We start from the raw sequence: 112689 nt of genomic DNA on the forward strand, positions 1-112689 counted from the left end.
TTGCGCTGCTCGGCGGTAATACGGGTCAGGGCCAGCTCCAGGCGCTCGCGCGGAAGGATCAGTTCCGCCATGGTGGTCGCCTGCACACCGTCGAAGCGCTGGGTGAACTCGACTACAGCAGCGTCGCCACGCTCACGCACGGCCTGGATGATGTCGAGGACACGCTGGTTGACCGCTTCGTCGGATACGCTTTCCCAGCTCAGCAGATGATCCAGGTGTCGCGCGAAATCCTGATCAGCGGCATTGAGTCGGCGGATGGCGATTGGAGCGGTCATAGCGGGCCTCTTGAATGGCAATTGCTCGGGCGCCGCTAGAGTAGCAAGCCCACCGTGCGGGCACCCGAGAATATTGGCTATGACACGGATAGGCGCGTGCGGCGCAGGGCCGCACTCAGGTGTCAGCTGGGGTGTCGAGACTCGACCGCGCTGCGCAGCACTTCGATCAGTGCCTGGATGCGCGCGTGCTGCATCTTCATCGATGCCTTGTTGACGATCAGTCGCGAGCTGATGGTGGCGATCAACTCCTGGGGTTCCAGGCCGTTGGCGCGCAGGGTATTGCCGGTGTCGACGACGTCGATGATCTTGTCAGCCAGGCCCACCAGGGGCGCCAACTCCATCGAGCCATAGAGCTTGATCACATCGACCTGGCGGCCCTGTTCGGCGTAGTAGCGTTTGGCGACGTTGACGAATTTGGTGGCTACGCGAAGGCGCCCCTTTGGCTCAGGCGCACCGATCGCGCCAGCGGTCATCAGCTTGCAGCAGGCGATCCTGAGGTCCAGCGGCTCGTACAGGCCCTGGCCACCGTACTCCATCAACACGTCCTTGCCAGCAACGCCGAGATCGGCCGCGCCATGCTCGACATAGGTCGGCACGTCAGTGGCACGCACGATGAGCAGGCGTACATCCTCCTGGGTAGTAGGGATGATCAGCTTGCGGCTCTTGTCCGGATTCTCGGTCGGTACGATGCCGGCCTCGGCAAGTAGCGGCAGGGTGTCGTCGAGAATTCGGCCCTTGGACAGCGCGATGGTGAGCATGAAACTGGATTTCCTTGGCTACGGCCCTTGACGGGCCTGTTGCGCGGTCATCACGGACCGGCCCTTTCAGGGCCGGCCCGCATTTCGACCTAACCCGGCACGCGGCGAATCTTGGCGCCGAGCAACTGCAGTTTTTCTTCGATGCACTCGTAACCACGGTCGATGTGGTAGATGCGGTCGATCAGGGTATCGCCCTCTGCCACCAGACCGGCAATCACCAGGCTGGCGGAAGCGCGCAGGTCGGTCGCCATGACCGGTGCGCCCTTGAGCTTCGGCACGCCGGTAACGATGGCGGTGTTGCCTTCCACCAGGATCTGAGCGCCCATGCGATTCATTTCGTAGACGTGCATGAAGCGGTTTTCGAATACGGTCTCGATCACCGCACCGGTGCCTTCGGCCACGGCGTTCATGGAGATGAACTGGGCCTGCATGTCGGTGGGGAACGCCGGGTACGGCGCAGTGCGCACGTTGACCGCTTTCGGGCGATTGCCCTTCATGTCCAGCTCGATCCAGTTGTTGCCGGTGTTGATGTGTGCACCGGCCTCTTCCAGCTTCTGGAGCACGGCTTCGAGGATGGTCGGATCAGTGTCCTTGAGCTTGACGCGGCCACCAGTGGCGGCAGCTGCCACCAGGTAGGTACCCGTTTCGATACGGTCGGGCATCACGTTGTAGCGCGCACCGCCAAGGCGTTTCACGCCGTCGATGGTGATGGTGTCGGTACCCGCACCCTGGATCTGCGCGCCCATGGCGATCAGGCAGTTGGCCAGGTCAACCACTTCCGGCTCGCGGGCAGCGTTCTGCAGAACGGTACGGCCGTTGGCCAGCGCTGCAGCCATCATGATGTTCTCGGTACCGGTCACACTGACCGTATCGAAGAAGAAGTTGGCGCCACGCAGGCCGCCGGCCGGAGCCTTGGCCTTGATGTAACCACCCTCGACGTCGATCTTCGCGCCCATGGCCTCGAGGCCGCGGATGTGAAGGTCAACCGGACGCGAACCAATGGCACAGCCACCGGGAAGCGCTACTTCGGCTTCACCAAAGCGAGCCACCATCGGACCAAGCACCAGGATGGAAGCGCGCATGGTCTTGACCAGCTCGTAGGGCGCGACCAGGGTCTTGATACTGCTGGCGTCGACTTCAACGGCCAGCTTCTCGTCGATCACTGGCTGCACGCCCATGCGACCGAAAAGTTCGATCATGGTGGTGATGTCGTGCAGGTGCGGAAGGTTAGCTACGGTGACTGGGGTATCAGCCAGCAAGGTAGCGGCCAGGATCGGCAACGCAGAGTTCTTGGCGCCGGAAATGCGGATCTCGCCATCGAGGCGTTGACCGCCGGTAATAATCAGTTTGTCCATTGCTCTCTCGAAAGCTGGGCTCAGGAACGCTCGGCCCAATCGGCCTGGCTGAAGAATTTCATGGTGACAGCGTGGATGCTGCCATCAGCGATCCAGGCGTTCAGGTGGGCGTATACCTGTTGCTGACGCTTCACCGGGCTCAGGCCGGCCAGCTCGTCGCTGATCAGGTTCAACTGGAAGTTGCAGCCTTCCCCTTCAACTTCCACCTGGGTACCTGGCAGTTTCGCCTCCAGGAGGCTTTTCACTTCTACGGCCTGCATGCTCAACCTCAATCGGCGCCCAACGCGCGCGGGTCGGCCATGATACAAAAAAGCCCTCTGCCTGCGAACCCCGCGCGCGCGGGGCCAGACGGAGGGCGGTTTGATCGAATCAAGCCTCCAGCGGCAGCAGCTCGGTCAATCCGGAGACGTCGGCAATCTGCCGCATGTCTTCTGGCACTCCACGTACCGTTAACGACTTACCGGAAGCGCTGGAATCGCGCATGAAAGCCAGCAGCAGCGCGAGGCCGACACTGCTGGTCTTCTCTACCGCGGAGCAGTCCAGCAGCACGGAGGCGGTGCTGCTCGTCTGGATCAGCCGCCTCCCGTCTTCGCGCAGTTGCGGTCCGGTGCTGTAATCGAGCACGCCAACCAGGCGCAACTCGCCCGGAGCGGCCTGTTCGATACGGGCCTCGCTCATTGACCGCCCGCCTGCTTGGCTTCTTCAGACTGTTTGGCCTTGGCAACCACTTCGGCCCAACCATTGATGGTCTTGTCGAGGTCGTTACCATTGCGCTGCATGGTGTCGGCGAACTGGTCGCGGAACAGCTTGCCGATGTTGATGCCGTTGATGATCACGTTGCGCAGCATCCACTGCCCATTGACGTTCACCATGGTGTAGGAAACCGGGTAGACGGTGCCTTTGCTGTCTTTGACCTCCATGCCGACGCTGGTGCGCTCAGGATCTTCCTGCTTGGCCGGCAGTACACGAATTTCCTGGTTGTCGTACTCCAGCAGGGCATTGCCGTAGAACTGGATCAGGCTGCGTTTGAAATTATCCTGGAAGCGCGTCATCTGCTCAGGAGTAGCCTTACGCGAGTACTTCACGGTCATGATGCTGCGGGAGATGCCATCGGCATCCACCACTGGACCAAGAATGCCGTTCAGGGCCTCGTAGAACGCGTTCGGGTCGCTGCGATATTGCTCTTTATTGGCCCTCAGGTCGGCCAGCAGCTGGTCGGTGGTTTGCTGCACCACATCGCGCGCGCTCGGCGCAGCGGTGGCCAGCAGAGGCAGGGCCGCCAGCAGGACCAGCAGGCCGTTACGCAGGGCATTGATCATGTTTCGCATCCTCATTTGCTCTCTTTGTTGACCGAGTTCAGCAGGAACTTGCCGATCAGGTCTTCCAACACCAGGGCCGACTGGGTGTCACGGATGGTTCCGCCATCCTTGAGCAGTTCCTCGTCGCCGCCGACGCTGATGCCAATGTACTTTTCACCCAGCAGGCCGGCCGTGAGGATGGACGCGGTGGAGTCCGCAGGCAGGTTGTCCACACGCTTTTCGACTTCCATCGTGACGCGGCCGGTGTAGCTGTCGCGATCCAGATCGATCGCTGTAACCTTGCCGATGGTGACACCGGCCATGGTTACCTTTGCTCTGACAGTCAAACCGGCAATATTGTCGAAATGCGCGTAAAGCTTATAGGTGTCATCGCTGACGCCGTAGGACAGGCCGCTGACCCGTAAAGCCAGCAGCAGCAAGGCCAACAGACCGGCCAGGAGGAACAGGCCGACACCAATCTCCAAGGTGCGGATTTGCATCAGAAATCTCCAAACATCAAGGCGGTCAGGATGAAGTCCAGCCCCAGCACGGCGAGCGAGGCATAGACCACGGTTTTAGTCGTAGCGCGGCTGATCCCTTCCGAGGTCGGCTCGCAGTCATACCCTTGGAACACGGCGATCCAGGTCACCACGAAGGCGAATACGACGCTCTTGATCACGCCGTTCAGCACATCCTCGGTGAATTGCACACTGTTCTGCATATTGGCCCAGAAAGAGCCCTCATAGACGCCCAGCCAGTCCACGGCCACCATGGCGCCACCCCAGATGCCCACGACGCTGAAAATCATCGCCAGCAGCGGCATCGAGATAAAGCCGGCCCAGAGCCGGGGGGCGATGATGTACTTGAGCGGGTCGACGCCGATCATTTCCAGGCTTGAGAGCTGCTCGGTGGATTTCATGTTGCCGATCTCGGCGGTCAGCGCGGAGCCAGCCCGACCAGCGAAAAGCAGGCCGGTCACTACTGGACCAAGCTCACGCAGCAGCGTCAGCGCCACCATCTGGCCGACTGCCTGCTCTGAACCGTAGTCGACCAGGATGTTGTATCCCTGCAGGGCCAACACCATGCCGATGAAAACGCCGGAAACGACGATGATCGCCAGCGACATCACGCCGACGGCATAGAGCTGCTTGACCAGCAACTGAAAGCCATTGCCAACGCCAGTGCGGCCGAACAGGGCATGCAACAGGAACAGTGTGGAGCGCCCAAGCGCTTCCAGCACGTCCAGACCAGAACGCCCGAGCAGGCGAACGCGCTCGAGCAAGGACTTCTTGCGCATCAGCGCCCCCCCAGCAAGTCTTTGCGGTAATCAGGTGCCGGGAAATGGAAGGGCACCGGTCCATCCGGAATGCCTTTCATGAACTGGCGGATACGCGGGTTATCGGAATTCATCAGCTCGTCCGGAGTTCCCTGCCCCAGCACCTGCGCATCACCCACCACATAGATGTAGTCAGCAATGCTGGCGGTTTCCGCCAGATCGTGGGAAACCACGATGCTGGTGATACCGAGTGCATCGTTAAGCAGGCGAATCAAGCGCACCAGAACCCCCATGGCAATGGGGTCCTGACCGACGAACGGTTCGTCATACATCAGGATCTGAGGATCGAGCGCAATTGCGCGCGCCAGCGCCACGCGCCGCTTCATGCCGCCAGACAACTCGTCCGGCATCAGTTCGATGGCGCCACGCAGGCCAACTGCCTGAAGTTTCAGCAAGACAATGTCACGAATCATTTCCTCAGGCAGCTTGGTGTGCACCCGCAAAGGAAACGCGACGTTCTCGAAGACATCCAGATCGGTGAACAACGCACCGCTCTGGAACAGCACGCCAAACTGCTTGCGCATGTCGAACAGGTCGGCGCGGGAGAGCTTGGGCAGATTCTGACCGTTGACCCAGACTTCGCCACTCGCGGGCTTGAGCTGGGCAGCAATCAGGCGCAGTAGCGTGGTCTTGCCGCAGCCGGAAGGCCCCATGATGCCGGTAACCTTGCCGCGCGGGATACGAATATCGACGTCTTGGAAAATGCTGCGCGCGCCACGATTGAAGGTAACCCCCTTCAACTCGACGGCGTAGGTGTTTTCGGCACTCATCTAGACTCCTTGCGATACAGCCTCCCTGGAAGACGACGCGCCCCAACGCAAGGACACTCCGCTCAGAACGGGCCGAACAGGGCGCGAACTATATCACCGCGGCCTTGCGCCTCCCAAGGCCACGCTAGCGTCTGTTCAGCTTTGCGACAGCTTCGACGCCATTGACGCGTGAGCTAAATCACCTTTATCGCTATAATCGGCGCCTTTTCCCCCGGCCACTGCATGCCCATGAGCCAATCCAGCGATCTCATCAAGTCCGCACAACGCACTATCCAGCTCGAACGCGAGGCGATCGACGCCCTTATGCCACGCATCGACGCAGATTTCGTTCGCGCCTGCGAACTCATCCTGGATTGCAAGGGACGCGTAGTGGTGGTGGGTATGGGCAAGTCCGGACATGTCGGGAACAAGATTGCTGCCACCCTGGCCAGCACCGGCACCCCATCCTTCTTTGTTCACCCGGCCGAGGCCAGCCATGGCGACATGGGCATGATCACCCGTGAAGACGTGGTCCTGGCGCTCTCCAATTCCGGCTCGACTGCCGAAATCGTCACGCTGCTGCCGCTGATCAAGCGCCTGGGAATCACCCTGATCAGCCTCACTGGCAATCCGGACTCGCCCCTGGCCAAAGCCGCAGCTGCGAATCTGGATGCTCGAGTAGGCCAGGAAGCCTGCCCACTAAACCTGGCTCCCACATCGTCCACCACTGCGGCGCTGGTCCTGGGTGACGCTCTGGCCATCGCCCTGTTGGAAGCTCGTGGTTTCACCGCCGAAGACTTCGCCTTCTCTCATCCGGGCGGCGCGCTTGGCCGTCGCCTCCTGCTCAAGGTGGAGAACATCATGCACAGCGGCGAAAGCCTGCCCAGCGTCGCCCGCGGTACGCCGCTGCGCGAAGCCCTGCTGGAAATGACACGCAAGGGCCTGGGCATGACCGCGGTGGTGGAAAGTGACGGCCACCTCGCCGGCATATTCACCGACGGCGACCTGCGCCGCACTTTGGACAAAGGTGTCGATGTGCGCCAGGCCAGCATCGACGACGTCATGACGGTGCACGGCAAGACCGTACGCCCCGACATGCTTGCAGCTGAAGCGCTGAAGATCATGGACGACCACAAGATCAACGTGCTGGTTGTGGTCGATGAAGACGACCGCCCCATCGGCGCCCTGCATATCCATGACATGACCCGCGCCGGAGTGATCTGATGAGCAATGAACTCCTCACTCGTGCCAAGGCCGTTCGCCTGGCCGTGTTCGACGTGGACGGCGTGCTGACCGACGGCCGCCTCTACTTCCTACCCGGCGGCGGAGAATTCAAGACCTTCAACACCCTCGACGGCCAAGGCATCAAGATGCTGATGAATGCTGGCGTGCGCACTGCCATCATCAGCGGCCGCCAGTCGGAGGTTGTCGAGCGTCGCGCACAGAACCTCGGCATACAGCATCTGTTCCAGGGGCGCGAAGACAAACTGGCTGTCCTCGACGGCCTGCTCGCGGAACTGGGGTTGAATTATGATCAGGTCGCCTACCTCGGTGACGACCTTCCCGACCTACCGGTGATTCGCCGTGTCGGCCTGGGCATGGCCGTGGCCAACGCCGATGCTTTCGTCCGCCAGCATGCCCATGGCATCACCCAGGCACGTGGCGGCGAAGGCGCAGCCCGTGAGTTCTGCGAACTCATACTGCGCGCCCAGGGCAGCCTGGAAGCGGCGCAAGCTGCTTATCTCTGAGGTTTTTCATGCCAAAGAACATCCGCCTTGCGCTGATCCTGACCCCGATCGCGGCGCTACTCATCGCTCTGGGGTACTGGAATATCCGTCCCGAAAGCTTCATGGACCGGACAGCAGCCACAGGCAACGACAACGCCATCGATTTCTACGTGGAAAATGGCAAGAGCACCCAGTTCCAGGAAGATGGCAAGCTCCACTACGAAATGACCGCGACCCACCTCGAACATATAAAGGCCACTGATGTCACACTGCTGACCAATCCGGACCTGCTCCTGCATCGCGGCACCGCATACCCCTGGCACGTACAAAGCGAGCGAGGCGAAGTCGGCCCTGAAGGCAAGCAGGTCGAACTGATCGACAAGGTCCGGGTGGCGCGCACCGACGGCAAGGGGCGCCCGACCATCCTGACCACTAGCCGCCTGACCGTGTTCCCTGACGAGGAATATGCGCAGACCCAGCAAGCCGTTAGAATCGACGCGGCCAATGGGGTGACCACGGCACAAGGAATGAAAGCGTACTTGAATGACAGCAGGATGATCCTGCAGTCCAACGTAAGAGGCCAGCATGAGGTTCGTTAAAACCCTCCCCCTGTTGCTCAGCCTGGGTACCGCACTCGGAAGTGCTGCCGCCTGGGCCCTGCCCACGGACCGCGATCAACCGATTCGCGTCCAGGCCGACAGCGCCGAGCTCGATGACAAGCAGGGCGTCGCGGTCTACCGCGGCAACGTCGTGATCACCCAGGGAACCCTGAAGATCACCGGCGATACCGTCACCATTACCCAGGACGCGAATGGCGATGTCGAGGTCTTCACCTCGGTCGGCAAGCCCGCTTACTACGAACAGAAGCCTGCGGTGGACAAGGAAATAGTCAAGGCCTATGGCCTGACCATCCAGTACTTCGCGGCCAACGAGCGCATCATTCTGCTCGACCAGGCCAAGGTGGTTCAGGAAGGCAACACCTTCGAAGGCGAGAAGATCGTCTATGACACCCAGCGCCAGATCGTCAACGCAGGCCGCGCTACCGGCAATAACGTGACCACTCCGCGTCCGCGAATCGACATGGTCATCCAGCCGAAGAAGAAAGAGCAGAAAGCACAGTAATGGCGACTCTCAAAGCCCAGCATCTGGCCAAGAGCTACAAGAGCCGCCAGGTGGTCCGCGATGTCAGCCTGTCGATCGACAGCGGACAAATCGTTGGCCTTCTCGGCCCCAACGGTGCCGGCAAGACCACCTGCTTCTACATGATTGTCGGCTTGGTTCAGGCCGACCAGGGCCGCGTCCTGATCGACCAGCAGGACGTCACCCATCAGCCCATGCATGGCCGCGCCCGTGCGGGCATCGGCTACCTGCCGCAGGAAGCCTCGATCTTCCGCAAGCTCAGCGTGGCGGACAACATCATGGCGATCCTCGAGACCCGCAAGGACCTCGACCGCGCCACGCGCCGCAAGGAGCTGGAAAGCCTGCTGCAGGAGTTCCACATCAGCCACATTCGCGACAGTCTCGGCATGAGCCTGTCAGGCGGTGAGCGCCGTCGGGTGGAAATCGCCCGGGCGCTGGCTACCTCCCCGAAATTCATCCTGCTGGACGAACCGTTCGCCGGCGTGGACCCGATTTCCGTGGGCGATATCAAGCAGATAATCCATCATCTCAAGGCCAAGGGAATCGGTGTGCTCATCACCGACCACAACGTCCGTGAAACGCTGGACATCTGCGAGACCGCCTACATTGTCAGTGACGGACAACTGATTGCCGAGGGTAGTGCGGAAGCCATCCTGGCCAACCAGCTGGTGAAGGAAGTCTATCTGGGCCACGAGTTCCGCCTGTAGCCTCCCGCGACATCTCCTACAAGATGGGTTGCGCGAGCTAGGAAAATCCTTCAAGGTCAGGCATATAATTTGCTTCCTGGTGGCGCTTCGGCGCCCTGTTGTGGATGGCGCGTGAGCGCCGGCGAATCAAGGTGCTAAGCCCTCTGCCATGAAACCATCGCTAGTCCTTAAGATGGGCCAGCAGCTGACGATGACCCCTCAGCTGCAACAGGCCATCCGCCTACTCCAACTCTCCACCCTGGACCTCCAGCAGGAGATCCAGGAAGCACTGGAGTCCAATCCCATGCTTGAGCGGCAGGAGGATGGCGACGATTTCGACACCTCCGACCCGATGGCCGAAGGCGACCAACTGCCTAACACGAGTAGCCAGGAAGCCAGCTTCCAGGAGTCCAGCGTCGAAACCAATGCCGAAGCCATGGAAGATGGCGAATGGCACGAACGCATTCCCAGCGAACTCCCTGTCGATACGGCCTGGGAAGATGTCTACCAGACCAGCGCCAGCAGCCTGCCGAGCAACGATGACGACGAGTGGGATTTCACCTCGCGCACCTCGGTCGGTGAAAGCCTGCAGAGCCACCTGCTCTGGCAGCTGAACCTGGCCCCCATGTCAGACACCGACCGCCTGATTGGTGTCACCCTCATCGACTGCATCAATAACGACGGTTACCTCGAAGAGACGCTGGCAGAGATAGTCGAGGCCTTCGACCCCGAGCTCGGTATCGAGCTGGACGAAGTCGAAGTCGTCCTTCATCGCATCCAACAGTTCGAGCCCGCAGGCATCGGTGCCCGCGACCTGCGCGAATGCCTGATCCTGCAACTTCGCCAGCTGCCTCCGGGCACCCCGTGGCTGACCGAGGCCCAACGTCTGGCTGGTGACTTCCTAGACCTGCTCGGCAGCCGTGACTACAGCCAGTTGATGCGGCGCATGAAGGTCAAGGAAGACGAACTGCGCCAGATCATCGAACTGATTCAGGCCCTGAATCCACGTCCCGGCTCGCAGATCGAAGCCAGCGAACCCGAGTACGTCGTACCCGACGTGATCGTCCGCAAGCACAACGAACGCTGGCTGGTTGAGCTAAACCAGGAAGCCGTACCGCGCCTGCGGGTCAATCCGCACTACGCGGGTTTCGTTCGTCGCGCCGATTCCAGCGCCGACAACACCTTCATGCGCAATCAGCTTCAGGAGGCTCGCTGGTTCATCAAGAGCCTGCAGAGCCGAAACGAGACTCTGATGAAGGTCGCCACCCAGATCGTCGAGCACCAGCGCGGCTTCCTGGAGTATGGCGAAGAGGCGATGAAACCCCTGGTCCTGCATGACATCGCCGAAGCCGTAGGTATGCACGAGTCCACAATCTCGCGCGTGACTACCCAGAAATACATGCACACTCCCCGCGGAATCTACGAGCTGAAGTACTTTTTCTCCAGCCACGTAAGCACCTCGGAAGGCGGTGAATGTTCGTCTACCGCGATCCGCGCAATCATCAAGAAACTGGTCGCAGCGGAAAATCCGAAAAAGCCGTTGAGCGACAGCAAGATCGCTGGTTTACTGGAGGCACAGGGCATTCAAGTGGCCCGTCGCACAGTAGCCAAGTATCGCGAATCCCTTGGGATAGCGCCTTCCAGCGAGCGGAAGCGACTGATGTGACGCGGAAATTGACCCACGCCAAAGTGTTCCGGTGGCAGGCCCGTTAGCCTGTCTCTTATACACGGGCAATAAGGAGAAAGCGGTATGCAAGTCAACATCAGTGGACATCAACTGGATGTGACCGACGCCCTGCGCGATTATGTCGGCGAGAAACTTGGCCGGCTCGAGCGCCACTTCGACAAGATCACCAATGTGCAAGTCATCATGGAGGTCGAGAAACTGAAACAAAAGATCGAAGCCACCTTGCACATCGCCGGCGGGGAGGTCGTGGCCAATGCGGAACATGAAGACATGTACGCCGCCATCGATCTGCTCACCGACAAACTTGACCGCCAACTGATCAAACACAAGGAAAAGCAGTTGAATCGCCAGCAGGGCGCTACGGCCCGCTGACACTCTTCCCCCTCTTATGATTCGACTCGAGCAAATCCTGACCCCCGGCCGTTCCCTGGTGAACGTGCCGGGCGGCAGCAAAAAGCGTGTACTGGAACAGATTGCCAAGCTGGTTTCCCGTGACCTCCCCGACCTCGATAACCAGGATATTTTCGAAAGCCTGGTAGCCCGGGAGAAGCTCGGTTCCACCGGTTTCGGCAACGGCATCGCCATTCCCCACTGTCGCCTCATCGGCTGCATCGCGCCCATAAGCGCCGTGCTGCGCCTTGACGCGCCAGTTGATTTCGACGCCATCGACGGTGCTCCGGTTGACCTGCTGTTTGTCCTGCTGGTCCCGGAAGCTGCCACCGATGAGCACCTTGAATTGCTCCGACAGATAGCCAGCATGCTTGACCGCAGCGATGTGCGCGAGCGTCTGCGCCAGGCTCCCGACAGCACCAGCCTCTACCAGGTAGTGGTGGACGTGCAGAGCGGACGCTAGGGCTTCATCATGCGCCTGATCATCGTCAGCGGCCGCTCCGGGTCGGGCAAGAGCACCGCCCTCGATGTTCTCGAGGACCACGGTTACTACTGTATCGACAACCTTCCTGCCGCCCTGCTTCCCGAGCTGGCCGAGCGGGCACTGTTGCACACCGAACTGCTGCAACCCCAGGTGGCTGTATCCATCGACGCGCGCAACCTGCCCAGTCAGTTGCAACGTTTCCCCGAGCTGCTCGTCGAGGCTCGCAATCGTCACATCAAATGCGACGTGCTTTACCTCGACGCCGAACACGACACTCTTCTCAAACGCTTCTCCGAAACACGCCGGCGCCATCCACTGACCAATGACAATCGCTCCCTGGCCGAAGCCATCCGGGACGAAGAACTGCTGTTGGCACCCATCGCCGATCTCGCCGACCTGAAGATCGACACCACGCATCTCAATCTTTACCAGCTGCGTGACAGCATCAAGCTACGCCTACTCAATCAACCCGAGCCCGGTACGGCCTTCCTGATCGAGTCATTCGGCTTCAAGCGTGGCATGCCTGTGGATGCCGACCTGGTGTTCGATGTGCGCTGCCTGCCCAACCCCTACTGGAAGCCGGAGTTGCGCGACCATTCGGGGCTTGATTCGGTGGTCGAAGAATATCTCGCAGGCCAACCGGATGTGGAGGAGATGTATCAGGATATCCACAGCTATCTGAGTAAATGGCTACCGCGCTTTGCCGCCAGTAACAGGGCCTATGTCACTATTGCCATTGGCTGCACCGGTGGGCACCACCGCTCGGTGTACATTGCCAATCGCCTGGGGGCGGCACTGAAACCCAGCTTGAAGAATGTCCAGGTTCGCCACCGCGACCTCAGTTAGAAGGATTGGAAACGCGATGCCCGCCTGCGAGATCACAATCATCAACAAGCTTGGCCTGCACGCCCGGGCAGCGGCTAAGTTCGTCGGCGTGGCCGGTCGTTATCCCTGCCAGATTCGCGTGGGTCGCACATCGGAAAGCCTGGTCGACGGGAAAAGCATCATGGCGGTAATGATGCTCGCCGCAGGTAAAGGCACCCCCATCCACCTGCATACCGAAGGCGAGCAAGATGACGACGCCCTCAATGCCTTGATCGAGCTGATCAACAACAAGTTCGACGAAGGCGAGTAATTCCCTCCCTGCCCCCGCTCAGGCTCCCGCCAACAAGAAGCAAGGCACGATTCACCTACCGCCGTTAGGCCAGCGCAGTATCCAGCACCATCATCAGGCAGAAGCCCGCAGCCAGACCCAGGCTGGCAGCTGTCTCATGCCCTTTTCGGTGAGACTCGGGGATGATCTCCTGGACTACGGCGAAGAGCATCGCGCCTGCGGCAAGGGCCAATCCCCAGGGCAATGACAGCACCGAAACCTGGACCAACCAGGCACAGAGCACTGCGAATAGCGGCTCCACCAGGCCAGACGCAGCGCCGATCAGTAGCGCGCGGCCTCGCGACATACGCAACCGGCGAGTAAAAGGGAAATAATCAGTCCTTCCGGAATATCTTGCAGTGCAATTCCCAGGGCCAGGCTATCGGCACCCGCCAGCCCCGCCCCTGCTGCGACTCCGACGGCCATTCCTTCTGGAATGTTGTGTAGCACGATCGCGATAACGAAAAGCAGCACGCGCGGCGTGATGATCACCCGCTTGCCCTGACCATCTAACTCCAACCGCGGCTGCGGCAGCACCTTGCCAAGACCGAACAGGCCGCGCCCAGTAGCAGACCGAAGCTCATCAGTGCACCCGCCGCCCACTTCGAGAACCCCAGTTCCCCTGCGGCTGCCAGCCCAGGCATCAGCAGGGAAAACACGGTGGCGGCGAGCATGACCCCAGCCCCAAAGCCCATCAGACTATCGGAAAGCCATCCGGAGATACTGCGCAGGAAAAGCACCAGCAGTGCCCCCAGTGCCGTTCCCAGCGCACAAAGCGAACCGGCGCGCAGCGCCTGCCAGAGATGCGCCTCAAGCACCAGACGCAAGGCAATCGACGCCTGCATCAACAGGATAAAGAGGCCAGCCAGTGCCACCAGCGCGCCAATGAACAGACGGACGGAACGGCCGCTGGTAATCAAAAAAGTCTGCATGCTGGACCTTGTTGAATTTCGTAGATGCGAACGGAGGCCCGCCCTTCGTCCACCAAGCGGTTCAGATCAGGGCCTGCCGGTAGCGCTGACCAAACTCAGCCCAATCAACGACGTTGTAGACGGCGCCGATGTAGTCGGGCCTGTGATTCTGGTATCGCAGGTAATGGGCATGCTCCTGGACGTCCAGCCCCAGGATCGGTGTGTTTCCCTGCATCAAGGGACTGTCCTGGTTGGCCGAACTTTCCACCAGCAGATGCCCCGTCCTGGCCACGCTCAAGTGGAGAAGTGGCCCGGCATCGCAGGCGCATTACTTCCGACGCCGGGCAACCGGTCGTTGCGAGGGGAGGCGCCGTATTCACTGATGAATTCGAGCAGACTCGTGTAGTAGTGCGGCTATGGCGCAGCGCCGCTTCCCCCTGGGAGTCGGGCAGACCGACATCGCCAATCGCGCCGAGCAGGTTGTGTGCAATTACCGGTAGCATCACGTCCAGCTCGTAGTTGCCGGACTGCCCGGCAATTGCGATCGCGGCGTCGTTGCCGATCACCTCTGCGGTAACCATTTCGGTCGCTTCGGGAATTACCGGGTTGACCTTGCCAGGCATGATCGAAGAGCCGGGCGGGAGCGCCTCGAGCTCGATCTCGGCAAGGCCCGCCAGCGAACCGGAGTCCGTACAGCGCAGGTCGTTGACGATCTTCATCAGCGATACGGCAGTGGTCTTCAGGGCCGCGGATAGCGCTACTGCCGCGTCCTGCGAACCGATCAGTGCGAAGAAATTTCGGCCCGGAGTGAACGGCTGACCGGTCAACTCGCTCAGTTCACGGCAGAACGTCTCGGCGAAACGCGGGTGAGCATTGATACCAGTCCCCACGGCGGTCCCGCCTTGGGCCAGTTGCTGGAGCGCCGGCTGCAGGTTCCGCAGATGCTCGATATTGGCCTGAATCTGCTGCGCCCGGCCATTGAGCACCTGCCACATACGCACCGGAATAGGCGCCAGGCCGGAGCCGGCTACCGTGGAAGTGGCGCGGAGTCATGGCGACGCGGGCATCGAGTTGGTCAATCATGACCACTTGAATGCAGAGGGATGCAAGCCGCCCTGACGGACTGCGGTGCGGCCGCAAACGAAAACGCGCCCTGGCAGGCGCGTCTCTACGGGGATGGAGCGGCTGGATCAACTGCCGGCTACGGTCATTCGCTCAATAAGGACAGAGCCTGTCCGGATATTGCCGCGCAGTTCCAGATCGCTGCCCACGGCAAGGATCTGACGGAACATATCCTTGAGATTGCCGGCAATGGTCACTTCCTGCACCGGGAACTGGATTTCGCCGTTCTCTACCCAGTAACCGGCCGCACCACGGGAGTAGTCACCGGTCACCATGTTCAGCCCCTGTCCCATCAGCTCGGTCACCAGCAGGCCGCGACCCATGCGGCGCATCAGGGCTGCGAGGTCTTCCTGGCCATGGCTGACGAAGAGGTTGTGGACACCACCTGCGTTGGCAGTGCTCGGCAGCCCCAGCTTGCGTCCGGAATAGGTGCCAAGGATGTAGGACACCAGCTCGCCCTTCTCGACGAAGGGCTTGGCATAGGTCGCCAGACCATCGTTGTCGAACGCCGCACTGGCCATCGCACGCGGAATATGCGGACGCTCGTCGATGGACAGCCACTCGGGGAACAACCGTTGACCCAGCGCGCCCTCGAGGAACGACGATTTGCGATAGAGATTGCCGCCGGAAATGGCGCCGAGGAAGCTACTGAACAAGCCGGTTGCAAGCTCAGCGGCGAACAGTACTGGCACCTCGCAAGTGGGCACCGGCCGGGCGCCAAGACGGGCTGCGGTGCGTTCGGCGGCGCGACGGCCGATGCTGGCTGGATCAGCCAGCTGACTGCCAATACGGCTGACGTCATACCAGTAGTCGCGCTGCATTTGCCCCTGCTGCTCGGCAATCATCACGCAACTCAGGCTGTGGCGGGTGCTCGCATAGCCGCCGACGAAACCATGGCTGTTGCCGTAAACCCGGCAACCCTGGTGGGTATTGAGGGTGGTGCCGTCTGCCTTGCTCACGCGCTTGTCGGTCTCGAACGCCGCAGTCTCACAGATCAGCGCCTGCTCCACCGCCTGCTCCGGGGTGATCGACCAGGGATGGTAGAGATCGAGTTCCGGCAGGTCGCGGGCCATCAGCGCCGCGTCGGCCAGGCCGGCACAATCGTCTTCGGAAGCATGCTTGGCGATGGCGAGCGCAGCGGCGACCGTTTCGCGAATCGCGTCCTCACCACTGGCCGAGGTGCTGGCCGAGCCCTTGCGCTGGCCCACGTACAGGGTGATTCCGAATCCCTGGTCACGGTTGAACTCGACCGTCTCCACCTCGCCCTGGCGAACGGTGGTGGACAGTCCCTGCTCTACTGAAACAGCCACCTCGCAGCCGCTGGCGCCCTGGCGCCGGGCCTCGGCGAGGATGCGTTCGACCCGCGCCTGCAGTTCCGGCAATGCCTCCGGGCCGACCACTTCTACTTCACTCATAGCCACTCCAGTTCAAATATTGTTCGACGCGGCAGGCGCAACCCGGCGCCTCACCGCATTTACCGCACTCCAGCGGCGCCAGCCGGGCCGGACAACGCGGCCCCGACTGGTTATCATGGCGGCGTTTCCCATTGGACCACCCCCATGTCTGAATTTTTCGACGACGACTTCTCCGGAGAGAAGAGCAAAACCCAGGTCAAACGCGAACTGCATGCCCTGCAGGAACTCGGCGAGCGCCTGACTACCTTCAAGGCCGACGTGCTGGCCAAGCTGCCGCTGACCGACGCGCTGCAAAAGGCCCTGGCGGAAGCGCCGAAGCATAAGGCGCATGTCGCCCGCAAACGGCACATCCAGTACATCGGCAAGCTCATGCGCGAGCAGGACATCGAGGCCATCGTCAGCCTGATCGACCAGCTCGACAGCTCCACCCGTGAGTACAACGAACGCTTCCACGCGCTGGAGCGCTGGCGCGACCGCCTGATCGAGGGTGGCGATGCCGCCCTGGAAAGCTTCGTCGCCGACTACCCGGAAACCGACCGCCAGCACCTGCGCGGCCTGATCCGTCATGCCCAGCACGAAGCGGCCCACAACAAGCCACCGGCCGCAGCGCGCAAGGTGTTCAAGTACATCCGCGACCTGGACGAAGCCAAGCGCGGATTGCGCTGATCCTCTTGGGGGCCGTCATCAGGCCCCCGTCCCACCGACCGTAATCGCATCGATCTTCAACGTCGGTTGACCTACGCCAACGGGCACCGATTGCCCGTCCTTGCCGCAGGTACCCACGCCGCTGTCCAGTGCCAGGTCATTGCCGACCATGGACACCCGGCTCATCGCCTCCGGACCATTACCGATCAGGGTGGCGCCTTTCACCGGTGCAGTGATCTTGCCGTTCTCGATCAGGTAGGCCTCGCTGGTGGAGAAGACGAACTTGCCACTGGTGATATCCACCTGACCTCCTCCCAGGTTCGCGCAGTAGATGCCGCGTTCCACCGATTCGATAATCTCCTGAGGATCGCTCTTGCCGGCCAGCATGTAAGTGTTGGTCATGCGCGGCATCGGCAGGTGCGCATAGGACTCACGGCGGCCGTTGCCGGTACGCGCCACCTTCATCAGGCGGGCGTTGAGCTTGTCCTGCATGTAACCCTTGAGCACGCCGTTCTCGATCAGCGTGGTGCACTGGGTCGGAGTGCCTTCGTCGTCGACGCTGAGGGATCCGCGGCGATAAGCCAGGGTGCCGTCGTCAACAATGGTGCAAAGGCTGGAGGCGACCTTCTCGCCGATACGACCGCTATAGGCCGAGCTGCCCTTGCGATTGAAATCGCCTTCAAGACCATGGCCCACGGCTTCGTGCAACAGAACACCGGACCAGCCTGCGCCCATCACCACCGGCAGGGTGCCCGCCGGCGCCGGAATGGCTTCCAGGTTGACCAGCGCCTGACGTAGCGCCTCACGCGCATAGCCCATGGCGCGATCTTCCTGCAGGAAGTAACGGTAGTCGGTGCGCCCGCCACCGCCGTGGCCACCGCGCTCGCGACGACCATTCTGCTCAACGATGACACTGACGTTGAAACGCACCAGCGGGCGGATATCTGCGCCCAGGCTGCCGTCACTGGCGGCGATCAGGATACGTTCCCAGACGCCGGCCATGCTCACGGTGACCTGCTTGATTCGCGGGTCCAGCGCGCGGGTGGCGACGTCCACCTGCTTCAGCAGCTCAACTTTCTCGGCACGGCTGATCACATCGAGCGGGCTGCTGGAATCGTAGAGCCGGGTGATCTGAGGGCTGGCGAAGGCCTGAACCCGGCCCGCCTGGCCGGCGCGGGAAATCGAGCGCGCGGCACGCGCGGCCTGACGCAAAGCATCGGCGGTGATGGCATTGCTGTAGGCGAAGCCGGTCTTCTCACCGGACTGAGCGCGCACGCCAACGCCTTGATCAAGGTGGAAACTGCCTTCCTTGACGATGCCGTCTTCAAGCACCCAGGACTCGGAAATCTGCCCCTGGAAGTAGAGATCAGCGGCATCGATGCCGGGGCCGGCAAGTTCACCGAGGATCTCCGGCAACTGCTCGATGCTGAGGTCGCCAGGCGCCAGCAGATGCTCGCTGACGGATAACAAGAGGTCGCTCATAACTTCTCCGTACGCGCCGGCCCAGGTGTGGCCGGCGTAATGAATCTTCTGTGGGTGCTCACGGGCATGCGCTGCCTGATCCCCGCCTGCTCCTCAGCGTCGCGCTCCGCGATTAGCACAGCCTCGCCAGTGGCTTTCTCGGCCAGTACCCGGCCCCAGGGATCGACGATGGCCGAATGACCGAAGGTCTCACGTGGTCCGGGATGCACGCCGCCCTGCCCGGCTGCCAGTAGGTAGCACTGGGTTTCGATGGCGCGAGCGCGGACCAGCACCTGCCAATGAGCAGCGCCTGTGACGGCAGTAAAGGCGGCGGGTGCGCTGATCAGCTCAGCACCGGCCTCGCGAAGGGCGCCATAGAGCTCGGGGAAACGCAAGTCATAGCAGACGGTCAGGCCCAGGCGGCCAACAGGGGTATCAGCCACCACCACATGAGCCCCGTGCGCATAGTCGTCGGACTCACGATAGCGGCCGCGATTGTCGGCTACATCCACATCGAACAGATGGATCTTGTCGTACCGCGCGACCCGCTCGCCCTGTTCGTCGATCAGCAGGGAACAGGCGTTGGCCTTGTCCGCTGGCCGTCCGTCGGGTGGCAAGGGCAACGTACCGGCCACGATCCACAACTTGAGATCACGAGCCGCCTGGCGCAGCCACGGCAGGATCGGGCCCTGCCCTTCCGCTTCAGCGCGCCCCAGATCGGCGAGGTCACGACGGCCGATGGCGGCGAAGTTCTCTGGCAGCACGGCCAGGCGGGCGCCACCTTCAGCAGCCTGCTCCAGCAGGCGCCGGGCACTGGTGAGGTTGGCCAGGACATCGTCCTGGCTGACCATCTGAATTACAGCAAGGGACATCGGAATCTCCGCACAAGGCATGGGATGCATGCTAACCCAAGCCACGAAAGCTCGCCTCAACGAGACTTTTCAAATGGCTTTTCAAAGGTGATCTTGGGGTTCTTCCAGGAGCCTTCAACCTTGTATTGCACGCTGGCGAAGCGCGCCACTTTGTCACCCAGCAACTTGTCCACGACGAAGAGTGCACCGCCGATGGCAGGTGCACCGACTATCAGCGCCGCCAGTGGCAGGTTGTTCGTCACCGGCAGGGTCACCAGCAACTTGGCATCGATGCGATCGGCGGCCAGGTCCATGGTGCCGTCCAGCTCCAGCCCGCTGGACGGTCCTTCAAGGGTGATCGGCTTGCGAGTGACGAAGCGCCCTTCACTTCCCACCAGTAATCCCTTTACCCGGTCATAGGCCAGGCCCTTGCCCAGCAGGTCGGAGAAGTCCAGGCGCAAGCGACGGCCGATGGAGTTGAAGTTGAGCAGGCCAAACACCCGCAATGCCTGGGCGCCACCTTCCACTTCGACGAACTGGCCATTGCGCAGGCTCGCGTCCAGGGAACCGGAGAATCGCTTCAGGCTGACCCAAGCGGGAGATCCCGGCCAGCGGCCATCGGCGTCCAGGCGGAAGCGCTCGCTGGTGGCCGACGGTGCGAAGTTCCAGGCCTTGAGCACATCAGCCAGGTTCTTGCCTTCCAGCCGCCCCTTGTACCAGGACGCACTGCCTTCGGCCGTGCCCTCCCAGCCTGCCACCCCGGAGACCTTCAGACCCTTGAGATCGAGATCCAGCTCGCTGAATGCCACGCCCGTGGAATTGGGGCGCACCTTGAACGACCAGGCGCCAAGTGGAGAATCCCCCAGCACCACCTGGTCGATACGCACATCCATCGCCGGGACCTGGTGGGGATCGATGCCCGCCAAGGGGTCGGGCCTGGCATCGGCCTCGGCATCGTTCTCGGGAGGTTTTGGAAGCCGAACTTGCTTCATGCGGATGGCAATGGGTACATCCCTGGCATCCGCCATCACGACCGTTCCCTGCATGAGGTCACTGTCCAACCCTAGATTCCAGCCGGTACTGGAGCGATCGAGGTTGACCTTGAGGTTCTCGATACTCGTGCCAAGACCCTTGAACTGGCCAATTTCCAGGTTGGCGCTGCGCAGCATACGGGCCTTCTCGGCACCGTCCTTCGGCGTGTATTGCTTGGCCAGCGCCATCCAGGGTGCCGTGTCCAGTTCCTCGAGCCGTCCACGGATGCGCAAGCCCTTGGTGCCCGGCGCGGTCGCGGCGCCGCCTCCCAGCACCAACTCGCCACGCCCATCGTCCAGATTGCCTGCCGGCGCAGCCACGGCAAGGCTGGCGAGCCCTGCGTAGTCCAGCCAGTAGCTCCGCTCATCGCCTTCCAGGGTCATGCGCCAACTGGCGTCCCGACTGTCGTCGACGGACTTGCCGAAAGGTGCAGGCAGGTCGATTGCCAGTCCCTTGAGGTTGGAATCGATGCGTAGCTGGCTGTTAGGTCCATCCAGGCTCAGGTTCAGGCTGTAGGGCAGAGTGCCCGAAGCCGGCAACGACTGAGTGACGCCGAGCCATTTGGTGAGGTCATTCAGGGCAATGCTGCTGGTCGCGAGGATTCGCGAGCGGGCCTTGCCGTTGCTCCCCTCGGCCTTGGCACTGGCGCGGACTTCACGACCGAACGCCTGGCCACGAATATCCTGAGCGCTCAACCCCGTCTCGGTGTCGTAGCGGAATCCACCCTTGAGCCGGCTGAGGGACAGCTCCGGACGGGGGATCTTCAATTGAGCATCGTGGGTAGTGAGGTCCACCACCACGTGGGGCGGATGACCTTTCTCCAATGGAATGTCCAGCTTCAGATTGCCATCGAGGGTGCCCTGCCCCTGCCAGCCGGCGAAGATGGTCGCCGTCCCCATCGGGGCTTCCTGGAGGATTTTCAGTCCATCGGTGAAGCTGCTGTCCAGCCTGGCATCCAGCTGCAGGCGCGGCACTTGACCGGGCTCGACATGGGGCACCTCGGCTTCGGCATCGCTCACCCGCGAGTCGAGAATGCGCCCGGCCGGTACCTTGATGCGCACGCCGGTATCCTCGATGAACACGTCGCCACGAGCCTCGCGCAGTACCGGCCAGCCAGGCTGATAGGCGAGCTCGGCATCATGCACCTTGAAAAACAGACTGAGGGAGCGCGCCGTCGGATCGGCCTCATGGGCCAGGGAACCCTGGTACTGGAAGAAGCCCTCATCCACTGCCCCGCCCTTGATCGCCTCCTTGAGCCATTTGGCCAGGGCCGGACTCATCCCCGGAGACAAAGTTGGCAGGTACTTCTCGGTGTAACTGGCATCGCCATCGTGCAGTCCGACGCGCAAGTCCATGTAGTCCTCGGCGTCGGGATCGCGCATGAGCCGGATCAGCATGTCTCCAGCGATGCTGCCCTCCTCACCTTCCAGCCGCATGTACGGACTGGCCAGGGTGACGGCGGTTTCGTCCAGTTTCCAGGTCAGCCGAGCATTGGCCTCTCGATAACGCCAGGCCTTGGGGAAGAGGTGATCGAGGTGCAGCGCGAAGTCGTTCGAATCGAGTCGCAATTCGCCCTGGTTGAGATCACCGGTAACGCTGCCGCTGACGTTTTCGGCCCCCGGCGCACCGTGGTAGGCGTTGATGCCGACGGCGTCCAGGTTGCTGCTGAACTCCAGGCGCTTGGCACCCTCCTGCCTGGGGCGGTAATGCAGGCTGAGGTTGCGCAGGGCACCTCGTGGCTTGAGGCCCGCCACAGCAGCTGCCGCGGCATCGGGCAGGGGTACCAGAGCATCCACCACAGGTAGAAGGGGCCCCACATCGAGACGGTCGGCAGCCAGCGACCATTCCGGTTGCTCGCCTGCCTTGTGATCGATACGCAGATGGGCCTCGCCCCAACGCTCCTTGCCAATGTTCGCGGCAACGGAGTCGAGCAGGATCTGAAAGCCTTCATCAGTGCGGGTAAAAAAGACATTCAACCCAAGATTCGCGAGGGTAACCGCCTTGCGTTCGGCATAGGCGCCGCGAATCTCCGGCGCGTGCAAACGCAGGGCGGCGCGCTGCAAGCCGCCCTTGGCCCACTCGCCCCACATCTCGCCCCCGGCTTGTAGCCGCTTCAAGCGCCACTCGTGCATGAGGCTGGCGGGCAGCCAGCGCGCCCAGTCCGTTTGCGGAAGGCTGAGATAGAGTTCGGCCTCGCTCTGCAGCCACACCTCAGCGTTGAGGCGGGTGCGCAAGCGAAGGGCCATGGGCTGCCCATCCGGTAGCGTCAGGTGGCCATCGAGGCGTTGACGACTGCCGCTTGCCTTCAGGCTGAGGCTTACATCGGTGAGGCTTAAGGGTTCGTGCCCGTAGGGCTCCAGGGTGAGCTGGCTGTTCAGCACCGAAACGTGGCCGACCTGCTTCATCAGGTCGCGAAACTGACGCGGCCCCGGCAGGGGTTTGTCGGAATTGGAAGCGATCCCCTCAAGTTGCCATTTGCCGGCCTCGTCCTGATGCAAGCCAAGCTGCACGCCGTCCAGTTCCAGGCGCGCGATCCGTGGCTGCCGCGCCAACAGGCTGCCCAGTACGTCAGGCACCAGACGGATCTGATCCAGGCGCAGGGCATTGTCGCCCTCCCCCAGCAGCACATCGTGCGCGACCAGAAGCGGTGAAAGCCCATGCCAACGGCCTTCCAGGGCACCTAGCGATACGCTCTGGCCCAACGCCGCGGATGCCTTGGCCTCCGCCTCGGCGCGGTACTCGGCCACCAGGGGCACGAGTTCGCGCCCCAGGCTGACATAGAGCGCGGCAAGCACCAGGAAAAGCGCGCAAAGCGCCAGCGACCAGCGCAGCAGGCGCATCAACCAGCGGGCGAAGGCGTCCACTCAGCGCCTCAAAGCAGGACCACGTCGTACTGTTCCTGGGAATACATCGTTTCCACCTGGAACTTGATCGGACGCCCGATGAAGGCCTCCAGATCGGCGACGTTGCCCGATTCTTCGTCCAGCAGGCGATCCACGACCTTCTGGTTCGCCAGCACCAGGTAACCTTCCGCCTGGTAGGCCCGGGCTTCGCGCAGGATCTCGCGGAAGATTTCGTAGCAGATGGTTTCCGCAGTCTTCAACAGGCCGCGTCCCTGGCAACTGACGCACGGCTCGCAGAGCACCTGGATCAGGCTCTCGCGGGTGCGCTTGCGGGTCATCTGCACCAGGCCGAGCTCGGTGATGCCAATGATGTTGGTCTTGGCGTGATCGCGTTCCAGCTGTTTTTCCAGAGTGCGCAGTACCTGGCGCTGGTGTTCTTCATCTTCCATGTCGATGAAGTCAATGATGATGATTCCGCCCAGGTTGCGCAGACGCAGCTGGCGGGCGATGGCGGTGGCAGCCTCGAGGTTGGTCTTGAAGATGGTCTCTTCGAGGGTGCGGTGGCCGACGAACGCGCCGGTGTTCACGTCGATGGTAGTCATCGCCTCCGTCGGGTCGATGATCAGGTAACCGCCGGACTTCAGCAGGACCTTGCGTTCAAGGGCCTTCTGGATTTCGTCCTCGACGCCGTAGAGGTCAAAGATCGGCCGCTCGCCGGGGTAGTGCTCCAGACGGTCGGAGATTTCCGGCATCAGTTCATCGACGAACTGGGTGATCTTCTGGAAGGTTTCGCGTGAATCGATGCGGATCTTCTCGATGCGCGGATTGACCAGGTCGCGCAGGGTCCGCAGGGCAAGGCTCAGGTCTTCGTAAATGACCGATGGTGATGAAGCGGTCTGCATCTGCGAGGAAATCTGCTCCCACAGGCGGCGAAGGTAGCGGATGTCCGCAAGAATCTCGTCGGCACGAGCTCCATCGGCAGCGGTACGCAGTATGAAGCCGCCCGCCTCCTCGATGCCCTCGGCGGCGACGCAATCGGCCACCACCTGCTTGAGGCGCTCACGCTCAGCCTCGTCCTCGATCTTCAGGGAAATGCCCACATGGCTGGTGCGCGGCATGTACACGAGGTAACGCGAAGGAATCGACAGCTGGGTGGTCAGGCGCGCTCCCTTGCTGCCGATGGGGTCCTTGGTGACCTGTACAACCAGACTCTGGCCTTCGTGGACCAGGGCACTGATGCTTTCCACCGCACTGCCTTCGCGGTTGCTGATCTCCGATGCATGGATGAAGGCTGCACGGTCCAGGCCGATGTCGACGAAGGCCGCCTGCATACCCGGCAGCACCCGCACTACCTTGCCCTTGTAGATGTTGCCGACGATGCCCCTGCGCAGGGTGCGCTCGACATGCACCTCCTGCAACACGCCGTTCTCCACCACCGCCACACGCGACTCCATTGGGGTGATGTTGATCAGAATCTCTTCGCTCATGCCGTTGACCTATCCCAGGTGCTGCCAACAAGGAATGCCGAAATCGGCTAGCAACTCTGCCGTTTCCAGCAGCGGCAATCCCACTACCGCTGAATAACTGCCTTCAACGCGACTGACGAATACCGCACCCAGCCCCTGAATAGCGTAGCTGCCGGCCTTGTCGGCGGGTTCACCGCTGGCCCAATAGGTTTCCAGCTCGGCGCGCGCGATGGGACGGAAGCGCACCCGGCTCGCAACAACGCGCGCTTCGCAGCGGTTCGCATCGGCCAGGGCGATAGCGGTGAGCACCTCGTGCTCGCGGCCGGATAGCAGCTCGAGAGTCGCCAGGGCGTCGTCTCGATCCACCGGTTTGCCGAGGATGTGGCCATCCAGCACAACGGCGGTGTCCGCTCCCAACACGCAGGCGTCGCCCGGCACGGACAGGCTGGCGAGACCGGCCAGCGCTTTCTCGCGGGCCAGGCGCTCGACATAGGCCGAAGCAGCCTCGTCAGGCTGTGCGGTTTCGTCGATGGAGGCGATCAGGGTGATATGGGGAACGCCGATCTGCGCCAGCAATTCACGCCGGCGCGGCGACCCCGAAGCCAGATACAGCGTGGCCATGCGGACTTCTCCCTGTCGAGGACAGAGGCTTGCGACATGGCCGCAAGCCGATCAGTTGACGTTGAGGCGGCGACTCGTACCGCGCAGGGCGGCATATACCCAGGGCCAGAGCAACGCGCTGACCAGTGCGGGCAGCAGGAAGACCAGGGTCGGGGGACGATTACCGGTGAGGGCATTGAGCCACAGCTGCACCAGCTGGGCCAGACCGAAGACAACGAGCAGCACGAGGCACTGCTGCCACATGGGGAACATGCGCAAGCGCTGGTGCAGCGTCAGCACCAGGAAAGTGATCAGCGCGAGGATAAGGGCGTTCTGCCCAAGCAGCGTGCCGTAGAGCACGTCCTCCGCCAGCCCCAGCAGCCAGGCTGTGGTCATGCCCACGCGGTGCGGCAGGGCGAGGGTCCAGTAAGTGAGGAAGAGCGCCAGCCAGAGCGGGCGGCCGATCTCCATGAAGCTGGGGATAGGACCGACGCTGAGCACCAGGGCCAGGATCAGGCTGACCCAGATGACCCAGCCGTTGTTGGAGCGCTGGCCGACCATCAGTGACTCTCCTGGGCGTTCTGCGCGGCAGGCGGCTGGTTCGGCACTGCTGGCGAGGGCGTAGCGGCGGGAGCGGCAGGCGCTGCGGGGGGGCTGGTGACCGCTGGTGCCTGGGCTGCCGGAGCGGCCGGGGCAGGCGTGCCGCCCTGGGCAGGTTGCCCCGCGGCTTCGCGGTCGGCGGCCTCCTGGGCCTTGGCGGCCGCGTTGGCGCGCTCCTCAGGGCTGCGGGTATCGGTGAACACCAGCAGCATGTAGCGACTGCGGTTCAGTGCAGCAGTCGGGACGGCACGAACGATAGCGAAAGGCTGGCCGGAGTCATGGATGACTTCCTTGACCGTGGCTACCGGATAGCCGGCCGGGAAGCGCTGCCCGAGACCGGAGCTCACCAGCAGGTCGCCTTCCTTGATATCGGCCGTGTCCGCCACATGGCGCAGCTCGAGACGTTCGGGGTTTCCGGTGCCGCTGGCGATGGCGCGCAGGCCGTTGCGGTTCACCTGTACCGGAATGCTGTGGGTGATATCGGTCAGCAGCAGTACGCGAGCGGTATACGGCATCACCTCGACCACCTGCCCCATCAGCCCGCGGGCATCGAGCACCGGCTGGCCGAGGAAAACACCGTCCTTCTCGCCCTTGTCGATCAGGATGCGGTGGGTGAAGGGATTGGGGTCTACGCCGATCAACTCACCGACCAGAACCTTTTCGTCCACCAGGGCGGAGGAGTTGAGCAACTCGCGCAGGCGCACGTTCTGTTCGGTGAGGGTCGCCAGTTTCTGTAGGCGACGCTGCATCAACAGGGCTTCGGCCTTGAGTTTCTCGTTCTCGGCAATCAGCGTGCTGCGACTGGTGAACTGGTCGCTGACGCCATCCCAGGCACGCACCGGCAGGTCAGCCAACCAATAGAAAGGCGTGAGGACCAGCCCCATCTGGCTGCGCATGGGCTTGAGGGTGTCGAAACGGGCATCGACCACCATCAGCGCAGCCGAGAGCACGGTGAACACCAGAAGGCGTACGCCGAGCGAAGGTCCCTTGGTGAATAGCGGCTTGATGGCCCGCTCCTATGGCTAAGCGCTCTCCAACCTTATTCGGTGGAGAGCAGGTCCATCGCGTGGCGATCCATCATCTCCAGGGCACGGCCGCCACCACGGGCGACGCAGGTCAGCGGGTCTTCAGCGACGATCACCGGCAGGCCGGTTTCCTGGGCAAGCAGTTTGTCCAGATCACGCAGCAGCGCGCCACCACCGGTCAGTACGAGGCCGCGCTCGGCGATGTCGGAAGCGAGTTCCGGCGGAGATTGTTCCAGGGCGCTCTTCACTGCCTGGACGATGGTCGCCAGGGACTCCTGCAGGGCTTCCAGCACTTCGTTGGAGTTCAGAGTGAAGCTGCGCGGTACGCCTTCGGCCAGGTTACGGCCACGAACGTCGATCTCGCGGGTCTCGCCACCCGGGAAGGCGGTGCCGATTTCCTGCTTGATGCGCTCGGCGGTGGATTCGCCGATCAGGCTGCCGTAGTTGCGGCGCACATAGGTGACGATGGATTCATCGAAGCGGTCGCCGCCCACACGTACCGATTCGGCGTAAACCACGCCATTCAGGGAGATCAGGGCGATTTCAGTAGTACCACCACCGATGTCCACGACCATGGAGCCGCGGGCTTCTTCAACCGGCAGGCCAGCACCGATGGCGGCGGCCATGGGCTCTTCGATCAGGAAGACTTCGCGGGCGCCTGCGCCCAGGGCGGATTCACGGATGGCACGGCGTTCCACCTGGGTGGATTTGCACGGCACGCAGATCAGGACCCGTGGGCTCGGCTGCAGGAAGCTGTTCTCGTGAACCTTGTTGATGAAGTACTGCAGCATCTTTTCGCAGACGCTGAAGTCGGCGATCACACCGTCCTTCATCGGACGGATGGCGGAAATGTTGCCAGGAGTACGGCCCAGCATGCGCTTGGCGTCGGTACCTACGGCTACCACGCTCTTCTGGTTGCCGTGGTTACGGATGGCGACCACGGAGGGCTCGTTGAGGACGATACCGCGCTCACGCACGTAAATAAGGGTATTGGCAGTGCCCAGGTCGATCGACAGATCACTGGAAAACATGCCACGCAGTTTCTTGAACATGGGAGAGGGACCCTAGGCAACGCGTGGGTAAAAAAGTGCGGCAAACTCTAACAATGACAGGGATTTTGGGCAAGGCGCCGATATGTTAAATTGCCTGTTTTTCCGGGCCAGCAAGGCCCATCATCGCGGCCTTTGACCGCCCGTTCGCAGCACCGTTCCCCGCTCGATTCCCGCACGGTCGACTGCCCACGCACGCCGCTTCTAGTTGGAGACCCCCGATGGCGCTTGAACGCTCCGACGTGGAAAAAATCGCCCATCTCGCCCGACTGGGCCTGAACGAGGCCGATATCCCGCGTACCACCGAGACCCTGAACAACATCCTCGGCCTGATCGACGCCATGCAAGCGGTTGATACCGACGGTATCGAACCCATGGCCCACCCCCTCGACGCCACCCAGCGCCTGCGCGCCGATAGCGTCACCGAGGAAAATCGTCGCGATGCCTACCAGGCCATTGCGCCGGCCGTCGAGAACGGTCTGTACCTCGTGCCCAAAGTCATCGAATAAGGAAAGGGTTTCCCATGCATCAACTGACCCTCGCCGAGATCGCCCGCGGCCTTGCCGCCAAGGAATTCTCCGCTGAAGAGCTGACCCGCGGCCTGCTCGCGCGCATCCACCAGCTCGATCCGCAATTGAACAGCTTCATCAGCATCACCGACGAACCGGCCATCGAACAGGCGAAGGCAGCCGACGCACGGCGCTCCGCCGGTGAGCAAGGCGCCCTGCTCGGCGCGCCGATCGCCCACAAGGACCTGTTTTGCACCGAAGGCGTGCTGACCAGCTGCGCCTCGAAGATTCTCAGCGGCTTCAAGGCTCCCTACGACGCCACCGTGGTCGCCCGCCTCAAAGCCGCCGGCGCGGTCAGCCTCGGCAAGCTGAACATGGACGAGTTCGCCATGGGCTCCTCCAACGAATCCAGCCACTACGGCGCGGTGAAGAACCCCTGGGCGCTGGACCGCGTTCCCGGCGGCTCCTCTGGTGGCTCCGCCGCGGCTGTCGCCGCGCGCCTGGTGCCCGCTGCCACCGGCACCGACACTGGCGGTTCGATTCGCCAGCCGGCCGCCTTCACCAACCTCACCGGCATCAAGCCCACCTACGGCCGGGTTTCCCGCTGGGGCATGATCGCCTACGCCTCCAGCCTCGATCAGGGCGGACCGCTGGCCCGCACCGCCGAGGACTGCGCGCTGATGCTGGGCGCCATCGCCGGCTTCGATCCGAAGGACTCCACCAGCGTCGACCAGCCGGTGGATGACTACCTGGCCGGCCTGAACCAGCCGCTGGCCGGCCTGCGCATCGGCCTGCCGAAGGAGTATTTCGGTGCAGGCCTCGACAGCCGCATCGCCGACGCGGTGATGGCCGTGGTCGAAGAGCTGAAGAAGCTCGGTGCCACCGTCAAGGAAATCAGCCTGCCGAACATGCAGCACGCCATCCCGGCGTACTACGTGATCGCGCCGGCGGAAGCCTCCTCCAACCTGTCGCGTTTCGACGGCGTGCGCTTCGGCTATCGCTGCGAGAACCCGCAGAACCTGGAAGACCTGTACAAGCGCTCCCGCGCCGAAGGCTTTGGCGCCGAAGTGAAGCGTCGCATCATGGTCGGCACCTACGCCCTGTCGGCCGGCTACTACGACGCCTACTACCTGAAGGCACAGAAGATCCGCCGCCTGATCAAGAATGACTTCATCAGCGCCTTCAATGAGGTCGACGTGATCCTCGGCCCGACTACGCCGAACCCGGCCTGGAAACTCGGCGAGAAAAACAACGACCCGGTCGCACAGTACCTGGAAGATATCTACACCATCACCGCCAACCTGGCGGGCGTGCCGGGACTCTCCATGCCTGCCGGCTTCATCGATGGCCTGCCGGTCGGCGTGCAGCTGCTGGCGCCCTACTTCCAGGAAAGCCGCCTGCTCAACGTCGCCCACCAGTACCAGCAAGCGACTGACTGGCACAAACGCGCTCCGGCCGGCTTCTAAGCCATGGCAACGCCATGCGTCCTTTTCCCCTCTCCCTCCAGGGAGAGGGTGGCCCGAAGGGGCGGGAGAGGGACTGCTCAGGCACAGCAGGATTGAGGAACACCACAAATGCAATGGGAAACCGTCATCGGGCTGGAAATTCATGCCCAGCTCAGCACCCAATCGAAGATTTTCTCCGGCAGCGCCACCACCTTCGGCGCCGAGCCAAACACCCAGGCCAGCCTGGTTGACCTCGGCATGCCCGGCACCCTGCCGGTGCTGAACGCGGAAGCGGTTCGCATGGCCTGCAAGTTCGGCCTGGCCATCGACGCCGAAATCGCCGAGAAGAACGTCTTCGCCCGCAAGAACTACTTCTATCCGGATCTGCCCAAGGGCTACCAGACCAGCCAGATGGACCTGCCGATTGTCGGCAAGGGCTTCCTCGACATCACGCTGGAAGACGGCACCGTCAAGCGCATCGGTATTACCCGCGCGCACCTGGAAGAAGACGCCGGCAAGAGCCTGCATGAAGACTTCCACGGCATGAGCGGCATCGACCTGAACCGTGCCGGCACGCCGCTGCTGGAAATCGTTTCCGAGCCGGATATCCGCAGTGCCAAGGAAGCGGTGGCCTACGTCAAGGCCATCCACGCCCTGGTTCGCTACCTGGGCATCTGTGACGGCAACATGGCCGAAGGCTCCCTGCGCTGCGACTGCAACGTGTCGGTTCGCCCGAAAGGCCAGGCTGCGTTCGGCACTCGCGCCGAGATCAAGAACGTCAACTCGTTCCGCTTCATCGAAAAGGCCATCAACCACGAGATCCAGCGTCAGATCGAGCTGATCGAGGATGGTGGCAAGGTGATACAGGAAACTCGCCTGTACGACCCGAACAAGGACGAAACCCGCTCCATGCGCGGCAAGGAAGAAGCCAACGACTACCGTTACTTCCCCTGCCCCGACCTGCTGCCGGTGATGATCGAGCAGAGCTTCCTCGATGAAGTCCGCAGCCAGCTGCCTGAGCTCCCGAATCAGAAGCGCGAGCGTTTCCAGAGCGAGTTCGGCCTGTCTGCCTACGACGCCAGTGTGCTCTCCGCAAGCCGTGAAATGGCCGATTACTTCGAGGCCGTATTCAAGGCCTGCGGTGACGCCAAGCTCGCCGCGAACTGGGTAATGGTCGAATTGGCCAGCCTGCTCAACAAGGAAGGCCTGGAGATTGAGCAGTCTCCGGTTTCCGCCGAGCAGTTGGGCGGCATGATCCTGCGCATCAAGGACAACACCATCTCCGGCAAGATCGCCAAGATGGTCTTCGAAGCCATGGCCGCAGGCGAAGGTTCCGCCGACGAGATCATCGAGAAGAAAGGTCTGAAGCAGGTCACCGACAGCGGCGCCATCGAATCCATGCTGGACGAAGTGTTGGCCGCCAACGCTGCTCAGGTCGAACAGTACCGCGCCAGCGACGAAGCCAAGCGCGCGAAGATGTTCGGCTTCTTCGTCGGCCAGGCCATGAAGGCGTCCAAGGGCAAGGCCAACCCTGGCCAGGTGAACGATTTGCTCAAGAAGAAGCTCGAAGGTTGAAACACCCTTTGAGGACGCCGGGCATGCCCGGCGTTTTCTTGTCCGAGGCATGCACGATGTTTCGATCCCTGCTCTGGGTTCCCACGTTCGCTCTTGTGCTTGCTGGCTGCAGCACGAGCCCTTTCGGTAGTGGCAATGGAGAAAGCGGCCATGGCTATCGCGCCGAAGGCAAGGCGTCCTATTACGGTTCCCGGCACCATGGCAAGCGCACTGCAAGCGGCGAGCGCTTCGACCAACACGCCCTCACTGCCGCTCACCGCACCTTGCCTTTCGGTAGCCGGGTCAAGGTGACCAACCTGAACAACGACCGCACGGTGGTGGTTCGCATCAACGATCGCGGCCCACATGTCCGTGGCCGGATCATCGACCTGTCGCGCGAGGCTGCCGAACGGCTGGGCATGCTGCGGGCCGGCGTGGCACCCGTGCGCGTGGAATCCCTCGACTGACTGGAGAATCACAATGAGCGAAGAACGCAAATCCGGCCTGCAGGTGCGCCGGGAAGTCATGGGCGACGCCTTCGTCGACCGCGCCCTGGGCAATGCCACCGAGTTCACCCAACCGCTGCAGGACTTCGTCAACGAGCATGCCTGGGGCGGCGTATGGAACCGCGAAGGGCTGCCGCGCAAGACCCGCAGCCTGATTACCCTTGCTGCCCTCACCGCACTGAAGTGCCCGCAAGAACTGAAAGGCCACGTGCGGGGCGCACTGAACAATGGCTGCACGGTCGAGGAAATTCGCGAAGCGCTGCTGCACTGCGCCGTCTACGCCGGCGTTCCCGCCGCTATCGACGCCTTCCGCGCTGCCCAGGAAGTCATCGACGACTACCAGAAGGCTTGATCCCCCCTCGCCCGCTTCGAGGTTTTCATCCGGACCACCTCCAAACTGGCTCTCAGATCCAGCCCGCCCACTGCAACACGAACAGCCCGATATTGGTAGTTACAACTGCCGCCAGGGTAGTCATCACGATGATGGCCGCTGCCAGTTCGTGGTTGGCGTTCACCGCGCGGGCCATGACGAAGCTTGCCGCAGCGGTCGGGCTGGCGAAGTAGAGGAACAGGATCGCCAGGTCCGCCTCGCGGAACCCGCACAGCCAGGCGCCGCAGGTCGCCAGGATCGGCAGCCAGACCATCTTCATCAGACTGGCGCTGACCGCGATCTTGCCGCTGGAACGCAGGGAAGCCAGCGACAGGGTGCCGCCGATGCAGATCAGCGCCAGCGGCAGGGTCATCTGTGCGAAGTACTCGCCCGACGTCATCAGCCATTTCGGCAGCGGCAATTGCCAGTAGGCGACCGGAACGGCTGCCAGCACACCGATGATCAGAGGGTTGCTGATGATGCTTCTGGCAAGGCTCAGCGGGTCGCTCTTGGCATTCGGACTGTAGATCGCCAGTACGATCGAAGAGAGCGTGTTGTAGCTGAGGATCACTACCGCGCCGAGGATGCTACCCACCGACAGGCCGTAGTCGCCGTACATGCTGGTGGCCAGGGCCAGGCCGATGATGCCGTTGTTGCCGCGGAAGGCGCCCTGCGTGTAGATGCCGCGATCCTCTGCCGGGCAGCGCAGGATCGCCCAGCCCCAGCCGATCAGGAAACAGACGATGGTCGCCGCAACGAAATAGGCGATGAGCGCCGGCTGCAACGCCGTGCGCAGGTCCGCCTGGACGATCCCGAGGAACAGCAGCGTCGGCATCGTGCCCTTGAACACCAGTGACGATGCAGTGTTGACGAAGGAATCGTCGATCCAGCCGAGGCGCTTGAGACCCACGCCCAGGAACAGCATGGAGAACACCGGAGCGGTGATGCTGAGGGTCTGCTGAACGACGGCGAGCATGGCGAACCTTGGCGGAGGGAATAGTTAGGCGGCTAAGGATACCAAGGGCGGAAAGGAAATTACCTTGTGGGGGCGAATTCACTCACCCCCACAAAGAGCGAGCAATGAAGGGTCAGCGGCGCACGGGACGCTTCTGCAGCTTGCGCTGCAAGGTCCGGCGGTGCATGCCCAAGGCACGGGCGGTGGCGGAGATGTTGCCATCATGCTCGGCCAGCACACGCTGGATGTGCTCCCACTGCAGGCGGTCCACCGACATCGGGTTTTCCGGCACCAGGCTGTCCAGGTCGGCATGCTCGGAGAGCAGCGCGGTCAGAACGTCGTCGGCGTCGGCAGGCTTGCACAGGTAGTTGGTGGCACCGCGCTTGATGGCTTCCACAGCGGTGGCGATGCTCGAATAGCCGGTGAGGATCACCACGCGCATCTCCGCATCCAGCTCGAGCAGCTTGGGCAGCAGCACCAGGCCGGAATCGCCGTCCATCTTCAGGTCCAGCACGGCGTAGTCGGGCAGGTCGTCCTTGGCCAGCAGCAGGCCTTCTTCGGCGGAGCCCGCGACCGTTACGCGCAGCCCGCGGCGGGCCATGGCCCGGGCCATCACGCGGGTGAAGGTGGCATCATCGTCCACCAGCAGCAGATGGGGTTGTTCTTCGCCTTCGATCAGGGGTTCGTCAGTCATCTCGCTTCCTCTTCGTCAAGGCACTCAGGCGACGCCGTAACTGCGCGGCAGGCGCAACTCAGTCAGGGTGCCGCCTTCTTCATGGTTATAAAGTTTAACCGTACCGCCGGCACGGGTAACGCTGGCCTGGCTCAGGAACAGACCAAGACCGAAACCCTTGCCCTTGGTGGTAAAGAATGGCCGCCCCAGTTGCTCGGCAATAGCCAGGGGGACGCCGGCGCCATGGTCGCGGATGGTCAGTACCATCCACTGGTGGTCCCAGTTGACGCGAATGTCGAGCTTTTCCGGGCAGGCATCGGCGGCGTTGTTTAGCAGGTTCAGCAATGCCTGGGACAGGTCTGCCGGCGGTTTCAACCGGGGCGCCACGCCAAGTCCCATGCACTGGTAGCGGTAGGTGGCTTCCGGACGCATCAGGTGCCAGCGGTTGAGGGTGACTTCCAGCCACTCGATCACCGACTGTTCCACCACCGCCTGGCGACGATCAGCTTCGGCAGCACGCACCAAGTGCTGCAAGGTGTCCTTGCATAGCATCACCTGCTCCTGCAACAGGGCCAGGTCGTCCTGCAGGCTGGGCTTGTCGCCATGCTCCTGGCGCAGCTCCTTGAGTAGCACGCTCATGGTCGCCAGCGGGGTGCCCAGCTCGTGGGCAGCGCCAGCGGCCTGGGTGGCCACGGCCAGCAACTGCTGGTCGCGCATGCTTTCTTCACGGCGCACCGCCTGCAACTGGTCCTGTCGACGCAGTTCGTCGGCCATGCGGGCGACGAAGAAGGTGATCAGCGCCGCCGCCAGGGCAAAGCTCAGCCACATGCCGTAAATCAGCAGGGACTCACGCTGGCCAGTAGGCATCTCCAACGGATGGAACAACACCAGCAGCAGGGTGTACGCCGCCAACGCGAGACCGGAGAGGGTCAGGGTGTAGAGCCAGGGCAGGGTCGCCGCGGCGATGGTCAGCGGCACCAGGTAATAGGAAACGAAGGGGTTGGTGGAGCCCCCCGAGAAGTACAGCAGCACACTGTGGATAACCAGGTCGAAGCCGAGTTGGACGGAGTACTCCAGCTCCGTCACCGGCCAGGGGCCGCGCAGACGCAAGGCCGTGCCGACGCAAAGTACCAGCGAGACCCCGAGAGTCAGGCTCAGAGCGATCCAGGGCAATTGCAGCAGCTGGGCCTTGTAGGCAAGTCCTACCGAACCGGCCTGGGCGGCCAGGACGAGGATGCGAATCAGGGTCAGCCGCAGTAGGTTCTGGCGGCTGGCAGACAGAAGTTGTACGGGTTCTAGCATGTGCACTCCCAGGAATCGCCGGAGTATAACCAAGGCACACCTCGGCCCGCCTCTGTGCGGCAACTCGCCGCAGTGAGTCCACGCCGGGGCGGCAATGGAACTTCTGTAGGAGCGAACCCATTCGCCAAGGAAGGCGCAGCTGCCCCCTCGACTTCCCAGGGCAGACCTGCGGCCTGCCTGGCGAATGAACTCCCCCACAATCAGAAAGCCAGCATTGGCTGGAACAACCGTCCCGATTTCTGGTCAATTTGCGTCGCCGTTAACCCGAATGGCCGTTTACCCTCGTCCAATACGGAGAAACACCGCGCAACCCGCGCGGAAACCTGTCCCACAAGGAGTCGTCATGCCCAAGTTCACTCGCCTCGCCGCCGCCCTTGCCCTTTGCGCCGCCAGCCTTGGCAGCCTCTCGGCCCAGGCGGCCGACGATGTGCACTACAACCAGGTAGCCGTACGTGCCGAGGTCAGCCAGGAAGTGGCCCATGACCTGATGCACGTCACTCTTTATAGCGAGTCGCAGAACACCGACCCGGCCAAGCTCGCCGACGAGATCACCCGCACCCTCAACGCCGCCGTGGAAAAGGCCCGCAAGGCCAAGGGCGTGACCGTCAGCCTGGGCAGCCGCAACAGCTACCCGGTGTACGACGAGAAAGGCCAGAAGATCACCGCCTGGCGCGAGCGCGCGGAACTTCGCCTGGAGAGTGCCGACTTCGCCACCCTGTCCCAGCTCAGCGCCGATATGCTGGGTGACCTGAAGATGGCGGGGATGAACTTCAGCATCGCCGAGAAGACCCGCAAGACCCACGAAGACGATCTGATCAAACAGGCCGTGGACGCCTTTAAAGCCCGCGCACAACTGGCTACCGACGCCCTCGGCGGCAAGGGCTACAAGCTGGTCAACCTGAGCCTGAACAGCGCCGGCTTCCAGCCGCCACAGCCGATCATGATGCGTGCCATGGCTGCCAAGGGTTACGCCGATGGCGCCGCCGCCCCCGAGATCGAAGCCGGCACCAGCCGCGTCAGCGTCAGTGCAGACGGCACCATCGAAGTGCAGATGCCCTGATCAGGCGCTGGGCGCTGCCGTTTGCGGGGCTGCGCCCTCCCCTCGCCCGCGGCCTGGATTTGCAGAATTGCGACAAGGCCTTACAGCTTTATTCCACCTACTACACTCTTTCCGGTCCAGCTATTGCGTCGGGCATATGCCCTGCATAGCTTCTCGCAAGGCCCTCACAAAGGGCCCCTCAAGATGACAAACAGAATAAACATGAGGTCAACATGCGTAAAAACGCCGTCATCCAGGCACTTGTCGCCGCTGGGCTGATCGCCAGCGCACCTTTCGCCAGTGCTGCAAGCAACCTGGTGTTCTGCTCCGAAGGCAGCCCCGCCGGTTTCGACCCGGGCCAATACACCACCGGCACCGACTTCGACGCCGCCGCTGAAACCGTATTCAACCGCCTGACCCAGTTCGAGCGTGGCGGTACCGCGGTTATCCCGGGCCTGGCCGAGAAGTGGGACGTATCCCCCGATGGCCTCAGCTACACCTTCCACCTGCGCAAGGGCGTGAAGTTCCACACCACCGACTACTTCAAGCCGACCCGCGAATTCAACGCCGACGACGTGCTCTTCACCTTCCAGCGCATGCTCGACAAGGACCACCCGTTCCGCAAGGCGTACCCCACCGAATTCCCCTACTTCACCGACATGGGCATGGACGCCAACATCGCCAAGGTGGAGAAGGTCGACGACAACACCGTCAAGTTCACCCTCAATGGCGTGGATGCAGCCTTTATCCAGAACCTGGCCATGAGCTTCGCCTCCATCCAGTCCGCCGAATACGCCGACCAGTTGTTGAAGGCCGGCAAGGCCGCCGACATCAACCAGAAGCCCATCGGCACCGGCCCGTTCGTGTTCAGCCGTTACCAGAAAGACGCGCAGATTCGCTTCAAGGGCAACAAGGACTACTGGCTGCCGGGCGAGGTGAAGATCGACAACCTGATCTTCGCCATCAACACCGACGCCTCGGTGCGCATGCAGAAGCTCAAGGCTGGCGAATGCCAGGTCACCCTCTTCCCGCGTCCGGCCGACCTGGATTCGCTGAAGAAAGACGCCAACCTGAACATGCCGTCGCAGCCGGGCTTCAACCTCGGCTACATCGCCTACAACGTCACCCACAAGCCGTTCGACAAGCTTGAAGTGCGCCAGGCGCTGGACATGGCAGTGAACAAGAAAGCCATCATCGACGCCGTCTACCAGGGCGCTGGCCAGCTGGCCGTGAACGGCATGCCGCCGACCCAGTGGTCCTACGACGAGTCCATCAAGGACGCCGGCTACAACCCGGAGAAGGCCAAGGAACTGCTGAAAGCCGCCGGCGTTGCCGAAGGCACCGAAATCACCCTCTGGGCCATGCCGGTTCAGCGTCCGTACAACCCTAACGCCAAGCTGATGGCCGAAATGCTTCAGTCCGACTGGGCCAAGGTAGGCATCAAGGCCAAGATCGTCACCTACGAATGGGGCGAGTACATCAAGCGCGCCAAGGGCGGCGAGCACGACGCCATGCTGATCGGCTGGAGCGGCGACAACGGTGACCCGGACAACTGGCTGGGTACCCTCTACGGTTGCGACGCTGTCGACGGCAACAACTTCTCCAAGTGGTGCGACGCCAGCTACGACAAGCTGATCAAGCAAGCCAAGGCCACTCCGGATCAGGCCAAGCGTACCGAGATGTACAAGCAGGCCCAGCACATCCTCAAGGACAACGTGCCGATCACCCCGATCGCCCACTCCACGGTCTACCAACCGATGCGCAAGAACGTGCAGGACTTCAAGATCAGCCCGTTCGCGCTCAACTCCTTCTATGGCGTGAGCGTCGGCAAGTAAGCCGGCAAACGGGGCCTTCACAGGCTATGTGAAAACGTCGCGAGCGAAGGTCAGGCAAAGCGAAGACCGCCGAAAAAGCACAGTTTACGAGTTGTAAATGAGCATTTTGAGGCGGTCTTCAACGCAGCATCACCAAGCGCAGCAATTTTCACACCGCCTGTTCGGGCTCCGTTTCGTTTACCCCATCAAGGAAGTCCGATGCGCCGAAGCCTGTTGTCCCTCGCTCTGTGCCTTCCCCTCTATTCAATGGCCAGCCAGTCCCTGGTGGTCTGCACCGAAGCCAGCCCCGAGGGCTTCGATATCGTCCAGTACACCGCCGCCACCACGGCCGATGCCTCCGCCGAAACCGTCTTCGACCGCCTGGTGCAGTTCGCTCCCGGCAGCACCCGGCTGCAACCGGGCCTGGCGGAAAGCTGGAGCATCAGCCCGGACGGCCTGGCCTACGAGTTCGAGCTGCGCAAGGGAGTCACCTTCCACAGCACGCCCTGGTTCACCCCCAGCCGCGAGTTCAACGCCGACGACGTGCTCTGGAGCTTCCAGCGCCAACTGGACCCCAGGCATCCCTGGCACAAGCTGTCCCCGCGCGGATTCCCCTATGCCGAATCCATGGCCTTCGCCCAGTTGATCGAGCGCATCGAGAAACTCGGCGAGCACCGCGTACGCTTCACCCTGAAACACCCCGAGGCGCCCTTCCTGGCCGACCTGGCCATGGGCTTCACCTCCATCTATTCCGCCGAATACGCCGACCAGTTGCTGAAAGCCGGCAAGACGGACCAGCTCAACCGCGAGCCGGTAGGGACTGGCCCCTTCGTCTTCGAGCGCTACCGAAAGGATGCGCAGATCCGTTTCCATGCCAACCCGACGTACTGGGCAGGCAAGCCAGCGGTGGAGAAACTGCTGTTCGCCATCACCCCCGATCCCAATGTACGCGTACAGCAGCTCAAGGCCGACGCCTGTCATATAGCGGTCTACCCACGCCCCACGGACATCGCCGGCCTGCGCCAGGAGCCGGAGCTGCAAGTGCTTGAGCTGGACTCCCTGCTCACTGCCTACGTCGGCATCAACACCCGCCATCCCCCGCTGGATGACGTCCGTGTGCGCCAGGCCATCAACCTGGCCTTCGACACTCGTGCTTACTTGCGCGCGCAGTTCGGCGAGGGCAACGCGAGCCTCTCCGTTGCGCCGTACCCGGCCACCCTGCTGGGCTTCAACGACAAGATCGTGCCGTGGCCCCACGACCCGGCGAAGGCGCGGCAGCTAATGGCTGAGGCCGGTCACAAGGATGGCTTCAAACTCGCCATCTGGACCCGCCCCGGCGGTGGCCCGACCAACCCCAATCCCGGCATTGGCGCACAGATGCTCCAAGCCGATCTGGCCGCGATCGGCATCAAGGCGGAGATTCGTGTGTATGAATGGGGCGAGCTGATCAAGCGCGCCAAGAACGGTGAACACGACCTGGTGTTCATGGGCTGGGCTGGCGACAACGGCGACCCGGACAACTTCCTCACGCCGAACCTGTCCTGCGCAGCGGCGAAGTCCGGTGAGAACCAGGCCGGCTGGTGCAACCAGGAATTCGACGGCCTGATCCGCGAGGCCCGCGCCATCACCGATCCGACCCGGCGCGCAGAGCTCTATCGCCAGGCCCTGGCGATCTTCCACGAACAGGCGCCGTGGATTCCCCTCGCGCATCCCAAGCAGTTCGCTGCTGTGCGCAAAGGCGTGGAGGGGTTCCAGCTGAACCCGATGGGATCGAACAATTTCGCGCGGGTTAAGGTGAACCCGTAGACCGTTTCCCTGTAGAGGCGAATTCATTCGCCAAGCAGACCACAGGCCTGCCCTTCAGAGTCAGAGCGGACCTCGACGTCCCTCACCCCAGCCCTCTCCCAGAGGGCGAGGAGGGCGTCCGTGCCGGCGCTCAGCCTTGCACTGTCCCCGTGGGAGCGACCTCAGTCGCGAAAGCAGGTCGAAGACCTGCCCTCAGGCCTCCAACCCGAACGGATCGTCGATGGAATGGCTCGGCTGGGTAAACCAGCGTGGCCCGGACGCGGTCATGTAGAAGTGGTCCTCCAGGCGAATACCGAACTCGCCCGGCACGCAGATCATCGGCTCGTTGGAGAAGCACATGCCCTCGGCCAGCGGCGTCGCGTCGCCGCGTACCAGGTAGGGACCTTCATGGATATCCATTCCGATACCGTGACCAGTGCGATGGGGCAGGCCGGGCAGTTGGTAGTCCGGGCCCAGACCGGCAGCCTCCAGGCTGCGGCGGGCCGCAGCGTCCACCACCGCGCAGGGCTCACCCAGACGTGCGGCGTCGAAGGCGGCCTGCTGTGCGGCCTTCTCGGTGTTCCACAAGGCGCGCTGGCGTTCGCTCGGTGTCCCGAACACGTAGCTGCGAGTGATATCCGACTGATAGCCATGGAGCTGGCAACCGGTGTCGATCAGCACCATGTCGCCGTCCTTGAGTACCTGCGCATGCTTCACGCCGTGTGGAAACGCGCTGGCCTCACCGAACAGCACGATGCAGAACGTCGAACCCGGCGCGCCCACCTTGCGGTGCGCCTGGTGGATGAACTCGGCAACTTCGGTGGTGCTGATGCCCTCGCGCAGGATGCTCGCGGCAGCTTTGTGCACTTCCAGGGTCATGTCCTTGGCGCGCTGCATCAGCGCCAGCTCGGTCGCGGACTTGTGGAAGCGGCAGGGGTTGATCACACAGGCTGCATCGATGAAATCGAAGCCCGAGTCGAGGCGGCGGATACCGTCGTACATGAAGAAGGCCAGCGACGGACACAGACCAACCTTGGCGTCGGCAGCGATGCCCATGCCGACCAGCATCTCCAGCAGCAGGCGATAGGGGCTCTCGTGTTCCTGCCAGGTGTGGATAACACCGTCCACCTCGCGAAAATCGCGAATGGTGCCCTCCTCGAACGCTGGGGCGATATAGGCCAGTTGGCCATTGGCAGGGAGCACGGCGCCGACCATGCGTTCGCTCGGGCTCCACTTAACCCCGGTGAAGTAGCGCAGGTTGCTGCCGGCATTCAGGTAGATGGCCGCGATGCCCTGGTCACGCATCAGGCCCTGGGCCTTGGCAATGCGCGCCTGGTACTCGCCGAGGCCGATCGGGCCCATTCCCGCGACCATGCTCGACAGGCCAGCCAGTGCCTGTTCCGAAGTCTTGCCGCCTACACCTACTGTCATGTTGTTCTCCCGAGTCGTGTTGCAGTGCGCCGAATTTAAGTTCCACTTAAATTATCGTCAACGCCAATTTTCAGTCCCACTTAATTTCAATAAGGCGACAAGCCTTTTCTACAATGCGCCGCCCGTTATACTGGCGCCCTTCAGAACAAGAGCCACGCCAATGACCGTAGAACAGATCGGCGAACGGTTGCGCCGCTATCGCCGCGCCGCCAACAAGACCCTGAACCAAGTCGCCGCCGAGTCGGGTCTCACGGCCAGTTTCCTGTCCCAGGCGGAACGCAACCTCACCGGTGTGTCGATCTCCTCCCTGGCGAACATCGCCAGATCGCTGGGGATTCCACTCAACGCCCTGTTCGACCAGCCCGTCCAGCACCAGCCCGATTCCCACCACGGTCAGCGCGTGCGCTACACCATCGGCGGCCAGCCGCTGGCCTACGAGCGCCTGTCCAGCAACTTCCCCGGCAACCTCATCAATGCAGTGAAGATGAGCATGCCGGTGGGTTACCAGTCCGAACTCATTTCCCACGAAGGCTCCGAGTTCGCCTATGTGCTGACCGGACAGATCGTCTACACCATCGAAGGTCGCAACTACCCGCTCGGCCCAGGCGATTCGGTCCATTTCGATGCCGCCAAGCCGCATTTCCTCGCCAATTCCGGCGACGAAGTCGCCGAGGTTCTGACCGTCACCACCATGGGTCTTTTCGACGACCATCCCACGCCCTGACCGGCCAGTTCCCGGAAGTAAGCAGCACTGAATTTAAGTTGACCTTAATTTCAGCATCACTTAAGTTCGGCCTCGGCCGGCGGAGGCGCAAGCATCCCTTTCCCATTCGCCGCCATCGCCCGCCCGGGTACGCCGGCATCCGGCCCCTCGGCTCGCGAATGACGGGCAGCCTGCGGCCCACGAAGCCGCAGGGTCAGGTGCAACGGACACCACAGGCTTCGACCACCTGAAACGCCGCCCTCAGAACAACAACAACGAGGTTCGCATGCGTCAGAAAACCAAGATCAAGACCATGATCGCCGCCGGTCTGCTCCTCGGCTCCGGCTTCACCCACGCCGCCAGCAACCTGATCTTCTGCTCAGAAGGCAGCCCCGCCGGCTTCGATCCGGGCCAATACACCACCGGCACCGACTTCGATGCGACCTCGGAAACCATCTTCAACCGCCTGGCCCAGTTCCAGCGCGGCAGCACCAAGGTCGAACCGACCCTGGCCAGCAGTTGGGACATCGGTGAAGACGGCAAGCGCTACGTCTTCCACTTGCGCCCCGGCGTGAAGTTCCACACCACCGACTACTTCAAGCCGACCCGCGAGTTCAACGCCGACGACGTGCTCTTCACCTTCCAGCGCATGCTCGACAAGGACCACCCGTTCCGCAAGGCGTACCCCACCGAGTTCCCCTACTTCACCGACATGGGTCTGGACAAGAACATCGCCAAGGTGGAGAAGGTCGACGACATGACCGTGGCCTTCACCCTGAACGAAGTGGACGCCGCCTTCATCCAGAACCTGGCGATGAACTTCGCCGCGATCCAGTCCGCCGAATACGCCGACCAGTTGCTCAAGGCCGGCAAGGCCGCCGACATCAACCAGAAGCCCATCGGCACAGGCCCCTTCGTGCTCAAGCGCTACCAGAAGGACGCGCAGATCCGCTTCACCGGCAACAAGGACTACTGGAAACCGCAAGACGTGAAGATCGACAACCTGATCTTCGCCATCAATACCGATGCCTCGGTGCGTGCCCAGAAGCTCAAGGCCGGCGAATGCCAGGTCACCCTCAACCCGCGTCCTGCTGATATCGAGGCCCTGAAGAAGGACCCGAACCTGCAGGTGCCGAGCGAGCCCGGTTTCAATCTCGGCTACATCGCCTACAACGTCACCCGCGCCCCCTTCGACAAACTCGAAGTGCGCCAGGCGCTGGACATGGCGGTGAACAAGAAAGCCATCATCGACGCCGTCTACCAGGGCGCTGGCCAACTGGCCGTGAACGGCATGCCGCCGACCCAGTGGTCCTATGACGAATCCATCAAGGACCGCGACTTCAACCCGGAAAAGGCCAAGGAACTGCTGAAAGCCGCCGGCGTTGCCGAAGGCACCGAGATCACCCTCTGGGCGATGCCGGTTCAGCGTCCGTACAACCCCAACGCCAAGCTGATGGCCGAAATGCTCCAGGCCGACTGGGCGAAGATCGGCATCAAGGCGCGCATCGTCAGCTACGAATGGGGCGAGTACATCAAGCGCGCCCACGCCGGCGAGCACGACGCCATGCTGATCGGCTGGACCGGCGACAACGGTGACCCGGACAACTGGCTGGGCACGCTCTATGGCTGCGACTCGGTGGACGGCAACAACTTCTCCAAATGGTGCGACGCCCGCTACGACAAGCTGGTAAAAGCGGCCAAGGCCACCGCCGACGTCGAGAAACGTACCGAACTCTACAAGCAGGCCCAGCACGTCCTGCAGCAACAGGTACCGATCACCCCCATCGCGCACTCCACGGTCTATCAACCGATGCGCGCCAGCGTGAAGGACTTCCTGATCAGCCCCTTCGGACGCAACAGCTTCTATGGCGTTTCCAACGGACGCTGAGTGATCGAGGCCGGGGAACCGGCCTCCTTCGCAACCTCAAGTCGGCGAGTAGACCGGCCGAGGCCAATCTCACCTGCCACCACAAACGCAAAGCGCCGCCTTCCCGTTCCCATCGGACCGGCGCCTTTACCTATGCGGCCTAAACTGCAGGGAATGGTCAGGACGCTGACCAGCATTACAAAGATGAGGAGTGATTCGCCCAAATGCTGAGTTTCATTGCACGCCGACTGGGACTTCTGATCCCCACCTTCTTCGGCGTCACCTTGCTCACCTTCGCCCTGATCCGCCTGATTCCCGGCGACCCGGTGGAAGTGATGATGGGTGAACGTCGGGTCGACCCGGAAATGCACGCCCAGGCCATGGAACGCCTCGGTCTCAACAAACCGTTGCCGGAACAGTACCTGGACTACATCGGCAAACTGGCGCAGGGCGACCTTGGCGAATCGCTGCGTACCCGCGAAGGCGTCTGGAACGAGTTCCTCACGCTGTTCCCCGCTACCCTGGAACTGGCCATCGCTGCGCTGATCTTCTCCGGCACCCTCGGCGTGCTTGCAGGCGTGATCGCCGCCTTGAAGCGAGGCTCGCTATTCGACCACGGGGTGATGGGCATTTCCCTGGCGGGCTACTCGATGCCGATCTTCTGGTGGGGCCTGCTGCTGATCATGTTCTTCTCCGTGTGGCTGGGCTGGACGCCAGTGTCAGGGCGCATCGACCTGCTCTACGACATCGAGCCGAGAACCGGCTTCATGCTCATCGACACCCTGTATTCCGAAGAGGAAGGTGCCTTCGTCGACGCCCTGCGCCACCTGATCCTGCCCGCCATCGTACTGGGCACCATCCCCCTGGCGGTGATCGCCCGCATGACCCGTTCGGCGATGCTCGAAGTGCTGCGCGAGGACTACGTGCGTACCGCTCGTGCCAAAGGCCTGTCGCCGGCTCGCGTGGTCTTCGTCCACGGCCTGCGCAACGCGCTGATCCCGGTACTCACCGTTTTCGGCCTGCAGGTAGGCACCCTGCTTGCGGGTGCGGTGCTGACTGAAACCATCTTCTCCTGGCCCGGCATTGGTAAATGGCTGATCGAAGCCATCGGTGCCCGCGACTACCCGGTGGTGCAGAACGGCATCCTGCTGATCGCCTGCCTGGTGATCGTGGTGAACTTTGTCGTGGACATCCTCTACGGCCTGGTTAATCCACGCATCCGTCATCAGCGTTAAGGAGACCTGACGTGACCACAATGCAACCCCAGGTCGACCCGAGCATCCTCTACCCTTCCCCGCTGAAGGAGTTCTGGAAGGCCTTCGCCCACAACAAGGGCGCCGTCGGCGGCCTCGCCTTCATGATCCTGATCGTCTTCTGCGCCCTGTTCGCCCCCTGGGTCGCACCCCATGACCCGAGCGAGCAGTTCCGCGACTTCCTGCTGACCCCACCGGTCTGGCTGGAAGGCGGACAGGCGCAGTTCCTGCTCGGCACCGACGAACTCGGCCGCGACCTGCTCTCGCGCCTGATCTTTGGGGCCCGTCTGTCCCTGCTGATCGGCCTGGCCTCGGTGGTGATGTCACTGATCCCGGGCATCCTGTTCGGCCTGCTCGCAGGCTTCTTCCCGCGCCTGCTGGGTCCATCGATCATGCGCGTGATGGACATCATGCTGGCCCTGCCGTCGCTGCTGCTGGCCGTGGCCATCGTCGCCATCCTCGGCCCAGGCCTGATCAACACCGTGATCGCCATCGCCATCGTCTCCCTGCCCTCCTATGTGCGCCTGACCCGCGCCTCGGTGATGGGCGAGCTGAACCGCGACTACGTCACCGCGTCGCGTCTGGCCGGTGCCGGCCTGCTGCGCCTGATGTTCGTCACCGTGCTGCCCAACTGCATGGCGCCGCTGATCGTCCAGGCCACCCTGAGCTTCTCCTCGGCCATCCTCGACGCCGCTGCCCTGGGCTTCCTCGGCCTTGGCGTGCAGCCGCCCACTCCCGAGTGGGGCACCATGCTGGCCTCCGCGCGCGACTACATCGAACGCGCCTGGTGGGTGGTTTCGCTGCCTGGCCTGACCATCCTGCTCAGCGTGCTGGCGATTAACCTGATGGGCGACGGCCTGCGCGATGCGCTGGACCCGAAACTCAAGAATGCAGTCTGAGGAGCCCGCCATGAGAATCTCCGTTCCGCGCCGGCTTCTCGTAGGCGCCAGCTTGCTGGCGAACCTGCAGCCCCCCTTCGCGAGCAAGCTCGCTCCTACAACGTCGCGTTCAAGCGTTGCGCATTGCCTGGAGACCGCCGTATGAGCCTCCTTGAAATCAAGAACCTCAGCGTGCGCTTCGGCGACGCCAACGCCGTCCCGGTGGTGGATGGCCTCGACATCTCGGTGAACAAGGGCGAGGTGCTGGCCATCGTCGGCGAGTCCGGCTCGGGTAAGTCGGTCACCATGATGGCCCTGATGGGGCTGATCGATGCCCCCGGTCGTATCACCGCCGACAGCCTGCGCTTCGACGGTCACGACATGCTCAAGCTCAAGGGTCGGCAGCGTCGCCATATCGTCGGCAAGGACCTGGCGATGGTCTTCCAGGACCCGATGACCGCCCTCAATCCCAGCTACACCGTAGGCTTCCAGATCGAGGAAGTGCTGCGCCAGCACCTCGGGCTGAAGGGCAAGGCTGCTCGCCAGCGCGCCCTGGAGTTGCTGGAACGGGTGGAAATCCCCGGCGCCGCCAGCCGCCTCGATGCTTACCCGCACCAGCTTTCCGGCGGCATGAGTCAGCGCGTGGCCATTGCCATGGCCATCGCTGCCGAGCCCAAGCTGCTGATCGCCGACGAACCCACGACGGCACTCGACGTGACCATCCAGGCGCAGATCATGGACCTGCTGCTGGACCTGCAACGTGACCAGGGCATGGCCCTGGTGCTGATCACCCATGACCTGGCGGTGGTGGCCGAAACCGCTGACCGCGTCTGCGTGATGTACGCCGGTCAGGCCGTGGAAATCGGCGAGGTGCCGCGCCTGTTCGACGAGCCCACCCACCCCTATACCGAAGCCCTGCTCAAGGCGATTCCCGAGCACAGCCTGGGCGCCCACCGCCTGTCGACGCTGCCCGGCATCGTCCCCGGACGCTATGACCGGCCACACGGCTGCCTGCTGTCGCCGCGCTGCCCTTACAGCCAGCCCAACTGCGTGGCCCAGCGTCCGAGCCTGGACCCGCACGCCCATGGTGCCGTGCGCTGCTTCTACCCCCTTAACCTGATCGAGGTGGCGCGATGAGTGCCGTATTGACCGCCCGCGAACTGACCCGCCACTACGAAGTCTCGCGGGGCCTGTTCAAGCCCCATGCCCTGGTGCGCGCCCTCAACGGTGTGTCCTTCGAACTGCAGGCCGGCCGTACGCTGGCCGTGGTCGGCGAATCCGGCTGCGGCAAATCAACCCTGGCCCGTGCCCTGACCTTGATCGAAGAACCCTCCTCCGGCTCGCTGCAGATCGCCGGCCGTGAAGTGGCGGGCGCCAGCAAGGACGAACGCAAACAACTGCGCCGCGATGTGCAGATGGTCTTCCAGAATCCCTACGCGTCGCTCAACCCGCGGCAGAAGATCGGCGATCAGCTGGCAGAACCGCTGGTCATCAACTCCGGCCTGTCCCGCGTGGAACGCCGCGAGCAGGTGCAGGCGATGATGCAGCAGGTGGGCTTGCGCCCTGAGCATTACCAGCGCTACCCGCACATGTTCTCCGGCGGCCAGCGCCAGCGCATCGCACTGGCCCGGGCCATGATGCTCAATCCCAAGGTGCTTGTGGCGGACGAGCCCACCTCGGCGCTCGACGTGTCGATCCAGGCCCAGGTACTCAACCTCTTCATGGACCTGCAGGAACGCTACAACACCGGCTACGTGTTCATCTCCCACAACCTCGCGGTGGTGCGCCACGTCGCCAACGATGTGCTGGTGATGTACCTCGGCCGCCCGGCGGAAATGGGCCCCAGCGATCTGATCTACGAGCGTCCGCTGCACCCTTACACCAAGGCCCTGCTCTCGGCCACACCGGCGATTCATCCGGACCCGAGCAAGCCGAAGATCAAGATCGCCGGCGAACTGCCCAACCCGCTAAACCCGCCGTCCGGCTGCGCCTTCCACAAGCGCTGCCCTTACGCGACCGAGCGCTGCAAGGTGGAAGTACCGGAGCTGCGCCTGCTCGACGCTCGCCAGGTGGCCTGCCACAACGCGGAGAGCATCAACGGTTAAGGGGTTGATCAGGAAACCCTTGTAGGGGCGATTGAATTCGCCCCTACAGATCCCGCAGCACCGCCAACCTCACCCCAAACCCCACCAGCACTCCACCGAACAGCCACTGCTGCACCCGCTGTACCAGCGGGCGGCGCCCCAGCCAGCGGCCCAGTCCTTCCCCGGCCAGCGCATAGGCCGAATCGAAAACCAGTCCCGCCGCCACCAGCACCACGCCGAGTAGCGCGAACTGCAGCCCCAATGGTCCATCAGCCGGGCTGACAAACTGCGGCAACAGCACGGAACAGAACACCAGCGCCTTGGGATTGAGCAGATTGGTCAACAGACCTCGCCGCAGCGCCTGCCCATACGCCCGCGAGGACTGACGCGCGCCTTCCACCACCAATGCCGAAGTCTCCGCCTGGAACAGCTTTACCCCCAGCCAGAGCAGGTAGGCAGCACCAGCCAGGCGCACGAGGTCGAAAGTCCAGGGCGCGGAGCGGAACAGCACCGCCAGCCCGAGGCCGGCGAGCGCCACATGGCAACTGCGCGCCAGCGCCAGCCCAAGTGCGGTGGCCAGGGCCATGGCGCGGCCCTGGCGGGCGCCGGTTTGCAGCAGGAGGATCATGTCGGGACCGGGCAACAGGTAGACCACTGCCAGGGCTATCAGGAAAGCAGTCATTTCTTCGCTCCAGGTCGAGGTATGGAGGAAAAATTCTAGGGCCGAACGCCAGGGCAGGTGCTTGCGTATTTGACTGCAAAAGCCATGATTCATGAAATTTCCTGCCATTCAAGAACCATACTACGAGCGCTTATGCCAAAACTTAAACTTGATGCTCTTGACCACCGCATCCTCGCCGCGCTGCAGCGCGACGGCCGCCTGTCCAACGTGCAACTGGCAGACGAGATTGGCCTGTCCGCCTCACCGTGCCTGCGCCGGGTGCGATTGCTGGAAGAGGCTGGGGTGATTCGCGGATACCACGCCAACCTCGACCGCGACGAAGTGGGGCTGGGTTTGACGGTATTCGTGGGGATCAAGGTGGAACGCCACGGCCAGGAACAGGCCGACGCCTTCCGCGAAGCGGTGATCAGCCTGCCCGAAGTGATCTCGGTGCACCTGGTATCGGGCGAATCGGACTTCCTGCTGCAAGTAGTCGTGCCAGACCTGCGCGCCTACGAGCAGTTCCTCACAGGCACCCTGCTGAGGCTGCCCGGCGTCAGCGATATCCGCAGCAATTTCGCCATACAGACCGTGAAGGCGCCCTCGCCGCTACCGTTGAACCACCTGCCGAAATGACCTGCCGCGCGAACGGGCTGCTTCTCTGTGGGGGCGAATTCATTCCCCCCCACACAGTGCAATGGACCTAACGTCCAAAGAACCGATAGAACTCCCGCAACTCATCCTGGGTATCTGCCAGGCTGACGGCCGTGAAACGCAGCACCTGGTTGGCCGGACACTGGGCCAGGAGCCCGAGGTCCAGGGGGTGGACCCAGCCGAGCACCGGGTATCCCCCCATGGTCTGCCGGTCCGCGGTGAGAATGATCGGCCGGCCATCCGGCGGCACCTGGACAGCGCCGATGACCACGCCCTGGGACCACTGCCGTTGCGGCGCGACCATGGCCTTGCCTTCCAGGCGCGCGCCCATGCGGTCGGATTGCGGGCTGAGCAGCCAGGCCCCTTCGAAGAAGGCTTGCACCTGCTGCTCATCGAAGCTGACAGCATCGCCGCCAATCATCACCCGCAGCAGCTGTGCTGACATGTAGTCCGGCTGCCACGGCCAGGGCACGCTGGCGCCGCGGGGAAATTCGCCTCGGCTACCGGCAAGCAGATCCCCCCTTGCAAGACGAACGCCCTCGCCATCCAACCCGCCCAGGCCTTCTCGCATCTGGCACGCGACGCTGCCCAGTACCGGCTCGGCGCGAATGCCGCCTACCAGCGCCAGGTAGCTGCGCTGGCCACTGCGGGCGAAGCCGATCTGCAGGCGCTGGCCAGGTTCAAGACGAAAGCGCGACCAGTTGAGGCGAGGTTCGCCATCTACGCTCAGCGGCATATCGGCACCCGCCAGCGCGACCCAGAGCGCCTCCTCTGCCTCCAGCTCCAGGCCCCCCAGGGAGATTTCCACAACCGCGCAACTGCGTGCGTTGCCCAACAGACGATTGGCCCAAGCTGCTGCCAGCGGGTCCATGGGACCGGCCGGAGAAACGCCAAGATGCTGCCAGCCATGACGGCCGGCGTCTTGCAACAGGCTCAGGGGGCCGGGCTTGATCACGCGCAAGCCACTCATGAATCGCCTCCGCCTTCGGCGCGATAGCGGGCCTCGTCGATGGCGAAAAATCGCACGCGGTCCCCCAGGGCAAGCGGGCAAGGCGGCTCGCGGTGCGCATCGAAGAGCGTCCAGGGACACAGTCCCAGTAGATGCCAACCGCCCGGGGATGCCTGGGGATAAATCGCCGTCTGCCGCTCGGCGATAGCCAGGCTGCCGGCCGGTACGCGTATGCGTGGGCTGCTGCGACGCGGCAGGGCCAGACGCGGATCGAGGCCACCGAGGTAAGCGAAGCCAGGCGAGAAACCGATGGCACCGACCCGGTACTCGGCACCGCTGTGGATATCCACCAGTTCGCCGATCGAGAGGCCACAGGACTCGGCCACCCAGGCCAGGTCCTCACCGCAGTACCAGATGGGGATTTCATGCAACTGGCCGGTTTCAGCCACGGCCGGCGCGGTCAGCCAGGCTTCCAGCAGCGGCTCGATACGTTCGGCCAGGGCGAGGTGGTCGGTACGGGTCAGGTCATAGTGCAACAGCAGGGTGGTCCAGCCAGGCACCAGGTCGAGAAGCAGGTGCCCCAGCTCGCGCCGCAGGACGCCGGCCAGCGTAGCGATGCGCTGCGGTAGCCAGGCATCCGGTTCGTCAGCCAGCACCAACAGCAATGCTTCAGCGCCAGCGGGCTCGAGGCGGATCATAGGGCGTCCAGCTTGCCTCGCAAACGGCGCAACACGGCCAGGGATTCGGGGTTGTCACCATGCACGCAGAGGCTGTCCGCCACCAGCCGCAGGGGTTTGCCATCGATGTCCGGGAAGGGCTCGCCAACGGCGATGGCCAATGCCTGGTCGAGGATGCGTTCGGCATCGTGGTGCACGGCTCCGGCCATGCGCCGGGACGCCAGTTGGCCATCGGAGAGATAGGCACGGTCGGCGAAGGCCTCGAACATCAGCGGCACATCGGCGGCATCGGCCAGTTGCAGCTCGCGGCTGTTGTCGGCCAGCGCCAGCACCATCAGCGGCAGCCCCTTGCGATAGCTGGCGCAGGCATCGAGGACCGCTTCAAACAGAGCGTCATCACGCACCAGGTCGTTGTACAGCGCGCCGTGCGGCTTCACGTAGGCCACCTGGGTACCGACCGTTCGGCAGAACGCTTCCAGTGCACCGATCTGGTAAAGCACCTGGGCGCGCACTTCCTCCGGCGTACAAGCCATGTGGCGCCGCCCGAAACCGGCAAGGTCCGGGTAGGCCGGATGGGCGCCGATGCGCACGTTGTGACGCAGCGCCAGCTCGACGGTGCGTTGCATGGTCAGGGGATCGGCGGCATGGAAACCGCAGGCCAGGTTCGCCTGGTCCACCAGCGGCATGGCGAGCTCGTCGTCACCCATGCGCCAGGCACCGAAGCTTTCCCCCATGTCGCAGTTCAGCAGGATTCGTCTGTTCATGAAGCGGATTATGGCTAAAGCCGGCGCTCTTGTAGGAGCGAATTTATTCGCGAAAAGGGTTGGCACCGAGCAGGCCTGACGTTGCCCTCACCCCCGCCCTCTCCTGCAAGCGGGAGAGGGGGCTGTCCGTGCCCTCGAACTGTTCTTCATTTTTCCTGTAGGAGCGAATTCAGTCGTCAAGCAGGCCGAAGGTCTGCCCTTGAACGATCCCCCTCCCGCCGCAAAAAAACGCCCCACACAAGGCGGGGCGAACATTCCCCAGGAGCAGGGATCACTCGGTTCGGCGCTTCGCGCCGTCAATACACGTCGCGTCGGTAGCGGCCTTCGTCATTCAATTGCTGCAGCACCTCATCACCGAGGATGTCGCGCAGAGCGCGGTCAACGCCTTCAGCCATGCCTTGCAGGCTGCCGCAGACGTAGATCACCGCACCTTCGTCGATCCAGGCACGCAGCTCGCCGGCAGCTTCGCGCAGGCGATCCTGTACGTAGATTTTCTCGGCCTGGTCGCGGGAGAAAGCGAGGTCCAGGCGTTGCAGCTCACCCTTGGCCAGCCAGCCTTCGATTTCTTCGCGACAGTAGAAGTCGTGAGCCTGGTTGCGCTCGCCGAACAGCAGCCAGTTGCGATTGCGCCCGGCGGAGATGGCCGCCTTGAGCAGGCTGCGCAGGCCGGCGAGGCCAGTGCCGTTGCCGATGAAGATCAGCGGGCGGTCTTCGTCGATCAGATGGAAGCGGCTATTGCGGCGAAGGCGCAGCGGCATGACGGCGCCTTGCGGCAGGTAGTGGGTCAGCCACCCGGAAGCGATACCCAGGCTGCCATCAACGTGCTGCTCCTGGCGCACGATCAGCTCCAGTGCACCGTCACTGGCCAGCGAGGCGATGGAGTACTGGCGAACGGACAGGCCGATCAGCGCCTGCACCACGGCTTGTGGCTGCAGGCCCACCAGATGCTCGAACGAGCCCGGCAACAGGCGACCGGCCAGTGCCTGGCGCAGCGACTGGCGCAGGCCGTCCAGCTCCACCGGCGCGTCGCCGTCGAGGTGGTGCCTGGCAAGCCAGGCCTCGACGACCGGTTCGGCCTGACTCGGGAGGATTTCAACCAGGTCGCCGGCCTGCCAGTCCACCTGGCTGCCCGCCGGGGCGCGCAGTCGTAGAAGCCAGGTGGATTCACCCTGGCTGCCCGGATTCAGGTGTTCACGTTTTTCCAGTGTCCAGCTTTCGAAGCCTGGGCCGCTCCAGGGGGAGAGCACGCTTCCACCCGATACCTGGGCCAGTTGCTGCTGCCAATGGTGCAGTGCGCCACTATCACCGTTGTCCACTTCCACCGGCTCGAACAGTTGACTCGCGCCCTGCCCTTTCAGCCAGGCCTGCAGGCGACGGCCGAAGCCGCAGAACTGTTCGTACTGGCGATCACCCAGGGCCAGCACGGCAAAACGCAGGCCGGCAAGCTGGGAAGCCTGACCGATCACCTTGCGTTCGAAGCCGCGGGCGTTGTCAGGCGCTTCGCCGTCGCCGAAGGTGCTGACCACGAAGAGTGCATTGCTGGCTTGGGCCAGGGTCGCACCATCCAGGGTGGCGAGCGGCTCGACGCGCACTGGCAGTCCGGCAGCCTGCAGCTGCCCCGCGCTCTGCCAGGCCAATTGCTCGGCGAATCCGCTCTGGCTGGCGAAGCCGATCAGCCAGGAATCCTTGCCACCGCTCTCGGCCAAGCCGCCACGGGCCGCCTTGACTGCACGCTTCTTGCGTCGACGGTCGAGATAGAGCAGCCAGCCGGTGACGAAGAATAGCGGCATGGTCAGGCTCGCCAGCATCACCAGGATGCGCCCCGTCAGGCCGAAATATTCACCCACGTGCAGCGCATAGATGCTGGTCAGCAACTGTGCCTTGAAGCTCTTGTCGGTGTAGCGCTCACTACGGATCACTTTGCCGCTGACCGGATCAAGGGCGATCTGGTTGAGGGCGCGCGGGTGCGCGGCATCTTCCAGCAGGTAAAACACCTGGGCCGGCCGGCCGCCCACCGGCGGCAGGCGCAGGTTGTAGACGCTCATGCTCGGGCCAGCTGTTTCGCGGATGCTCTTCCATACGGCGTCATAGTCGACCACCAGCGGCGGCCCCGAAGGTGCCTGCACCCCCTGGCGGCCAGGGCCTTCGCCGCGGCGCTCACCTGGTTTGCCTTGCTGGCCAGCGGGGGCATCGGACAGCAGCCGATTAAGGCCTTCGCGGTACCACCCGTAGGACCAGAACAGGCCAGTCAGGGCGGCCAGGAGATAGAACGCCAGGCACCAGGTACCCGCCACGGCATGCAGGTCCCAGTTGAAGCTGCGCCCCTTGCGCGACCAGTCCAGGGTCAGCCAGGCACGCCAGCTGCCAGCCTTGCGCGGCCAGCGGAGGTAAAGGCCGGAAAGGCAGAAGAAGATGAGGATCAGGGTGCAGGCGGCGGTGATCTGCTTGCCGAACTCGCCCATGGCGAGGAAACGGTGCAGTTGCAGCATCAGGCCGAAGAACTGCTGGCCGGCGGGCTCGCCCAGCAGCTCACCGGTGTAGGGATCGAAGTAACGCCAAGGGCCACGACGCTCCCCGGGAGGCGGCGCGAAAAATACACGGGCGGCATGGTCGTTGTTGGTTTCGACCCAGAGGCCGGACACCTTCTTGCCTTCTGCAGCCTCGATCTTGCTCACCAGTTCGGCGGGCGGCAGCACGCCGCCATCGCGCACCTCGACCGTCAGGGTCTCTGGATTGAGCAAACGCAGGATTTCTTCCTGGAAGCTGTAGGCAGCCCCGGTGATGCCCATCAAAGCCAAGACCAGACCGGCACTGATACCGAACAGCCAGTGCAGCTGGAACAGGGTCTTCTTCAACACGTGATATCCCTCGGATACGCACCTGGCGGTGCGTCAAATCGCTGGTTCGCGGCAGGCCCCATGCCTGACCGGGCTGCGATTTTATTTGAGAACGGGATGCATTAAATCAGGAAAAGAAGGTTTTACCTTTTATTTACAGCGACACGGGCCCTGCACAAGGCAGGGCCCACGACTCGTCCGTCAGAACGAGTAGGTAGCGGTCAGGATCGCTGCTCGGGCATCGCCATATTCGATGGCAGAGGAACGCGCGTCGGTGCCGTTCTGCTGGCGCACGCGCTCTACATAGTCCTTGTCGAACAGGTTGTTCACGTTCAGCTGCAGGTCCAGCTCCTTGTTGACCTTGTAGCCGACCATAGCGTTGTGCAGCCAGTAGGCATCAAGCTTGGCGGTCGTGCTTGAGCTGACGTTACGCTCGCTGATGTAGCGGGCGCCGTACCCCAGGGTCCAGCCTTCCGGCAACTCGTAGGTCGTCCACAGGTTGAACGAGCGCGGCGGGGTGTTGCCCAGAGCCTGGCCTTCGCGAGCGATACCGGCAGCGGTGTCGGCGGCCTCGAGGGTCTCACTGGACTGGAAGGTGTAGTTGGCGAACACATCCCACTGCTCGGTGATGTGACCGGTCAGCCCCAGTTCCACACCCTCTACGCGCTGTTTGCCCGCCAGTTGGGTGGAGCCATCGAGCATGGTTTCACGCGCATTGGTCTTCTCGACGCGGAACAGTGCGCCATCGACCTCCAGGCGGCCACCCAGCAGTTCCCACTTGGTGCCCAGTTCCCAGGTTTCGTTCTTTTCCGGATCGAGGTTCTCGGTTGCAGCGGTCAGGCCGCCACCGTTGGAGGCGATGCCTTCGGCCGTGGGGTTGAAGGAGTTGCCCCAGGCCACGTAGAAGCGGCCATTCTCAACCGGTTTGTAGACCAGGCCTGCACGGCTGCTGAGCTTTTCGTCCTTGGAGGTAAAGCTGCCGTTCTGCACGTTGGTCGCCGAGAAGGTGTCGCTGTGCCCTTTGAACCAGTCGTAGCGCAGGCCGACGTTGAAGTCCCACTGTTCGCTCAGGGCGATGGTGTCGAAGACGTACAGCGCCTTGTCGTCCAACTGGTTCTCGGTGAAACCGGTGGTGGTCTTGTTGACCGGGCCAACCCAATGACCGGGCGGATTGCTCAGATCGTAGCCATTGGCCGGGAAGACGGGGTTGCCGAGACCATGGTTGTAGCTCTTGAGATCGAAGTCCTCGCGGGAGATCTCCGCTCCGGTTACCAGCTCGTGGCCAAGGCCGAAGGTGTCGAAGCTCGCGCGCAGGTTGGTCTGGTTGATCCACATTTCAGTCGTGGTGTCGCGGCCGGAAGCCTGAGGGCCCGCTGGACGATACCGGCCCGCCGGCACACCGGTGAGGTTCACGTGGGAGGCGGAGACGATGGTGTTGCGGTCGATACGGCTGTAGCGGGTCAGGTTCTGCAGACGCAGGCTGTCGCTGAAATCGTGCTCGAAGTTCGCGGTGAATGCACTCTGCTCGATTTCATCCTTGTCCAGGTTATCCCAGCCGAAGTAATCCTCGCGGCTGACGCCAGCGAGCTTCTTGCCATTCAGGGCCGGTACGCCGTAGTCGGGCAGGTTGTCATCGGTCTGATGGAAGGCACTCAGGGTCAGGCGGGTAGCGTCGTTGAGGCCCAGACGCAGGGACGGGGCAACACCCCAACGCTCGCGGTCAATCTCGTCGCGGCCGGGCACGTCGTTTTCATGGGCCATCAGGTTCACGCGGAAGGCGCTGTTGCTGCCCACGCCTTCCAGAGGTTGGTTGGCGTCCAGGGTGAGGCGATGGTAGTTGTCGGTGCCGAGGCCCCCACCCAGGGTGGTAAAGGCGCGGTCCATCGGCTGCTTGCTGATGATGTTGATGCTGCCGCCGGTAGTACCAGCGCCGCCGAACACCGAGTTCGGGCCTTTGATGACCTCGACCTGCTCGATGTTGAAAGTATCGGTACGGCTGGTCTGTGCGCTGTCACGCAGGCCATCGATCTGGATGTTGTTGTTCGCGGAGAAGCCGCGAATGTTGATGCTGTCGCCGGAACCACCGCCGCCCTCACCGGCGTTGAAGGTGATGCCGGATACGTTGGACAGCACCTGGCGCAGGCTAAGAGCCTGCTGCTCCTGGATCACTTCCTTGGGCACGACCGTGATGGTCTGCGGAGTATCCAGCAGAGGGGCGGTGTACTTCGCAGAGGAGGATTGCTCGACCTTGTAGGTTTTCTTGGCCGCCTTACCGTCGACGTTAACGGTGCCAAGTTCGAGGGCCTTGCTTTGCTCCGCAGCCAGAGCCAGGCCGGCGGTAGAGGCAGTGGCGATACCGATCGCGGAAGCAAGAAGAGCACGTTGCGGCAGGTTATTCTTTTTGATCATAAGAATCACTCCCCAGTGAATTTGAGGCGCGATTCTATTTGCGAACGTTTATCAGTAAAGTTTTTTGTGCTGACTTTACATACTCTTTACATTTCTCAAGACCTGGAACGGGATCACGAAGCAAGCTTATCTACCGCAAAAAACCTCAATCATGGCGCTATAGAAAGCAATAAATGCTAAAAAACTCGATCCATCAGAATCGATAATCTGCGCCAAAGCAATTTCGACTGATCAGTCACTTTTCAGCCTTGATACATGAACCGACCAACGCCTTGATCGGTATCAGCCAAGATCACGGTCTGTTTCAGGGCTGTCGCGTACCGCAGGGACGATTCAGCGCCAAACGAGTGAGGCCTTGATATCAGTCAGCGTGGAGCAGCCGGTAAGTGCCATGGCTACCTCCAGCTCGGTGCGCAGCAGATGAAGCACATGGGCGACACCGGCGGCACCCGCCGTAGCCAGCCCGTGAACGTAGGGTCGCCCGATCATCACTGCAGTGGCCCCCAGGGCAAGCGCCTTGAACACATCCGTACCGCGGCGTACGCCACCATCCAGCAGCAACGGCACCCTTCCCTGCACCGCCTGCGCGATGGCCGGTAGCACGTCGAGGGTCGCGGGCAGGCCATCCAGGGTGCGACCGCCGTGGTTGGATACCACCACGCCGGCCACGCCATGCTCCACTGCTCGCACGGCATCCAGAGGGTTCATCACGCCCTTGACCAGCACCGGGAGCCGAGTAATCGATTGCAGCCACTCAAGGTCCTTCCAGGTCGGCGCGCTGGCCAGCAGCGGGCTGCCGAACAATGGGCTGGACCCCGGCTGGGCGACGCTTGGTGGCAGACTGCGCATCCCCCTCAGGTTGACCGCCTCGACACCATCGGGAAGCGCGAACGCGGCTCGCTGCTCGCGGTTGCGCATGCCGTTCACCGGTGCGTCCACTGTCACCACCAGGGCTCTATAACCAACAGTTTCAGCTCGCCACACCAGCTCACGGGTGAACTCGCGGTCCGGCTGGATATAGAGCTGGAACCAGAGCGGTGTTTGCGCCGCCCGGGCGATGTCTTCCAGGCTGACACTGGCCTGGGTACTGACCACCAGCGCCGCGCCCATGGCCGAGGCGCCGAGCGCACTGGCCAGTTCACCATCGGCGTGAGCCAGCTTCTGGTAGGCCACCGGGGCGAGCAGGATCGGATAGTCGAGGTCGAGACCACAGAGCTGGAGTCTTGTATGCCCGCCGCGAAGATCGCCCAGCACGCGATTGAGCAAACGCACACGCTGAAAGGCGGCCTGGTTGTCGGCCAGGGTAAGCTCATCCGCCGCACCACCACTGAGGTAGGCCCAGGCCGAAGGCGTCATGCGCTCGCGGGCGAACGCCTCGTAGTCGGAGACAGCAGCAATATCGGCGGGAATCTGGGCAGTCATGGCGGTAGGCACTCCAGGCTCGGAACGAGCCGACTGATACTCGTTTGCAATTGAAAGTGGCGCCTATCTTACTGCCATGGGTTACCCCGAGGAACGGAGCCATACGGCCAGGGCGCAGAAACGACAAGGCCCGCCATGAAGGCGGGCCTTGTATGAAGCGCTCGATGGCTTACAGGTAGAAGGCCTTCAGCGGCGGGAAGCCGTTGAATTCCACCGCGCTGTAACTGGTGGTGTAGGCACCGGTGGACAGCCAGTAGAGGCGGTCTTCGGCGGCCAGGTTCAGCGGCAGGCCGTACTTGTAGTTCTCGTACATGATGTCCGCGCTGTCGCAGGTTGGGCCGGCGATCACCACTTCTTCCATCTCGCCTTTCTTCTCGACCCAGATCGGGAACTTGATGGCTTCGTCCATGGTTTCGATCAGGCCGGAGAACTTGCCCACGTCGGTGTAGATCCAGCGCTCGACCGCGGTACGCGACTTGCGCGCCACCAGCACGACTTCGCTGACCAGGATGCCGGCGTTGGCGATCAGGGAACGGCCCGGCTCCAGGATGATTTCCGGCAGTTCGTCGCCGAAGTCTTCCTTGAGGAAGCGGATGATTTCCTCGGCGTAGGTTTCCAGGCTGTTGGTGCGCTGGATGTAGTTGGCCGGGAAGCCACCACCCATGTTGATCATCTGCAGGGTGATGCCGTCTTCTTCCTTCAGGCGCTCGAAGATCACCTTGACCTTGGCGATGGCGGCGTCCCAGACGTCGATGTCGCGCTGCTGCGAGCCAACGTGGAAGGACACGCCGTAAGGCACCAGGCCCAGTTGCTTGGCGAGGATCAGCAGGTCGAGGGCCATGTCCGGGTTGCAACCGAATTTGCGCGACAGCGGCCAGTCGGCCGAGGTGGAGCCCTCGGTGAGGATACGGACATAGACCTTGGCGCCCGGAGCGGCCTTGGCGATGTTGCGCAGGTCAGCTTCGGAGTCGGTGGCAAACAGGCGCACACCCTTCTCATAGAAGTAACGGATGTCGCGGGCTTTCTTGATGGTGTTGCCGTAGCTGATGCGTTCCGGGCCAACGCCGGTCTTCATCACCTTGTCCAGCTCATAGATGGAGGCGATGTCGAAGTTGGAACCCTTGTCGCGCAGCAGTTCGGTAATCTCGGTGGCCGGGTTGGCCTTCACCGCGTAGTAGACCTTGGCGAAGGGGAAGCAACTGACCAACTGATCGTAGGAATCAGAAATGGTCTGCTTGTCGATCACCACGAACGGGGTTTCTTGCTTGTCGGCGAATGCCTTCATGCGCTGGAAAGTTTCGGGCGAGAAATAGTCTTCGACCTTGATCGACATGCGAGGGACTCCATATGGCAAAACAAACGAAAGTTGTTAGGGGTGGCCAGTGTTGCGTTGGACAACAGGCCTGAACGTCTGATCAGTTTCCCCACTTTGGTTCGCCTACTTCCCAAGGCATGTCGCCGAGGATCTTCAGTCGTTTCCGACATCAAACCTCTCGTCGTCAGTACTTGAGCCGGATGGATCGTTGCCAGCATGGACGTTCGGGCGCGAACTTTAGGACCACAGGAAGCGCAGATCAATCAAAAATTGCCGCTTTCTTGCATCCCTTTGTCGCATCACCAGTTGACTGTTTCGAATCCTCAACAAAACGTCATGGAATGCTGCACAGACCCCGCATTTTCCTCTCGCCCGATGGGCGCCGCGAAGACCGTGAATACCGGTATAATCGCCGCCTTTTTTGACAGACCGACTACTCGTCGACGGATTCCATCTCAATGACCATCCAGGCCGCAGAAGTCGCGAAACGCCGCACGTTCGCGATCATCTCCCACCCCGACGCCGGTAAGACCACCATTACCGAAAAGCTGCTGCTGATGGGCAAGGCCATCGCCGTAGCCGGTACCGTGAAGTCGCGTAAATCCGACCGGCACGCCACCTCCGACTGGATGGAGATGGAAAAGCAGCGCGGCATCTCCATCACCACCTCGGTGATGCAGTTCCCTTACCGCGAGCACATGATCAACCTGCTCGACACCCCCGGCCACGAAGACTTCTCCGAAGACACCTACCGCACCCTGACCGCGGTGGACTCGGCACTGATGGTCCTCGACGGCGGTAAGGGCGTTGAGCCGCGCACCATCGCCCTGATGGAAGTCTGCCGCCTGCGCGACACGCCCATCGTCAGCTTCATCAACAAGCTGGACCGTGACATCCGCGACCCTATCGAGCTGCTAGACGAGATCGAAGCGGTGCTGAAGATCAAGGCCGCGCCGATCACCTGGCCGATCGGTTGCTACAAGGACTTCAAGGGCGTGTACCACCTGGCCCAGGACAAGGTCATCGTCTACACCCCGGGCCATGGCCACGAGCGCACCGAGATCAAGGTGATCGACAAGCTCGACTCCGACGAGGCCCGCGCCCATCTGGGCGACCTCTACGACAATTTCGTCGAGGAGCTGGAACTGGTGCAGGGCGCCTGCCACGAGTTCGACAAGGAAGCTTTCCTCCAGGGTCATATGACCCCAGTGTTCTTCGGTACCGCCCTGGGCAACTTCGGCGTCGATCAGGTGCTCGACTGCATCGTCGACTGGGCGCCGAAACCGCTGTCCCGCGCCACCCATGAGCGCAGCGTCGAACCCACCGAAGAGAAATTCTCCGGTTTCGTGTTCAAGATCCAGGCAAACATGGACCCGAAACACCGCGACCGTATCGCCTTCATGCGCATCTGCTCGGGCAAGTACGAGAAGGGCATGAAGATGCGCCACGTGCGCCTGGGCAAAGACGTGAAGATCGGCGACGCCCTGACCTTCTTCTCCAGCGAGCGCGAGCAACTGGAGGAGGCTTTTGCCGGCGACATCATCGGCCTGCACAACCACGGCACCATCCAGATCGGCGACACCTTCACCGAAGGCGAAGCGCTCGGTTTCACCGGCATCCCGCACTTCGCCCCGGAACTCTTCCGCCGCGTACGCCTGAAAGACCCGCTGAAGTCCAAGCAGCTTCGCCAGGGCCTGCAGGAGCTGGCTGAGGAAGGTGCCACCCAGGTGTTCTTCCCCGAGCGCAACAACGACATCATCCTCGGCGCCGTGGGCGTGCTGCAGTTCGATGTGGTCGCCAGTCGCCTGAAGGAGGAATACAAGGTCGAGTGTGCCTACGAGGCGATCAACGTCTGGTCGGCACGCTGGATCGAATGCAAGGACGAGAAGAAGCTCAAGGAGTTCCAGGACAAGGCCTTCGAAAACCTTGCCGTGGACGGCGGCGGCCACCTCACTTACCTGGCCCCGACCCGCGTGAACCTCAGCCTGATGGAAGAGCGCTGGCCGGACGTGAAATTCCGCGCCACCCGCGAGCACCACTGAAGACGTAAACCTGTAGGAGCCAGCTTGTTGGCGAATCGGAACATCCCTTTCGCCAGCAAGCTGGCTCCTACATCGGGCTCCCTTGCCCCTCTTGAAGCCCTGAGCAAACCTCCGTGTTTTCTTCGTAGGGAGCGCAATGGATGCGCTATCAAGGAAGGAACCTGCGCAAAGGCCGCTTCTCCGAGCCCGGCCGAATCTACCTGCTGACAACCGTCACTCATGAGCGAACGCCCGTGTTCGCACATTGGAGTTCCGGCTACCTGGTCGCCCGGGCGATTTATGCCATGCGGAATGGACACTCGCTGGAAACCCTCGCCTGGGTATTGATGCCTGACCATCTACATTGGCTCGTCCAGCTGCAGTCCGGAACCCTGGAACAGCACGTCAGCCGACTGAAGTCCCGCTCGGCGATTGCCTTGAATTCAATGAAGAAAAGTAGCGGGCGTGTGTGGCAGAAGGGTTTTCATGACCATGCCCTTCGCAGAGAGGAAGACGTGCGGACCGTGGCCCGCTATGTCGTTGCCAATCCCTTGCGTGCTGGTCTGGTGGAGAAGTTGGCGGACTATCCGTTCTGGGACGCAATCTGGTTGTAGGAGCGAGCTTGCTCGCGAACCTCACCCACGCCATTCGCCAGCAAGCTGGCTCCTACAACCGAGCCCCGCATGCCCCTGTAGGAGCGAGCTTGCTTGCGTACCTCACCTACGCCATTCGCCAGCAAGCTGGCTCCTACAACCGAGCCCCGCATGCCCCTGTAGGAGCGAGCTTGCTCGCGAACCTCCCCACGCCATTCGCCAGCAAGCTGGCGCCTACATCCGAGCAAGCGCGCCCCTGTAGGAGCGAGCTTGCTCGCGAACCTCACCCACGCCATTCGCCAGCAAGCTGGCTCCTACATCCGAGCAAGCGCGCCCCTGTAGGAGCGAGCTTGCTCGCGAACCTCACCTACGCCATTCGCCAGCGAGCTGGCGCCTACATCCGAGCAAGCGCGCCCCTGTAGGAGCGAGCTTGCTCGCGAACCTCACCTACGCCATTCGCCAGCGAGCTGGCTCCTACATCCGAGCAAGCGCGCCCCTGTAGGAGCGAGCTTGCTCGCGAACCTCACCTACGCCATTCGCCAGCGAGCTGGCTCCTACATCCGAGCAAGCGCGCCCCTGTAGGAGCGAGCTTGCTCGCGAACCGGAGTCCCTCTTTCGCCAGCGAGCTGGCTCCTACGACAGGGCTGTTACGGGTCGAGGGGGCCTGAGGTCCAGGTGCTCGACGGCAGTAAACCGGTGAACTTGGCCACTATCGCGCCCTCAGGGACCAGCCGGTCGCGATAGCGGGTGACCATCAGGCCCGCCTGGGGCGCCAGCAGCCGGTGTTCGCTGGACGGGTCGCCAGGAATGGCGATGACACGCGCGAAGCACTCACCGGCCTGCACCGCATCACCAAGCTCCCGCTCGAAAACCAGCACCCCGGCGGTCGGCGCGAACACGGTTTCCATATGCCCGATAGGCACTGCCGTACCCTGCCATACCGGTAATTGCGCCGGCTCGGCGACAACGCCGCGGCCACAGAGGAAGGTATAGAGGCCGTCGGCATCCTGCTGAGCCAGGGCGTCACTGACATCCCCCTGCCCGCGCAACTCGACGGTGGACACTAGCCGCCCCTCGACACGCCCCTCCGCAAGCCAGGGCGCAATCACCACCTCCTCGAAGGCGCCATCTCCGTCTCCCTCCCAGATGATCGCCACCTCGGCCCCAAGGGCTGCCGCAAGATCCTGCCCTGCTGGCCAGAAGCACTGGTGCAGGTAGACGTATTGCAACGCTTCGTCGTCCGTGTGCAGGTCCAGGACGATGTCGGCATCGGCCGCGAGCCCGGCCAATGCCTTCTGCCAGACCGCCAGGTTGCCAACTGGCCGGGCCTGCGTCGCTGATGCGATGAAGCCGCGATTGAAATTACGACTGCTGGACTCGTGCACCCGACCCAGGATGCGCCCATGACGAAACTGGCCGATGCCTAGGGGATTGGCTTGGGGCACGACGGTCACGCAGCCGTACAACAGACCGTTTTCAGCAGCCTGGACCAGGCGCGGCAAGAGTTTGTGCAGCACCAGCATGCCGGCGATCTCGTCGGCATGGACCCCAGCCTGCAAGTGGACCCTGGGGCCCGGCTTGCCGCTGTCCAGGCGCCATGCCGGCACCCGCAGGCGTGCGCCGGAATCCCCTGGAATATTCAGGGAGACATCTTCGATCATGTCCTACCTCCTCTGGGCCGCCGGACGAGTCCGGACGGTTGGTTTGTCGCCGGGCCAGGCGGTACTATCCCGGCCCATCGAGCGAAGGAAATCGCCCCTTGGATACGCCCCGCGAAAGACAGCCACGCACCAACCCCGACGAGCGCCGCGAGCATCTGGTGCGCGCCGCCCTGCGCTGCCTGGTTGCCGAGGGCCACGCCGGTATTTCGGTGCGCCGCATCGCCAAGGAGGCCAACGTCGCCGTTGGCCTGATCAATCACTATTTCGGCAGCATCGATGCGCTGGTCGCGCAGGCCTACGAGACCCTCGCCAGCGAGGTCAACCAGGCCCTGGTGGCTCGCATCGACGCAGCCGGCCCGAAACCTGCCGCGCGTCTCGAAGCCTTCCTGACCGGCTACTTCTCGCCGGTCACCCTGGACCCCGACCTGCTCAGCCCCTGGGTTGTGTTCTGGAGCCTGATCCGCCATTCCCCGCAAGTGAACGAAGCCCACGAACGCACCTACGGCGGCTCGCTGGTACTGCTGGAAAAACTGCTCTCCGAGTTGGCCCGCGAAGAAGGCTTTTCCATCGCCAAGCCGCGCCTGGCGGCCATCGGCCTCTCTGCCATGCTCGATGGCCTATGGCTGGAGTGGTGCCTCAATCCCGCCAACTTCAGCGCCGAAGAAGGCCTTGAGATCAGCCGCCGCTGGGTCGACAGCCTGCGACGCGGGGCCTATGCCTGAGCGGCATGGAGAATCTGCAGGAGCGAATTCATTCGCGAAGCAAGCCACAGGCCTGCCCTATCGCAAACGCGGTCGCCCGTTCGGGACGATTCGCGAATGAGTTCGCTCCCACATTTCCTTAATTCGCCCGACGAAACATGCTTCGTCGCTCCGCCAGGCCAAACCCGGTCTCGATCATGAACGTCAGGCAGACGTAGATACCCGCGACAAGCAACAGCGGCTGGTAGATCTGGAAGGTCTGGGCACGCACCACGTTGGCGGCCCCCAGCAGATCAACCACGGCAACGGTGGAGGCCAGGGCGGTGGACTTGAGCAGCATCACCGTTTCGCCGGCCAGGGTCGGTAGCAACAGGCGAATTGCCCTGGGCAGCCAGACCCGGAACAGCACCAAGCGCTGGCGCATGCCGAAAGCCGCCGCGGCCTCCAGTTCGCCCCTGGGCACGGACTTCATGCCGCCACGAATGACTTCGCCGACATAGGCTCCCACCGAGAGCACAAGAGCGAAGACGATGTACCAGAAGCCATCACGCAGGTAGGGCCAGAGGAAGCTGCCACGAATCAACGGGAACTGGGCAAACAGGCTGCCCAGTCCGTAGTAGAAGATGTAGATCTGCACCAGTAGCGGCGTCCCGCGAATCACGCTGGTGTAGGCAAGGCTCGTCCCCGCCAGCAACGGATTGCGCGACATCCGCGCCAACGCCACCAACAGCGCCAGGACAAAGCCCAGCCCCGCGGAGATGACGAGGATGAGCAAGGTGGTGCCAAGGCCGCTGAGCAGCAGTTTGCCGTAGTCGAATATCCAGGTAGCGGTCATCACACGCCCTCGCTCACACCGACGGGGTCCAGCGGCGGAAGCGCCGTTCGAGCCAGCCGGAAAACAGGTTGGAGAGCACCGTCAGCAGGTAATAGAAGGCTGCGGCGGTGAGGTAGAAGGTCAGGTAGTGGCGAGTCGAGCCGGCCGCCTGCTTGGCCGTGAAAAGCAGTTCGTTGGTGCCGACGACGCTGATAAGGGCACTGTCCTTGATCAGGTTGACCCAGAGGTTGGCCATGCCGGCCAGCGCATTGGGCGCCATGATCGGCAAGGTCACCCGGCGGAACAGGCCGAACCCGCTCAAGCCGAAGGCCCGTGCAGCCTCGATCTGCCCATGGGGAATAGCCTGGATGGCCCCCCGGAAGATCTCCGAGGCATAAGCACCCTGCACCAGTCCGAGCACAGCGATGGCCACCACGGTGCCGTTGAGTTTGAGGTCGCCGTAGCCGAGCCAGGCGAACAGCTGGTTGAGCCCCATCGACCCCACGTAGTAGAGGAGCAGAATCAGCAGCAGCTCGGGTATTGCGCGGCAAAGGGTGGTGTAGCCACGCATCAGCTGCGCCACTGGGCGCGGGCCGTTGAGCTTGCCCATGGCAACCGCCAGGCCGATCAGCATGCCCACCAGGAAGGCGCCGACGGAAATCTGCAGGGTTACCAACAACCCTTTGAGCAGCGCCGGTCCCCAACCCTGGGCACCGAAGCCGACCAGTTCAAAGTAAGACTGCATTGCAGGCCCTCATCGAGGCGGAAATGCGCCACCCCGGCAGGGCCGGGATGGCTCCGGAGGTCACTGCTTCGGCGCGACGCTGACGTCGAAGTACTTGGCGGAGATGGTCTTGTAGTCCTCACTGGCCAGCAGCTTGCCGATGGCTTCGTCGAGCTTCGCCTTGAGGGCGACGTCGTCCTTGCGCAGGCCGGCCCCCACGCCGCGACCGAACAACGGATCGTAGGGCACCTCGCCCTTGTTCTCGATTCCGGCAGCCTGGGCATCGGGAGATTTGACGAAGGCGCTGACGGCGATCCCGTCGGCCATCATCAGGTCGATACGTCCTGCCACCAGATCGGCGTTCACCGAATCCTGGGTGTCGTAGTAGCGCACGTCGGCGATGCCTTCGTAGTGCTGCTTCAGGTAGTTGGAGCTGACAGTGGAGAGCTGCACGCCGACCACCTTTCCTTTCAGACCTTCGGGACTGACGGTGACGTCCAGCGCAGCAGGCGCGGCCACTGCAACCGGGGTGTCGTAGTAGGCGCGGCTGAAGGCGATCTGCTTCTCGCGCTCCTCAGTGACGGACATGGAGTTGAAGATCACATCCACCTTCTTCGCCATCAGGGCTGGAATCAGGCCATCCCAGGCCACCTCGTCGATCTCGCACTGGGCCTGCATCTGCGCGCAGAGGGCGCGGATCAGGTCCGGTTCGAAGCCTGCCCACTGGCCGTCGGGCTGCTTGCTGGAAAACGGTGGATACGGTTCCGCCGCCATCGCGAACCTCAGGGTTTCGGCCTGCGCGCCCGCCGCGCCAGCCATGAGCATTACCGCACCCGCCATCCAACGTGCCAGTTGAGACTTCTTCATGGTTTCTGCCCTGCTTGATGTTGTTGTGGTTAGAGCTTGTCGAGCTGGCCGCGCCCGGCGGCCGGAATCAGCGATTCTGGTGGGCTGTGACGAACTGTCGGCAGCGCTCGCTGCGCGGTCTCAGGAAAACCTCCTGCGGAGACCCTTCCTCTTCGATACGCCCCTGGTGGAGGAAGGCGACGTGGCTGGAAACGTCACGAGCGAAGGCCATTTCGTGGGTCACCAGGATCATGGTGCGACCCTCTTCCGCCAGAGAACGGATCACCCGCAGCACTTCACCCACCAGTTCCGGGTCCAGCGCCGAAGTGGGCTCGTCGAACAGCATGACCTTGGGTTCAACCGCCAGCGCACGGGCAATCGCCACACGCTGCTGCTGGCCACCGGACAGGAAAGATGGATACTCGTGGCGCTTGGCGGCGAGCCCCACCCGCTCCAGCAGTGCCTCGGCCCGCTCGATGGCTTCGGCGCGGCTTTCCCGCAGCACCTGGATAGGCGCTTCGATCAGGTTCTCCAGCACAGTGCGGTGGGGCCAGAGGTTGAAGCTCTGGAACACCATGCCGAGGCGGGAGCGAATCCGGGTCAGTTGCTTCTGGTCTGCCACCATCGGTTCGCCGATTCGACTGGTAGTGAGACGAATACTCTCGCCATCTACCGTAACAGTCCCCTGGTTGGGAATTTCCAGCATGTTGATGCAGCGCAGCAAGGTGCTCTTGCCCGAGCCGCTGGCGCCAATCAGGGACACCACGCCGCCCTCCCGGGCGGTCAGCGAAACGCCCTTGAGCACCTCGAACTGGCCAAAGCGCTTGTGGATCGAATCCACCTCCACCATTTTTGGCCGCTCCACTTTCGCAGACTGGATATCGACAGAAGCGGCCGAGCGCACCTCGATGATCGAACCAGTCCCCAGGGTGGAGGCAAAGCGGCGGATGCGTGCGCACGCATCGGCTAGCTGGGCTTCACCCAGGCTATAGGACAGTCGCACGAAGCCGGCGGCGGATGGACCGAAGGCCGCAGCGTCCAGAACCGAGACGCCGGTTTCGCGGAACAGTCTCCAGGCAAAGTCCAGGGAACTGAGGCCACTGCCGCGAACATCGAGCAGGACGAACATGCCCGCTTCGGGCTTCAGCACCTTGAGCGGCGCGCATTGCTGCAACGCATCGACCACCAGGTCGCGACGACGCCGATAGAGCTCGCGCATTTCCCCAGTCACCTGGTCGTAGGCGCGCACGGCGGTCAACGCCGCCTCCTGCACGAAGCCAGGAAGCCCATACAGCACGTTCAGCGCCAGGTTCTCGATGTGCGCCACCAACTCGGGGGCAGCGACCACCCAGCCGGTACGCCAGCCGGTCATGGCGTGGGATTTGGACAGGCTGCCGATGCTCACGGTGCGCTCGTGCATGCCCGGCAAAGTGGCGAAGTATTGGTGCGGCTGTTCGAAGGCCAGGCTCTCGTAGACCTCATCCACAACGACCCACAGGTCATGCTGCTGCGCCAGTTCGGCGATAGCCTGCATTTCCTCGGTATTGAGCACCACGCCGGTCGGATTGTTGGGGTTGGCGAAGAAGATCGCGCGGGTACGTTCACTCATGGCTGAGCGCAAGGCGTCGAGGTCAGGCCGGAAACCACCCTCCGCCGGACACGGGACCCGCACCAGGGTAGCCCCGGTAGCCTTCAACGTAGCTTCGTAGGTGACGTAGACCGGATCGAAGACGATGACTTCATCACCGGCTTCCAGCAGGCACATGGCCGCGGCATAGAGTCCGTTCTGTGCGCCGGCCACGAGGATCGCGCTGTCTGCCGACACCGGTCGGCCGGTCAGGCGACCGTGCAGATCGGCGATGGCCTGGCGCAGCTCGGGGCGGCCGGCGACGTCACAGTAATGGGTGTCACCGGCCTGCAAGGCCTGGATGGCAGCTGTAGTGATGGGTTCTGGCGTGGCGAAATCCGGGTCGCCAATGCTGAGAACGATGACGTCCTCGCCTGCACGTTGAGCGGCGATGGCCGCGTAGTGAATATCCCAGGCGGCGGTGCCTGGCCCTGCCATTCTCTCCACAAGCGAAGCGAAACGCATGTTCGGGCCCCATTGCTAAGGGTGGAATCCGGGTCACGGGACTGCATCGGCGAACCGGCGAGTGGGCCCAACCATAGCCCAGCATGAACGAGTGTTCAATAGCGTTTTCAGCCTTGTTTTCCCAGCCCTTGGCGATGCCCCGGGGCAGAGCGGATGCACCGAAAAAAGCCGCCCGAACGCCCCGGAAATGGGCGTGTCGGACCGGGAAAGAGCGGTATATGCTGGCGCCATGCTGATCGATACCCACAACCACCTGGACTTCCCCGACTTCGACGCCGACCGCGACGAGGTACTGGCGCGCTGCCGCTCTCTGGGTGTGCGACGCCAGGTACTGCTCGGCGTATTCCGTGAGAACTGGCGTCGAGTCTGGGACATGGCCCACGCGGGAGATGATTTCTACACCGCCCTCGGCCTGCATCCGATCTACCTGGCGCAGCACCGGGACGAGCACGTGCTGGAACTGCGTGAGTGGCTGGAACGCCATGCGGACGATCCCAAGCTCTGCGCAGTGGGGGAAATCGGTCTGGATTACTTCGTCACCGAGCTGGACCGCGATGCCCAGCAGCGTCTGTTCGAGGCGCAGCTGGCGTTGGCGGCGGAATTCGAGCTACCGCCACTGCTGCACGTAAGGCGCAGCCATGCGGCGGTGATCGCAACGCTGAAACGCTTTCGCCTCAAGCGCCCCGGCATCGTCCACGCCTTCGCCGGCAGCCTCGAGGAAGCGAAGGAGTACCGCAAACTGGGCTTCCGCCTGGGTCTCGGTGGCGCCCCCACCTGGCCCCAGGCCAACCGCCTGCGCAAGGTCGTGGCACAGCTGCCACTGGAAGACATCGTGCTGGAAACCGACTCGCCGGACATGGCCCCCGCCATGCACCCTTACGGCCGCAACAGTCCGGAGTTCCTGCCAGACATCTGCGTAGCCCTGGCGGAGATTCGCGGTGTTACGCCCGACGAGCTGGCCGAAGCCAGCACGCGGAATACCTGTGAAGTGTTTGGCTGGGAGTCGATATGAGATGTGCTGACAGAAGCGCGATTCTGCTCCTGTAGGAGCGAATTCATTCGCGAAGGGCAGCGCAGCTGCCCTCGTCTTGTTCCGCAATCGCGACTGAAGTCGCTCCTGCAACAGAACCGTCGGTATCTCACTCAGACCCGGAACGCACCAATCAGCTGCTTGAGCTGCGCAACCTGCCCGGACAGCTCGCGGCTAGCCTTCTCGGTCTGGTTCGCCCCTTCGGCGGTGCGCTCGCCAGCGTGATTGATCTCCACGATGTTCTGGTCGATATCGTGGGCCACCGCGGTCTGCTGTTCAGCGGCAGCGGCGATCTGCTGGTTCTGGTCGACGATCATGCCTACAGCACCGAGGATGTTCTCCAGGGCCGCCTGCACCTTGCCGGACTGGTTGACGGTGCCGTCGGCCATCTGATGGCTGACATTCATCGCCTTGACTGCGGCGCCGACACCGCCTTGCAGCTTGACGATCATCTGCTCGATTTCTTCGGTGGACTGCTGGGTACGCTTGGCCAGCGTACGTACCTCGTCCGCCACCACGGCGAAGCCGCGCCCCTGCTCACCGGCACGCGCCGCTTCGATGGCAGCGTTCAGGGCCAGCAGGTTGGTCTGCTCGGCAATGCCCTTGATCACCTCCAGCACGCGGCTGATTGAGGCGCTGTCCGCAGCCAGCTGGTTGATCACATTCACCGACTGGTCGATCTCGCTGGCCAGTTTCTCGATGCTGCCCAGCTGGGACTCCACCAGGGCGCGGCCACTGACGGTTTCCTGGTTGACGCTCTGGGCGCTGTCCACTGCCGCGGCGGCGCTGCGTGCCACTTCCTGTGCGGTGGCGGACATCTGATTCATGGCCGTGGCCACCTGTTCGATCTGGCTGCGCTGCCCGGCAACGGCGATGTTGCTTTCACCCGAAACCTGCTCCACGCGGCCAGCCTGGCGCTCCACTTCAGACACGGTGTGGCCAACCAGTTCGATCAGGTCATGGATCTTCGCCACGGTGCCGTTAAATACCTGGCCCAGCTCACCCAATTCATCACGGCTTTCAGCCCGGAAGCTCACGGTCATATCGCCGCCGGCAACCTGATCCATCACCTTGCCCAAGCTCTTCAGCGTTGTGCGCGTGGACACGTAGAAGCCGCTGTAGAGGTAAACGATGGCGAGGAACACCACCAACAGCGCCACCACCAGCAGCACGGTCTGCACGCGCTTGCCGGCCAGCCGGCTTTCCAGCTCAGCCTTGAGGAAGCCCAGGGAGCCGTCGTTGAGCTGGTAAGTCTTCTCCAGTGAGGCACTGACCTGGTCGTAGAACTGCTGCCACGGCGTGTCGAGGGTATCGGCCATGATGACCTTGTCCTCGAACAATGTGGCGTTCTGCTTGATGGTGTCACGGCTCGCGGCGGTCAGGGCGTCCAGCGCCTGGTGCGCGCGCGGGCTGCCGTCGAGGGCGTCGGCGATCTTCAGGCCATACTCGGCGTTGAGCTTGTCCAGGTCCAGCAGCAGGTCGTCCAGCTTCGTGCTGGCTGCGGAGTTGAGGAAGCCCTGGCCAAGGGAATAGGCGCCAATGGCGCGCCCTTTGCCAAGCGCCATGGTGACTTGCGGCGTGGTGGTGGTAATCAGTTCGGTGATCTGGCGAACGTCAGCCTGGTCGTCCTGGCTGAGCCCGGCCTGGCCGGAGACGAATTTCATGAAGACCTGGGAGTTGCCCAGCAGCTTCTCGATCATCGCGCTCTTGCTCTGCAGCGACGTCTCGCCCTTGGCGGCCTGCAGGGCGGCAATCAACTCGTCGCGCTTGGTATTGAAGGCCTCTACCTGCTCAGGCTCGGAAGCCACCGGCGCGAGTCCTTGCAGGGTCGCGAGCACCTCCTGTTCGAGACTGGAAATGCGCTTTTCCAGGTCACCGGCCTGACCCGACTGGCCGATCATCGAGTTGATCAGGACCAGGTCGTTGAGGCTTTCGAGATTGCGCCGTACGTTCAGGCTGGCACCCAGCAGGTCCAGGCTCTGCAGCTCAGAGCGGGTACTGACGAACTGGCGGTAGGAGTCGCGCACCAGATAGAAATTGGTGATCAACATCGGCAGGAAGAACAGAACACTGATCAGACTGAACTTCATGCCGAAGCTGAGTCGGTTCATCAGGGCGATGGCAGGATACAACAGGGTCTTCACGAGACGTCTCCTGTTCTCATTTATTGTTATGGGCGCGTTCCGAATACCTGACAGCGCTCGGCCAGAGCCTTGCAGCTTCTCCCCTCCGCAAGGCGGCCGTCGGATTTCAATCAGCCGCTTCTGTGAGCTGTGTCAGAAAATTCTGGCGCGCTCATCTGTGTACCCGATATCGGCAGGAGTTTCTGTAACTAAAGGTTAAGCAGGGCGGGACCTGCCCGACGGTTGCGTCGGGCAGGCGATGGAGCTGGGATCAGAACAACAGAGCCCACACAGCGAAGCCGGCGTACCAGAGCACAGCGGCGCGAACCAGGAGTTGCCAAAGAGCGTCCAGGGTTGCCACACCGGCATCGCCACTGACGGGCTCCGGCAGTTCGGCGGCAGCGCGACCGGCCAGATCGATGTACTGGCGCGCCGAAATGTCCCAGTTCAGCAACTCATGCAGCAGCACCCTGCTGACTCCGACGAAATTGCCGACCAGCGAGAAACTCGCTGCCAGCACCCGCACGGGCAACCAGTCGAAGGCATGGCGGATCGATTCCGCGCGCTCTTGCAGTGCGGGTGCCGCCGCATTCTCGGCCGCCAGCGCGAACAGCCGGTAGGCCAGGGCCGCCACGGGCCCCAACAGCGCATACCAGAAGATCACAGCAAAGAAGCCCTCATAGGCTTGCCAGAGCTGGTAACCCTGCACCTGTTGCAACAGATCGCCGCCCTCCTCCGCCTCCAGGCCGAGGTCGCGTTCGGCGACGTGATAGGCAGCCTGGGTATCACCACGCCGCCAGGCATCGCGGAAGGGGCCGAGGTCGGCCAGGACGTCTCCGCGCCCAAGGCTGTAGATGATCACCAGCAGGTGCACCGGCAACGCCAGCCAGCCGTAGGCTACTGGCTCCAAGACCAGAAGCAGGAGTGCCAGCAACACCAAGGGAGGCAATACCAGTAGCGCCAGAATCGCCCAAGGGCGCTCGCTCAGACGCGGATTGGTCTCTGCCTTGGCCAGTTCGCGTAGCCAGAAGCCGTCTTGCTGGATATGCCGACGCCAGGCGGAGAACTTCTCGATCCAGAGCACCAGCAACAACACCAGAAAATACATGGGTTCCTCCTCTTCCTAAGGTTTCAAGGCAGCCCGCAGGCGATCCCAATCGAATGCCGGCCCCGGATCGGTCTTGCGCCCCGGGGCGATATCGCTGTGGCCGCAGATCCGCTCCGGCGTGATGGCCGGGAATGCCAGCCGTAACTGCTCCACCAATGCGATCAGCGCAGCGTACTGAGGTTCCGTGAACGGCAGATCATCGGTGCCTTCCAGTTCTATTCCCAGGGAGAAATCGTTGCAGTTGTCCCGCCCATCGAACAGGGAAATGCCTGCGTGCCACGCACGCTCATTGCAGGAAACGAACTGGGTGACGGCGCCATCCCGCTCGATCAGGAAATGCGCGGACACCTTGAGATCGCGAATGCCCTCGAAATAGGGATGCTCGGCGGGATCAAGGCGATTCTGGAAGAACTCCTGCACCTTCCCCGTGCCGAACTGCGCGGGTGGCAGGCTGATGTTGTGAATCACCAGCAGGGACACCTCCCGCTGCGGGCGACAGTTGAAGTTGGGTGATGGGCAGTGGCTGATGCCCTGGCACCAACCGGAAGCGAGGTCCAGCTGCATGTCGGCTCCTTGGTCTTCTGCCCACTTTAGGCGCAGCGGAGCCATTTTAGCGAGAGGCGGAAACCGCGGCGTGCTGCTCGGCTCAGGGCCTCCCCCTGGTTGCGCCTGACGATGCGGCACCTTGTGTCTGCATTAGGTGTTGCAGGCAGTTGTATTGCCCGTAGGAGCTGGCTTGCCAGCGAATGGCCCCGTTTCGCTGGCAAGCCAGCTCCTACAAGGCGCTTGGCCGGAGGGTAAATCGTTCGCGACAGCTGACGCAGACATAGCGATTGAAATCGCCCCCCACAGAACAGCGCCCACCCGGATCAGCCTGGTGCGCACTGCGCACCCTAGGCGCCCTTGAGCCGCCGGAGGTTGCCGATCACCGATTCCAGCGCGCGGTCGAACAGCAGGGCATCGTCCAGCAGGCGGATCGCATTGCGGCGGAACTCCACGGCCAGGCCCATGCGGGTCTTCTCCAGCACTTTCATGCCGGTGCGGTTGACGAAGATGTACTTACCGGTGGGCTTGATCAGCGCTGCCAGCTTGCAACGCAGCTTGTGCTCTTCGTCTTCCTGGAATTCGACCCAACTGCCGACCCGCAGGTTGTCGACGAAACCAAGGGCCTCGTCGTCATCCGCCAGGCTGACCTCGGGCTCCTGAACTGGGGTTTCACCAGGTGCGGCCAGGACGATTTCCTCGACAACGGCGACCATGGCCGGTGCAGACTCATCTTCCGATTCATCCTCATCCGGCAGGTCGAGCAGCAGGGGCGGCGACTCCAGTCCGTCGTCGGCAACCACTTCCACCGGCTCGGGCTTGCGGAAACGCTGGAAGGCCTGGACGTGCAAGGCCTCCAGCTGGCTGAAGAATTCACTGGTGGAGAAGGGATCGAACGCAGCGCTGGCCAGTCCTTCGCGCAGGGCCTTGAGCAGACCCGGCACCAGTTCCAGCAGGCGGGCACGCGCCTCGGGCGCCTCGTGGGGCTCCACGCTCCAGATCAGGTCGTCCATGGTCTGCTGGCTGGCCTGCCATTCAGACGACTCCACGCCGTGCTTGAGGCAGCTCAACAGCATGACCTTGCTCCAGGCTTCCTGCAGCAGGCGCACGACCACTTCCGGCAAGGTGCGACCCAGAAGGCGCTGATTGAGTGCCTCCTCAACTCGCCGACGAGCCAGCTCCGCCTTGGCGCGACCTTCTTCGGCGTCGCGGGTGCGCTGCTCCAGCAGTTCGCTGCGACGGCGCTCGTCACCGGTGTAGGAAAGGAATTCGGCCAGTAGCTCGGAGAAGATCGCCGGATCATCGACGAAGTCATTCAGCAGGCGTTGCACCACCTGCTCGATACGCTGGTAGAGGTTGTCGCGCTGGGCATCGTCCTGGTCCACCCAACCCAGGGCAGCAGAGGCGATTTCGTTGAGCAGGCGACGCGCGGGATGGCTGCCACGGCTGAAGAAGGTCTTGTCCAGCAGGGCGACCTTGAGCATGGGAATCTGCATCCGGCCGATAAGGGCCTTGAGCGAATCCGGCAGGGTGCGGTCGTCGAGAATGAACTCGAAGAGCATGGAAACCAGGTTGATGACGTCATCGTCCACCTGCCCCACTACCCGTGCACGGCCACTGCGGGCGCTGGCGCGGGTCAGCAACTGGTCGAGGCTCACGCGCAGGTCGTACTCATCGCTGTGCTGCTGTGGCAGGTGCTGCTGCAGGTGGGACAGCAGTCGCATCAGGTCGACACTACTGACCGGCACTGCATCGGCAGGATGCTGGCGGACAGGCAGCGCAGTACCGCGAACCTGGGACAGCAGGTCCTGGAGAACACTGAAGACTTCTTGAACACTCTCCTCATGCACCTGGCCAGCGCCCCCGGTCGCAGCGCCAGGCTGGGCCGACGGTGCGCCGGTCGCAGAACGCTCCGGCTGACGCCGCGCTGGAGCCGAACGCAGGTCCGGCAGCACACCGGCCGCCACCAACTGCTGGTTGGCTTCGGCATAGATCTGGTCCAGCTCGGTGAGTACGTATTTCTCGAACAGCTTGAGGATGATCAGCTTGACCTTGATCTCGACGCCAAGACTGCGGCATGCGTCGAGGAAAACCTCGCACAGCAGGCGCGGGCCCAATGGGTTGGACTTGTCCTCGACCTTCTTGCTGACGAGCGTGTTGAGACGGGTAGTGAGATGGCCCAGGGCAATGCCATCGCGGGCCATCACCTTGGCGACCATGGCATCCAGCGCCACGGCCTCCTCGAGTTCATCGTTCTGCACCAGCGACAGGCTGTCGAAAGACACCGCGCCCAGTTGCGCTGCCTTGCCTATTTCGTACTGGCTGAGGGACGAGAATGACTCGAAGACCTTCTCTAGGAAGGTCCGCTCGATGCTCTTGCGCTTGAGCCGCAGGTCGCGCATCGCCTCGAAGAAGGCATTTTGCTCGGCGTTGCTGGTGGCACGGTCCGCCATCTCGAAGAGGGTGTCGTCCGCATTGTCGAACAGCACCTGAAGCGCCTGCTTCAGCTGCAATGCCACTTTGTCGCGCACCTGGATCAAGGCCACGGGCAGCCTTCCTACCGGCGAGGTTGGCGATTGCTGGGTGGCCCCCTTGTTCAGCGGCACCACCTTAGCGTCGGTCTGCATCACAAGCCTCCCGCAGGCCGAGCCCATCCACAGGGCCTATCGGACCACGATTCGAACATGGGGAGTCATCCATAACGTCAAGCAACTGGCGTCAAAAATAGAAATTTCCGATGTCATTATATGGATGATGCTGTGACAACCAAGCGGAGATTTCCTACAGACATGAATCAAGTCACAGATGCAGGAACACCGACCGACAAGCGCACAGCATGTCCTCCTGACTGTCTAGCAGAAAGCGCGAGCCGGTTGTTGATCAGCACTGCGCCGGTCGTCGGCAGCCTTTATAATCGCCGCCATCCTGCCTGCGGAGCCCACCATGCCCAACCTTCTACTCGCTGACCTCACCGCTGAAATCGAGGCCAACGTACGCACGGCCCTCAAGGAAGACATCGGCAGCGGCGACATTACCGCCCAGCTCATCCCTGAGGAGCGCCAGGCCCGCGCCACCGTAATCACCCGCGAAACCGCCATCATCAGCGGCACCGCCTGGGTAGACGAAGTGTTCCGCCAGATCGACCCGCGCGTGAAAGTCGAATGGCGGGTGCAGGACGGCCAACGCGCCGAAGCCAACCAGGCGCTCTTCCATCTGGAAGGCCCGGCCCGCGCCCTGCTCAGCGGCGAGCGCAGCGCCCTCAACTTCCTCCAGTGCCTGTCAGCTGTCGCCACCCGCGTTGGCCACTATGTGGAGCTGGTGAAAGACACCCAGGTGAAGCTCCTCGACACCCGCAAGACACTGCCCGGCCTGCGCCTGGCGCAGAAGTACGCCGTGACCTGCGGCGGCGGCCACAACCACCGCATCGGCCTGTACGACGCCTTCCTCATCAAGGAAAACCACATCGCAGCCTCCGGCGGCATCGCCCAGGCCATCGAAGCAGCCCACCGCATCGCCCCCGGCAAGCCCGTGGAAGTCGAAGTGGAAAGCCTGGAAGAACTCCAGCAGGCATTGGATGCTGGTGCCGACATCATCATGCTCGACGAACTCAGCCTCGACGACATGCGCACCGCCGTCACCCTCACCGCCGGCCGCGCCAAGCTCGAAGCCTCTGGCGGCGTCAACGAAACCACCCTGCGCACCATTGCCGAAACGGGCGTCGACTACATCTCCATCGGCACGCTGACCAAAGACATCAAGGCCATCGACCTGTCGATGCGGCTAAGCCTCTAAATCCCACCTCGCCGAGCCCCGGGTGTTGCCATGCGCCCCGGGCAAAGCTGTGGTGCGGCCGTCCTGGCAAATTCCAGGACCGGGTTTGGCGACCCGAAACGCAAAAGGCGCACAAGCGCTGACCATCCGATTGCCGGCGCTTTTTTGTGCCGGCAACGTCGCGTCACGGCGGCTGTGCGCGGGAGACCGAAAGGTCTGCCAGGTTCCTTTTGCACCGGTTCGCCAACCTGCGCACAGCTGCCACCCATTCGTTTGGCGACGATTCGTGGCAGCTCCCAAGCAGAAGGAGCTTTGACCATGCACAACCGCATACCTGCAAGGAATGCAGGCCCCCCAGGCAGCCAGCATTACCCCGGACCTGAGAAGCGCCGGAGGTGGGCTATGAACAACGTCGCCCGCATTGCCGACCTCCAGGGCGACCGCCTCCTGACGGCCAGCTACGCCCTCAACACCATCGCCGACTTGCTGGGCTGCGACGGCCTCGAACACCACCTGAGCGACAACGACCTGAAAGGCCTGCACCACGCCGTCAAGACCATCTCGGACCTGATGAAGTGCTCGGCCATGGACCTGTACAACGTTGCGGAAAAGGTGGACAGAAAAGACTGAGAAGCGAGCGCCCCGCCGCCACGAAGCAAGCCGAACCCCGAAAAACAAAAAGCCCCGCAGAACCTGCGGGGCTTTTTGCTTGGATCATGGTGCCGGTAAGAGGAATCGAACCCCCGACCTTCTCATTACGAATGAGCTGCTCTACCGACTGAGCTACACCGGCGCGGGGCGTAAGTTAGCAACCAACTAGTCGAATTTCAATCGGTCGACTCAGCCGAGAGCATTCCTGCCAATTGCGGATAACGCTTGGAAAGAATGACCAATCCTCGCTGGGCCTCGGCATACGTTTCGTCGCCATGTAGCGCTTGCAGGCGCATCATTTCCAACCTTGCAGCCTGCGAATGGCCATTTAGGCCAAGAGCCAAGGAGTACCGAAACAGACTGGGCGGATAAGGGTACCGATGCGCCACTCGCCTCATCCATTCAAGTTCGCCGACAGGCATATCTGGACGAGCCTCAGTTCTTGCGAATCGCACAAACTCCCTCAAATTGCTCAAAAGCCATACATCAGGCGCAGATTGCCCGGCCCTGTGGTCACCGATTCGAGCGGTCTCAAAACGCATCAACCGATAATCATCTTCCAGTTTCCTGTACTCCACCCAGACCAGTCCCAATACCAGCACACCGACCATCCAGATGCCCCCCCCCAGGAAACGGGGTAGAGACACCAAATCTGGAGCCCCCTGCTCCGCCTCAATCAAGCCAATCAAAAAGCCAACGGGGATCAGGAAATATGCATACTCAAGCGGAAGCTCCAACATTCCGTGTAAAAAAACCAGCCCAATTACTAGCCACGCATAAAAGCCTTCCGAACTATCTGATCTACTGGCTAGCCGCAAGAAATGGAAAGAGATAAGAGCAACAGCTGCCAAACCTAACAAGGGGCCATTCCAGATCAGCATGTCCAACACAATATTGTGTGCATGTTCTGTCATAATGGAGACCGGTTCGATCAACGAGACAGCGACTTGCGCTGTGCTGACTTGGTTCCACCCATATCCCCACCAACCGCCGTGATAGACGGCGACCAACATCTGCTTCCATAGCGCCAAACGATGAAGCGCCTGAGCGCGTTCAGCAACACTGTAGGCTGTCAAGTGCATGGCATCCGCGATGACAGGGAGCGCCAACACCAACAGCGCATATACAGCGATCCAAGGCAATAACCTGATAGGCGAAAGCCTCAAACCAAATGCTCTATAACAGTAGAAATGCCAACCGAAGAGACACAAGACTCCCAACCAAGGCGTTCGGGACTGCGTCAGAACCAGACAAAATATGAGGGTCAAGGCAATCATGCTTGCCGACCACCACTGCAATCGCCGCTTTTCCCTCAGATACAAGAGTGACGCAACGGCCATGAGGAGCAGAGTTGCCAGGTTGTTAGGCTGAGCTAGATTCGCGTATGGGCGCCCGTCAAGACGCATGTCGACGACCCAGATTCCTCCATCAAGTCTCAGCCATTGGACCAGAACAACCCAACAGGACAGTATTGCTCCGACCAAAAAGACCCATGACAATATCTCGAAAGAATCCCGCCCCCAAGATGTGAATGCCATTCTCCCAAGAATTACAGCATATGCCAGCCCCGCGAGATAAAGGCTGGAGATCGACGCATCCCCCAAAAAGACCACTTGACCTGCTAGCCACTGCCCCCAAGGAACCAGCGCGAGCAATAGCAGCAATATCGAACACGCCGAGAGTGACAGCCTTCGGTGGAAAACGAAGCACACACCCAGAGTTCCCAATGCCAGAAATGCCAGATAGTCGCTGTAGAACGCGACCCATGGATAATAGTGATTAGGTAGCACCCAAGACAATACCAACATGATGCCGCTGGCCAGCACCGGAACTATAGGAACCCTTTCCATCCCCCCTCCCGAATCACAAACAAAAAGGGGGGATGCAATGCATCCCCCCCTTATACAAATTAACTAGTTAGTTGCCGCGGCAGGAGCCTGGCAGGAACTTAGCCGGTACGCCGTTGGAGCTAGCAGGCCCGCACTTCCACGCAGCAACAGTCTTACCGGCATCGCTGGCAGTCAGAGCAGCGGTAGCAGCACCATCAGTGTAAGGAGTCAAGGTGATGTACTTGTCATCAATAGCAGTATCGTTGAAGCCAGTTGCCTGCACGCTAATCACACCTGCAGCAGTAGTAGAAACTGCCTTGACGTAGCGGGAGGTCTGGGAAGCGGACTCACAGCCCCACGCATCAGCGGCAGGCAGTGAAGTACTAGAAGACTGCACAACTTCAGTCACGGTGGTACGGCATGCGGAAGCCGCCAGAACAACCTCCGACATTTTGGCTCGCTTGGTGTAGTCCTGATAGGCCGGCAGGGCGACTGCAGCGAGAATGCCGATAATCGCTACCACAATCATCAGCTCGATCAACGTAAAACCTTTCTGGGCTTTCATCTAGTCATCCTCAAATGTTGTAGGCCGTTTGCCTACGCAGACTCAAGCAGGGGCCGTGCCAACTTCTTTAAATGCCCTGAAGCGCGTCCTTCAATAGGCGACCACATACCCCATCCGTGAGACGGCTATCACCTCAACAAGCACGTATAAACGCCATAGCCGGCCACATACCGACCAAATTTGTCACCCAACAGCTGCAGATTTGGCGCTATAGACCATCTACGTTATAAGGCTGTGAACATTCTTCTTTGGCACCGCCCCATGACCGACTCCGCCCCTACACTTTCCGGCCTGGCCAAGCAACTGGTCATCACCAATCTGCTAGATGAACGGAGTGCGCTGCAGGCCCATACGCAGGCGCAGCGCAACAAGATTCCGCTTATCACCTACCTGGTACAGAACAAGCTGCTGAAGAGTCGGGATCTGGCGGAAATGGCGGCTGAGCAGTTTGGCGTGGCGTTTCTCGACCTTTCCAGCGTCGACAAGGAATCCCAGCCGAAAGACCTAGTGAGCGAAAAGCTGGTGCGCCAGCACCGCGCCCTGCCACTCTGGCGCCGTGGCAACAAGCTATTCGTGGGAATTTCCGACCCCACCAATCACCAAGCCGTGACCGACATCCAGTTCAGTACCGGCCTCAATACCGAGGCCATCCTGGTTGAGGATGACAAGCTGGGCGATGCCATCGAGAAGTTCTTCGACTCCGCCAACAGCGGCATGGAGGACCTCGGTGACGTCGACCTGGATGGCGTGGATGTCGAGGCAGTCGAAGACGACAAAAAGGACAGCCCCGGTGGCGTGGACGCCGACGACGCGCCGGTGGTGCGCTTCGTCAACAAGATGCTGCTGGATGCGATCCGCGGCGGCTCCTCGGACCTGCACTTCGAGCCCTATGAGCGCTCCTACCGGGTGCGCTTCCGTACCGACGGCATGTTGCATGAAGTGGCCAAGCCGCCGATCCAGCTGGCCAGCCGCATTGCCGCGCGCCTGAAGGTAATGGCCGCGCTGGATATTTCCGAGCGCCGCAAGCCCCAGGACGGTCGGATCAAGATGAAGATTTCCAAGTCGAAATCCATCGACTTCCGCGTCAACACCCTACCGACGCTGTGGGGCGAGAAGATCGTGATGCGGATTCTCGACCCCACCAGCGCACAGATGGGTATCGACGCCCTGGGGTACGAAGAGGAGCAAAAGGAGCTGTACCTGGCCGCCCTGAAGCAGCCCCAGGGGATGATCCTGGTCACCGGCCCCACCGGTTCGGGCAAGACGGTATCGCTCTACACCGGCATCAATATCCTCAATACCGTGGACATCAACATCTCCACCGCCGAAGACCCGGTGGAGATCAACCTGGAAGGCATCAACCAGGTCAATGTCAACCCGAAGCAGGGCATGGACTTTGCCCAGGCCCTGCGCGCCTTCCTGCGTCAGGACCCGGACGTGATCATGGTGGGTGAAGTTCGTGACCTGGAAACCGCCGAGATCGCCATCAAGGCCGCCCAGACTGGTCACATGGTGTTGTCTACCCTGCACACCAACAGTGCGGCGGAAACCTTGACCCGCCTGCGCAATATGGGCGTGCCGGCCTTTAACATCGCCACCTCGGTCAACCTGATCATCGCCCAGCGCCTGGCACGCAAATTGTGTAGCCATTGCAAGAAGGAAGTGGACGTGCCGCGTGAGGTGCTGGTCAAGGAAGGCTTTCCGGAGGCCAGGATCGGCAGCTTCAAGCTGTATGGCCCGGTCGGCTGCGAGAACTGCAACCAGGGCTACAAGGGCCGTGTGGGTATTTATGAAGTGGTTAAAATCACGCCGGCCATGCAGCAGCTTATTATGGAAGAAGGCAACTCCATCCAGATCGCCCAGCAGGCGCGCCGAGATGGCTTCAATGACCTGCGAACCTCAGGCCTGGTTAAAGCCATGAACGGCATTACCAGCCTTGAGGAAGTCAACCGCGTGACCAAGGATTAACCATGGCGGAAAAAGCGCTGAAAACAAGTACCTTCGCCTGGGAAGGTACGGACAAGAAAGGCAGCAAGGTCAGGGGCGAACTTAGTGGCCAGAACCCGGCGCTGGTGAAGGCGCAACTGCGCAAACAGGGCATCAACCCCACCAAGGTACGCAAGAAATCCACTTCTCTGCTGAGCGCAGGGAAGAAGATCAAGCCCTTGGACATCGCCCTGTTCACCCGCCAGCTAGCCACCATGATGAAGGCCGGCGTGCCCCTGATGCAGTCCTTCGACATCATTGGCGAGGGCTTCGAGAAGCCGGCGATGCGTACGCTGGTGAACGAGGTCAAGCAGGAGGTTTCCTCGGGCAACAGCCTGGCCAACTCCCTGCGCAAGAAACCGGAATACTTCGACGAGTTGTATTGCAACCTGGTGGACTCAGGCGAACAGGCAGGTGCCCTGGAAACGCTGCTTGACCGGATTGCCACCTACAAGGAAAAGACCGAGGCCCTGAAGGCCAAGATCAAGAAGGCGATGAACTATCCGATTGCGGTGGTCGTGGTCGCGATCATTGTTTCCGCGATTCTGCTGATCAAGGTGGTGCCTCAGTTCCAGTCGGTGTTCGCGAATTTTGGTGCTGAGCTTCCGGCCTTCACCCTAATGGTCATTAACCTTTCCGAACTCCTTCAGGAATGGTGGTTCATTGTGTTGCTTGGCTTCTTCGCGGCTGGCTTTCTAATTCAACAGACCCACAAGAAGTCTGAAAAATTCCGCGACTGGGTTGATCACACCGTGCTCAAGCTCCCGATCGTCGGCGATATCCTCTACAAGTCTGCAGTAGCTCGCTTTGCCCGCACGCTGGCCACCACCTTCGCCGCTGGCGTTCCTCTTGTGGACGCATTGGATTCAGTAGCAGGCGCCAGCGGTAACGTCGTTTTCAAGAACGCCGTACTCAAGGTCAAGCAGGACGTGTCCACCGGTATGCAGCTGAACTTCTCCATGCGCACCACGGGAGTCTTCCCCGCCATGGCCGTGCAAATGACCGCCATCGGCGAAGAATCCGGCGCACTGGATGACATGCTCGACAAGGTCGCCAGCTTCTATGAAGCCGAAGTGGACAACGCCGTCGATGGCCTTACCGCTCTCATGGAGCCCATGATCATGGCCGTGCTCGGCGTGCTGGTCGGCGGTTTGATCATTGCGATGTACCTCCCCATCTTCCAGCTCGGCAACGTCGTCTAAACCATGCAATTGATCGACTTTCTGGCCAGCCACGCGCTGGCCTTTGTTTTCTGCGCGCTGCTGCTTGGCCTGCTGGTGGGCAGCTTCCTCAATGTGGTGATTCACCGCCTGCCGAAGATGATGGTTAGCGATTGGCAGGAGCAGGCCCGTGAAGCATTGAGCCTGCCGGCGGAACCCAAGGGACCGGTGTTCAACCTGATCCTGCCGAACTCCCGCTGCCCCCATTGCAGCCATGAGATTCGCGCCTGGGAGAACATCCCGGTGGTGAGCTACCTGGCGCTGGGCGGCAAGTGCTCGTCCTGCAAGGCCCCCATCAGCAAGCGCTATCCCTTGGTTGAGCTGTTTTGCGGCGCGCTATCTGCCTATGTGGCATGGCATTTCGGATTCAGCTGGCAGACCGGAACTTTCCTGGTGCTGACCTGGGGCCTGCTGGCGATGAGCATGATCGACGTCGACCACCAGTTGCTGCCGGACGTGCTGGTCCTGCCTCTGCTCTGGCTTGGCCTCATCCTCAACAGCCAGGGCCTGTTCGCCAGCCTGGAAGACGCGCTCTGGGGAGCGGTTGCCGGCTACATGAGCCTGTGGTCGGTTTACTGGGTGTTCAAGCTGGTGACTGGCAAGGAAGGTATGGGCCACGGCGACTTCAAGTTGCTGGCGATGCTCGGCGCCTGGGGTGGCTGGCAGGTGCTACCGCTGACTATCCTGCTGTCATCCCTCGTGGGTGCGGTGCTGGGTGTGATCATGCTGCGTCTGCGCAACCAGGACACGGCAACCCCCATCCCCTTCGGTCCGTACCTGGCGATTGCCGGCTGGATTGCATTGCTCTGGGGTGATCAAATAACGGCGACCTATCTGCAATTCGCCGGTTTCAAATGAACAAACCCTGGATTCTTGGCCTCACGGGCGGTATCGGAAGTGGCAAGAGCGCTGTCGCTGCCCACTTCAGCGAGCTTGGTGTGCACCTGGTGGATGCCGACCATGCTGCACGCTGGGTAGTCGAGCCCGGCCGCCCTGCCCTGGCGAAGATCGCCGAGCATTTCGGTAGCGATGTGCTGCAAGCGGATGGCCAACTGGACCGCGCTGCATTGCGGCAACGCATTTTCGAGAACGCGGACGAACGCCGCTGGCTGGAAACGCTGCTGCATCCACTGATTGGTCAGGAAATTAGCCAGTACCTGGCGCGCGCCGAATCCCCCTACGCCATTCTGGTCTCGCCACTGCTCATTGAATCCGGCCAGCATCGCCTCACCCAGCGCGTGCTGCTGGTGGACGCGCCGGAAGCCATGCAGGTTCAGCGCACCATGCAACGGGACAAAGTGCCCGAAGAGCAGGTCCAAGCCATATTGAAAGTGCAGGCCAGTCGCGAGCATCGCCTCAAGCATGCCCACGACGTGCTGCTCAACGACCGCGGCCTGGATTGGCTGCGTGCCGAAGTGGAGCGCTTGCACAACTTCTACCTGACCCTGCGAGGAGGCCAGCCATGAGTCAACCCGTCACTGTGGAGTGCCCCACTTGCGGCGCCCCGGTGGAATGGGGCCCGCAAAGCCCGTCCCGTCCTTTCTGTTCCGAACGCTGCAAGCTGATCGACCTAGGGGCCTGGGCCGCCGAAGAACATGCGATTCCCGGCGACAATACAGAAGACGAGCTCTTCTCCGGCGACCTGCCGCCGCGGGAGCACTGAAGCGGCAGTGCGTAGGATGGCGTTGAGCGAAGCGAAACCCATCGATTGCAGACCAAGAACTCGCTCGTTGGGCTTCGCTACGCGCTGCGCCAACCTACGCAACGCGGGCGCCAAGCCCACTCAAGGCCGCATGAAGCTGTAGTCCCGCTCCGGGTCGAGGTTGTCGGCCAGGAAGGTCAGCTCCTGAGCCAGATCATCTGCCGGGCGCAGCATTGCACTGCGCTCGACGACTGCACTCAGCAGGGCGCGTAGTGCCAACTCGTCGCTGAAGCCCTCGCGTTTGGCTGCCTCCAGGCTCTGTTCCAGGGCGGTTCTTGCCCAGTCGTGAATCCCCATGTCGTCTGCCCCTTATGTTGGTGGATGGAAACGCTACGTCTGCGTTAGCTGTTGCGAGAGATTGACCATCGGGCCAAGAGCCTTGTAGGAGCTGGCTTGCCAGCGAAACGCCGCCATTCGCTGGCAAGCCAGCTCCTACGGGCAATGCAGCTGCCTACAACACGTCCTGCGGACATAGCCGATGGAAAAGCACCATCCACGCTACGAAACCGAGCGGCATGAGATCCTTGACGCAAATCAGGTGTCAGCCGGGAATAAGGCGAGCGAATCCTGGGAGATCAACGCGGCGTGTCGTCATCCTTCCAAGGTGCCTGGAGGTAACGGGTGCGGTTGAAGGTCTCCAGCCAATCCGGGCAGAACACCACCAGGGCAGTCACGGCCGTGCCGTTGATAAAGGCTTCAGGGAACATCACCAGCCAGAGGTAGCCAACGAAGTCTTCCAGCCAGGGCGGCATCGGGAAGACGCCATCCATCCACAACAACCCCAGCCCGATCAGCACGCAAAACAGTGCTGCCAGGGCTGCCGGAAAGAATCCACAGCAGAAGATGTATACGAACAGATTGCGTGGCTGGTAGTGCTCAACCCACTTGGCGCAAAGCTCGGTAACCAGGACCGGCAGCAGCACCAGCAGGGCGCCGTTGATGCCCACGGCTGCCAGATCCTGCTTGCCCAACGCCAACAGGCCGAGTTGTGCGACCAATCCACCCAGCACTGCCAAAGGCCAATCCAGCAACAGGGTAACCGCGGTTAGTCCGATGAAGTGATAAGACAAGCCCGACTCGAAATCCCGTCGCATCAGCCAGAGCAGGAAGAGCACCATCACAGTGCCGAACACCAGGTGCTGACGGCGGGAGTCACTGAACAGTTCGAGCCAAGGCGCTCGCCAGATTGCCCAGGCAATCACTGGGAGGTAGATCGCCCAGCCAAGCGTCAGGGTTTCGGGAGAGAGAAGTTCTGCGGCAATCACGGCACCAGCGACTCCAGCGCGGCGCGAAGTACCGCAGCGTCACTGAACGCCTTGCGCTCCGTCAGCGTACCGTGGTCCAGCTGCAGCCAGAGCACGTGCGACTCGTCGCCCGGATAACGGCTGGCAACGCGGGAGTCGCGATCCAACAGGACGCGATAGTTGTACTCCTGCATGGCGGGCACCGCAAAGAGCGAGGAAACAAGCGATGGCATACGACTGATGTCTGCCACGAACACCGCATGACGCGCTTCCAGATACCCCTTTGGCTTACCGTCCAGTGCTGACTTCACCAGCTTACCGCCGTCCATGCCACGCGCCACCAGCAGCACCTTCAGCCCGTCGTCAAGGCTATAGGGCTGATCGAACTGGTCCAGAAGTGTCCATGGGGCGAGTCGCTCCCCGACTTCCAGCGCTTGACTGAAAGTGGTGAGCAGGCAAAGCAACAGGCCAACGTAGATCCGCATCGATTCAATCTCCAGTGGTCGAGTAGACCCGAATGTCTTCGCGCTCCGACCAGCCCCGTTGCATCTGCCAGAACGCCAGCGCCTCAGGCGCATCTTCCAGCACGAACACATGGGACTTGCGGATACCCAGTGCAGTCAGCCGACGTAATGCTTCCTGCAACAAGGCGCGCGCCCAACCCTTGCCCCGAAATGGCCGGTCTACCACCAGGTGCTGCAGGTAACCGCGGCGACCGTCATGCCCTACGAGCAGGCTTCCAACCAGATGTCCGTGGTCATCTTCGAGCAGCAGGGAGAGGGCTGGGTTGCGCTGCAAGTAGGTGCAGAACGGTTCCAGCTCATCTTCTGCGCGTACGCGAACTCCGGGCGTGCGACGCCAGAGCTCGAGCAGGGAGGCGTGGTCCGCGGCAGTGACGGGACGAATGTGCATGGTGAACTCCAGGCAATTGCTGGAAGTTTACACCGCACCGGCGCCGGTCAAGCTGTGCGCATTTGTCGCGATAGCGTCTCCGCTGGCGCGTCAGGGGTACCCAGGGGCCCGACTGGAAGGCTAAGCTGCGGATCATGAACGAGTCCGACTACCTGCGCCTGCTGACGCGGCAGGCCGAGCAAGCCAACGACTTTCTGTCGAATGCGCGCAAGTGGGAACGCGAGCGCTGGGTCTGCCAGCGGCTCCTGCAGGCGCTCAACCTGCCCTATCGACTCGACGAGTTCACTACCAGTCAGGAACCGCCGGACGTGCAGTTCCGCGAAGCCAACTTCGAGGTGTTCTTCGTATTGGACGAAGGGCGCCGCCTCAACGAGGAATGGCGCGCCGAACTGGAACGGCGGCGCAGCGCCTTTTCCCTGGCACAACTGGTGCGCCGGGAAAGTCGCCCAAAGCGCATCGCCGCCGCCGAGCTCCAGGCACGCCTGGCGCCAACCCTGCGCAAGAAGGCCCGCAATTATAATGAGCGGGGCCTCGACCTGGGCGAGCTCGACCTGCTGGCCTTCGTCAACCTCAAGCGCGCCACACCCGACTTCAACAGCCCGTTTCCACCTCCCACCGAATACTTGCGCCAAGGCTGGCGCTCGCTGTCGCTGGTGGGGTCGAATTTCGCCCGGGTGCTCTTCGCCCATGGCGACGCACCGGACTTCCTGCGCAGCAACCTCGGCCGAACCATTCTTTTCGACGTAGGAGTCGGACTTTGACCGGCTTCGTTCAAATTTCCCCCGCCGCGCGTTGAGCGCCTGTGAATTCGCCGGCTAGAATGCCCACCACTACAAAGTCGAGGCCCCCATGCCCAGCCGCCTGACGCCCGAAGACCAGCAAAAGGTCGACCAGTACCTGAATCTCCCCCAGCACCAGGTGGAACGCCAGCCGTTCCGCCCGTGGCGCCTGCTGTGGATTGTGCTGGCCATCGTCGTCGTGCTGGGCCTCCTCAGCCGCCTCCTGAGCCGACTGGTGCTATGAGCTGCCTCCTGCGCTCGCCCTCGGCGAACACGAATTCCTATAGCCTTGCGAGACTTTCCCATGTCCCATCGTATCGTGATCGTCGGCGGCGGCGCCGGCGGCCTGGAGCTCGCTACCCGTCTGGGTAGAACCCTCGGCAAGAAAGGCCTGGCCAAGATCGTCCTGGCCGATGCCAACCTCACCCACATCTGGAAACCCCTGCTTCATGAAGTGGCGGCCGGCTCGCTGAACTCCACCGAGAACGAGCTGAACTATGTCGCCCAGGCCAAGTGGAACCACTTCGAGTTCCAGCTCGGCCGCATGAGCGGGCTGGACCGCAAGCGCAAGGTCATCCAGCTGGCGGCCACCCATGATGAAGATGGGCGCGAGCTGGTGCCTGCCCGCGAACTGGACTACGACAGCCTGGTCATTGCGGTCGGCAGCACCACCAACGACTTCGGCACCGAAGGCGCGGCGCAGCACTGCATTTTCCTCGACACCCGTGAGCAGGCCGAGCGCTTTCACCGCAAGCTGCTCAGCCACTACCTGCGCGCCCACGCCCAGCAGAACGCCCACGATCAGATCAGTGTCGCCATCGTCGGAGCCGGTGCCACTGGCGTCGAACTGGCCGCTGAGCTGCATCACGCGGCCCATGAACTGGCCGCCTACGGCCTGGATCGCATTCAGCCGGAAAACATGCGCATTACCCTGATCGAAGCCGGCCCGCGCGTTCTTCCCGCACTGCCGGAGCGCATCAGCGCGCCGGTGCATCGCACCCTGGAGAAGCTGGGAGTCACCGTGATGACCGGTGCGGCAGTGAAGGAAGTGACAGCCGAGGGCCTATTGACGGCACAAGGTGAAACGATTCCCGCCAGCCTCAAAGTCTGGGCCGCCGGCATTCGCGCCCCGGCGTTCCTCAAGGACCTGGATGGTCTGGAGAGCAACCGTATCAACCAGCTCGTTGTGCGCCCGACCCTGCAAACGACCCGAGATGACGATATTTTCGCCTTCGGCGACTGCGCGGCCTGTCCTATGGGGGACGGCACTGAACGCAACGTGCCGCCTCGCGCGCAAGCGGCGCACCAGCAGGCCTCGCTGCTGGTGAAGTCGTTCAAGTCACGCCTGCAAGGCCAGCCACTGCACGACTATCAGTACAAGGACTACGGTTCGCTGATTTCGCTCTCGAGCTTCAGTGCCGTCGGCAACCTGATGGGCAATCTGATGGGTAGCGTGAAACTGGAAGGCTGGCTGGCACGGATGTTCTACATCTCGCTCTACCGCATGCACCAGATGGCACTTTATGGCGCCTTCCGCACTGGCCTGCTGATGCTGAGCGATCGCATCGGCCGCAGCACGGACCCGCGCCTGAAGCTTCACTGACGCACTCAAGGCAAGGTGGGATTTCGAGTACCGGAGTCCGCCTTGCCTAACTCATCGCGATCCAGCCCAGCAGCGACGCAAAAAATCGTTGCAAACAAAAAAGCGGTAAGGCTTTCGCCTTACCGCTTCTTCGGACCTCCCGAGAGGTCTTGTATGGTGGGTCGTGTAGGATTCGAACCTACGACCAATTGGTTAAAAGCCAACTGCTCTACCGACTGAGCTAACGACCCAAATGTGAGGTGGTCGGGGTAGAGAGATTCGAACTCCCGACATCCTGCTCCCAAAGCAGGCGCGCTACCGGACTGCGCTATACCCCGTAGGAAGTTGGCTCCGCGACCTGGACTCGAACCAGGGACCCAATGATTAACAGTCATTTGCTCTACCGACTGAGCTATCGCGGAACTTCGGTCTTCCAACTCTTCTTCGCTTCACCGCTTTGGTTTAGCGCTTCAGAGGCGCGCCATTTTACGGATAGCGAACAGCCTGTCAACCCCTAAAAAAACGAATTCCTACAATGATTTGCAGATAGCCACCCGAGTGCTATACCTGAGCCGTGGCGAGATCGTTGCAGGTCGTGGTCGCGACCTGTCTCCCTACAGGACGGCTATGAGCAATCAGGATCGACCCCCAACTCCTCCCGGCCCCGTGACGACCCTGGCCAGCCGCGGCATACAACCGCGCTTCGGTGATTTGGTGCAAAGCTGCCGCAAGCTGGTGATGAACCGGTTGGCGGAACATCTGACGGGGGTTTTCGGCCAGGTTGACGACACGCTCTTCGAATGCGCCGAGAAGGCCGAGAACAATCAGGTCCAGACGCTGTTCTTCGACAGCATGCGGGACATCCGCAAGCAACGCCCCCAAATAGAACGCGCGTACCACCAGCGTATCGCCAAGAGTTTCGAAGACTTCCTCGGCGGCAAGCTGAAGCCCGAGCTGAAAGCTGGCGAGCTGGATGCCGACCACCTCCAGTTGATGGAAAACGAGGAGTACGAAGAAAGCCTGCTGGTCACCAATATGGTTAGCCGGGTCAAGTCGCGTTGTTCGCAGTCCCTGTTCGCCCTCGATCAGCGCCTGGCGGTACTCAATGGCGGGCGCAAGTTGGGAGACGACGACAACCCGTTCGGCCCGCAGGCTGTGGCACTGGCCTTCCGCGAAGCGCTGGAGCCCCACCCCTTCCCGCTGCGGATCAAAACCATCCTCTATATGCTTTTCGACCAGCATGTGATGCATGGCCTGGACAGCGTCTATGAGGCCCTCAACCAACGTTTGATCCAGGCCGGCGTGCTGCCCAACCTCAAGTACAGCGTGCAGCGCTCCACCAGTGTGCCCCATCCGCCCTCATCGGCAGCGGGTAAGACACCACCCGGGGACAAAGCGGCGCAACCGCCCACTCAATCGCCGCCCGCGCCCCAGGCAAGCGGCCCACTGGACCTGACCGGCGCACCACCCAGCGACCCCGGCCAGTTGTTCAGCGGACTGGCCGCCCTGCTGGGCGAGCGCCGCATGCACCACAGCGACGCCCCGCTCCCCGGCGGAACCCCGAGCATCTCGAGCTTTGCCCCGCGAGGCGCAACCCGCACCTATAGCGCGGCGGAACTGCTCGAAGCTCTGAACCGCCTGCAACAACAGTCCGCCCAGGACCTTGCCAGCAAGCTACGCCAGCCGCAGCGCGTTGAAGGTCTGAAAGCCGACCTGCAACAACAACTGGAAAGCCACAGCAACCTGCCCGGACAACAGAAACTGTCCGATTACGAAGCGGACGTGATCGACCTGGTGGGCATGCTCTTCGATTTCATCCTCGACGACGACAACCTGGCCGATGTCTACAAGACCGCCCTCTCCCACCTGCACACGCCCTATTTAAAGGTCGCCCTGCAGGACAAGGCACTCTTCACCCAGCATCACCACCCGGCCCGCCGACTACTCAACTGCATGGCACAAGCCGGTGTGCTCTACGTCGGTGAAGGTGAGGAACGCGGGCTGCTGGCGAAGATGCACTGGGTCGTCGAGCGTGTCGTGCATGGCTTCAGCGGAGACCTGCTGCTGTTCGACAGCCTGTTAGATGAGTTCAACGAGTACGTCGGCACATTGAGGCATAAGGTGGAACTGCGCGAACAGCGCGCCGTGGAAGCCGCCAAGGGCCGCGACAAGCTGCTCGGTGCCCGTCAGCAGGCAGTCGACACAGTGGGCCGGTTCCTGGCCGGTCGCGAACTGCCCGGCATCATCCAGCACTTCCTCGAACTCACCTGGACCGACGTACTGGTCTTCGTCCTGCTCCGCCATGGCGACCGCAGCAACGAGTGGCAGCGCTCGGTGGAGGTCGCCGAGCAGTTGGCGTGGAGCGGAACCCCGCTGGACGCCGACGGCCGTGCCCGCCTTCAACAACTGCGTGTTCCAATGCTGGAAGACCTACGCAAAGGCCTGGAATTGCTGGGTGGCTATCACGAAGACGGTATTCGCCGCCTACTTCAGGATCTCGTCGCTTGCCAGCATGCCGTTCAGTCGCAGCAGCCGCAGGTGGCTGCACGTATCGACAGCCCGCTGCCGGAAAGCAAGCTGGGCGAGATGCTCGGCGAGGACTCGGAGCTGGCCAACACACCGAGCCCTGTCAGCCTATCCAATCGTGCCCAAGACTTGATCCGGGATCTCTCGCGCCTGGAGTTCGGTACCTGGTTCGAATTCATCGACGGCCCCGACACCCGAGCTCTCAAGCTGTCCTGGTACAGCCCTACCACGCGCAACTATATGTTCGTCGACCACAGCGGCCAGCGAGTGGCGATCGTGCCCATTACCCAGCTGGCCATGGACATGGAGCAAGGGCTGGCCCGCCTGGTTCCGCCGGAACGCAGCGCCCCACTGGTGGACCGCGCCCTGGGCGCTATCTACCGGGTACTGCAGCGCTTTACCGGCCGCACCACCTAGCCCGCCGTAGGAGTTCGCCATGGAAGAACGTCGCCAGCACAGTCGTCATGCCACAGAGCTACAGCTGGAAGTATTCGATCTGCATTCGGGACAGCGCCTGGGACGCATCGTCGACTTGTCGATGGATGGCTTCATGCTGCTGAGCGAGCTGCCACTGGTCGCCGACTCGGTGTGGGAGTGCAGGCTCGTCCCACTGACTTGGGTGGAAGGCCTGGAGGAAATCCGACTGGGCGCCGATTGCCTGTGGACGCGCAAGGGCGAAGATCAGCACAACTGCTGGGCAGGCTTCCATATCATCGACCTGGCAGAAGACCAGGCAACCGTTCTTGAAGACCTGCTGCAGTCCATTCGCACGCCCTGACTACACAAGAACCACAAAAAAGCCCCGCATAGCGGGGCTTTTTTGTGTCGCCGGAGATTAGCTGAAAACGATCTCGTCGCCTTCCACCTTGGCGGAGATGCTGCTGCCAGGCGCGAACTGGCCGGCAAGGATCTGCTGGGCCAGCGGGTTCTCGATCCAGCGCTGGATTGCCCGCTTCAGCGGGCGGGCGCCGTAGACCGGGTCGTAACCCACGGCAATCAGCTTGTCCAAGGACTCTGGGCTCAGCTCCAGGCTCAGCTCGCGCTCGGCCAGGCGTTTGCGCAGTCGCTGCAGCTGGATCTCGGCGATACCACCGATCTGGTCACGGCCCAGGGGCTCAAACACCACCACTTCGTCGATACGGTTGATGAACTCGGGACGGAAGTGCGCACTCACCGCGTCCATCACCGCCGCACGCTGAGCTTCCCGATCCCCCACCAGCTCCTGAATCTGCGAGGAGCCCAGGTTGGAGGTCATCACCACCACCGTATTGCGGAAATCCACGGTGCGACCGTGACTGTCAGTCAGACGGCCATCCTCCAGCACCTGGAGCAACACGTTGAACACGTCTGGGTGAGCCTTTTCCACTTCGTCCATCAGCACGACAGAGTACGGTTTGCGGCGAACGGCTTCGGTCAGGTAGCCGCCTTCCTCGTAGCCGACATAGCCCGGCGGCGCACCGATCAGGCGAGCCACGGAATGTTTCTCCATGAACTCGGACATATCGATGCGCACCATCGCCTCTTCGGTATCGAAGAGGAACTCAGCGAGGGCCTTGCACAGTTCGGTCTTGCCCACCCCGGTCGGCCCCAGGAACAGGAAGGAACCGCTGGGGCGATTCGGATCGGCCAGGCCGGCGCGGGAGCGGCGCACGGCGTTGGCCACGGCGACGACCGCCTCGTGCTGGCCGATGACGCGCTTGTGCAGCCCTTCTTCCATATGCAGCAGCTTCTCGCGCTCGCCCTCCATCATCTTGGCAACCGGGATACCGGTCCATTTGGAGACGACCTCGGCGATTTCTTCGTCAGTGACCTTGTTGCGCAGCAGCTGGTTCTCGGTCTTACCGTGCTGATCAACCATTTGCAGGCTGCGTTCCAGGTCCGGGATCACGCCGTACTGCAACTCAGCCATGCGCTGCAGATCGCCCTTGCGCCGCGCGGCGTCCATATCCTGGCGAGCCTGCTCGATCTTCTGCTGGATCTGCGCCGAACCTTGCACCTCGGCCTTCTCGGACTTCCAGATTTCCTCCAGATCGGCGTATTCGCGCTCGAGCTTCTGGATGTCCTCTTCCAGCTTGGCCAGACGCTTCCTGGTGGCTTCGTCCTCTTCCTTCTTCAGGGCCTCGCGCTCGATTTTCAGCTGGATCAGGCGGCGATCGAGCCGATCAAGGGCTTCCGGCTTGGAGTCGATTTCCATGCGGATGCGGCTGGCGGCTTCGTCGATCAGGTCGATGGCCTTGTCCGGCAATTGGCGGTCAGTGATATAGCGGTGCGACAGCTTGGCGGCGGCGATGATGGCGCCATCGGTGATGGTCACACCGTGGTGCACCTCATAGCGCTCCTTCAGGCCCCGCAGGATGGCGATGGTGTCCTCCTCGCTCGGCTCGTCCACCAGTACTTTCTGGAAACGACGTTCCAGCGCCGCATCCTTCTCGATGTACTGGCGGTACTCGTCCAGGGTGGTCGCGCCAACGCAATGCAGCTCGCCTCTGGCAAGAGCCGGCTTGAGCATGTTGCCTGCATCCATGGCGCCCTCAGCCTTGCCGGCACCAACCATGGTGTGCAGTTCGTCGATGAAGAGAATGACCCGACCTTCCTGCTTGGAGAGCTCGTTGAGTACGCCCTTCAGGCGCTCCTCGAACTCGCCGCGGAACTTGGCGCCGGCGATCAGCGACCCCATGTCCAGGGCCAGCAGGCGCTTGTCCTTGAGTCCATCCGGCACCTCGCCATTAACGATGCGCTGGGCCAGGCCTTCGGCGATGGCCGTCTTGCCGACGCCGGGCTCGCCAATCAGCACGGGGTTGTTCTTGGTGCGGCGCTGCAGGACCTGGATAGTGCGGCGGATTTCGTCATCACGACCTATAACCGGGTCCAGCTTGCCTTCTTCGGCGCGCTTGGTCAGATCGACGGTGAACTTGTCCAGCGCCTGGCGGGACTCCTCGACATTGGGATCATTCACGGCCTGGCCACCACGCAGGTTGGCGATGGCATTCTCCAGCGCCTTGCGGGTCACGCCCTGGCCGAGCAGGAGCTTGCCGAGACGGGTGTTCTCGTCCATGGAAGCGAGCAGCACCAGCTCACTGGAGATGAACTGGTCGCCCTTTTGCTGGGACAGCCGATCGGCCTGGTTGAGCAGGCGCGCCAGGTCCTGGGACAGGTTCACATCGCCAGTGGGGTTCTGGATCTTCGGCAGATGGTCAAGCTCACGGGTCAGGCCCTGGCGCAGGGCCGCCACGTCGAAGCCCACCTGCATCAGCAGAGGCCTGATGGAACCGCCCTGCTGATCGAGCAGGGCCAGTACCAGGTGTACGGGTTCTATAGCGGGGTGGTCGTGGCCAACCGCCAGGGACTGCGCATCAGAAAGCGCCAGTTGCAGCTTGCTGGTCAAACGGTCAATTCGCATGGGTTCGTCCTTCCTTCAGATAGCGGGCGGCACGATGAAGGCGCCTGATACGAAAACCCGCCGGGATGAAGCTTAGATAGGGACGATTCTGTGTGATTCAACCTTTGTGCGATTGACCGGAATCAAGAGACGTTGCGGCGGGCTTCCAGACTGGAGGGAAATTGCCCGTAATACGATTCGCTCCGGCCAGGGCGCGAAATCTGTCAGTCGGTCAGCCAGACCAGGCTGGCGAAACGGCCGGTGCGAGAGGCGCGACGATAGGAATAGAAGCGGGGATCACTGACGGTGCAAAAGCCTCCGCCATAAACGGCATGCACGCCCCGCGCGGCCAAGCGAATGCGCGCAAGTTGGTAGATATCGGCCATGAACTTGCCAGCATTGGCACTGGGCCGGAAGGCCTGTCCAGCCTCCTGATGGTTAGCCACGAAAGCTTCACGCACTTCGGGGCCGACTTCGAATGCAGCGGGGCCAATGGCCGGGCCTAGCCAGACCAGCACCTCTTCAGGCGACAAGGCCAGCGCATCCAGGGTGGCCTCCAGCACACCGTTGGCCAGTCCACGCCAGCCGGCATGGGCAGCGGCAACCTTGGTACCGGCGCGATCGCAAAACAGCGCGGGCAGGCAGTCTGCGGTCAAAACAGCGCTGGCAACGCCCGGCTCGTCGGTCCAGCTGCCGTCCGCTTCGTCCACTCGGGCCGGGTCGGCCCTGGAAACCTGAACGCCATGCACCTGGCTAAGCCATGCAGGACGGCAGCCCAGGCTGGACATCAATAGAAGACGGTTCTGTTCCACGGCCTGCGGATCATCGCCGACATGGCTGCCGAGGTTCAGGCCTTCATACGGCGACTGGCTGAATCCGTCCTCGCGAGTGGTGACGCACGCGTTCACCCGCGCCGAGGCGGGCCAGTCAGGCGTCAGCCAGGTGTTCATTGCTCGAAGGACTCGCGATCCTGGCGCAGGAGGCTCAGCAGCCAGACGAAGTCGTCAGGCAACGGGGACTCCCACTTCATGCGCACGCCGCTCACAGGGTGGTCCAGTTCGAGGAACCGCGCATGCAGAGCCTGGCGCGGAAACTCCTTGAGGGTCTGGACCAGCGTCGGACTCGCGGCTGGAGGAATGCGGAAGCGACCGCCGTAGACCGGATCACCCACCAGCGGGAAGTTCACATAAGCCATGTGCACACGAATCTGGTGGGTACGGCCGGTTTCCAGCTTCACGCGTGTGTGCGTATGGGAACGGAAGCGCTCCAGCACCCGGTAATGGCTGACGGCGGGCTTGCCCCCGGCGACGACGGCCATGCGCTGACGCTGCTGGCCATGACGGCCGATAGGCGCATCTACCTTGCCACCGGAAGTGATCACCCCGACCACTACAGCCTCGTACACGCGACTCACGCTACGCGCCTGCAGCTGTGCGACCAGGCTGGTATGAGCCTCGAGGGTCTTGGCGACCACCATCAGACCGGTGGTGTCCTTGTCCAGGCGATGGACGATGCCGGCACGCGGCACGTTCTCGAGCCCCGGCACATGGTGCAGCAGGGCGTTGAGCAGTGTGCCATCGGCATGCCCAGCAGCTGGATGCACCACCAGTCCGGCGGGCTTGTCCAGCACCAGCAGGTGATCGTCCTCGAAGACGATATCCAGCTCGATGTCCTGGGCTATCCACTCGCCCTGCGACTCCTGCTCGGCATTCAGCTCCAGCAGAGCGCCGCCGTGCACGATGTCGCGCGGACGCAGCACGCTGCCGTCAACGGTGAGGAGCCCGTCCTTGATCCAGCCGGAAAGGCGGGAGCGGGAGTGCTCGGAAAAGAGTTGCGCAGCGATCTGGTCGAGACGTTGCCCGCCCAGTTCGGAAGGCACTTCGGCGCTGAGTTGAATGACGTGCTTGGTATTGGAAGGCATGCTCGGGAACGGAGGGGGCGCAGCCTTTGGTTTCAGTTGCGCGCTTGTGGTTAAATACTGCGTCTTTGTCCCGGGGGTTCCGGGGCGCCCATCATAACAGGACGGCTCCAGCCAAGACAGCCAGCCGTCACAGGGACGCAAGCCGCCATGCAAGTGAAACACCTGCTGCTGATCGCCACTCTCGCCCTCACCGCCGCCTGTTCCTCCAACAAAGAAGTGGTGGACGAGAACCTGAGCGAAGCCGAGCTGTATCAGCAGGCCCAGGCCGATCTGGACAACAGCAGCTACACCCCCGCCATCGCCAAGCTCAAGGCCCTCGAATCCCGCTATCCGTTCGGCCGCTATGCCGAACAGGCCCAGCTCGAGCTGATCTACGCCTATTACAAGAACGTCGAGCCGGAGGCCGCCAAGTCCGCTGCGGAGCGTTTCATCCGCCTGCACCCGCAACATCCGAACGCCGACTACGCCTACTACCTGAAAGGTCTGGCGTCCTTCGAGCAAGACCGCGGCCTGCTGGCGCGCTTCCTCCCGCTGGACATGACCAAGCGTGACCCGGGTGCCGCCCGCGACTCCTACAACGAGTTCGCGCAACTCACCAGCCGCTACCCGAACAGCCGTTATGCCCCGGATGCCAAGCAGCGCATGATCTACCTGCGCAACCTGCTGGCCGCCTACGAAATCCACGTTGCCGACTACTACCTGACCCGTCAGGCCTATGTCGCCGCTGCCAACCGCGGCCGCTACGTAGTGGAAAACTTCCAGGAAACCCCCGCTGTCGGCGACGGTCTGGCTGTGATGGTTGAGGCTTACCAACGCCTGGGCCTGAACGACCTGGCTGCTTCCAGCCTGGAAACCCTGAAACTGAACTACCCGGAGCACCCGCAACTGGTAGACGGGCAGTTCGTGGCTCGCGAAGAAGAAGCCGACAACCGCTCCTGGCTGGCCAAGGCTACCTTGGGCCTGATCGAGAGCGACGCGCCGCTGCCCCCGGGCGAAACCCGCGCTGCCCAGGATGTGATCAAGCAGTACGAAAACGCCAAGGAAGAAATTCCGGCAGAACTGCTGCCGGAGAATCAGGATGAAGTGCAGGAAGAAGAGCACGAGTCCGAAGCCAACCAGAACGACCGTTCCTGGTTCAGCTACATGACTTTCGGCTTGTTCGATTGAGCAACGCCATATGCAATGAAGAAGGGAGGCCAATGGCCTCCCTTCTTCGTTTTAGTCTGCATCAGTCTCCCAGCCGCCATCCGGAAGTAACCGGATAACGCCGATCCCTGCCGAATCCCCGCTGGGTCACCCGGATGCCGATCGCTGCCTGGCGCCGCTTGTGCTCGTTACGATCCACCATACCCAGCACCCGATTCACCGTATCCTCGTCGAATCCCTCGGCAATGATGGCGTTGGCTGACAGGTCGTGCTCAATGTAGAGCTTGAGAATCTCGTCCAGCACTGGGTAGGGCGGTAGCGAATCCTCATCCTGCTGCCCGGGTGCCAGTTCCGCAGACGGCGGCCTTTCGATCACCCGCGGCGGAATCACCGGCCCAAGACTATTGCGGTACTCGGCAAGACGGAACACCAAGGTCTTGGGCACATCCTTTAGCACATCGAAGCCGCCAGCCATGTCGCCATACAAAGTCGCGTAGCCCACGGCCAGTTCGCTCTTGTTGCCAGTGGTCAGAACCAGGCTGCCCTTCTTGTTGGAAATTGCCATCAGGATCGAGCCGCGACAGCGTGCCTGCAGGTTTTCCTCGCTGGCATCGCGCGAATGACCATCGAACACCGGCGCGAGAATCTGCTGGAAAGCATCCAGGGCCGGGGCGATGGGGAGTACGCGATAGGCCACGCCGAGTAGACGCGCCTCGGTCTCGGCATCCTCCAGACTGATCTGCGACGTGTAGTGGTAGGGCATCATCACCGCTTCCACTCGTTCGGCGCCCAAGGCATCCACGGCCACCGCGAGGGTCAGAGCCGAGTCGATACCACCGGAAAGCCCCAGCACCACGCCCTTGAAGCCATTTTTTTGCACATAGTCGCGAACCCCCACCACCAGCGCCTGGTAAACGCTCGCTTCCACGTCGGGCAGCTCGGCGCAGTGGGTCAGGCGCGGCAGCCAGCGCCCTTCCAGCAGCTGCAGATCCACCGGATACAGGCCTTCGACGAAGGCCGGCGCGCGTTGGCAAATCATCCCGCTGGCGTCCATGACACAGCTTCCACCGTCGAACACCAGCTCATCCTGGCCGCCGACCTGGTTCACGTAGATCACCGGCATCTCGCCCTCGGCAACCCGTTCGGCCAGTACTTCCTCACGCTCCAGTTGCTTGTCCAGATGGAAGGGCGAAGCGTTCAAGCTGAGCATCAGCTTCGCCCCGGCAGTGCGGGCCTGGGCCATGGGCTCGGGGAACCAGATGTCCTCGCAGATCGACAGCGCCACCGGCACACCCTTGATATCCACTATGCAAGGCTGTTGCCCGGGCTCGAAATAGCGCTTCTCGTCAAACACTCGGTAGTTGGGCAGACATTGCTTGTAGTAGCTAGCCAGCAGCTGGCCATCGGCAATCACCGCGCAAGCGTTGTAGCGCAGCTCTTCTTCCAACCAGGGATACCCCACAACCAGGTAGATGCCACGAACCTCGTCGCGCAACTGCCGAAGCCCCTGCTCGATACGCCGCTGCATGCTGGAGCGCAGCAAAAGGTCTTCCGGCGGATATCCGCACAGGGACAACTCGGGGAAGACGATGACATCCGCTTCCCAGGCCCCACGCGCCGCGTTCGCTTCCTCGATCATCCGCTCGACATTGCCCTGGACATCACCGACTCGGAGATTGAGCTGGGCCATCACGATTCGCAGGCTCTGGCGCATGGCCGCCTCCCGGGCGTTGATCAAGACACCGAATACGTATCAACGCCAACATACTCCGCAGCGCCTGTAGCGAAAACCACGCAAGTCGCGACAGCGTGCGACCGGTCTCTGTGCGCGGACAACCGGCTTGGCTAAACTGCCAGCTTTCCATCAAGAAGAGAGCACCTTCGGCATGTTTCGCCTGCTGTTCTGGATAGTCGTGATCTTCGCCGCCATCTGGCTGTGGCGCCGCTTCAAGACCCCTTCGAAGCCCCGCCCCGAGCCGCGCCAGCAGGACGACAACAAGCCCATGGTCCGCTGCGCACAATGCGGCGTGCACGTCCCCCGTAGCCACGCCCTGTCCCAGGACAATCGCTGGTATTGCAGCCGGGCCCACCTGGAACAGGACCAGAGCCCTGGTGAGCGCTGATACCCTCCCCGCCCCGACAGCACTCAGCGCCCAAGGGCGGCGCATCTTCCGCCTCTACAGCCTGTATCGGCTGTTGATTGGTGTAGCACTGGTCGTACTGATCTCCAGCGAACTGGACGACAGCCTCCTGGACCTGGCGCGACCGGAGCTGTTCCGCAATGCCAGCTGGTTCTACCTGATCCTCAATACCCTGATCGCCGCGCTGGTGCCTCGCCCCCGCAGCATGGTGCAGGTCTTCAGCCTGGCCGTGGTGGACGTAATGCTGTTGTCCTGCCTGTTCTTCGCGGCAGGCGGCACGCCCAGCGGCATCGCCAACCTCATGGTGGTTTCGGTCGCCATCTCCAACATCCTGCTGCGCGGGCGCATCGGCCTGCTGGTAGCGGCCGTGGCGGCGATCGGGCTGATCTACCTGACCTTCTACCTCAGCATCAGCCACCCGCAGGCCTCCAGTCAGTTCGTCCAGGCCGGCGGCTTCGGCGCGCTGTGCTTCGCCGCGGCACTGTTCATCCAGGGGCTGAGCCGGCGCCTGCAACTCAGCGAAACCCTCGCGGAGCAGCGCGCGGCCGACGTGGCCAACCTGGAAGCACTTAACGCTCAGATTCTGGAACGCATGCGCACTGGCATCCTGGTGCTCGACCCGGGCAATCAGATCCTGCTCGCCAACAACGGTGCGCAAACCCTGCTGGGCAAGGAAAACCTGAAAGGCCGCGCGCTGGACAGCCAATGCCGTGAGCTGCTGGCCAGCCTTCAGCACTGGCTGGCCAACCCCACCCTGCGGCCACAGAGCCTCCAGGCCTTCGCCAATGGCCCTACCCTGCAACCCAGCTTCGTTCACTTGCAGCGTGGCAATCAGCTAAACACCCTGGTTTTTCTCGAAGACATCTCGCAAATCGCCCAGCAGGCCCAGCAGCTGAAACTCGCCTCCCTCGGTCGCCTGACTGCAGGCATCGCCCACGAGATCCGCAACCCCCTGGGCGCCATCAGCCACGCAGCGCAACTCCTGCAGGAGTCGGAAGAGCTCCAGGGCCCCGATCGGCGGCTGGCGCACATTATCCAGGACCATTCGCGGCGCATGAACCTGGTGATCGAGAACGTGCTCCAACTGTCCCGACGCCGCCAGTCGGAGCCGCAGTTGCTGGACCTGAAGTACTGGCTCACCCGATTCGCCAGCGAGTTCCGCAGCTCCTCCAGCCCCAACCAGACCCTGCACCTGTCTACCCTCGGCAGTACGTTGCAGACCCGCATGGACCCCCAACAGTTGACCCAGGTGCTGACCAACCTGGTGCAGAACGGCCTGCGCTACAGCGCCAAGAAAAACGCCCAGGGCCAGGTCTGGCTCAAGCTGTTCCGTGATGCCGAAAGCGACCTGCCCATACTTGAAGTGGAGGACGATGGGGACGGCGTCCCGCCCGAGCAGGTGCACAATATCTTCGAGCCCTTCTTCACCACTGAAAGCAAGGGCACCGGCCTTGGCCTGTACATCTCCCGCGAGCTCTGCGAGAGCAACCAGGCCCGCCTCGACTACAAACCGCGCGAACAAGGCGGCAGCTGCTTCCGCATCACGTTCGCCCACCCGCGCAAACTGAGCTGACCATGACCCGACAGAGAGCCCTGATCGTCGACGACGAGCCCGATATCCGCGAACTGCTGGAGATCACCCTCGGGCGGATGAAGCTCGACACCCGCAGCGCCCGCAACCTCAAGGAAGCCCGCGATTGGCTCGCGCGCGAGCCCTTCGACCTGTGCCTGACCGACATGCGCCTGCCCGACGGCACCGGTCTGGAACTGGTGCAGTACATCCAGCAGCGCCACCCCATGGTTCCGGTGGCGATGATCACCGCCTACGGCAGCCTCGACACCGCGGTGAACGCCCTCAAGGCCGGCGCCTTCGACTTCCTCACCAAACCGGTAGACCTTGGCCGGCTGCGCGAACTGGTCAACACCGCCTTGCGCCTGAGCGCCCCGGAAGACGGTGAGCAACCGGTGGACGGTCGTTTGCTGGGCACCTCGCCGCCCATGAGCGCCCTGCGCAAGCAGATCCAGAAGCTCGCCCGCAGCCAGGCACCGGTGTACATCAGCGGTGAGTCGGGCAGCGGCAAGGAACTGGTGGCGCGGCTGATCCATGAGGAGGGGCCGCGCATCGACCGTCCCTTCGTACCGGTCAACTGCGGCGCCATCCCGTCCGAGCTGATGGAAAGCGAATTCTTCGGCCATAAGAAGGGCAGCTTCACCGGTGCGGTGGAAGACAAGCAGGGCCTGTTCCAGGCAGCGAATGGCGGCACCCTCTTCCTCGACGAGGTAGCCGACCTGCCACTGGCGATGCAGGTCAAACTGCTGCGCGCCATCCAGGAAAAAGCCGTGCGCGCCGTGGGGGGGCAGCAGGAAGTAGTCGTGGACGTGCGCATCCTCAGCGCCACCCACAGGGACCTCGCCGCGGAAGTCGCCGCAGGCCGATTCCGCCAGGATCTCTACTACCGCCTCAATGTGATTGAACTCAGCGTGCCGCCACTGCGCGAGCGCCGGGAAGACATCCCGCTGCTGGCCGAAAGCATGCTCAAGCGCCTGGCCCAGCAGAGCGGCCTACCCGCCGCGAGCCTCGCTCCGGAGGCCCTGGACAAGCTCAAGTGCTATCGCTTTCCCGGTAACGTCCGCGAATTGGAGAACATGCTCGAGCGTGCCTACACGCTCTGCGAAGACGACCAGATCCAGGCACGCGACCTGCGCCTGGCCGACGCCACCGGCCCAGCCGAGGGGGGCGAGGCCAGCCTGGCACAGATCGACAACCTGGAAGACTACCTGGAAGACATCGAGCGCAAGCTGATCATGCAGGCACTCGAAGAAACCCGCTGGAACCGCACGGCGGCGGCGCAACGCCTGGGCCTGACGTTCCGCTCCATGCGCTATCGCCTGAAGAAGCTGGGCATCGACTGATGCCCAGCGCCGCCACTCCAGGCGAGCATGTCGTCAAGTAACTCGTCCGGGAAGGCGGTACTCCACTACCAGCACTGGGCCGCCGTGCGAGTGGCATTGGCCAGCGTACGCTCGCCGGTGTGGCTGATCTGGAAGTCGCCGCACGGATCGTTCGCCATACTGCCGGTACGGGTAGCCCGCAACTGGTAAGTGGTAGCTGTCGTTGCGCCTTGGGCGGCGATGGTGTAGTTGGCCGCCCCCGAAGCCGGCGCCTGGGAGGCGAAGCTATCGGCAAAATTGCCTTCGGCGTCCAGGTAGGAGCCGTGGGTGGAGTAATAGCGCTCCAGCGCCTGTGCACCCTCCATCAAGGCAGCCTTCACCTCAGCCCGCTTGCCCCGCCGCACATGCTCTGTGTAGTTGGGATAAGCGATCGCGGCGAGGATGCCGATCACCACTACCACGATCATCAGCTCAATCAGGGTGAACGCCTTGCTGCTTCTCATCGAATCTGGTTCCAAGACTGACGGCCTTCGAGAACATTGATGGTATTGGCGGCCGGAATGCAGTCATTCACCCCGGTACCGCGGCAAAGCCAGTACTTCTGCGGATCGATCAGGTCGAACGAGCCGGTGGGAATGCTACCGGACGAGCCAATGCCGGACGGTGGAAGCTTGCGGTCACCAACAGTCACCATGTCCGCTTCGGTGAACTTGCCATCCTTGTTCAAGTCCAGCAGGACATAATTGAGCCGCCCGCCAGTAGCCATATCGAGCACCATTGTCCAGCCGGAGCCACCGGCCAAGCAGGGGTCAGAAGAGGGAATGGCAGTTTCGACGACCAGACGATTGAGCAGGATGCGCGGAGCGAAAATAACCCGCTCGCCCTGGGCGCCTTTGATCGGAGAAGTCAGTTCGAGATACCAGCCACGCTTGTTGCTCCAGTCAATTGCGGTGGCCGGTGCGTCGAGTACCCGCACATCCCGATCGAAGGCTTCCCCCTCGAACAGGATTGAGCGCTGGTCAAGGTTCGAACGGCCAATGAAAGCGGTTGAGGCGCCGGTGCTCGTCAGCTTGTCCCAGATGCCGTAGAAGCTCTGTTTGGACGTGTCGACCACATCACTAGCGGTGTAGAGCCGGCCGGTGCCGAAGTAGACGACGACGCCCTGCGACACGCCATCCGGGTGGTAGGCGATTTCCGGCTTGACGGTGATCGGTTGGCGCGCGCCAGCGGTATCTGTAGCAACGTACAGCGGCTGTGGTTTGTTGCCTGAGCTCAGGTTGACTTCGAAATCGCCAACACCGGAACCATTGCCCTTGAGGTTGAACTTCCACAGGTTTCCGCTCAGGTCGCCGGCATACACATCCTTCACGTAGATGTTGCCCGAGCTGTCAGTGGCGTATACGAAGGATGGGCTGGACAGGCCGCCCGTCGCCTTGCCCGCGCGAACTTTGTTCACGGCGCCGGTCGCCAGATCGACGATGAACAACACCGAGTCATCATTGGTGCTGCCGTAGCCATTACCGAAGATCGCCGCCCAGCTGCCGTCCTTCATGCGCCCGACCAACGGCTCGCCGAAGTTGTAGCCCAGATCGGCATCATCCTTGATCTCCCACAACACCTTGCTGGCGCTGAAGCCCGTGCCGGAGGCGTCTGTGACGTCCAGGGCAAAGACGCTTTTCCCTCCGGCCCCGAGGCTGCCCAGAAGCACGGTACGCCACGCACCATTCAGACGGGCATCGCGAATGTGCAGCTTTCCGTCCACGAAGTAGCGGTGCTTGTAGTCGCTATTAGCCAGGAGTTTGGCATTACCCAAGACGCCGTTGGGCATGTAGGCGAACAACTCATTGCCATTGTTGGCGTTGAAGGCGTGCAGGAAGCCATCGTTAGCGCCGACGAACAGCACCGGTGGCTTGCTCGACTTGGCTGCGACGAACTCGGCGTAGGTCTGGTCGCCGCTTGCTACGGGTACTCGCCCATGGAAGCCCCAGTCCTGCTTGTTGGCCAACACCAGGGTGGAGTTGACGACATCGCCGAGCAGGGTCGAGCGTTTGCGGAACTTCCTGCCGGCCGGCGCCTCGTTCGTCCGGCTGCCCATCAGGTAGTTGAACAGCGCCTCATCATCGTTGAAATACACCTTGAGTTCTGCGCCAAGGCTGCTCCAGTTCAAAGCCAGGCCATGGTTGGTGCCCGCCGCACCATCGTGAGTGAACAGACTTCGCGAGCTGAGCCCCAGTTTCTGCCCCGCCTCCCAGACTTCCTCGAAAACGATGCCGGCGCTGGTCTGCATGGGCTTTTTCGCGAGCAATTTTCCGGACCAGTCCGAGCTGGTATAGAAGGCCTCGTAGACCAGGGTGTTGCTGTCTAGACGACGGGCATTGGGCACGGCCGAGGTGTTCGACCCGGTACGATCGCTGATCGACGCGAGAGTCTCACCCAAGGCGCTGGCGAACTGCTGCGGGTCCTGGGCGCTGAAGAAACCTCCCCGACCATTCATCGCCGCGTGCAGCAGGTCATCCAGCTTCGCCGGCTCGCTGCTGGTCGGGCTTGGCCAAGTCACCGATGCACCATTCTTGACAGCGGCGAATGCAGTCTGCGGGTCGACGGTCCCGCTCATGCCCAGTCCGACCCCGAAGGTCACCATGTGCTGCCAGAACGCGGGGTCGGCCGAATCGGTCGGCACACGGTTGTCCAGGGCGTTATGCAGGTCGCGACTCCAGTAGTACATGGCGACGTCCGCCAGGGTGTTCTCCGAGCTGTCGCTGAACGGCGCTTTGGGCACATAGCGATAGCTCCGCCCATCCGGCCCGCTGATGGTCGGGCCGTTACTGTTATCAACGTTGGCGCGCGCGCCCTCCTTGGAGGCGGCGTCACCGTTCCAGTAGCCGTCCGTGGTCAGGATCGTGTAGCTCTGGCGGCAGGCATACTCCTTGCCCCCGGTCTGGCCCGGAGTCGAACTCCAGGGCCCCGACTCGTCCTTGCGCGAGTAATACTCGCCTGCATCACCTAGCGCCTTGCGCAGGGGGGTACCTCCCGAGGCGCTGGCAGCGAACAGCCAGTCATAAAACTCGGAGCGCCCGGTTCCCTCAAATCGACGCACGCCGCGCGCCAGGGTATCGGTCAGGTTGATTGCACCGTAGCCAACCCGAATATCCCCGGGCAGCGCGGAAAACGCCTGGCTGACCCCTGCCTTGGCCGACATGATGCGAGTCCGATAGTAGGAGAACCAGTTGGCGAAGTTCTGCTGCTCGGAGGTGCCTACGCTACGCTCGGCATAGCAGGCATCCTGGCGGGGGTTGCTTGCACAGCTGCCCCCTCCAACATATTCGTAATAGAAAGCGGCACCTGCGCCACTCTCCGCCCCCACGGCAAAACCGTTGTAGTACTCGACGTTGCTGCAACGCCTGTTCAAGCACTCGTAGCTATTGGGCGAGAAGTAGTCATCCATGATCGCCATGTAGTCGTTGCCGAGGTTGACCGTCTGCCCCCCCGTATAACCATCCACGAATGCGGCTGCGAAGGTTGCATTGGCATAGCGTTGGCCGTCGCTCTTGACTGGCGGCAGGTACTGTACGGCCGGGTTGTAGTAGGACTTGTTCAGGTGGCTGGAAGCCAGGTAGCGATGACTCGCCTTCGAGCAGAAATGCAGGTTCTTGCCGGCATAGCTGCCCCGCCCCGTGCACTCCCGCCGCTCGTACCATTCGCCCGTGCGCTCCAGATACGCGGGCTTGAGCTCATCGGGGAGGAAGCCCCAGCGCATCGAGCCGGAATCATCCAGGATAAACATGAGGTTGGGCTCGACCTGACCACCCAGGTTCAACGGAACCTGCCCGGGTACAAATGCTGCCAGGGCACTATGGCTGACCATAAAAGTCAGCAGGCCGGCCACCAGTGCCCGTACCGCAAACGCATATTTCGAGCGGATCATCCGTGTCTTCCTTCGATCAGTTCTGGCTGCGGATGGCAATGGCCACGGTGGAGCGCAGGTGCACTTCGGCATCCCCGCCGGCATAACCGGTGGCCTCGACGTTGAACAGATAGGTCCGGCTCAGGCAGTCGAACGCCCGGTTCTCGGCAATCGAACCGTCGGTTTCGCAGACGAAGCTGGTCGCGCCACCCGACGCTCCGTAAAAGTTGCGAACCTGACAGACCGGCTGCCGCGGTTTGTTGTGAAGTTCGGCGGGAGGGGTCCATTGCGTAGCCGTCACCGTCGGGCAATCGGCCTTCGCCAGGAACAACTGGGTAGGATCGACGCTGGCTTCCACCTGCTGTCGCACATAGGCCTCGCCCACCCGCAAGGCGCTCTCGGCTGCCTGGAACGCCACGTTGTAGTCCCGCGCGCCGCCGGCCATACGCTCCTGCAGGGTGCTGCCGGACATCGCCGTAACCCCCAACACGGTTAGTGCCAGGAGTGCGATCAGGCAAACCAGCAGCACTGCTCCTTTTTGCTTTTGCATGCTTATCCTTGCCTCATCAGTCGACCCGATTGCGCAGGGCCACAACTGTGCTGAATACCTGGCGCAGGCGCCCATCCGCCGCCACTGCCGCCCCCCCGAACTGGACAGCCTGGTCCAGCGCTCCCACCACTCGCTCATTGCTGACCAGCAGCAGATCGATCTTCACCGTGCGGACATCATCCCAACGGTTCGCCGCTTCCACCTCGGCCGGGCTCAGGTAGGTCTGCACACCAACACTGTTATTCACCGCCACGCCGAAACTGGTGCGCAGCGACTCCACACCCTCCACGACCTCGTTGGTCTGCGGTGGAACCTGCGCCGCATCGCGGACAAACAATGCACGGATAGGCTGCCCGTTTGCCGTGACGCGGCCGGTATCCGCCACGTAAAAGGTCCTGTAGGCGAAGCCCACTACTCGCGCAGGGCTGTTGAATGCGATATCCGAGAATTTGAAGCCGCCGCATTTGGCGTTCTTGTCATTGGTGCTCGCGGCATGAGTCAGTGTCACCTGGCCTGAACCCGACGAGTTCGGCTTGTTGGTGATGCGGATGACTACCGCCTTCTCCATGTCTTGCACCATCACCGCATGGTCCTGCTGCATGCTTGGGCAATAGGCCGTAACCTTGAGATTCGCATTGAGTGACGGTTTGAGCAGTTCACCCGCGGTCAGAAAGGACTCGCAGCCATCGTTGGCGAAGATCGCCACCTGGTCAGTGCCTACCGCCCCAAGCTCGTCGGTTGCCGTGATGCGCCGGCCCCATATGGGGCGATTCATGGCACTCCATCCACCTGGGTCTCCGTTGGCGGCGACCACGCAGATGTCCTCCTCATCAAGCCGAGCCCCCACCCCAACGCCCGCAGTGCGCAGTTCGGCAGCCAGGTATTGCAGGGCGAAGCGCCCGTTTTCCTGCAGGTTTCCCGCGACCCCCCGGAGAAGGAAGGTGTTCTTGTTGCTGATGAAGACCTGGAGAACCGCCAGACTGATGACCAAGCCAATCGCCATGGCCACCATCAGCTCCACCAGGCTCAAGCCGCGTTGCTTGTGCATGAGCACCCCGTCAAATCTGCGTGACGAAGGAGAATTGCTGGGCGGCGCTACCCCCCACCCGCTCCTCGTTCCATTGAACGATTACCGTGAAGCGGCCACCGTTCTGCACGACACCGCCATTCCCCTCTGGTAGTTGCCTGGCAAGGTTGGCGCGCCATTCCGCCAGGTCCCGCTGGAAAGGCAGGCAGGTTTCCTTCGCCGGATCACAGGCCAAGGCGGCACCGACCGCCAGGTTGTAGAACCCTGCCTGCGCATCGCCTCGCGCGGCGCGCATGCGATCAGCCATCTCATAGGCCAGGAAGGTCGCATGGGAGCGCACGGACGCTAGCTGGTTGGCCTTAAGCGCGGTGAGCTGCATGGCTGCCAGACCCATTACTCCGATGGAGAAAAGGAGCACCGCGACCAGGACTTCGATGAGGGAGGCTCCCCGCTGGTACGACACCCTCATTTGCAGCTTCCCCTCTTCAGAGAAATCGAACCGGACAGTTCAATGGAAACACTGCGATTGAAGGTGGCGCAGCCCAGCGACGTATCCTTTGCCGTCAGGGTAAGCGCCATCTTCGCCGCGCTTACCAGCCGGCCCTGCGAGTCGAAGAGGATGTTTTGCAGCCCTGTCGGGGTGACCGCCAATGCGTTCAGGGGAGGGAAACGGCGCAACTCCAAGCTGTCCCGCTCGCGCAACAACTGCCAGCTACCATCGGTTGCCAGCGGCCCCTTCAGCCTGATGGTCTGCGCTCCCTGGACTGCTTCGCGGCGCGCATAGTTGAGCATGCCGGAGAACGCATCAAGTTCTGCCGCTGCCTGGCTCTCGCGAAGTAATTGGGAGAAGTTCGGTGCTGCCAATCCGATCAATACTGCGAGCACGACAAGCGTGACCAGCAGTTCGATCAACGTAAATCCTCGCTGCGACATTCCCTGCCCTCAAAGGATGGTGCAAACCTGAGCGGGCAGACACCCGCGCGACGGAGTTTCCTACCCCGACCTTGCCGACCTTCCATGACGAGCGGTCGATAATTAACGACCGGCGGCAATTTACGCGCGAATAGTAGCTGATTGGTACTACCGTTTTAAATCACGTTTTATGAACTGCGAGCTTGCCCACAAGATTGACCGGGACGGTGCAGCAGAACGGGCCACCGGGCCTGGCCTGGTAATCACGCACTGTCCCTAACGCCAAGGCGTCCGTCAGCCCACGCGCCCCTCTGGCGCATAGGGCTGCGGGTCGATAATCGGCTCGCGGCCAAGCATCAGATCCATCAGCAGTCGGCAGGATGCTGGGGCCAGCACCAGCCCGTTACGGTAATGGCCGCAGTTCAGCCACAGACCGTCCGCGCCTGGCACAGGGCCGATGAAGGGAATGCCTTCAGGCGAGCTGGGACGTAATCCCGCCCAATGTCCTACCACCTCGGAATTGGCCAGTTCCGGCAACAGCTCGAAAGCGGATGCCTTGAGGCTCTCCAGGGCTTCGTCGGTAGGGGTCTTGTCGAAACCGGCATGTTCCAGGGTGCTGCCCACCAGGATATGGCCATCCCGGCGCGGGATCGCATAACGCCCTTTCGCCAACACCATCGCCGGCAAGAAATCTTCGGCACACTTGAAGAGGATCATCTGCCCCTTCACCGGTTCCACCGGAAGCGCCAGCCCCAGGCGGGCGAGCAGTTCGCCACTCCAGGCGCCAGCCGCGAGCACCACACGATCGGCCAGGATCTCACCTTCGACCGTATTCACCCCAACTACGCGTGCTCCATCGCGGATAAAGCTCTGCACTTCGCACGACTCATGCAGCGTCACGTTCGGCATACGCAGCAGTGCCTCACGCAGGGCACGCGTTAGCCGCGGATTTCGCACGTTAGCCACGCCGGCCATATGGATAGCGTGCCGGAAACCCGGCCCTAGCGGCGGCACGGCGGCGTGTACTTGGGCAATATCCACCGACGTCAGGGGTCGCCCTTCGCGAGCGGCCCAAGCCAGGGCCTCCGCTTCGTCGTCCAGGTCCAGCCAGTACAGGCCCGTCTCTTGAACTTCGGGGTCTATACCGGTTTCAGCGAACAAGCGCTGGCCGAACTGCGGGTAGTAGTCCTGGGACCAATGCGCCAGAGCCGTTACAGCCGAGGAATAGCGCCAGGGATAGAGTGGCGAAACGATTCCGCCACCGGCCCAAGAGGATTCGCGACCGCAGGGGCCTTTATCCAGCAGACAGACTTCCAGTCCATCCTTCGCCAACAGGTATGCAGACAGCAACCCGATAGCTCCTCCTCCAACCAGCAAAACCCGCATGGAACCTCCAGAACAACAGAATTACCTGGCGTGACGCGGGCACTAGCAAACCAGAAGCCTGCCTCGCACAAACGACGTACGAACAATATGGGCACAGCAACAGAGAATGCTGGCCGAGCCCGCAACCGGGAGGGGCATTCTATGGCAGTGGCGTCCGCAGGTGTGCGTCCGCTTGCTAGATCGGCGACGCAGCGTCGCTCAAGGGCATTCGCCTGTTGTGGTCTTGGACACCGAGGGCCGTCCAGTGAGGCTGAGCGAGACAAGACGCTCCTGTTCGCCCTCATCTGGCGAGGCACGACATACCTTCAATACGGCGCTCGCCGAGGCGGTGCCGGTCGGTTGGAAGGCAATGCTGTGCACGCTGGAGGAGATCACGAAACCGCTCGGTGCAGCCGGGTGGCTCTGCACTACCGTGCCGTCGGAACCGCGCACTATCCAGCCCTGTTGCCAGCCACCCGAAGAGGCGCAGGTCGAACCGTTTGCCGATGCGCAAA

At 62.3% G+C, this 112689-nt stretch carries 103 protein-coding genes, 4 tRNA genes and 4 pseudogenes (2 of these 111 running past the window's edge); 46 read left to right on the plus strand and 65 right to left on the minus strand.

The genetic code is table 11. The features are described from left to right. From hisD to D6Z43_RS14675, 9 genes are all read right to left on the minus strand, one after another. Window positions 1-275, minus strand: the start of a protein-coding gene (gene hisD / locus D6Z43_RS14635) for a histidinol dehydrogenase (RefSeq protein ID WP_120652892.1). It extends 1039 nt beyond the left edge of the window; only the first 275 of its 1314 coding nucleotides appear in the window; the start codon lies at window positions 273-275; its stop codon lies off the left edge, out of view. A 122-nt stretch (window positions 276-397) separates the two neighbouring features. Further along, window positions 398-1033, minus strand: a complete 636-nt coding sequence (gene hisG / locus D6Z43_RS14640; protein WP_120652893.1) for an ATP phosphoribosyltransferase — start codon at window positions 1031-1033, stop codon at window positions 398-400. A gap of 89 nt (window positions 1034-1122) precedes the next feature. Further along, complete coding sequence (gene murA / locus D6Z43_RS14645) at window positions 1123-2388, minus strand: UDP-N-acetylglucosamine 1-carboxyvinyltransferase (RefSeq protein WP_028628484.1); 1266 nt, start codon at window positions 2386-2388, stop codon at window positions 1123-1125. Between the two features lie 20 nt (window positions 2389-2408). Next, entirely contained in the window at window positions 2409-2648 is a 240-nt protein-coding gene (locus D6Z43_RS14650; protein ID WP_120652894.1) for a BolA family protein, read from the minus strand. Between the two features lie 109 nt (window positions 2649-2757). Then, window positions 2758-3066 carry a lipid asymmetry maintenance protein MlaB gene (locus tag D6Z43_RS14655; RefSeq protein WP_120652895.1) on the minus strand — a complete coding sequence of 103 codons (309 nt, stop codon included), beginning with the start codon at window positions 3064-3066 and terminating at the stop codon, window positions 2758-2760. Next, a complete protein-coding gene (locus tag D6Z43_RS14660) occupies window positions 3063-3707 on the minus strand; it encodes a phospholipid-binding protein MlaC (RefSeq protein WP_120655271.1) in 645 nt (214 codons plus the stop codon). Before D6Z43_RS14660 ends, D6Z43_RS14655 begins: the two co-directional genes overlap by 4 nt. Before the next feature lie 11 nt (window positions 3708-3718). After that, complete coding sequence (gene mlaD, locus D6Z43_RS14665) at window positions 3719-4186, minus strand: outer membrane lipid asymmetry maintenance protein MlaD (RefSeq protein WP_120652896.1); 468 nt, start codon at window positions 4184-4186, stop codon at window positions 3719-3721. Then, window positions 4186-4983: a lipid asymmetry maintenance ABC transporter permease subunit MlaE gene (gene mlaE, locus D6Z43_RS14670; protein WP_120652897.1), complete on the minus strand. Its 798-nt coding sequence runs from the start codon at window positions 4981-4983 to the stop codon at window positions 4186-4188. Before mlaE ends, mlaD begins: the two co-directional genes overlap by 1 nt. After that, window positions 4983-5792, minus strand: a complete 810-nt coding sequence (locus D6Z43_RS14675) for an ABC transporter ATP-binding protein (RefSeq protein ID WP_120652898.1) — start codon at window positions 5790-5792, stop codon at window positions 4983-4985. The genes mlaE and D6Z43_RS14675 overlap by 1 nt, the downstream gene beginning before the upstream one ends. 222 nt (window positions 5793-6014) lie before the next feature. Here D6Z43_RS14675 and D6Z43_RS14680 point away from each other — a divergent pair, with 222 nt between their 5' ends. The 10 genes from D6Z43_RS14680 to D6Z43_RS14725 all read left to right on the plus strand — a co-directional run bounded on the left by D6Z43_RS14680 (window position 6015) and on the right by D6Z43_RS14725 (window position 13020). Further along, on the plus strand, window positions 6015-6995 hold the full coding sequence (locus D6Z43_RS14680; protein ID WP_174235584.1) for a KpsF/GutQ family sugar-phosphate isomerase: 981 nt from the start codon (window positions 6015-6017) through the stop codon (window positions 6993-6995). Beyond that, window positions 6995-7519 carry an HAD family hydrolase gene (locus D6Z43_RS14685; protein WP_120652900.1) on the plus strand — a complete coding sequence of 175 codons (525 nt, stop codon included), beginning with the start codon at window positions 6995-6997 and terminating at the stop codon, window positions 7517-7519. Before D6Z43_RS14680 ends, D6Z43_RS14685 begins: the two co-directional genes overlap by 1 nt. A gap of 8 nt (window positions 7520-7527) precedes the next feature. After that, the gene (lptC, locus tag D6Z43_RS14690; protein ID WP_120652901.1) at window positions 7528-8097 is read left to right on the plus strand and encodes an LPS export ABC transporter periplasmic protein LptC; all 570 of its coding nucleotides are present in this window, start codon (window positions 7528-7530) and stop codon (window positions 8095-8097) included. Beyond that, a complete protein-coding gene (gene lptA, locus D6Z43_RS14695; protein ID WP_120652902.1) occupies window positions 8084-8620 on the plus strand; it encodes a lipopolysaccharide transport periplasmic protein LptA in 537 nt (178 codons plus the stop codon). The genes lptC and lptA overlap by 14 nt, the downstream gene beginning before the upstream one ends. Next, entirely contained in the window at window positions 8620-9345 is a 726-nt protein-coding gene (gene lptB, locus D6Z43_RS14700; RefSeq protein WP_120652903.1) for an LPS export ABC transporter ATP-binding protein, read from the plus strand. The genes lptA and lptB overlap by 1 nt, the downstream gene beginning before the upstream one ends. Window positions 9346-9493: 148 nt before the next feature. Beyond that, the gene (locus tag D6Z43_RS14705; protein WP_120652904.1) at window positions 9494-10990 is read left to right on the plus strand and encodes an RNA polymerase factor sigma-54; all 1497 of its coding nucleotides are present in this window, start codon (window positions 9494-9496) and stop codon (window positions 10988-10990) included. Between the two features lie 84 nt (window positions 10991-11074). Continuing rightward, window positions 11075-11383 carry a ribosome hibernation-promoting factor, HPF/YfiA family gene (gene hpf, locus D6Z43_RS14710; protein ID WP_028628496.1) on the plus strand — a complete coding sequence of 103 codons (309 nt, stop codon included), beginning with the start codon at window positions 11075-11077 and terminating at the stop codon, window positions 11381-11383. 16 nt (window positions 11384-11399) lie between these two features. Beyond that, window positions 11400-11864, plus strand: a complete 465-nt coding sequence (ptsN, locus tag D6Z43_RS14715; RefSeq protein ID WP_120652905.1) for a PTS IIA-like nitrogen regulatory protein PtsN — start codon at window positions 11400-11402, stop codon at window positions 11862-11864. Between the two features lie 9 nt (window positions 11865-11873). After that, window positions 11874-12731 (plus strand): RNase adapter RapZ, encoded by an 858-nt coding sequence (gene rapZ / locus D6Z43_RS14720; protein ID WP_120652906.1) that lies wholly within the window; start codon window positions 11874-11876, stop codon window positions 12729-12731. Between the two features lie 16 nt (window positions 12732-12747). Next, a complete protein-coding gene (locus D6Z43_RS14725; protein WP_120652907.1) occupies window positions 12748-13020 on the plus strand; it encodes an HPr family phosphocarrier protein in 273 nt (90 codons plus the stop codon). Between the two features lie 64 nt (window positions 13021-13084). Here D6Z43_RS14725 and D6Z43_RS14730 read toward each other — a convergent pair. The 4 genes and pseudogenes from D6Z43_RS14730 to pmbA form a co-directional block, all read right to left on the minus strand. Continuing rightward, window positions 13085-13970 (minus strand): annotated as a pseudogene (locus D6Z43_RS14730) (ZIP family metal transporter). A gap of 61 nt (window positions 13971-14031) precedes the next feature. Next, a pseudogene (locus tag D6Z43_RS14735) lies at window positions 14032-14247 on the minus strand (Fe-Mn family superoxide dismutase); the annotation flags it as partial. Window positions 14248-14413: 166 nt separating this feature from the next. After that, a pseudogene (locus tag D6Z43_RS14740) lies at window positions 14414-14956 on the minus strand (lyase family protein); the annotation flags it as partial. A gap of 183 nt (window positions 14957-15139) precedes the next feature. Beyond that, the gene (gene pmbA, locus D6Z43_RS14745) at window positions 15140-16486 is read right to left on the minus strand and encodes a metalloprotease PmbA (protein ID WP_120652908.1); all 1347 of its coding nucleotides are present in this window, start codon (window positions 16484-16486) and stop codon (window positions 15140-15142) included. 144 nt (window positions 16487-16630) lie between these two features. Between pmbA and yjgA the strand changes: the two genes are divergently transcribed. Then, window positions 16631-17152, plus strand: a complete 522-nt coding sequence (gene yjgA / locus D6Z43_RS14750; RefSeq protein ID WP_153922234.1) for a ribosome biogenesis factor YjgA — start codon at window positions 16631-16633, stop codon at window positions 17150-17152. An 18-nt stretch (window positions 17153-17170) separates the two neighbouring features. Here the strand turns inward: yjgA and tldD are convergent, their stop codons facing one another. The 8 genes from tldD to mreB all read right to left on the minus strand — a co-directional run bounded on the left by tldD (window position 17171) and on the right by mreB (window position 28061). Continuing rightward, window positions 17171-18613, minus strand: a complete 1443-nt coding sequence (gene tldD, locus D6Z43_RS14755) for a metalloprotease TldD (RefSeq protein WP_120652910.1) — start codon at window positions 18611-18613, stop codon at window positions 17171-17173. Beyond that, complete coding sequence (locus tag D6Z43_RS14760) at window positions 18610-19464, minus strand: carbon-nitrogen hydrolase family protein (RefSeq protein WP_120652911.1); 855 nt, start codon at window positions 19462-19464, stop codon at window positions 18610-18612. Before D6Z43_RS14760 ends, tldD begins: the two co-directional genes overlap by 4 nt. A gap of 56 nt (window positions 19465-19520) precedes the next feature. Continuing rightward, window positions 19521-23339, minus strand: a complete 3819-nt coding sequence (locus D6Z43_RS14765; protein WP_371924224.1) for a YhdP family protein — start codon at window positions 23337-23339, stop codon at window positions 19521-19523. Between the two features lie 8 nt (window positions 23340-23347). Beyond that, on the minus strand, window positions 23348-24805 hold the full coding sequence (gene rng / locus D6Z43_RS14770; protein WP_120652912.1) for a ribonuclease G: 1458 nt from the start codon (window positions 24803-24805) through the stop codon (window positions 23348-23350). A gap of 9 nt (window positions 24806-24814) precedes the next feature. Next, window positions 24815-25405, minus strand: coding sequence for a nucleoside triphosphate pyrophosphatase (locus D6Z43_RS14775; RefSeq protein WP_120652913.1), 591 nt, complete (start codon window positions 25403-25405; stop codon window positions 24815-24817). A gap of 51 nt (window positions 25406-25456) precedes the next feature. After that, complete coding sequence (mreD, locus tag D6Z43_RS14780) at window positions 25457-25945, minus strand: rod shape-determining protein MreD (RefSeq protein ID WP_120652914.1); 489 nt, start codon at window positions 25943-25945, stop codon at window positions 25457-25459. Beyond that, window positions 25945-26943 (minus strand): rod shape-determining protein MreC, encoded by a 999-nt coding sequence (mreC, locus tag D6Z43_RS14785; RefSeq protein ID WP_371924225.1) that lies wholly within the window; start codon window positions 26941-26943, stop codon window positions 25945-25947. Before mreC ends, mreD begins: the two co-directional genes overlap by 1 nt. 80 nt (window positions 26944-27023) lie before the next feature. Then, on the minus strand, window positions 27024-28061 hold the full coding sequence (gene mreB / locus D6Z43_RS14790) for a rod shape-determining protein MreB (protein ID WP_069082281.1): 1038 nt from the start codon (window positions 28059-28061) through the stop codon (window positions 27024-27026). Window positions 28062-28279: 218 nt separating this feature from the next. On the opposite strand from mreB, the gene gatC reads away from it, so the two are divergent. From gatC to D6Z43_RS14815, 5 genes are all read left to right on the plus strand, one after another. Continuing rightward, complete coding sequence (gene gatC, locus D6Z43_RS14795) at window positions 28280-28567, plus strand: Asp-tRNA(Asn)/Glu-tRNA(Gln) amidotransferase subunit GatC (RefSeq protein WP_120652916.1); 288 nt, start codon at window positions 28280-28282, stop codon at window positions 28565-28567. 14 nt (window positions 28568-28581) lie between these two features. After that, window positions 28582-30033, plus strand: a complete 1452-nt coding sequence (gene gatA, locus D6Z43_RS14800) for an Asp-tRNA(Asn)/Glu-tRNA(Gln) amidotransferase subunit GatA (RefSeq protein ID WP_120652917.1) — start codon at window positions 28582-28584, stop codon at window positions 30031-30033. A gap of 108 nt (window positions 30034-30141) precedes the next feature. Next, window positions 30142-31587: an Asp-tRNA(Asn)/Glu-tRNA(Gln) amidotransferase subunit GatB gene (gene gatB / locus D6Z43_RS14805; protein ID WP_120652918.1), complete on the plus strand. Its 1446-nt coding sequence runs from the start codon at window positions 30142-30144 to the stop codon at window positions 31585-31587. A 56-nt stretch (window positions 31588-31643) separates the two neighbouring features. After that, window positions 31644-32033 (plus strand): septal ring lytic transglycosylase RlpA family protein, encoded by a 390-nt coding sequence (locus D6Z43_RS14810; protein ID WP_120655273.1) that lies wholly within the window; start codon window positions 31644-31646, stop codon window positions 32031-32033. Window positions 32034-32046: 13 nt separating this feature from the next. Next, on the plus strand, window positions 32047-32424 hold the full coding sequence (locus D6Z43_RS14815) for a carboxymuconolactone decarboxylase family protein (RefSeq protein ID WP_120652919.1): 378 nt from the start codon (window positions 32047-32049) through the stop codon (window positions 32422-32424). Between the two features lie 52 nt (window positions 32425-32476). Here the strand turns inward: D6Z43_RS14815 and D6Z43_RS14820 are convergent, their stop codons facing one another. The 3 genes from D6Z43_RS14820 to D6Z43_RS14830 all read right to left on the minus strand — a co-directional run bounded on the left by D6Z43_RS14820 (window position 32477) and on the right by D6Z43_RS14830 (window position 35372). Further along, window positions 32477-33418, minus strand: coding sequence for an AEC family transporter (locus tag D6Z43_RS14820; protein ID WP_120652920.1), 942 nt, complete (start codon window positions 33416-33418; stop codon window positions 32477-32479). A 112-nt stretch (window positions 33419-33530) separates the two neighbouring features. Continuing rightward, window positions 33531-34091, minus strand: a complete 561-nt coding sequence (locus tag D6Z43_RS14825) for a response regulator transcription factor (protein WP_120652921.1) — start codon at window positions 34089-34091, stop codon at window positions 33531-33533. Window positions 34092-34115: 24 nt separating this feature from the next. Then, window positions 34116-35372, minus strand: a complete 1257-nt coding sequence (locus tag D6Z43_RS14830; protein ID WP_120652922.1) for an ATP-binding protein — start codon at window positions 35370-35372, stop codon at window positions 34116-34118. A gap of 343 nt (window positions 35373-35715) precedes the next feature. Between D6Z43_RS14830 and D6Z43_RS14835 the strand changes: the two genes are divergently transcribed. The 3 genes from D6Z43_RS14835 to D6Z43_RS14845 all read left to right on the plus strand — a co-directional run bounded on the left by D6Z43_RS14835 (window position 35716) and on the right by D6Z43_RS14845 (window position 40031). Next, window positions 35716-36432 carry an SIMPL domain-containing protein gene (locus D6Z43_RS14835; RefSeq protein ID WP_120652923.1) on the plus strand — a complete coding sequence of 239 codons (717 nt, stop codon included), beginning with the start codon at window positions 35716-35718 and terminating at the stop codon, window positions 36430-36432. A 212-nt stretch (window positions 36433-36644) separates the two neighbouring features. Then, window positions 36645-38246, plus strand: coding sequence for an ABC transporter substrate-binding protein (locus tag D6Z43_RS14840; RefSeq protein WP_120652924.1), 1602 nt, complete (start codon window positions 36645-36647; stop codon window positions 38244-38246). A 198-nt stretch (window positions 38247-38444) separates the two neighbouring features. Beyond that, entirely contained in the window at window positions 38445-40031 is a 1587-nt protein-coding gene (locus tag D6Z43_RS14845; RefSeq protein ID WP_120652925.1) for an ABC transporter substrate-binding protein, read from the plus strand. A 192-nt stretch (window positions 40032-40223) separates the two neighbouring features. Here D6Z43_RS14845 and D6Z43_RS14850 read toward each other — a convergent pair whose 3' ends face one another. After that, window positions 40224-41441, minus strand: coding sequence for a Xaa-Pro peptidase family protein (locus D6Z43_RS14850; RefSeq protein WP_120652926.1), 1218 nt, complete (start codon window positions 41439-41441; stop codon window positions 40224-40226). A gap of 160 nt (window positions 41442-41601) precedes the next feature. Between D6Z43_RS14850 and D6Z43_RS14855 the strand changes: the two genes are divergently transcribed. From D6Z43_RS14855 to D6Z43_RS14880, 6 genes are all read left to right on the plus strand, one after another. Then, window positions 41602-42165, plus strand: a complete 564-nt coding sequence (locus D6Z43_RS14855) for a helix-turn-helix domain-containing protein (protein WP_120652927.1) — start codon at window positions 41602-41604, stop codon at window positions 42163-42165. Between the two features lie 265 nt (window positions 42166-42430). Continuing rightward, window positions 42431-44032 carry an ABC transporter substrate-binding protein gene (locus tag D6Z43_RS14860; protein ID WP_120652928.1) on the plus strand — a complete coding sequence of 534 codons (1602 nt, stop codon included), beginning with the start codon at window positions 42431-42433 and terminating at the stop codon, window positions 44030-44032. A gap of 203 nt (window positions 44033-44235) precedes the next feature. Beyond that, window positions 44236-45246 (plus strand): ABC transporter permease subunit, encoded by a 1011-nt coding sequence (locus tag D6Z43_RS14865; RefSeq protein WP_120652929.1) that lies wholly within the window; start codon window positions 44236-44238, stop codon window positions 45244-45246. Window positions 45247-45266: 20 nt separating this feature from the next. Further along, window positions 45267-46163, plus strand: a complete 897-nt coding sequence (locus D6Z43_RS14870; protein WP_120652930.1) for an ABC transporter permease subunit — start codon at window positions 45267-45269, stop codon at window positions 46161-46163. 141 nt (window positions 46164-46304) lie between these two features. Further along, window positions 46305-47279 (plus strand): ABC transporter ATP-binding protein, encoded by a 975-nt coding sequence (locus D6Z43_RS14875; RefSeq protein ID WP_120652931.1) that lies wholly within the window; start codon window positions 46305-46307, stop codon window positions 47277-47279. Beyond that, window positions 47276-48247: a peptide ABC transporter ATP-binding protein gene (locus tag D6Z43_RS14880; protein WP_120652932.1), complete on the plus strand. Its 972-nt coding sequence runs from the start codon at window positions 47276-47278 to the stop codon at window positions 48245-48247. The genes D6Z43_RS14875 and D6Z43_RS14880 overlap by 4 nt, the downstream gene beginning before the upstream one ends. Window positions 48248-48290: 43 nt before the next feature. Here the strand turns inward: D6Z43_RS14880 and D6Z43_RS14885 are convergent, their stop codons facing one another. Further along, window positions 48291-48908: a LysE family translocator gene (locus tag D6Z43_RS14885; RefSeq protein WP_120655274.1), complete on the minus strand. Its 618-nt coding sequence runs from the start codon at window positions 48906-48908 to the stop codon at window positions 48291-48293. 132 nt (window positions 48909-49040) lie between these two features. Here D6Z43_RS14885 and D6Z43_RS14890 point away from each other — a divergent pair, with 132 nt between their 5' ends. After that, window positions 49041-49523: an Lrp/AsnC family transcriptional regulator gene (locus D6Z43_RS14890; protein ID WP_120652933.1), complete on the plus strand. Its 483-nt coding sequence runs from the start codon at window positions 49041-49043 to the stop codon at window positions 49521-49523. A gap of 67 nt (window positions 49524-49590) precedes the next feature. On the opposite strand, the gene D6Z43_RS14895 is transcribed toward D6Z43_RS14890, so the two are convergent. The 7 genes from D6Z43_RS14895 to D6Z43_RS14925 form a co-directional block, all read right to left on the minus strand. Further along, complete coding sequence (locus D6Z43_RS14895; RefSeq protein WP_120652934.1) at window positions 49591-50511, minus strand: biotin-dependent carboxyltransferase family protein; 921 nt, start codon at window positions 50509-50511, stop codon at window positions 49591-49593. Beyond that, window positions 50508-51188 (minus strand): allophanate hydrolase subunit 1, encoded by a 681-nt coding sequence (locus D6Z43_RS14900; protein ID WP_120652935.1) that lies wholly within the window; start codon window positions 51186-51188, stop codon window positions 50508-50510. Before D6Z43_RS14900 ends, D6Z43_RS14895 begins: the two co-directional genes overlap by 4 nt. Continuing rightward, the gene (locus D6Z43_RS14905) at window positions 51185-51931 is read right to left on the minus strand and encodes a 5-oxoprolinase subunit PxpA (protein WP_120652936.1); all 747 of its coding nucleotides are present in this window, start codon (window positions 51929-51931) and stop codon (window positions 51185-51187) included. Before D6Z43_RS14905 ends, D6Z43_RS14900 begins: the two co-directional genes overlap by 4 nt. A 296-nt stretch (window positions 51932-52227) precedes the next feature. Next, window positions 52228-54786 (minus strand): sulfite reductase flavoprotein subunit alpha, encoded by a 2559-nt coding sequence (locus tag D6Z43_RS14910; protein ID WP_256661037.1) that lies wholly within the window; start codon window positions 54784-54786, stop codon window positions 52228-52230. A 183-nt stretch (window positions 54787-54969) separates the two neighbouring features. Continuing rightward, the gene (locus tag D6Z43_RS14915) at window positions 54970-57177 is read right to left on the minus strand and encodes a TonB-dependent siderophore receptor (protein WP_120652938.1); all 2208 of its coding nucleotides are present in this window, start codon (window positions 57175-57177) and stop codon (window positions 54970-54972) included. Window positions 57178-57510: 333 nt separating this feature from the next. Continuing rightward, window positions 57511-58599, minus strand: coding sequence for an alpha-hydroxy acid oxidase (locus tag D6Z43_RS14920; RefSeq protein ID WP_120652939.1), 1089 nt, complete (start codon window positions 58597-58599; stop codon window positions 57511-57513). Window positions 58600-58768: 169 nt separating this feature from the next. Beyond that, complete coding sequence (locus D6Z43_RS14925) at window positions 58769-59932, minus strand: type III PLP-dependent enzyme (protein WP_120652940.1); 1164 nt, start codon at window positions 59930-59932, stop codon at window positions 58769-58771. 440 nt (window positions 59933-60372) lie between these two features. Here D6Z43_RS14925 and D6Z43_RS14930 point away from each other — a divergent pair, with 440 nt between their 5' ends. Beyond that, on the plus strand, window positions 60373-61956 hold the full coding sequence (locus D6Z43_RS14930) for a peptide chain release factor 3 (RefSeq protein ID WP_120652941.1): 1584 nt from the start codon (window positions 60373-60375) through the stop codon (window positions 61954-61956). A gap of 140 nt (window positions 61957-62096) precedes the next feature. Further along, on the plus strand, window positions 62097-62549 hold the full coding sequence (locus D6Z43_RS14935) for a transposase (protein ID WP_120652942.1): 453 nt from the start codon (window positions 62097-62099) through the stop codon (window positions 62547-62549). 626 nt (window positions 62550-63175) lie between these two features. Here the strand turns inward: D6Z43_RS14935 and D6Z43_RS14940 are convergent. Next, entirely contained in the window at window positions 63176-64189 is a 1014-nt protein-coding gene (locus tag D6Z43_RS14940; RefSeq protein WP_120652943.1) for a succinylglutamate desuccinylase/aspartoacylase family protein, read from the minus strand. Between the two features lie 98 nt (window positions 64190-64287). On the opposite strand from D6Z43_RS14940, the gene D6Z43_RS14945 reads away from it, so the two are divergent. Next, on the plus strand, window positions 64288-64911 hold the full coding sequence (locus D6Z43_RS14945; RefSeq protein ID WP_120652944.1) for a TetR family transcriptional regulator C-terminal domain-containing protein: 624 nt from the start codon (window positions 64288-64290) through the stop codon (window positions 64909-64911). A 118-nt stretch (window positions 64912-65029) separates the two neighbouring features. On the opposite strand, the gene D6Z43_RS14950 is transcribed toward D6Z43_RS14945, so the two are convergent. The 4 genes from D6Z43_RS14950 to D6Z43_RS28565 form a co-directional block, all read right to left on the minus strand. Next, window positions 65030-65725, minus strand: coding sequence for an ABC transporter permease (locus D6Z43_RS14950; RefSeq protein ID WP_120652945.1), 696 nt, complete (start codon window positions 65723-65725; stop codon window positions 65030-65032). Window positions 65726-65738: 13 nt separating this feature from the next. After that, on the minus strand, window positions 65739-66449 hold the full coding sequence (locus D6Z43_RS14955) for an ABC transporter permease (RefSeq protein WP_120652946.1): 711 nt from the start codon (window positions 66447-66449) through the stop codon (window positions 65739-65741). Window positions 66450-66509: 60 nt separating this feature from the next. Beyond that, the gene (locus D6Z43_RS14960) at window positions 66510-67295 is read right to left on the minus strand and encodes a transporter substrate-binding domain-containing protein (RefSeq protein ID WP_120652947.1); all 786 of its coding nucleotides are present in this window, start codon (window positions 67293-67295) and stop codon (window positions 66510-66512) included. Window positions 67296-67362: 67 nt separating this feature from the next. After that, window positions 67363-69366 carry an aminotransferase class I/II-fold pyridoxal phosphate-dependent enzyme gene (locus D6Z43_RS28565; protein ID WP_120652948.1) on the minus strand — a complete coding sequence of 668 codons (2004 nt, stop codon included), beginning with the start codon at window positions 69364-69366 and terminating at the stop codon, window positions 67363-67365. A 229-nt stretch (window positions 69367-69595) separates the two neighbouring features. Here D6Z43_RS28565 and D6Z43_RS14970 point away from each other — a divergent pair, with 229 nt between their 5' ends. After that, window positions 69596-70378: a TatD family hydrolase gene (locus tag D6Z43_RS14970; RefSeq protein ID WP_120652949.1), complete on the plus strand. Its 783-nt coding sequence runs from the start codon at window positions 69596-69598 to the stop codon at window positions 70376-70378. Between the two features lie 131 nt (window positions 70379-70509). On the opposite strand, the gene D6Z43_RS28785 is transcribed toward D6Z43_RS14970, so the two are convergent. The 5 genes and pseudogenes from D6Z43_RS28785 to D6Z43_RS14990 form a co-directional block, all read right to left on the minus strand. Next, entirely contained in the window at window positions 70510-71223 is a 714-nt protein-coding gene (locus tag D6Z43_RS28785; protein WP_371924421.1) for a methyl-accepting chemotaxis protein, read from the minus strand. 144 nt (window positions 71224-71367) lie between these two features. Then, window positions 71368-72507, minus strand: a pseudogene (locus D6Z43_RS28790) (HAMP domain-containing protein); the annotation flags it as partial. 283 nt (window positions 72508-72790) lie between these two features. Continuing rightward, complete coding sequence (gene ampE, locus D6Z43_RS14980; protein WP_120652951.1) at window positions 72791-73627, minus strand: regulatory signaling modulator protein AmpE; 837 nt, start codon at window positions 73625-73627, stop codon at window positions 72791-72793. 15 nt (window positions 73628-73642) lie between these two features. Then, a complete protein-coding gene (ampD, locus tag D6Z43_RS14985; RefSeq protein ID WP_120652952.1) occupies window positions 73643-74191 on the minus strand; it encodes a 1,6-anhydro-N-acetylmuramyl-L-alanine amidase AmpD in 549 nt (182 codons plus the stop codon). 329 nt (window positions 74192-74520) lie between these two features. After that, a complete protein-coding gene (locus D6Z43_RS14990; RefSeq protein WP_120652953.1) occupies window positions 74521-76797 on the minus strand; it encodes a DUF1631 domain-containing protein in 2277 nt (758 codons plus the stop codon). A 316-nt stretch (window positions 76798-77113) separates the two neighbouring features. Between D6Z43_RS14990 and nadC the strand changes: the two genes are divergently transcribed. Both nadC and D6Z43_RS15005 read left to right on the plus strand, forming a co-directional pair. Beyond that, window positions 77114-77962, plus strand: coding sequence for a carboxylating nicotinate-nucleotide diphosphorylase (nadC, locus tag D6Z43_RS14995; protein WP_120652954.1), 849 nt, complete (start codon window positions 77114-77116; stop codon window positions 77960-77962). 381 nt (window positions 77963-78343) lie between these two features. Continuing rightward, window positions 78344-78571, plus strand: a complete 228-nt coding sequence (locus tag D6Z43_RS15005; RefSeq protein ID WP_120652956.1) for a hypothetical protein — start codon at window positions 78344-78346, stop codon at window positions 78569-78571. Window positions 78572-78658: 87 nt separating this feature from the next. Here D6Z43_RS15005 and D6Z43_RS15010 read toward each other — a convergent pair. From D6Z43_RS15010 to D6Z43_RS15020, 3 genes are all read right to left on the minus strand, one after another. After that, window positions 78659-78734: transfer RNA gene (locus D6Z43_RS15010), tRNA-Thr, on the minus strand. 34 nt (window positions 78735-78768) lie between these two features. Continuing rightward, the gene (locus D6Z43_RS15015; protein ID WP_120652957.1) at window positions 78769-80442 is read right to left on the minus strand and encodes a PglL family O-oligosaccharyltransferase; all 1674 of its coding nucleotides are present in this window, start codon (window positions 80440-80442) and stop codon (window positions 78769-78771) included. A 67-nt stretch (window positions 80443-80509) separates the two neighbouring features. Then, complete coding sequence (locus tag D6Z43_RS15020) at window positions 80510-80986, minus strand: pilin (RefSeq protein WP_120652958.1); 477 nt, start codon at window positions 80984-80986, stop codon at window positions 80510-80512. A gap of 261 nt (window positions 80987-81247) precedes the next feature. On the opposite strand from D6Z43_RS15020, the gene pilB reads away from it, so the two are divergent. From pilB to yacG, 5 genes are read left to right on the plus strand one after another with little or no spacing between them, the layout of a single operon-like run. Further along, entirely contained in the window at window positions 81248-82954 is a 1707-nt protein-coding gene (gene pilB, locus D6Z43_RS15025) for a type IV-A pilus assembly ATPase PilB (RefSeq protein ID WP_120652959.1), read from the plus strand. A gap of 2 nt (window positions 82955-82956) precedes the next feature. Beyond that, window positions 82957-84174: a type II secretion system F family protein gene (locus tag D6Z43_RS15030; protein ID WP_120652960.1), complete on the plus strand. Its 1218-nt coding sequence runs from the start codon at window positions 82957-82959 to the stop codon at window positions 84172-84174. Between the two features lie 3 nt (window positions 84175-84177). Beyond that, window positions 84178-85050 (plus strand): A24 family peptidase, encoded by an 873-nt coding sequence (locus D6Z43_RS15035; protein ID WP_120652961.1) that lies wholly within the window; start codon window positions 84178-84180, stop codon window positions 85048-85050. After that, window positions 85047-85658, plus strand: a complete 612-nt coding sequence (coaE, locus tag D6Z43_RS15040; RefSeq protein WP_120652962.1) for a dephospho-CoA kinase — start codon at window positions 85047-85049, stop codon at window positions 85656-85658. The genes D6Z43_RS15035 and coaE overlap by 4 nt, the downstream gene beginning before the upstream one ends. Further along, the gene (yacG, locus tag D6Z43_RS15045; protein WP_120652963.1) at window positions 85655-85855 is read left to right on the plus strand and encodes a DNA gyrase inhibitor YacG; all 201 of its coding nucleotides are present in this window, start codon (window positions 85655-85657) and stop codon (window positions 85853-85855) included. Before coaE ends, yacG begins: the two co-directional genes overlap by 4 nt. A gap of 120 nt (window positions 85856-85975) precedes the next feature. Here yacG and D6Z43_RS15050 read toward each other — a convergent pair whose 3' ends face one another. The 4 genes from D6Z43_RS15050 to D6Z43_RS15065 all read right to left on the minus strand — a co-directional run bounded on the left by D6Z43_RS15050 (window position 85976) and on the right by D6Z43_RS15065 (window position 88050). Beyond that, window positions 85976-86191, minus strand: coding sequence for a hypothetical protein (locus tag D6Z43_RS15050; protein ID WP_120652964.1), 216 nt, complete (start codon window positions 86189-86191; stop codon window positions 85976-85978). Window positions 86192-86469: 278 nt separating this feature from the next. Continuing rightward, window positions 86470-87159 carry an energy-coupling factor ABC transporter permease gene (locus D6Z43_RS15055; RefSeq protein WP_120652965.1) on the minus strand — a complete coding sequence of 230 codons (690 nt, stop codon included), beginning with the start codon at window positions 87157-87159 and terminating at the stop codon, window positions 86470-86472. Continuing rightward, window positions 87156-87623 (minus strand): FAD/FMN-containing dehydrogenase, encoded by a 468-nt coding sequence (locus D6Z43_RS15060; RefSeq protein ID WP_120652966.1) that lies wholly within the window; start codon window positions 87621-87623, stop codon window positions 87156-87158. Before D6Z43_RS15060 ends, D6Z43_RS15055 begins: the two co-directional genes overlap by 4 nt. A 4-nt stretch (window positions 87624-87627) precedes the next feature. Continuing rightward, a complete protein-coding gene (locus D6Z43_RS15065) occupies window positions 87628-88050 on the minus strand; it encodes a GNAT family N-acetyltransferase (RefSeq protein WP_120652967.1) in 423 nt (140 codons plus the stop codon). A 134-nt stretch (window positions 88051-88184) separates the two neighbouring features. Between D6Z43_RS15065 and D6Z43_RS15070 the strand changes: the two genes are divergently transcribed. From D6Z43_RS15070 to D6Z43_RS15080, 3 genes are all read left to right on the plus strand, one after another. Next, window positions 88185-88811: a DUF1780 domain-containing protein gene (locus tag D6Z43_RS15070; RefSeq protein ID WP_120652968.1), complete on the plus strand. Its 627-nt coding sequence runs from the start codon at window positions 88185-88187 to the stop codon at window positions 88809-88811. 88 nt (window positions 88812-88899) lie between these two features. Continuing rightward, a complete protein-coding gene (locus D6Z43_RS15075) occupies window positions 88900-89073 on the plus strand; it encodes a DUF3094 family protein (RefSeq protein ID WP_120652969.1) in 174 nt (57 codons plus the stop codon). Between the two features lie 60 nt (window positions 89074-89133). Further along, the gene (locus D6Z43_RS15080; RefSeq protein ID WP_120652970.1) at window positions 89134-90432 is read left to right on the plus strand and encodes an NAD(P)/FAD-dependent oxidoreductase; all 1299 of its coding nucleotides are present in this window, start codon (window positions 89134-89136) and stop codon (window positions 90430-90432) included. Between the two features lie 154 nt (window positions 90433-90586). On the opposite strand, the gene D6Z43_RS15085 is transcribed toward D6Z43_RS15080, so the two are convergent. The 3 genes from D6Z43_RS15085 to D6Z43_RS15095 all read right to left on the minus strand — a co-directional run bounded on the left by D6Z43_RS15085 (window position 90587) and on the right by D6Z43_RS15095 (window position 90833). Next, window positions 90587-90662 (minus strand) — tRNA-Lys (locus D6Z43_RS15085). 10 nt (window positions 90663-90672) lie between these two features. Beyond that, window positions 90673-90749: transfer RNA gene (locus D6Z43_RS15090), tRNA-Pro, on the minus strand. A gap of 8 nt (window positions 90750-90757) precedes the next feature. Continuing rightward, window positions 90758-90833 (minus strand) — tRNA-Asn (locus D6Z43_RS15095). A 205-nt stretch (window positions 90834-91038) separates the two neighbouring features. On the opposite strand from D6Z43_RS15095, the gene D6Z43_RS15100 reads away from it, so the two are divergent. Together D6Z43_RS15100 and D6Z43_RS15105 are read left to right on the plus strand one after the other, a co-directional pair. After that, a complete protein-coding gene (locus tag D6Z43_RS15100; protein ID WP_120652971.1) occupies window positions 91039-93354 on the plus strand; it encodes a DUF1631 domain-containing protein in 2316 nt (771 codons plus the stop codon). Window positions 93355-93373: 19 nt separating this feature from the next. After that, complete coding sequence (locus D6Z43_RS15105) at window positions 93374-93715, plus strand: PilZ domain-containing protein (protein WP_120652972.1); 342 nt, start codon at window positions 93374-93376, stop codon at window positions 93713-93715. Window positions 93716-93772: 57 nt separating this feature from the next. Here D6Z43_RS15105 and clpB read toward each other — a convergent pair whose 3' ends face one another. The 3 genes from clpB to rluD all read right to left on the minus strand — a co-directional run bounded on the left by clpB (window position 93773) and on the right by rluD (window position 98237). After that, window positions 93773-96337, minus strand: coding sequence for an ATP-dependent chaperone ClpB (gene clpB, locus D6Z43_RS15110; RefSeq protein ID WP_120652973.1), 2565 nt, complete (start codon window positions 96335-96337; stop codon window positions 93773-93775). 203 nt (window positions 96338-96540) lie between these two features. Then, window positions 96541-97266: a peptidoglycan editing factor PgeF gene (gene pgeF, locus D6Z43_RS15115; RefSeq protein WP_120652974.1), complete on the minus strand. Its 726-nt coding sequence runs from the start codon at window positions 97264-97266 to the stop codon at window positions 96541-96543. After that, complete coding sequence (rluD, locus tag D6Z43_RS15120) at window positions 97263-98237, minus strand: 23S rRNA pseudouridine(1911/1915/1917) synthase RluD (RefSeq protein ID WP_120652975.1); 975 nt, start codon at window positions 98235-98237, stop codon at window positions 97263-97265. Before rluD ends, pgeF begins: the two co-directional genes overlap by 4 nt. Window positions 98238-98384: 147 nt before the next feature. On the opposite strand from rluD, the gene D6Z43_RS15125 reads away from it, so the two are divergent. Further along, window positions 98385-99404: an outer membrane protein assembly factor BamD gene (locus D6Z43_RS15125; protein WP_120652976.1), complete on the plus strand. Its 1020-nt coding sequence runs from the start codon at window positions 98385-98387 to the stop codon at window positions 99402-99404. 61 nt (window positions 99405-99465) lie between these two features. Here the strand turns inward: D6Z43_RS15125 and D6Z43_RS15130 are convergent, their stop codons facing one another. Further along, complete coding sequence (locus tag D6Z43_RS15130) at window positions 99466-101097, minus strand: NAD+ synthase (RefSeq protein WP_120652977.1); 1632 nt, start codon at window positions 101095-101097, stop codon at window positions 99466-99468. Between the two features lie 172 nt (window positions 101098-101269). Here D6Z43_RS15130 and D6Z43_RS15135 point away from each other — a divergent pair, with 172 nt between their 5' ends. From D6Z43_RS15135 to D6Z43_RS15145, 3 genes are read left to right on the plus strand one after another with little or no spacing between them, the layout of a single operon-like run. Then, window positions 101270-101506, plus strand: a complete 237-nt coding sequence (locus D6Z43_RS15135; protein ID WP_120652978.1) for a PP0621 family protein — start codon at window positions 101270-101272, stop codon at window positions 101504-101506. Continuing rightward, complete coding sequence (locus D6Z43_RS15140; RefSeq protein ID WP_120652979.1) at window positions 101496-103097, plus strand: PAS domain-containing sensor histidine kinase; 1602 nt, start codon at window positions 101496-101498, stop codon at window positions 103095-103097. Before D6Z43_RS15135 ends, D6Z43_RS15140 begins: the two co-directional genes overlap by 11 nt. Before the next feature lie 2 nt (window positions 103098-103099). Next, entirely contained in the window at window positions 103100-104437 is a 1338-nt protein-coding gene (locus tag D6Z43_RS15145) for a sigma-54 dependent transcriptional regulator (protein WP_120652980.1), read from the plus strand. A gap of 65 nt (window positions 104438-104502) precedes the next feature. Here the strand turns inward: D6Z43_RS15145 and D6Z43_RS15150 are convergent, their stop codons facing one another. From D6Z43_RS15150 to D6Z43_RS15185, 8 genes are all read right to left on the minus strand, one after another. Further along, a complete protein-coding gene (locus D6Z43_RS15150) occupies window positions 104503-104919 on the minus strand; it encodes a type IV pilin protein (RefSeq protein WP_120652981.1) in 417 nt (138 codons plus the stop codon). Next, window positions 104916-108341, minus strand: a complete 3426-nt coding sequence (locus D6Z43_RS15155) for a pilus assembly protein (protein ID WP_162945839.1) — start codon at window positions 108339-108341, stop codon at window positions 104916-104918. The genes D6Z43_RS15150 and D6Z43_RS15155 overlap by 4 nt, the downstream gene beginning before the upstream one ends. A 16-nt stretch (window positions 108342-108357) precedes the next feature. Continuing rightward, a complete protein-coding gene (locus tag D6Z43_RS15160) occupies window positions 108358-108870 on the minus strand; it encodes a PilX N-terminal domain-containing pilus assembly protein (RefSeq protein ID WP_120652983.1) in 513 nt (170 codons plus the stop codon). A gap of 16 nt (window positions 108871-108886) precedes the next feature. After that, a complete protein-coding gene (locus D6Z43_RS15165; protein WP_120652984.1) occupies window positions 108887-109918 on the minus strand; it encodes a PilW family protein in 1032 nt (343 codons plus the stop codon). 10 nt (window positions 109919-109928) lie between these two features. Then, window positions 109929-110366, minus strand: coding sequence for a type IV pilus modification protein PilV (gene pilV / locus D6Z43_RS15170; RefSeq protein WP_218569221.1), 438 nt, complete (start codon window positions 110364-110366; stop codon window positions 109929-109931). Continuing rightward, entirely contained in the window at window positions 110363-110830 is a 468-nt protein-coding gene (locus D6Z43_RS15175) for a GspH/FimT family protein (protein ID WP_120652986.1), read from the minus strand. The genes pilV and D6Z43_RS15175 overlap by 4 nt, the downstream gene beginning before the upstream one ends. A gap of 273 nt (window positions 110831-111103) precedes the next feature. Continuing rightward, the gene (thiO, locus tag D6Z43_RS15180; protein ID WP_120652987.1) at window positions 111104-112195 is read right to left on the minus strand and encodes a glycine oxidase ThiO; all 1092 of its coding nucleotides are present in this window, start codon (window positions 112193-112195) and stop codon (window positions 111104-111106) included. A gap of 198 nt (window positions 112196-112393) precedes the next feature. Next, a protein-coding gene (locus tag D6Z43_RS15185; RefSeq protein ID WP_120652988.1) for a GspH/FimT family pseudopilin crosses the window boundary here: on the minus strand, window positions 112394-112689 show its 3' portion. Its footprint extends 196 nt past the window's final position; 296 of the gene's 492 nt are visible here — the last part of the coding sequence; the start codon falls outside the window, past its right edge — the gene reads right to left on this strand; the stop codon is at window positions 112394-112396.

The organism is Pseudomonas sp. DY-1 (assembly GCF_003626975.1).
GTDB lineage: Bacteria > Pseudomonadota > Gammaproteobacteria > Pseudomonadales > Pseudomonadaceae > Metapseudomonas.

What these genes read in the sequence shown, in the direction of transcription:
- hisG (WP_120652893.1), bottom strand. Translation starts at nt 1,033, where the DNA reads ATGCTCACCATCGCGCTGTCCAAGGGCCGAATTCTCGACGACACCCTG.
- murA (WP_028628484.1), bottom strand. Translation starts at nt 2,388, where the DNA reads ATGGACAAACTGATTATTACCGGCGGTCAACGCCTCGATGGCGAGATC.
- D6Z43_RS14650 (WP_120652894.1), bottom strand. Translation starts at nt 2,648, where the DNA reads ATGCAGGCCGTAGAAGTGAAAAGCCTCCTGGAGGCGAAACTGCCAGGT.
- D6Z43_RS14655 (WP_120652895.1), bottom strand. Translation starts at nt 3,066, where the DNA reads ATGAGCGAGGCCCGTATCGAACAGGCCGCTCCGGGCGAGTTGCGCCTG.
- D6Z43_RS14660 (WP_120655271.1), bottom strand. Translation starts at nt 3,707, where the DNA reads ATGATCAATGCCCTGCGTAACGGCCTGCTGGTCCTGCTGGCGGCCCTG.
- mlaD (WP_120652896.1), bottom strand. Translation starts at nt 4,186, where the DNA reads ATGCAAATCCGCACCTTGGAGATTGGTGTCGGCCTGTTCCTCCTGGCC.
- mlaE (WP_120652897.1), bottom strand. Translation starts at nt 4,983, where the DNA reads ATGCGCAAGAAGTCCTTGCTCGAGCGCGTTCGCCTGCTCGGGCGTTCT.
- D6Z43_RS14675 (WP_120652898.1), bottom strand. Translation starts at nt 5,792, where the DNA reads ATGAGTGCCGAAAACACCTACGCCGTCGAGTTGAAGGGGGTTACCTTC.
- D6Z43_RS14680 (WP_174235584.1), top strand. Translation starts at nt 6,015, where the DNA reads ATGCCCATGAGCCAATCCAGCGATCTCATCAAGTCCGCACAACGCACT.
- D6Z43_RS14685 (WP_120652900.1), top strand. Translation starts at nt 6,995, where the DNA reads ATGAGCAATGAACTCCTCACTCGTGCCAAGGCCGTTCGCCTGGCCGTG.
- lptC (WP_120652901.1), top strand. Translation starts at nt 7,528, where the DNA reads ATGCCAAAGAACATCCGCCTTGCGCTGATCCTGACCCCGATCGCGGCG.
- lptA (WP_120652902.1), top strand. Translation starts at nt 8,084, where the DNA reads ATGAGGTTCGTTAAAACCCTCCCCCTGTTGCTCAGCCTGGGTACCGCA.
- lptB (WP_120652903.1), top strand. Translation starts at nt 8,620, where the DNA reads ATGGCGACTCTCAAAGCCCAGCATCTGGCCAAGAGCTACAAGAGCCGC.
- D6Z43_RS14705 (WP_120652904.1), top strand. Translation starts at nt 9,494, where the DNA reads ATGAAACCATCGCTAGTCCTTAAGATGGGCCAGCAGCTGACGATGACC.
- hpf (WP_028628496.1), top strand. Translation starts at nt 11,075, where the DNA reads ATGCAAGTCAACATCAGTGGACATCAACTGGATGTGACCGACGCCCTG.
- ptsN (WP_120652905.1), top strand. Translation starts at nt 11,400, where the DNA reads ATGATTCGACTCGAGCAAATCCTGACCCCCGGCCGTTCCCTGGTGAAC.
- rapZ (WP_120652906.1), top strand. Translation starts at nt 11,874, where the DNA reads ATGCGCCTGATCATCGTCAGCGGCCGCTCCGGGTCGGGCAAGAGCACC.
- D6Z43_RS14725 (WP_120652907.1), top strand. Translation starts at nt 12,748, where the DNA reads ATGCCCGCCTGCGAGATCACAATCATCAACAAGCTTGGCCTGCACGCC.
- pmbA (WP_120652908.1), bottom strand. Translation starts at nt 16,486, where the DNA reads ATGAGTGAAGTAGAAGTGGTCGGCCCGGAGGCATTGCCGGAACTGCAG.
- yjgA (WP_153922234.1), top strand. Translation starts at nt 16,631, where the DNA reads ATGTCTGAATTTTTCGACGACGACTTCTCCGGAGAGAAGAGCAAAACC.
- tldD (WP_120652910.1), bottom strand. Translation starts at nt 18,613, where the DNA reads ATGAGCGACCTCTTGTTATCCGTCAGCGAGCATCTGCTGGCGCCTGGC.
- D6Z43_RS14760 (WP_120652911.1), bottom strand. Translation starts at nt 19,464, where the DNA reads ATGTCCCTTGCTGTAATTCAGATGGTCAGCCAGGACGATGTCCTGGCC.
- rng (WP_120652912.1), bottom strand. Translation starts at nt 24,805, where the DNA reads ATGAGCGAAGAGATTCTGATCAACATCACCCCAATGGAGTCGCGTGTG.
- D6Z43_RS14775 (WP_120652913.1), bottom strand. Translation starts at nt 25,405, where the DNA reads ATGGCCACGCTGTATCTGGCTTCGGGGTCGCCGCGCCGGCGTGAATTG.
- mreD (WP_120652914.1), bottom strand. Translation starts at nt 25,945, where the DNA reads ATGGTCGGCCAGCGCTCCAACAACGGCTGGGTCATCTGGGTCAGCCTG.
- mreB (WP_069082281.1), bottom strand. Translation starts at nt 28,061, where the DNA reads ATGTTCAAGAAACTGCGTGGCATGTTTTCCAGTGATCTGTCGATCGAC.
- gatC (WP_120652916.1), top strand. Translation starts at nt 28,280, where the DNA reads ATGGCGCTTGAACGCTCCGACGTGGAAAAAATCGCCCATCTCGCCCGA.
- gatA (WP_120652917.1), top strand. Translation starts at nt 28,582, where the DNA reads ATGCATCAACTGACCCTCGCCGAGATCGCCCGCGGCCTTGCCGCCAAG.
- gatB (WP_120652918.1), top strand. Translation starts at nt 30,142, where the DNA reads ATGCAATGGGAAACCGTCATCGGGCTGGAAATTCATGCCCAGCTCAGC.
- D6Z43_RS14810 (WP_120655273.1), top strand. Translation starts at nt 31,644, where the DNA reads ATGTTTCGATCCCTGCTCTGGGTTCCCACGTTCGCTCTTGTGCTTGCT.
- D6Z43_RS14815 (WP_120652919.1), top strand. Translation starts at nt 32,047, where the DNA reads ATGAGCGAAGAACGCAAATCCGGCCTGCAGGTGCGCCGGGAAGTCATG.
- D6Z43_RS14820 (WP_120652920.1), bottom strand. Translation starts at nt 33,418, where the DNA reads ATGCTCGCCGTCGTTCAGCAGACCCTCAGCATCACCGCTCCGGTGTTC.
- D6Z43_RS14825 (WP_120652921.1), bottom strand. Translation starts at nt 34,091, where the DNA reads ATGACTGACGAACCCCTGATCGAAGGCGAAGAACAACCCCATCTGCTG.
- D6Z43_RS14830 (WP_120652922.1), bottom strand. Translation starts at nt 35,372, where the DNA reads ATGCTAGAACCCGTACAACTTCTGTCTGCCAGCCGCCAGAACCTACTG.
- D6Z43_RS14835 (WP_120652923.1), top strand. Translation starts at nt 35,716, where the DNA reads ATGCCCAAGTTCACTCGCCTCGCCGCCGCCCTTGCCCTTTGCGCCGCC.
- D6Z43_RS14840 (WP_120652924.1), top strand. Translation starts at nt 36,645, where the DNA reads ATGCGTAAAAACGCCGTCATCCAGGCACTTGTCGCCGCTGGGCTGATC.
- D6Z43_RS14845 (WP_120652925.1), top strand. Translation starts at nt 38,445, where the DNA reads ATGCGCCGAAGCCTGTTGTCCCTCGCTCTGTGCCTTCCCCTCTATTCA.
- D6Z43_RS14850 (WP_120652926.1), bottom strand. Translation starts at nt 41,441, where the DNA reads ATGACAGTAGGTGTAGGCGGCAAGACTTCGGAACAGGCACTGGCTGGC.
- D6Z43_RS14855 (WP_120652927.1), top strand. Translation starts at nt 41,602, where the DNA reads ATGACCGTAGAACAGATCGGCGAACGGTTGCGCCGCTATCGCCGCGCC.
- D6Z43_RS14860 (WP_120652928.1), top strand. Translation starts at nt 42,431, where the DNA reads ATGCGTCAGAAAACCAAGATCAAGACCATGATCGCCGCCGGTCTGCTC.
- D6Z43_RS14865 (WP_120652929.1), top strand. Translation starts at nt 44,236, where the DNA reads ATGCTGAGTTTCATTGCACGCCGACTGGGACTTCTGATCCCCACCTTC.
- D6Z43_RS14870 (WP_120652930.1), top strand. Translation starts at nt 45,267, where the DNA reads ATGCAACCCCAGGTCGACCCGAGCATCCTCTACCCTTCCCCGCTGAAG.
- D6Z43_RS14875 (WP_120652931.1), top strand. Translation starts at nt 46,305, where the DNA reads ATGAGCCTCCTTGAAATCAAGAACCTCAGCGTGCGCTTCGGCGACGCC.
- D6Z43_RS14880 (WP_120652932.1), top strand. Translation starts at nt 47,276, where the DNA reads ATGAGTGCCGTATTGACCGCCCGCGAACTGACCCGCCACTACGAAGTC.
- D6Z43_RS14885 (WP_120655274.1), bottom strand. Translation starts at nt 48,908, where the DNA reads ATGACTGCTTTCCTGATAGCCCTGGCAGTGGTCTACCTGTTGCCCGGT.
- D6Z43_RS14890 (WP_120652933.1), top strand. Translation starts at nt 49,041, where the DNA reads ATGCCAAAACTTAAACTTGATGCTCTTGACCACCGCATCCTCGCCGCG.
- D6Z43_RS14895 (WP_120652934.1), bottom strand. Translation starts at nt 50,511, where the DNA reads ATGAGTGGCTTGCGCGTGATCAAGCCCGGCCCCCTGAGCCTGTTGCAA.
- D6Z43_RS14900 (WP_120652935.1), bottom strand. Translation starts at nt 51,188, where the DNA reads ATGATCCGCCTCGAGCCCGCTGGCGCTGAAGCATTGCTGTTGGTGCTG.
- D6Z43_RS14905 (WP_120652936.1), bottom strand. Translation starts at nt 51,931, where the DNA reads ATGAACAGACGAATCCTGCTGAACTGCGACATGGGGGAAAGCTTCGGT.
- D6Z43_RS14915 (WP_120652938.1), bottom strand. Translation starts at nt 57,177, where the DNA reads ATGATCAAAAAGAATAACCTGCCGCAACGTGCTCTTCTTGCTTCCGCG.
- D6Z43_RS14920 (WP_120652939.1), bottom strand. Translation starts at nt 58,599, where the DNA reads ATGACTGCCCAGATTCCCGCCGATATTGCTGCTGTCTCCGACTACGAG.
- D6Z43_RS14925 (WP_120652940.1), bottom strand. Translation starts at nt 59,932, where the DNA reads ATGTCGATCAAGGTCGAAGACTATTTCTCGCCCGAAACTTTCCAGCGC.
- D6Z43_RS14930 (WP_120652941.1), top strand. Translation starts at nt 60,373, where the DNA reads ATGACCATCCAGGCCGCAGAAGTCGCGAAACGCCGCACGTTCGCGATC.
- D6Z43_RS14935 (WP_120652942.1), top strand. Translation starts at nt 62,097, where the DNA reads ATGCGCTATCAAGGAAGGAACCTGCGCAAAGGCCGCTTCTCCGAGCCC.
- D6Z43_RS14940 (WP_120652943.1), bottom strand. Translation starts at nt 64,189, where the DNA reads ATGATCGAAGATGTCTCCCTGAATATTCCAGGGGATTCCGGCGCACGC.
- D6Z43_RS14950 (WP_120652945.1), bottom strand. Translation starts at nt 65,725, where the DNA reads ATGACCGCTACCTGGATATTCGACTACGGCAAACTGCTGCTCAGCGGC.
- D6Z43_RS14955 (WP_120652946.1), bottom strand. Translation starts at nt 66,449, where the DNA reads ATGCAGTCTTACTTTGAACTGGTCGGCTTCGGTGCCCAGGGTTGGGGA.
- D6Z43_RS14960 (WP_120652947.1), bottom strand. Translation starts at nt 67,295, where the DNA reads ATGAAGAAGTCTCAACTGGCACGTTGGATGGCGGGTGCGGTAATGCTC.
- D6Z43_RS28565 (WP_120652948.1), bottom strand. Translation starts at nt 69,366, where the DNA reads ATGCGTTTCGCTTCGCTTGTGGAGAGAATGGCAGGGCCAGGCACCGCC.
- D6Z43_RS14970 (WP_120652949.1), top strand. Translation starts at nt 69,596, where the DNA reads ATGCTGATCGATACCCACAACCACCTGGACTTCCCCGACTTCGACGCC.
- D6Z43_RS28785 (WP_371924421.1), bottom strand. Translation starts at nt 71,223, where the DNA reads ATGAATCAGATGTCCGCCACCGCACAGGAAGTGGCACGCAGCGCCGCC.
- ampE (WP_120652951.1), bottom strand. Translation starts at nt 73,627, where the DNA reads ATGTATTTTCTGGTGTTGTTGCTGGTGCTCTGGATCGAGAAGTTCTCC.
- ampD (WP_120652952.1), bottom strand. Translation starts at nt 74,191, where the DNA reads ATGCAGCTGGACCTCGCTTCCGGTTGGTGCCAGGGCATCAGCCACTGC.
- D6Z43_RS14990 (WP_120652953.1), bottom strand. Translation starts at nt 76,797, where the DNA reads ATGCAGACCGACGCTAAGGTGGTGCCGCTGAACAAGGGGGCCACCCAG.
- nadC (WP_120652954.1), top strand. Translation starts at nt 77,114, where the DNA reads ATGCCCAACCTTCTACTCGCTGACCTCACCGCTGAAATCGAGGCCAAC.
- D6Z43_RS15005 (WP_120652956.1), top strand. Translation starts at nt 78,344, where the DNA reads ATGAACAACGTCGCCCGCATTGCCGACCTCCAGGGCGACCGCCTCCTG.
- D6Z43_RS15015 (WP_120652957.1), bottom strand. Translation starts at nt 80,442, where the DNA reads ATGGAAAGGGTTCCTATAGTTCCGGTGCTGGCCAGCGGCATCATGTTG.
- D6Z43_RS15020 (WP_120652958.1), bottom strand. Translation starts at nt 80,986, where the DNA reads ATGAAAGCCCAGAAAGGTTTTACGTTGATCGAGCTGATGATTGTGGTA.
- pilB (WP_120652959.1), top strand. Translation starts at nt 81,248, where the DNA reads ATGACCGACTCCGCCCCTACACTTTCCGGCCTGGCCAAGCAACTGGTC.
- D6Z43_RS15030 (WP_120652960.1), top strand. Translation starts at nt 82,957, where the DNA reads ATGGCGGAAAAAGCGCTGAAAACAAGTACCTTCGCCTGGGAAGGTACG.
- D6Z43_RS15035 (WP_120652961.1), top strand. Translation starts at nt 84,178, where the DNA reads ATGCAATTGATCGACTTTCTGGCCAGCCACGCGCTGGCCTTTGTTTTC.
- coaE (WP_120652962.1), top strand. Translation starts at nt 85,047, where the DNA reads ATGAACAAACCCTGGATTCTTGGCCTCACGGGCGGTATCGGAAGTGGC.
- yacG (WP_120652963.1), top strand. Translation starts at nt 85,655, where the DNA reads ATGAGTCAACCCGTCACTGTGGAGTGCCCCACTTGCGGCGCCCCGGTG.
- D6Z43_RS15050 (WP_120652964.1), bottom strand. Translation starts at nt 86,191, where the DNA reads ATGGGGATTCACGACTGGGCAAGAACCGCCCTGGAACAGAGCCTGGAG.
- D6Z43_RS15060 (WP_120652966.1), bottom strand. Translation starts at nt 87,623, where the DNA reads ATGCGGATCTACGTTGGCCTGTTGCTTTGCCTGCTCACCACTTTCAGT.
- D6Z43_RS15065 (WP_120652967.1), bottom strand. Translation starts at nt 88,050, where the DNA reads ATGCACATTCGTCCCGTCACTGCCGCGGACCACGCCTCCCTGCTCGAG.
- D6Z43_RS15070 (WP_120652968.1), top strand. Translation starts at nt 88,185, where the DNA reads ATGAACGAGTCCGACTACCTGCGCCTGCTGACGCGGCAGGCCGAGCAA.
- D6Z43_RS15075 (WP_120652969.1), top strand. Translation starts at nt 88,900, where the DNA reads ATGCCCAGCCGCCTGACGCCCGAAGACCAGCAAAAGGTCGACCAGTAC.
- D6Z43_RS15080 (WP_120652970.1), top strand. Translation starts at nt 89,134, where the DNA reads ATGTCCCATCGTATCGTGATCGTCGGCGGCGGCGCCGGCGGCCTGGAG.
- D6Z43_RS15100 (WP_120652971.1), top strand. Translation starts at nt 91,039, where the DNA reads ATGAGCAATCAGGATCGACCCCCAACTCCTCCCGGCCCCGTGACGACC.
- D6Z43_RS15105 (WP_120652972.1), top strand. Translation starts at nt 93,374, where the DNA reads ATGGAAGAACGTCGCCAGCACAGTCGTCATGCCACAGAGCTACAGCTG.
- clpB (WP_120652973.1), bottom strand. Translation starts at nt 96,337, where the DNA reads ATGCGAATTGACCGTTTGACCAGCAAGCTGCAACTGGCGCTTTCTGAT.
- pgeF (WP_120652974.1), bottom strand. Translation starts at nt 97,266, where the DNA reads ATGAACACCTGGCTGACGCCTGACTGGCCCGCCTCGGCGCGGGTGAAC.
- rluD (WP_120652975.1), bottom strand. Translation starts at nt 98,237, where the DNA reads ATGCCTTCCAATACCAAGCACGTCATTCAACTCAGCGCCGAAGTGCCT.
- D6Z43_RS15125 (WP_120652976.1), top strand. Translation starts at nt 98,385, where the DNA reads ATGCAAGTGAAACACCTGCTGCTGATCGCCACTCTCGCCCTCACCGCC.
- D6Z43_RS15130 (WP_120652977.1), bottom strand. Translation starts at nt 101,097, where the DNA reads ATGCGCCAGAGCCTGCGAATCGTGATGGCCCAGCTCAATCTCCGAGTC.
- D6Z43_RS15135 (WP_120652978.1), top strand. Translation starts at nt 101,270, where the DNA reads ATGTTTCGCCTGCTGTTCTGGATAGTCGTGATCTTCGCCGCCATCTGG.
- D6Z43_RS15145 (WP_120652980.1), top strand. Translation starts at nt 103,100, where the DNA reads ATGACCCGACAGAGAGCCCTGATCGTCGACGACGAGCCCGATATCCGC.
- D6Z43_RS15150 (WP_120652981.1), bottom strand. Translation starts at nt 104,919, where the DNA reads ATGAGAAGCAGCAAGGCGTTCACCCTGATTGAGCTGATGATCGTGGTA.
- D6Z43_RS15155 (WP_162945839.1), bottom strand. Translation starts at nt 108,341, where the DNA reads ATGATCCGCTCGAAATATGCGTTTGCGGTACGGGCACTGGTGGCCGGC.
- D6Z43_RS15160 (WP_120652983.1), bottom strand. Translation starts at nt 108,870, where the DNA reads ATGCAAAAGCAAAAAGGAGCAGTGCTGCTGGTTTGCCTGATCGCACTC.
- D6Z43_RS15165 (WP_120652984.1), bottom strand. Translation starts at nt 109,918, where the DNA reads ATGCACAAGCAACGCGGCTTGAGCCTGGTGGAGCTGATGGTGGCCATG.
- pilV (WP_218569221.1), bottom strand. Translation starts at nt 110,366, where the DNA reads ATGAGGGTGTCGTACCAGCGGGGAGCCTCCCTCATCGAAGTCCTGGTC.
- D6Z43_RS15175 (WP_120652986.1), bottom strand. Translation starts at nt 110,830, where the DNA reads ATGTCGCAGCGAGGATTTACGTTGATCGAACTGCTGGTCACGCTTGTC.
- thiO (WP_120652987.1), bottom strand. Translation starts at nt 112,195, where the DNA reads ATGCGGGTTTTGCTGGTTGGAGGAGGAGCTATCGGGTTGCTGTCTGCA.